The sequence below is a fragment of the Devosia sp. Root105 genome, assembly GCF_001424865.1.
GTDB lineage: Bacteria > Pseudomonadota > Alphaproteobacteria > Rhizobiales > Devosiaceae > Devosia_A.
The window spans coordinates 165,008-275,576 of sequence record NZ_LMCR01000012.1 but is presented as its reverse complement, the minus strand read 5'-3'; the positions used below and the strand labels follow the sequence as shown (position 1 = coordinate 275,576).

117 protein-coding genes and 1 tRNA gene (2 of these 118 cut by a window edge) are annotated in these 110,569 nt (G+C 64.4%); 60 read left to right on the top strand and 58 right to left on the bottom strand.

The features are described 5' to 3' along the window. The 11 genes from ASC68_RS10020 to ASC68_RS09970 form a co-directional block, all read left to right on the top strand. Positions 1-214, top strand: the 3' portion of a protein-coding gene (locus ASC68_RS10020; protein WP_055878328.1) for an Hpt domain-containing protein. 104 nt of this gene lie to the left of the window's left edge; only the last 214 of its 318 coding nucleotides appear in the window; its start codon lies off the left edge, out of view; the stop codon is at positions 212-214. A gap of 88 nt (positions 215-302) precedes the next feature. Further along, positions 303-623 (top strand): 2Fe-2S iron-sulfur cluster-binding protein, encoded by a 321-nt coding sequence (locus tag ASC68_RS10015; protein WP_055878326.1) that lies wholly within the window; start codon positions 303-305, stop codon positions 621-623. Positions 624-688: 65 nt separating this feature from the next. Beyond that, positions 689-946 carry a type II toxin-antitoxin system prevent-host-death family antitoxin gene (locus tag ASC68_RS10010; protein WP_055878324.1) on the top strand — a complete coding sequence of 86 codons (258 nt, stop codon included), beginning with the start codon at positions 689-691 and terminating at the stop codon, positions 944-946. Further along, on the top strand, positions 943-1,326 hold the full coding sequence (locus ASC68_RS10005) for a type II toxin-antitoxin system VapC family toxin (RefSeq protein ID WP_055878322.1): 384 nt from the start codon (positions 943-945) through the stop codon (positions 1,324-1,326). The genes ASC68_RS10010 and ASC68_RS10005 overlap by 4 nt, the downstream gene beginning before the upstream one ends. Positions 1,327-1,510: 184 nt before the next feature. After that, complete coding sequence (gene cysG, locus ASC68_RS10000) at positions 1,511-2,902, top strand: siroheme synthase CysG (protein ID WP_055878320.1); 1,392 nt, start codon at positions 1,511-1,513, stop codon at positions 2,900-2,902. Positions 2,903-2,908: 6 nt separating this feature from the next. After that, the gene (locus tag ASC68_RS09995) at positions 2,909-3,214 is read left to right on the top strand and encodes a DUF2849 domain-containing protein (RefSeq protein WP_055878318.1); all 306 of its coding nucleotides are present in this window, start codon (positions 2,909-2,911) and stop codon (positions 3,212-3,214) included. Next, positions 3,201-4,859, top strand: a complete 1,659-nt coding sequence (locus tag ASC68_RS09990; protein WP_055878317.1) for a nitrite/sulfite reductase — start codon at positions 3,201-3,203, stop codon at positions 4,857-4,859. The genes ASC68_RS09995 and ASC68_RS09990 overlap by 14 nt, the downstream gene beginning before the upstream one ends. Positions 4,860-4,897: 38 nt before the next feature. Further along, positions 4,898-6,184 carry a phosphoadenylyl-sulfate reductase gene (locus tag ASC68_RS28285; protein WP_082528048.1) on the top strand — a complete coding sequence of 429 codons (1,287 nt, stop codon included), beginning with the start codon at positions 4,898-4,900 and terminating at the stop codon, positions 6,182-6,184. Between the two features lie 124 nt (positions 6,185-6,308). Further along, positions 6,309-7,334 (top strand): NAD(P)/FAD-dependent oxidoreductase, encoded by a 1,026-nt coding sequence (locus ASC68_RS09980; RefSeq protein ID WP_055878314.1) that lies wholly within the window; start codon positions 6,309-6,311, stop codon positions 7,332-7,334. Positions 7,335-7,391: 57 nt separating this feature from the next. Continuing rightward, on the top strand, positions 7,392-7,775 hold the full coding sequence (locus tag ASC68_RS09975) for a hypothetical protein (protein WP_248310520.1): 384 nt from the start codon (positions 7,392-7,394) through the stop codon (positions 7,773-7,775). Positions 7,776-7,832: 57 nt separating this feature from the next. Beyond that, positions 7,833-8,165, top strand: coding sequence for a 2Fe-2S iron-sulfur cluster-binding protein (locus tag ASC68_RS09970; RefSeq protein ID WP_055878313.1), 333 nt, complete (start codon positions 7,833-7,835; stop codon positions 8,163-8,165). 111 nt (positions 8,166-8,276) lie between these two features. Here the strand turns inward: ASC68_RS09970 and ASC68_RS09965 are convergent, their stop codons facing one another. Together ASC68_RS09965 and ASC68_RS09960 are read right to left on the bottom strand one after the other, a co-directional pair. Then, positions 8,277-8,750: an SH3 domain-containing protein gene (locus ASC68_RS09965; protein WP_162247910.1), complete on the bottom strand. Its 474-nt coding sequence runs from the start codon at positions 8,748-8,750 to the stop codon at positions 8,277-8,279. A 155-nt stretch (positions 8,751-8,905) separates the two neighbouring features. Then, entirely contained in the window at positions 8,906-9,505 is a 600-nt protein-coding gene (locus tag ASC68_RS09960; RefSeq protein WP_055878309.1) for an NAD(P)H-dependent oxidoreductase, read from the bottom strand. Between the two features lie 131 nt (positions 9,506-9,636). Here ASC68_RS09960 and ASC68_RS09955 point away from each other — a divergent pair, with 131 nt between their 5' ends. Then, positions 9,637-10,110, top strand: coding sequence for a helix-turn-helix domain-containing protein (locus tag ASC68_RS09955; protein WP_082528046.1), 474 nt, complete (start codon positions 9,637-9,639; stop codon positions 10,108-10,110). Here ASC68_RS09955 and ASC68_RS09950 read toward each other — a convergent pair whose 3' ends face one another. Further along, a complete protein-coding gene (locus tag ASC68_RS09950) occupies positions 10,111-10,983 on the bottom strand; it encodes an EamA family transporter (protein ID WP_055879802.1) in 873 nt (290 codons plus the stop codon). 282 nt (positions 10,984-11,265) lie between these two features. Between ASC68_RS09950 and ASC68_RS09945 the strand changes: the two genes are divergently transcribed. Continuing rightward, a complete protein-coding gene (locus ASC68_RS09945; protein ID WP_055878307.1) occupies positions 11,266-11,817 on the top strand; it encodes a DUF2269 family protein in 552 nt (183 codons plus the stop codon). A 152-nt stretch (positions 11,818-11,969) separates the two neighbouring features. On the opposite strand, the gene ASC68_RS09940 is transcribed toward ASC68_RS09945, so the two are convergent. The 5 genes from ASC68_RS09940 to ASC68_RS09920 all read right to left on the bottom strand — a co-directional run bounded on the left by ASC68_RS09940 (position 11,970) and on the right by ASC68_RS09920 (position 16,676). Further along, positions 11,970-12,332 (bottom strand): YciI family protein, encoded by a 363-nt coding sequence (locus tag ASC68_RS09940; RefSeq protein WP_055878305.1) that lies wholly within the window; start codon positions 12,330-12,332, stop codon positions 11,970-11,972. A 175-nt stretch (positions 12,333-12,507) separates the two neighbouring features. Then, positions 12,508-13,095, bottom strand: coding sequence for an NAD(P)H-dependent oxidoreductase (locus ASC68_RS09935; RefSeq protein ID WP_055878303.1), 588 nt, complete (start codon positions 13,093-13,095; stop codon positions 12,508-12,510). Between the two features lie 157 nt (positions 13,096-13,252). Beyond that, positions 13,253-14,089 (bottom strand): alpha/beta hydrolase, encoded by an 837-nt coding sequence (locus ASC68_RS09930; RefSeq protein WP_082528045.1) that lies wholly within the window; start codon positions 14,087-14,089, stop codon positions 13,253-13,255. Positions 14,090-14,202: 113 nt separating this feature from the next. After that, positions 14,203-15,225, bottom strand: coding sequence for a TIGR01620 family protein (locus tag ASC68_RS09925; RefSeq protein ID WP_055878301.1), 1,023 nt, complete (start codon positions 15,223-15,225; stop codon positions 14,203-14,205). Beyond that, a complete protein-coding gene (locus ASC68_RS09920) occupies positions 15,222-16,676 on the bottom strand; it encodes a YcjX family protein (protein WP_055878299.1) in 1,455 nt (484 codons plus the stop codon). Before ASC68_RS09920 ends, ASC68_RS09925 begins: the two co-directional genes overlap by 4 nt. Before the next feature lie 183 nt (positions 16,677-16,859). Between ASC68_RS09920 and ASC68_RS09915 the strand changes: the two genes are divergently transcribed. The 3 genes from ASC68_RS09915 to ASC68_RS09905 are packed head-to-tail and all read left to right on the top strand — an operon-like array spanning position 16,860 to position 20,429. After that, on the top strand, positions 16,860-18,809 hold the full coding sequence (locus ASC68_RS09915) for a glycosyltransferase family 2 protein (RefSeq protein ID WP_055878298.1): 1,950 nt from the start codon (positions 16,860-16,862) through the stop codon (positions 18,807-18,809). Beyond that, on the top strand, positions 18,806-19,972 hold the full coding sequence (locus ASC68_RS09910) for a hypothetical protein (RefSeq protein WP_055878296.1): 1,167 nt from the start codon (positions 18,806-18,808) through the stop codon (positions 19,970-19,972). The genes ASC68_RS09915 and ASC68_RS09910 overlap by 4 nt, the downstream gene beginning before the upstream one ends. 22 nt (positions 19,973-19,994) lie before the next feature. Further along, positions 19,995-20,429 carry an SRPBCC family protein gene (locus ASC68_RS09905; RefSeq protein WP_055878294.1) on the top strand — a complete coding sequence of 145 codons (435 nt, stop codon included), beginning with the start codon at positions 19,995-19,997 and terminating at the stop codon, positions 20,427-20,429. Between the two features lie 154 nt (positions 20,430-20,583). Here the strand turns inward: ASC68_RS09905 and metA are convergent, their stop codons facing one another. Further along, positions 20,584-21,501, bottom strand: a complete 918-nt coding sequence (gene metA, locus ASC68_RS09900) for a homoserine O-succinyltransferase (RefSeq protein WP_055878292.1) — start codon at positions 21,499-21,501, stop codon at positions 20,584-20,586. A 57-nt stretch (positions 21,502-21,558) separates the two neighbouring features. Continuing rightward, a complete protein-coding gene (locus ASC68_RS09895) occupies positions 21,559-22,425 on the bottom strand; it encodes a hypothetical protein (RefSeq protein WP_055878291.1) in 867 nt (288 codons plus the stop codon). Positions 22,426-22,681: 256 nt separating this feature from the next. Here ASC68_RS09895 and ASC68_RS09890 point away from each other — a divergent pair, with 256 nt between their 5' ends. The 7 genes from ASC68_RS09890 to ASC68_RS29330 all read left to right on the top strand — a co-directional run bounded on the left by ASC68_RS09890 (position 22,682) and on the right by ASC68_RS29330 (position 29,601). After that, positions 22,682-24,451, top strand: coding sequence for a flagellar hook-basal body complex protein (locus ASC68_RS09890; RefSeq protein ID WP_055878289.1), 1,770 nt, complete (start codon positions 22,682-22,684; stop codon positions 24,449-24,451). 68 nt (positions 24,452-24,519) lie between these two features. Next, positions 24,520-26,367, top strand: coding sequence for a flagellar hook-associated protein FlgK (flgK, locus tag ASC68_RS09885; protein WP_055878287.1), 1,848 nt, complete (start codon positions 24,520-24,522; stop codon positions 26,365-26,367). Positions 26,368-26,380: 13 nt separating this feature from the next. Then, complete coding sequence (locus ASC68_RS09880) at positions 26,381-27,883, top strand: hypothetical protein (protein ID WP_055878286.1); 1,503 nt, start codon at positions 26,381-26,383, stop codon at positions 27,881-27,883. Positions 27,884-27,886: 3 nt separating this feature from the next. Beyond that, a complete protein-coding gene (locus ASC68_RS09875) occupies positions 27,887-28,858 on the top strand; it encodes a quinone oxidoreductase (RefSeq protein ID WP_055878284.1) in 972 nt (323 codons plus the stop codon). Between the two features lie 30 nt (positions 28,859-28,888). Further along, positions 28,889-28,978 (top strand) — tRNA-Ser (locus ASC68_RS09870). A gap of 141 nt (positions 28,979-29,119) precedes the next feature. Then, positions 29,120-29,479 (top strand): hypothetical protein, encoded by a 360-nt coding sequence (locus ASC68_RS09865; RefSeq protein ID WP_156384525.1) that lies wholly within the window; start codon positions 29,120-29,122, stop codon positions 29,477-29,479. Then, a complete protein-coding gene (locus tag ASC68_RS29330; protein WP_282569958.1) occupies positions 29,476-29,601 on the top strand; it encodes a hypothetical protein in 126 nt (41 codons plus the stop codon). The genes ASC68_RS09865 and ASC68_RS29330 overlap by 4 nt, the downstream gene beginning before the upstream one ends. Before the next feature lie 26 nt (positions 29,602-29,627). Here ASC68_RS29330 and wecC read toward each other — a convergent pair whose 3' ends face one another. The 13 genes from wecC to ASC68_RS09800 all read right to left on the bottom strand — a co-directional run bounded on the left by wecC (position 29,628) and on the right by ASC68_RS09800 (position 45,798). After that, positions 29,628-30,953, bottom strand: coding sequence for a UDP-N-acetyl-D-mannosamine dehydrogenase (wecC, locus tag ASC68_RS09860; protein WP_055878280.1), 1,326 nt, complete (start codon positions 30,951-30,953; stop codon positions 29,628-29,630). Next, positions 30,950-32,092 carry a UDP-N-acetylglucosamine 2-epimerase (non-hydrolyzing) gene (wecB, locus tag ASC68_RS09855; protein ID WP_082528043.1) on the bottom strand — a complete coding sequence of 381 codons (1,143 nt, stop codon included), beginning with the start codon at positions 32,090-32,092 and terminating at the stop codon, positions 30,950-30,952. The genes wecC and wecB overlap by 4 nt, the downstream gene beginning before the upstream one ends. A gap of 96 nt (positions 32,093-32,188) precedes the next feature. Further along, on the bottom strand, positions 32,189-33,160 hold the full coding sequence (locus tag ASC68_RS09850) for an NAD-dependent epimerase/dehydratase family protein (RefSeq protein ID WP_055878279.1): 972 nt from the start codon (positions 33,158-33,160) through the stop codon (positions 32,189-32,191). A gap of 113 nt (positions 33,161-33,273) precedes the next feature. Next, complete coding sequence (locus tag ASC68_RS09845) at positions 33,274-34,074, bottom strand: glycosyltransferase family 2 protein (RefSeq protein ID WP_197421151.1); 801 nt, start codon at positions 34,072-34,074, stop codon at positions 33,274-33,276. A 20-nt stretch (positions 34,075-34,094) separates the two neighbouring features. After that, complete coding sequence (locus tag ASC68_RS09840) at positions 34,095-35,261, bottom strand: glycosyltransferase (RefSeq protein ID WP_055878275.1); 1,167 nt, start codon at positions 35,259-35,261, stop codon at positions 34,095-34,097. A 13-nt stretch (positions 35,262-35,274) separates the two neighbouring features. Beyond that, positions 35,275-36,585 carry a hypothetical protein gene (locus tag ASC68_RS09835; RefSeq protein WP_055878274.1) on the bottom strand — a complete coding sequence of 437 codons (1,311 nt, stop codon included), beginning with the start codon at positions 36,583-36,585 and terminating at the stop codon, positions 35,275-35,277. Continuing rightward, positions 36,578-37,708, bottom strand: coding sequence for a glycosyltransferase (locus ASC68_RS09830; RefSeq protein ID WP_156387303.1), 1,131 nt, complete (start codon positions 37,706-37,708; stop codon positions 36,578-36,580). The genes ASC68_RS09835 and ASC68_RS09830 overlap by 8 nt, the downstream gene beginning before the upstream one ends. 10 nt (positions 37,709-37,718) lie before the next feature. Continuing rightward, positions 37,719-39,041: an oligosaccharide flippase family protein gene (locus ASC68_RS09825; RefSeq protein ID WP_055878270.1), complete on the bottom strand. Its 1,323-nt coding sequence runs from the start codon at positions 39,039-39,041 to the stop codon at positions 37,719-37,721. Positions 39,042-39,120: 79 nt separating this feature from the next. Next, positions 39,121-40,344 carry a sugar transferase gene (locus ASC68_RS09820; RefSeq protein WP_248310519.1) on the bottom strand — a complete coding sequence of 408 codons (1,224 nt, stop codon included), beginning with the start codon at positions 40,342-40,344 and terminating at the stop codon, positions 39,121-39,123. Positions 40,345-40,655: 311 nt separating this feature from the next. Beyond that, a complete protein-coding gene (locus tag ASC68_RS09815) occupies positions 40,656-42,791 on the bottom strand; it encodes a Wzz/FepE/Etk N-terminal domain-containing protein (protein ID WP_055878269.1) in 2,136 nt (711 codons plus the stop codon). A gap of 89 nt (positions 42,792-42,880) precedes the next feature. Continuing rightward, entirely contained in the window at positions 42,881-43,693 is an 813-nt protein-coding gene (locus tag ASC68_RS09810) for a metallophosphoesterase family protein (protein ID WP_055878267.1), read from the bottom strand. Beyond that, the gene (locus ASC68_RS09805) at positions 43,686-45,074 is read right to left on the bottom strand and encodes an O-antigen ligase family protein (protein WP_156387302.1); all 1,389 of its coding nucleotides are present in this window, start codon (positions 45,072-45,074) and stop codon (positions 43,686-43,688) included. The genes ASC68_RS09810 and ASC68_RS09805 overlap by 8 nt, the downstream gene beginning before the upstream one ends. 16 nt (positions 45,075-45,090) lie before the next feature. Next, positions 45,091-45,798 carry a hypothetical protein gene (locus tag ASC68_RS09800; protein ID WP_156384529.1) on the bottom strand — a complete coding sequence of 236 codons (708 nt, stop codon included), beginning with the start codon at positions 45,796-45,798 and terminating at the stop codon, positions 45,091-45,093. 184 nt (positions 45,799-45,982) lie between these two features. Between ASC68_RS09800 and ASC68_RS09795 the strand changes: the two genes are divergently transcribed. Continuing rightward, positions 45,983-46,402: a hypothetical protein gene (locus ASC68_RS09795; protein ID WP_156387301.1), complete on the top strand. Its 420-nt coding sequence runs from the start codon at positions 45,983-45,985 to the stop codon at positions 46,400-46,402. A 117-nt stretch (positions 46,403-46,519) separates the two neighbouring features. Here the strand turns inward: ASC68_RS09795 and ASC68_RS09790 are convergent, their stop codons facing one another. From ASC68_RS09790 to ASC68_RS09780, 3 genes are all read right to left on the bottom strand, one after another. Further along, positions 46,520-46,951, bottom strand: a complete 432-nt coding sequence (locus ASC68_RS09790; protein ID WP_055878259.1) for a DMT family transporter — start codon at positions 46,949-46,951, stop codon at positions 46,520-46,522. Then, positions 46,948-47,415, bottom strand: coding sequence for a DMT family transporter (locus ASC68_RS09785; protein WP_055878258.1), 468 nt, complete (start codon positions 47,413-47,415; stop codon positions 46,948-46,950). Before ASC68_RS09785 ends, ASC68_RS09790 begins: the two co-directional genes overlap by 4 nt. Positions 47,416-47,494: 79 nt before the next feature. Next, positions 47,495-48,343 (bottom strand): alpha/beta hydrolase, encoded by an 849-nt coding sequence (locus tag ASC68_RS09780; RefSeq protein WP_055878256.1) that lies wholly within the window; start codon positions 48,341-48,343, stop codon positions 47,495-47,497. A 212-nt stretch (positions 48,344-48,555) separates the two neighbouring features. Here ASC68_RS09780 and ASC68_RS09775 point away from each other — a divergent pair, with 212 nt between their 5' ends. After that, positions 48,556-48,771, top strand: a complete 216-nt coding sequence (locus ASC68_RS09775) for a dodecin (protein WP_055878254.1) — start codon at positions 48,556-48,558, stop codon at positions 48,769-48,771. Here ASC68_RS09775 and ASC68_RS09770 read toward each other — a convergent pair whose 3' ends face one another. Further along, on the bottom strand, positions 48,772-49,320 hold the full coding sequence (locus ASC68_RS09770) for a hypothetical protein (RefSeq protein WP_055878252.1): 549 nt from the start codon (positions 49,318-49,320) through the stop codon (positions 48,772-48,774). Positions 49,321-49,467: 147 nt separating this feature from the next. On the opposite strand from ASC68_RS09770, the gene ASC68_RS09765 reads away from it, so the two are divergent. From ASC68_RS09765 to ASC68_RS09745, 5 genes are read left to right on the top strand one after another with little or no spacing between them, the layout of a single operon-like run. Further along, complete coding sequence (locus ASC68_RS09765; protein WP_055878250.1) at positions 49,468-49,869, top strand: hypothetical protein; 402 nt, start codon at positions 49,468-49,470, stop codon at positions 49,867-49,869. Between the two features lie 9 nt (positions 49,870-49,878). Continuing rightward, the gene (locus ASC68_RS09760) at positions 49,879-50,526 is read left to right on the top strand and encodes a carboxyltransferase domain-containing protein (protein ID WP_055878248.1); all 648 of its coding nucleotides are present in this window, start codon (positions 49,879-49,881) and stop codon (positions 50,524-50,526) included. Then, positions 50,523-51,413 (top strand): biotin-dependent carboxyltransferase family protein, encoded by an 891-nt coding sequence (locus ASC68_RS09755; protein WP_055878246.1) that lies wholly within the window; start codon positions 50,523-50,525, stop codon positions 51,411-51,413. Before ASC68_RS09760 ends, ASC68_RS09755 begins: the two co-directional genes overlap by 4 nt. Continuing rightward, on the top strand, positions 51,410-52,153 hold the full coding sequence (locus ASC68_RS09750; RefSeq protein ID WP_248310518.1) for a 5-oxoprolinase subunit PxpA: 744 nt from the start codon (positions 51,410-51,412) through the stop codon (positions 52,151-52,153). Before ASC68_RS09755 ends, ASC68_RS09750 begins: the two co-directional genes overlap by 4 nt. 55 nt (positions 52,154-52,208) lie before the next feature. Further along, positions 52,209-53,111 (top strand): bifunctional methylenetetrahydrofolate dehydrogenase/methenyltetrahydrofolate cyclohydrolase, encoded by a 903-nt coding sequence (locus tag ASC68_RS09745; protein WP_055878245.1) that lies wholly within the window; start codon positions 52,209-52,211, stop codon positions 53,109-53,111. Between the two features lie 176 nt (positions 53,112-53,287). Here the strand turns inward: ASC68_RS09745 and ASC68_RS09740 are convergent, their stop codons facing one another. After that, on the bottom strand, positions 53,288-53,650 hold the full coding sequence (locus ASC68_RS09740; RefSeq protein WP_055879788.1) for an MmcQ/YjbR family DNA-binding protein: 363 nt from the start codon (positions 53,648-53,650) through the stop codon (positions 53,288-53,290). Positions 53,651-53,770: 120 nt separating this feature from the next. Here ASC68_RS09740 and mgtE point away from each other — a divergent pair, with 120 nt between their 5' ends. The 5 genes from mgtE to ASC68_RS09715 all read left to right on the top strand — a co-directional run bounded on the left by mgtE (position 53,771) and on the right by ASC68_RS09715 (position 58,044). Then, positions 53,771-55,186, top strand: a complete 1,416-nt coding sequence (gene mgtE / locus ASC68_RS09735) for a magnesium transporter (RefSeq protein WP_055878243.1) — start codon at positions 53,771-53,773, stop codon at positions 55,184-55,186. Between the two features lie 358 nt (positions 55,187-55,544). Further along, a complete protein-coding gene (locus ASC68_RS09730) occupies positions 55,545-56,222 on the top strand; it encodes a glutathione S-transferase family protein (RefSeq protein ID WP_055878241.1) in 678 nt (225 codons plus the stop codon). Further along, positions 56,219-56,650: a DUF1489 domain-containing protein gene (locus ASC68_RS09725; protein WP_248310517.1), complete on the top strand. Its 432-nt coding sequence runs from the start codon at positions 56,219-56,221 to the stop codon at positions 56,648-56,650. The genes ASC68_RS09730 and ASC68_RS09725 overlap by 4 nt, the downstream gene beginning before the upstream one ends. Next, complete coding sequence (locus tag ASC68_RS09720) at positions 56,650-56,997, top strand: DUF4180 domain-containing protein (RefSeq protein ID WP_055878240.1); 348 nt, start codon at positions 56,650-56,652, stop codon at positions 56,995-56,997. Before ASC68_RS09725 ends, ASC68_RS09720 begins: the two co-directional genes overlap by 1 nt. Positions 56,998-57,141: 144 nt before the next feature. Continuing rightward, positions 57,142-58,044 carry a division plane positioning ATPase MipZ gene (locus tag ASC68_RS09715; protein ID WP_055878238.1) on the top strand — a complete coding sequence of 301 codons (903 nt, stop codon included), beginning with the start codon at positions 57,142-57,144 and terminating at the stop codon, positions 58,042-58,044. 2 nt (positions 58,045-58,046) lie between these two features. On the opposite strand, the gene ASC68_RS09710 is transcribed toward ASC68_RS09715, so the two are convergent. Together ASC68_RS09710 and ASC68_RS09705 are read right to left on the bottom strand one after the other, a co-directional pair. Beyond that, entirely contained in the window at positions 58,047-58,325 is a 279-nt protein-coding gene (locus ASC68_RS09710; RefSeq protein ID WP_055878237.1) for a hypothetical protein, read from the bottom strand. 59 nt (positions 58,326-58,384) lie between these two features. After that, positions 58,385-60,046, bottom strand: coding sequence for an SPOR domain-containing protein (locus ASC68_RS09705; protein ID WP_055878235.1), 1,662 nt, complete (start codon positions 60,044-60,046; stop codon positions 58,385-58,387). Between the two features lie 291 nt (positions 60,047-60,337). On the opposite strand from ASC68_RS09705, the gene clpS reads away from it, so the two are divergent. The 3 genes from clpS (at position 60,338) to ASC68_RS09690 (ending at position 63,939) form a co-directional block, all read left to right on the top strand. Next, the gene (gene clpS / locus ASC68_RS09700; RefSeq protein WP_082528039.1) at positions 60,338-60,739 is read left to right on the top strand and encodes an ATP-dependent Clp protease adapter ClpS; all 402 of its coding nucleotides are present in this window, start codon (positions 60,338-60,340) and stop codon (positions 60,737-60,739) included. A 10-nt stretch (positions 60,740-60,749) separates the two neighbouring features. Continuing rightward, complete coding sequence (gene clpA, locus ASC68_RS09695) at positions 60,750-63,122, top strand: ATP-dependent Clp protease ATP-binding subunit ClpA (protein WP_055878233.1); 2,373 nt, start codon at positions 60,750-60,752, stop codon at positions 63,120-63,122. A 76-nt stretch (positions 63,123-63,198) separates the two neighbouring features. After that, positions 63,199-63,939, top strand: coding sequence for an SDR family NAD(P)-dependent oxidoreductase (locus ASC68_RS09690; protein ID WP_055878232.1), 741 nt, complete (start codon positions 63,199-63,201; stop codon positions 63,937-63,939). A gap of 8 nt (positions 63,940-63,947) precedes the next feature. On the opposite strand, the gene ASC68_RS09685 is transcribed toward ASC68_RS09690, so the two are convergent. From ASC68_RS09685 to ASC68_RS09640, 10 genes are all read right to left on the bottom strand, one after another. After that, entirely contained in the window at positions 63,948-65,693 is a 1,746-nt protein-coding gene (locus ASC68_RS09685) for a SulP family inorganic anion transporter (RefSeq protein WP_055878230.1), read from the bottom strand. 78 nt (positions 65,694-65,771) lie between these two features. Then, a complete protein-coding gene (locus ASC68_RS09680) occupies positions 65,772-66,035 on the bottom strand; it encodes a helix-turn-helix domain-containing protein (protein WP_055878228.1) in 264 nt (87 codons plus the stop codon). Positions 66,036-66,147: 112 nt separating this feature from the next. Continuing rightward, positions 66,148-66,783 carry a DUF1275 family protein gene (locus ASC68_RS09675; protein ID WP_055878226.1) on the bottom strand — a complete coding sequence of 212 codons (636 nt, stop codon included), beginning with the start codon at positions 66,781-66,783 and terminating at the stop codon, positions 66,148-66,150. Position 66,784: 1 nt separating this feature from the next. Continuing rightward, the gene (locus ASC68_RS28625; protein WP_055878225.1) at positions 66,785-67,207 is read right to left on the bottom strand and encodes an HIT family protein; all 423 of its coding nucleotides are present in this window, start codon (positions 67,205-67,207) and stop codon (positions 66,785-66,787) included. Then, positions 67,204-68,532, bottom strand: coding sequence for a glycosyltransferase (locus ASC68_RS09665; protein ID WP_055878223.1), 1,329 nt, complete (start codon positions 68,530-68,532; stop codon positions 67,204-67,206). The genes ASC68_RS28625 and ASC68_RS09665 overlap by 4 nt, the downstream gene beginning before the upstream one ends. A 144-nt stretch (positions 68,533-68,676) precedes the next feature. Continuing rightward, entirely contained in the window at positions 68,677-69,795 is a 1,119-nt protein-coding gene (locus ASC68_RS09660) for a GNAT family N-acetyltransferase (RefSeq protein WP_248310538.1), read from the bottom strand. A gap of 40 nt (positions 69,796-69,835) precedes the next feature. Next, positions 69,836-70,597, bottom strand: coding sequence for a glycerophosphodiester phosphodiesterase family protein (locus ASC68_RS09655; protein ID WP_055878222.1), 762 nt, complete (start codon positions 70,595-70,597; stop codon positions 69,836-69,838). Positions 70,598-70,672: 75 nt separating this feature from the next. Next, entirely contained in the window at positions 70,673-71,137 is a 465-nt protein-coding gene (locus tag ASC68_RS09650) for a RidA family protein (protein WP_055878220.1), read from the bottom strand. Then, positions 71,118-72,446 (bottom strand): DNA polymerase IV, encoded by a 1,329-nt coding sequence (locus ASC68_RS09645; RefSeq protein WP_055878218.1) that lies wholly within the window; start codon positions 72,444-72,446, stop codon positions 71,118-71,120. The genes ASC68_RS09650 and ASC68_RS09645 overlap by 20 nt, the downstream gene beginning before the upstream one ends. A 4-nt stretch (positions 72,447-72,450) precedes the next feature. Next, a complete protein-coding gene (locus ASC68_RS09640; RefSeq protein WP_055878217.1) occupies positions 72,451-72,723 on the bottom strand; it encodes a DUF3572 family protein in 273 nt (90 codons plus the stop codon). Positions 72,724-72,832: 109 nt separating this feature from the next. Here ASC68_RS09640 and ASC68_RS09635 point away from each other — a divergent pair, with 109 nt between their 5' ends. Then, positions 72,833-73,207: a response regulator gene (locus tag ASC68_RS09635; protein WP_055878215.1), complete on the top strand. Its 375-nt coding sequence runs from the start codon at positions 72,833-72,835 to the stop codon at positions 73,205-73,207. Between the two features lie 56 nt (positions 73,208-73,263). After that, positions 73,264-74,634, top strand: coding sequence for a PleD family two-component system response regulator (locus tag ASC68_RS09630; protein WP_055878213.1), 1,371 nt, complete (start codon positions 73,264-73,266; stop codon positions 74,632-74,634). 396 nt (positions 74,635-75,030) lie between these two features. Here the strand turns inward: ASC68_RS09630 and rpmG are convergent, their stop codons facing one another. The 9 genes from rpmG to ruvX form a co-directional block, all read right to left on the bottom strand. Continuing rightward, positions 75,031-75,198, bottom strand: a complete 168-nt coding sequence (gene rpmG / locus ASC68_RS09625; protein ID WP_055048921.1) for a 50S ribosomal protein L33 — start codon at positions 75,196-75,198, stop codon at positions 75,031-75,033. 125 nt (positions 75,199-75,323) lie between these two features. Next, positions 75,324-75,740 (bottom strand): DUF983 domain-containing protein, encoded by a 417-nt coding sequence (locus ASC68_RS09620; protein ID WP_055878211.1) that lies wholly within the window; start codon positions 75,738-75,740, stop codon positions 75,324-75,326. Positions 75,741-75,742: 2 nt separating this feature from the next. After that, positions 75,743-78,034 carry a ribonuclease R gene (gene rnr / locus ASC68_RS09615; RefSeq protein WP_055878209.1) on the bottom strand — a complete coding sequence of 764 codons (2,292 nt, stop codon included), beginning with the start codon at positions 78,032-78,034 and terminating at the stop codon, positions 75,743-75,745. Between the two features lie 11 nt (positions 78,035-78,045). Beyond that, the gene (gene topA, locus ASC68_RS09610) at positions 78,046-80,709 is read right to left on the bottom strand and encodes a type I DNA topoisomerase (RefSeq protein WP_055878207.1); all 2,664 of its coding nucleotides are present in this window, start codon (positions 80,707-80,709) and stop codon (positions 78,046-78,048) included. A gap of 193 nt (positions 80,710-80,902) precedes the next feature. After that, positions 80,903-82,021: a DNA-processing protein DprA gene (gene dprA, locus ASC68_RS09605; protein WP_055878205.1), complete on the bottom strand. Its 1,119-nt coding sequence runs from the start codon at positions 82,019-82,021 to the stop codon at positions 80,903-80,905. Positions 82,022-82,024: 3 nt separating this feature from the next. Further along, a complete protein-coding gene (plsY, locus tag ASC68_RS09600; RefSeq protein WP_055878204.1) occupies positions 82,025-82,654 on the bottom strand; it encodes a glycerol-3-phosphate 1-O-acyltransferase PlsY in 630 nt (209 codons plus the stop codon). Beyond that, positions 82,651-83,964: a dihydroorotase gene (pyrC, locus tag ASC68_RS09595; RefSeq protein ID WP_055878202.1), complete on the bottom strand. Its 1,314-nt coding sequence runs from the start codon at positions 83,962-83,964 to the stop codon at positions 82,651-82,653. The genes plsY and pyrC overlap by 4 nt, the downstream gene beginning before the upstream one ends. Beyond that, a complete protein-coding gene (locus ASC68_RS09590) occupies positions 83,961-84,944 on the bottom strand; it encodes an aspartate carbamoyltransferase catalytic subunit (protein WP_055878200.1) in 984 nt (327 codons plus the stop codon). Before ASC68_RS09590 ends, pyrC begins: the two co-directional genes overlap by 4 nt. An 88-nt stretch (positions 84,945-85,032) precedes the next feature. Next, the gene (gene ruvX / locus ASC68_RS09585; RefSeq protein ID WP_055878198.1) at positions 85,033-85,494 is read right to left on the bottom strand and encodes a Holliday junction resolvase RuvX; all 462 of its coding nucleotides are present in this window, start codon (positions 85,492-85,494) and stop codon (positions 85,033-85,035) included. A 46-nt stretch (positions 85,495-85,540) separates the two neighbouring features. Between ruvX and ASC68_RS09580 the strand changes: the two genes are divergently transcribed. The 6 genes from ASC68_RS09580 to ASC68_RS09550 all read left to right on the top strand — a co-directional run bounded on the left by ASC68_RS09580 (position 85,541) and on the right by ASC68_RS09550 (position 89,459). Continuing rightward, positions 85,541-85,810 carry a ribbon-helix-helix domain-containing protein gene (locus ASC68_RS09580; protein WP_055878197.1) on the top strand — a complete coding sequence of 90 codons (270 nt, stop codon included), beginning with the start codon at positions 85,541-85,543 and terminating at the stop codon, positions 85,808-85,810. Positions 85,811-86,078: 268 nt separating this feature from the next. Then, on the top strand, positions 86,079-86,594 hold the full coding sequence (locus tag ASC68_RS09570) for a hypothetical protein (protein ID WP_055878193.1): 516 nt from the start codon (positions 86,079-86,081) through the stop codon (positions 86,592-86,594). Positions 86,595-86,676: 82 nt separating this feature from the next. Next, positions 86,677-86,964, top strand: coding sequence for an Asp-tRNA(Asn)/Glu-tRNA(Gln) amidotransferase subunit GatC (gene gatC, locus ASC68_RS09565; protein ID WP_055878191.1), 288 nt, complete (start codon positions 86,677-86,679; stop codon positions 86,962-86,964). Between the two features lie 5 nt (positions 86,965-86,969). Further along, positions 86,970-87,452: a GNAT family N-acetyltransferase gene (locus ASC68_RS09560; RefSeq protein WP_055878189.1), complete on the top strand. Its 483-nt coding sequence runs from the start codon at positions 86,970-86,972 to the stop codon at positions 87,450-87,452. A 95-nt stretch (positions 87,453-87,547) separates the two neighbouring features. Further along, the gene (gatA, locus tag ASC68_RS09555; protein ID WP_055878187.1) at positions 87,548-89,032 is read left to right on the top strand and encodes an Asp-tRNA(Asn)/Glu-tRNA(Gln) amidotransferase subunit GatA; all 1,485 of its coding nucleotides are present in this window, start codon (positions 87,548-87,550) and stop codon (positions 89,030-89,032) included. Between the two features lie 112 nt (positions 89,033-89,144). After that, a complete protein-coding gene (locus ASC68_RS09550) occupies positions 89,145-89,459 on the top strand; it encodes a hypothetical protein (protein WP_055878186.1) in 315 nt (104 codons plus the stop codon). Positions 89,460-89,522: 63 nt separating this feature from the next. On the opposite strand, the gene ASC68_RS09545 is transcribed toward ASC68_RS09550, so the two are convergent. Next, complete coding sequence (locus tag ASC68_RS09545; RefSeq protein ID WP_055878184.1) at positions 89,523-89,780, bottom strand: YjhX family toxin; 258 nt, start codon at positions 89,778-89,780, stop codon at positions 89,523-89,525. 308 nt (positions 89,781-90,088) lie between these two features. Here ASC68_RS09545 and ASC68_RS09540 point away from each other — a divergent pair, with 308 nt between their 5' ends. The 6 genes from ASC68_RS09540 to ASC68_RS09515 all read left to right on the top strand — a co-directional run bounded on the left by ASC68_RS09540 (position 90,089) and on the right by ASC68_RS09515 (position 93,966). Beyond that, on the top strand, positions 90,089-90,397 hold the full coding sequence (locus tag ASC68_RS09540) for a chorismate mutase (RefSeq protein WP_055878182.1): 309 nt from the start codon (positions 90,089-90,091) through the stop codon (positions 90,395-90,397). 27 nt (positions 90,398-90,424) lie between these two features. Beyond that, positions 90,425-90,943, top strand: coding sequence for a GNAT family N-acetyltransferase (locus ASC68_RS09535; protein ID WP_055878180.1), 519 nt, complete (start codon positions 90,425-90,427; stop codon positions 90,941-90,943). Beyond that, positions 90,940-91,446 (top strand): AAA family ATPase, encoded by a 507-nt coding sequence (locus ASC68_RS09530; RefSeq protein WP_082528036.1) that lies wholly within the window; start codon positions 90,940-90,942, stop codon positions 91,444-91,446. The genes ASC68_RS09535 and ASC68_RS09530 overlap by 4 nt, the downstream gene beginning before the upstream one ends. 146 nt (positions 91,447-91,592) lie before the next feature. Then, positions 91,593-93,092 carry an Asp-tRNA(Asn)/Glu-tRNA(Gln) amidotransferase subunit GatB gene (gene gatB / locus ASC68_RS09525; protein ID WP_055878178.1) on the top strand — a complete coding sequence of 500 codons (1,500 nt, stop codon included), beginning with the start codon at positions 91,593-91,595 and terminating at the stop codon, positions 93,090-93,092. Between the two features lie 8 nt (positions 93,093-93,100). Continuing rightward, positions 93,101-93,394, top strand: coding sequence for a DUF1330 domain-containing protein (locus ASC68_RS09520; RefSeq protein ID WP_055878176.1), 294 nt, complete (start codon positions 93,101-93,103; stop codon positions 93,392-93,394). A gap of 86 nt (positions 93,395-93,480) precedes the next feature. Continuing rightward, the gene (locus tag ASC68_RS09515; protein WP_055878173.1) at positions 93,481-93,966 is read left to right on the top strand and encodes a VOC family protein; all 486 of its coding nucleotides are present in this window, start codon (positions 93,481-93,483) and stop codon (positions 93,964-93,966) included. A gap of 1 nt (position 93,967) precedes the next feature. Here the strand turns inward: ASC68_RS09515 and ASC68_RS09510 are convergent, their stop codons facing one another. The 4 genes from ASC68_RS09510 to ASC68_RS09495 all read right to left on the bottom strand — a co-directional run bounded on the left by ASC68_RS09510 (position 93,968) and on the right by ASC68_RS09495 (position 96,258). Further along, positions 93,968-94,552 carry a hypothetical protein gene (locus ASC68_RS09510; RefSeq protein ID WP_055878171.1) on the bottom strand — a complete coding sequence of 195 codons (585 nt, stop codon included), beginning with the start codon at positions 94,550-94,552 and terminating at the stop codon, positions 93,968-93,970. A 65-nt stretch (positions 94,553-94,617) separates the two neighbouring features. Next, positions 94,618-94,971: a VOC family protein gene (locus ASC68_RS09505; RefSeq protein WP_055878169.1), complete on the bottom strand. Its 354-nt coding sequence runs from the start codon at positions 94,969-94,971 to the stop codon at positions 94,618-94,620. Further along, positions 94,968-95,858: a DMT family transporter gene (locus tag ASC68_RS09500; RefSeq protein ID WP_055878167.1), complete on the bottom strand. Its 891-nt coding sequence runs from the start codon at positions 95,856-95,858 to the stop codon at positions 94,968-94,970. Before ASC68_RS09500 ends, ASC68_RS09505 begins: the two co-directional genes overlap by 4 nt. 13 nt (positions 95,859-95,871) lie before the next feature. Next, positions 95,872-96,258, bottom strand: coding sequence for a tautomerase family protein (locus ASC68_RS09495; RefSeq protein WP_055878165.1), 387 nt, complete (start codon positions 96,256-96,258; stop codon positions 95,872-95,874). Positions 96,259-96,419: 161 nt separating this feature from the next. Here ASC68_RS09495 and ASC68_RS09490 point away from each other — a divergent pair, with 161 nt between their 5' ends. Together ASC68_RS09490 and ASC68_RS09485 are read left to right on the top strand one after the other, a co-directional pair. Continuing rightward, on the top strand, positions 96,420-96,968 hold the full coding sequence (locus ASC68_RS09490) for a hypothetical protein (RefSeq protein ID WP_156387300.1): 549 nt from the start codon (positions 96,420-96,422) through the stop codon (positions 96,966-96,968). 67 nt (positions 96,969-97,035) lie between these two features. Beyond that, a complete protein-coding gene (locus tag ASC68_RS09485; RefSeq protein WP_055878162.1) occupies positions 97,036-97,998 on the top strand; it encodes a GNAT family N-acetyltransferase in 963 nt (320 codons plus the stop codon). Here ASC68_RS09485 and purN read toward each other — a convergent pair whose 3' ends face one another. From purN to purM, 3 genes are read right to left on the bottom strand one after another with little or no spacing between them, the layout of a single operon-like run. Then, entirely contained in the window at positions 97,999-98,595 is a 597-nt protein-coding gene (gene purN, locus ASC68_RS09480; RefSeq protein WP_055878160.1) for a phosphoribosylglycinamide formyltransferase, read from the bottom strand. It lies immediately after the preceding gene. Further along, positions 98,588-99,070 (bottom strand): ATP-binding protein, encoded by a 483-nt coding sequence (locus tag ASC68_RS09475; protein ID WP_055878158.1) that lies wholly within the window; start codon positions 99,068-99,070, stop codon positions 98,588-98,590. Before ASC68_RS09475 ends, purN begins: the two co-directional genes overlap by 8 nt. Beyond that, on the bottom strand, positions 99,070-100,146 hold the full coding sequence (gene purM / locus ASC68_RS09470) for a phosphoribosylformylglycinamidine cyclo-ligase (RefSeq protein WP_055878156.1): 1,077 nt from the start codon (positions 100,144-100,146) through the stop codon (positions 99,070-99,072). Before purM ends, ASC68_RS09475 begins: the two co-directional genes overlap by 1 nt. Positions 100,147-100,254: 108 nt before the next feature. Here purM and ASC68_RS09465 point away from each other — a divergent pair, with 108 nt between their 5' ends. Genes ASC68_RS09465 through ASC68_RS09450 form a run of 4 tightly spaced genes read left to right on the top strand, consistent with a single transcriptional unit; the run spans position 100,255 to position 105,806 of the window. Next, entirely contained in the window at positions 100,255-101,376 is a 1,122-nt protein-coding gene (locus tag ASC68_RS09465) for an AI-2E family transporter (protein ID WP_055878154.1), read from the top strand. After that, complete coding sequence (locus ASC68_RS09460) at positions 101,373-102,104, top strand: hypothetical protein (RefSeq protein ID WP_055878153.1); 732 nt, start codon at positions 101,373-101,375, stop codon at positions 102,102-102,104. Before ASC68_RS09465 ends, ASC68_RS09460 begins: the two co-directional genes overlap by 4 nt. A gap of 1 nt (position 102,105) precedes the next feature. Continuing rightward, on the top strand, positions 102,106-104,271 hold the full coding sequence (locus tag ASC68_RS09455) for an RNA degradosome polyphosphate kinase (protein WP_248310537.1): 2,166 nt from the start codon (positions 102,106-102,108) through the stop codon (positions 104,269-104,271). Next, positions 104,268-105,806, top strand: coding sequence for a Ppx/GppA phosphatase family protein (locus tag ASC68_RS09450; protein ID WP_055878151.1), 1,539 nt, complete (start codon positions 104,268-104,270; stop codon positions 105,804-105,806). Before ASC68_RS09455 ends, ASC68_RS09450 begins: the two co-directional genes overlap by 4 nt. Positions 105,807-106,026: 220 nt before the next feature. Here ASC68_RS09450 and rnd read toward each other — a convergent pair whose 3' ends face one another. After that, positions 106,027-107,193, bottom strand: coding sequence for a ribonuclease D (gene rnd / locus ASC68_RS09445; RefSeq protein ID WP_055878149.1), 1,167 nt, complete (start codon positions 107,191-107,193; stop codon positions 106,027-106,029). Between the two features lie 222 nt (positions 107,194-107,415). On the opposite strand from rnd, the gene aspS reads away from it, so the two are divergent. Then, entirely contained in the window at positions 107,416-109,188 is a 1,773-nt protein-coding gene (aspS, locus tag ASC68_RS09440) for an aspartate--tRNA ligase (protein WP_055878147.1), read from the top strand. Positions 109,189-109,319: 131 nt separating this feature from the next. Beyond that, positions 109,320-110,569 carry the 5' portion of an EAL domain-containing protein gene (locus ASC68_RS09435; protein WP_055878146.1) on the top strand. It continues 340 nt past the right edge of the window, so the window shows 1,250 of its 1,590 coding nt (coding positions 1-1,250); the start codon lies at positions 109,320-109,322; its stop codon lies beyond the right edge, outside the window.

Here is a 110,569-nt window from a genome sequence, read left to right as displayed (position 1 = left end):
AAGCACCTCGATCCCGCTGCTGCTTGAGCACCTGCATACGCTGAAAAGCGCTGCCGCCGGCATTGGCGCCTGGGGTGTCCGCGATCTCGCCAGGCGCGCCGAAGATGCGCTGCGGGCCGGCGAGCCGGTCAATCCCGAGCATATCCAGGACATTGCCGCGGCCGTCGCCGACTGCCAGGCCTTCATCACCGAACTGCTCAGCGCCGAAGAGTGAGCGCGTCGCATGAGCGTGCGCCGTTTGGCGCGCTTGCGAGGCGGGGGCTGCACCGCTATATGCGGCTGACCCTGTCGAGCGAAGTTACATGCCCCACATCACCTATATCGAATCCGACGGCACGCGGCACGAGACCGAGGGCGAAGTCGGTTCGACCGTGATGGAAACCGCCATCATGAACGGCGTCCCCGGCATCGTTGCCGAATGCGGCGGCGCCTGCACCTGCGCCACCTGCCACGTTTATGTCGATGACGCCTGGACCGAGACGGTTGGCGGCCCCTCGATGATGGAAGAGGACATGCTGGATTTCGCCTATGCGGTTAAGCCGACCAGCCGCCTCAGCTGCCAGATCAAGGTCAAGGACGCCCTCGACGGGCTGGTCGTCCACGTGCCGGAGCGGCAGGGCTGATCTTGAGTTGGACCATGTGATGGTCTAAATAGATGGTCCATCTAGTTGGTCCAGGATAGCTCATCATGGATGTTTCTGTAAGCGCTGCGAAGGGGCAACTGACAGACCTCGTCAAACGTGCCGAGGCGGGTGAGACCGTGCTCCTGACCCGTCGCGGCGAAGTTGTGGCGCGCATCGTGCCAGCCAGTTCACGCAGAACGACACCGCGGTTCCGGATGGAGACGATCGACGAGATCGTGAGATCGGCGAAAGAGAAGCTGAAGGCCCAGGCGGCCGTCTCTTCCGCCGACGATATCTACGACGAGTTCGGCGCCCCTAAGTGATTGTCGTCGACACGTCGGCACTGATGGCGATCCTGCGGGATGAGCCGATGAAGATGCCCTGCCTCAAGGTGCTGCAATACGAGCCTGACGTCTACGTTTCCGCAGGCACGCTGATCGAAGCCACGATCGTATCGCATGGCAAGCAGCTTGGAGCCGAGATGACCGCTTTGCTCGAGGAAGTGCGCCCGATCGTGATGGATGTCACGGAGGAAACCGTGCTCATCGCTCGCGAGGGTTACCTGCAGTGGGGCAAGGGAGTTCATCCGGTGGGTCTGAACTTCGGCGACTGCTTCTCGTATGCACTGGCAAAGCAGTTGGATTGCCCCTTGCTCTACATCGGCGATGACTTCGGTCAGACCGATATCCGGAGCGCCGTTTGACGCCTGGCCAGTGTCACCATTCCACCATCAGGGCGGTGCATGGATTCATTTCGCGGCTGCTCTCGTCCCGCCTCAACGCAATTCTAATCCATACCTGCTACGGGAAACATTAAAGCTATTGAATTTCAATAGCTTGTTCCAAAGTCTCGAAGTCAGTATGTATCCGGCTTCGGAAAGGCCGTGAATGGGTGAACTGAACACATTCCCCGTCAGCTACAAAGTCCAGGGTCAGCGCATCGTCATCATCGGCGGTGGAGAAGAAGCCCTCAACAAAGCCCGATTGGTTACTAAGACGACTGCTTTGGTCGTCATTATCTCCCGCAACATCGAAGCCGATTTCTCCCAACTGCCGGTCACCGTGCTGGCGCGTCCGTTCGAGGATGCCGATCTCGTTGATGCGGCACTGGTTTTCGTTGCCGACCACGGCCCGGACGGCGATGCCGCCAAGCGTGCGGCGCGGGCCCGGCGTATTCCGCTGAACGTCGTCGATGTCCCCGAAGAGTGCGATTTCTACACCCCGTCGATCATCGACCGGGCGCCGGTGACCATTGCGGTCGCCACCGAAGGCGATGCACCCGTGCTGGCCCGGCTGATCCGGGCGCGGATCGAAGCGGCGCTGTCGCCGAACCTTGGCGCCCTGGCCAAGCTGGCCGGTTCGATGCGCGACAAGGTTGCGGCGCTGCTGCCGGGCACGCGCGCCCGCCGTTACTACGAAGAGCTGGTCACCTCTCCCGAGGTAGAAGTGGCGCTGCTGCGCGGGCAAGGTGACGCGAAGGCCGAAAGCCTCCTGGTCCAGCATGGCGCCGAGGGCGACAGCCCGGGCGTCGTCTGGCTGATCGGCGCCGGTCCCGGCGCCGAGGATCTGCTGACCCTGCGCGCCCAGCGCCTGCTGCAGGAAGCCGACGTGATCGTTCACGATCACCTGGTCCCCGCGGCTGCCGTCGAGATGGGGCGGCGCGATGCCGAACGCATCCTCGTGGGCAAGCAGAAGGGCCATCACTCCTTCACCCAGGCCGAGATCAACGCGCTGATCGTGCGGCTGGGCAAAGCCGGCAAGCGCGTGGCCCGCCTCAAGGGCGGCGACCCGATGGTGTTCGGCCGCGCCGGCGAAGAGATCGATGCGCTGAAGGCCGCGGGCATCGCCTACCACATCGTGCCCGGCGTCACTTCGGCGCTGGCGGCAGCCGCCGATACGGCGACCCCGGTGACGCTGCGCAAGATTTCGACCGGCTTCGTACTCGCCACGGCGCATGGCGCCGAGTCCGAGGAACTGAAGCACTGGGCGGCGCTGGCCTCGACCGGGCTGACCTTGGCGCTCTACATGGGAAAGTCCGTCGCCGGGCCGACAGCCCAGCGGCTGATCGCCGAAGGCGCCGCGGCGACCATCCCGGTCGGCGTGGTGGTCAGGGCAGGGCGCAAGGACCGCGTGCTCTATCGCGGCACGCTTGGCACACTCGCCTCGGGCACGATCGAGCTCGAGGACGGGCCGGCAATCATTTTCGTGGGCGAAGCGATCGCTCATGGCGACTGGAGCGAGGCAATCGAACTCGCCAGCTCCGAATTCAAGGTGGCGTAAGTGAGCATGGAAATCCTCACCGGCAATGAGCTGATGAGCGGGGCGACGGTCTATCTCGATCGCGCCGGCAAATGGGTTGAAGAGCTGCAGGAGGCTCGCGTCTTCCTCAAGGAAGAGGCGGAGGCCAAGGAAGCCGCGCTGGCCGCAACCAAGAAGACGCTGCGCGTCGTCAGTCTCGAGGTCGAGACCGTGACGCTGCGCGACGGGGTGATCCACCCCGACCGTATCCGCGAACGCATCCGCGCGGAGGGCCCGACCGCCCCGCGCTTCGAGCGCCAGCATCTCGACGAGGATGGCCATGTATCGATATGACGAGTTCGACGCCGCGTTCGTGAAGGAACGCACGGCGCAGTTTTCCGACCAGGTGGCCCGCCGTCTTACCGGTGAGCTCAACGAGGACCAGTTCCGGCCGCTCAGGTTGATGAACGGGCTCTACCTGCAATTGCACGCTTACATGCTCCGCATCGCCGTGCCCTACGGCACGATGAGCTCGAAGCAGCTGCGCATGCTGGCGCGGATCGCCCGCGACTACGACCGCGGCTACGGCCATTTCACCACGCGACAGAATATCCAGTTCAACTGGCCGAAGCTGCGCGACATCCCGAAGATCCTCGCCGACCTGGCCTCGGTCGAGATGCACGCCATCCAGACCTCGGGCAACTGCATCCGCAACATCACCACCGACCAGTTTGCCGGCGCCACTGCCGACGAAATCATCGATCCGCGTCCGGTCGCCGAGATCCTGCGCCAATGGTCGAGCCTCCATCCGGAGTTCTCGTATCTGCCGCGCAAGTTCAAGATCGCCATGACCGGCTCGACCAACGATCGCGCTGCCATCCGCTTCCACGATATCGGGCTGCAGGCGGCGACCAACGCGCTGGGCGAAATCGGTTGGGAAGTGTGGGTCGGCGGCGGTCTTGGCCGCACCCCGATGATCGGCAAGCAGATCAGCCCCTTCGTGCCGCACGAACACCTGCTCGCCTATCTCGAGAGCATCCTGCGCGTCTACAACCGCTACGGTCGCCGCGACAACAAGTACAAGGCGCGCATCAAGATCCTGGTGCACGAGACCGGCATCGACACCATTCGCGAGCAGGTCGAGGAGGAGTTCGCCCATGTGAAGGGCGGCGTGCTGACCCTGCCGCAGCAGGAGCTCGACCGGATCACCAAATACTTCGCCCAGCCCGATTACGAGCTGGTCAACGAGACCACAGTGGATGTGGCGAAGGAAAAGATCCTCAACCCGCCCTATGGTCGCTGGCTCGAGCGTAACCTCAACGCGCACCGGCAGCCGGGCTATGTGTCGGTCACCATCTCGCTGAAGCCGACCGGCGGCGCGCCGGGCGACGCCACCGACAAGCAGATGGAGGTCGTCGCTGACCTTGCCGAGCGTTACTCGTTCGACGAACTGCGCGTCAGCCATGAGCAGAACCTGGTGCTGCCGCATGTCCGAGTCACCGACCTGCCGGCCGTTTACGCTAAGCTGGTCGAGCACGAGCTGGCCGAAGGCAATGCCGGGCAGATCACCGACATCATCTGCTGCCCGGGTCTCGACTTCTGCGCGCTGGCTAATGCCCGCTCGATCCCGCTGGCGCAGGAGCTCAGCCGCAAGTTCGCCTCGCCCGAGCGCCAGGCCGAGATCGGCGACCTGAAGATCAAGATCTCGGGCTGCATCAATGCGTGCGGCCACCACCATGTCGGCCATATCGGCATTCTGGGGGTCGAGAAGAAGGGCACCGAGCTCTACCAGATTACCGTCGGCGGCGACGCCACGGAGAATGCCGCGATCGGCAACATCCTCGGCCACGGCTTCGTGGTCGAAGACGTGCCTGCTGCCATCGAGCGGCTGGTCGACCTGTATATTTCGAAGCGCGAGAGCGCCGACGAGTCGTTCATCGCTGCCTACCGGCGGCTGGGCGACGCGCCGTTCAAGGAGGCGCTGTACGGCAATGCCTGAGTTGAGACCCCTTTGGCCCGACGCCGAGGAGCGCGGCAATGCTTGATCTTGCCACAGCCCCGGGCGTTCGCGCCCACAAGCCGGACAAGCTGCGCGAACTCGGCATCATGTCGCTCAACGGCATGTTCGATGAGATGGATGGCGTGGCCGTGCTGCGCCAGGCGGTCGAGGAGCTGCTAGTCGACGATGTCGCCATCGTTTCATCGTTCGGCGCCGATTCCTCGGTGCTGCTGCACATGGTCTCCGAGGTGAACAAGGACCTGCCGGTCTATTTCCTCGAGACCGGCAAACACTTCCCCGAGACGCTCGACTATGTCGAAACGCTGAAGCGGCAGCTCGGCCTCACCAACGTCATCGCGCTCCATCCGGATGCAAAGGATATCGAGCGCTTCGATCCCAAGGGCGACCTGTGGGAGACCGATCCGGATTCGTGCTGCCATATCAGGAAGACCGAGCCGCTCGATGCCACGGTTTCCGGTTTTGGCGGCTGGGTTACCGGCCGCAAGCGCTTCCAGACGGCCGAGCGTGGCGTGCTGCCGCATTTCGAGCTGACCAGCGACGACCGCATCAAGGTCAACCCGCTGGCCTATTTCTCCGATGCCGATATCACGACCTACAAGCTCAAGTATGGGTTGCCCGAGCACCCGCTCTACAATAAGGGCTACAAGTCGATCGGTTGTGCGCCGTGCACGAGCGTGGTGGCCGAAGGCGAAGATCCGCGTGCCGGCCGCTGGCGCGGACTGAACAAGAAAGAGTGCGGCATCCATTTCGATTTCAACGGAGCCATCGCCAAACCCATGGCCGCTCAGGAATTGGACCTTTTCAAAGACGGCGCTTTCATCGCCGACCCGTTCCGCGCCTGGGCGGAAGGCGATGACGCGGCCAGCGTGCGCTACACGCACATCCCGCTGCCGGTGTTCCTCGAGCACCGCGAAGCCGTGCTGGCCAACCCGCATCCGGTCGGGCTGCTGGTTTCGCCGGGCGACAATGTCGAACTGGTGCAGGGCGATCTCGATCGCTTCAGCTCCATCGCCATCAACTTCCCCGCCTTCGGCGATGGTCGCGGTTACTCTTCCGCGAGGCTGATCGCCGAGCGTTACGGCTACAAGGGCGAACTGCGCGCCGTGGGCGATGTGCTGCACGACCAGATCTCGCACATGCGCCGCTGCGGCATGAACGCCTTTGTGGTCAAGCACGAGCCGACCAGGAAGGCGCTCGAAGAGGGTAAGCTCGCAACGGTCGATCTGTTCTACCAGCCGGTCGGCTTGACCGAGGTGCCGGTGGGCACCCGTCCGTTCCTGCGCCGCGCGCTCGAGAACGCCTGATCGAAGTTTCACGGCCGCCCCCGCTATCGGCGGGGGCAGTCGTTTCGCCGCGCCTAGCGTGACAGGCTGCGCACCATCCTGAGAACTGGAAGGCCGGAGCGGCCTTCAGCCAAACGAGAAGCGAATGTCGAACGAAATCGTCACGGATGTGGTCATCATCGGCGCCGGTCCTGTGGGCCTTTTTGCCGTATTCGAGCTGGGTCTGCTCGATGTCAAATGCCACCTCATCGATATTCTCGACCGCCCGGGCGGGCAGTGCGCCGAGCTCTATCCGGAAAAGCCGATCTACGACATTCCGGGATTCCCGATGGTCACGGGGCAGGGCCTCACCGACAACCTGATGCAGCAGATCGCGCCCTTCGGGCCCGAGTTCCATTTCAGCCGCATGGTCACCAAGCTGGAAAAGCTCGAGGACGGCACGTTCCGCCTCGAGACCGATGCCGACGAAGTGTTCCTGTGCAAGGTGGTGGTGGTTGCCGCCGGTGGTGGCTCGTTCCAGCCCAAGCGCCCGCCGGTCGAAGGCATCGAGCAGTACGAGAACAAGTCGGTGTTCTACGCTGTCCGCAAGATGGACGATTTCCGCGACCAGGACGTGGTGATCGTCGGGGGCGGTGACTCGGCGCTCGACTGGACGCTGAACCTGCAGCCGATCGTGCGCTCGCTGACGCTGGTGCACCGTCGCGACGCCTTCAAGGCGGCGCCGGCTTCGGTCAACAAGATGAAAGAGCTGGTCATGGAGGGGAAGATCAACTTCCTCATGGGCCAGATCGGTAAGCTCGATGGCAAGGACGGCCAGATCGACCACGTCCACATCGCCATGGATTCGGGTGATACGCCGCTGCCGGCGACGCGCCTCCTGCCGTTCTTCGGCCTCACCATGAAGCTCGGCCCGGTTGCCGACTGGGGCCTCGAGCTCAACGACAACCTGATCACCGTCGATACCGCGAAGTTCGAGAGCTCGGTCCCCGGCATCTTCGCCATCGGCGACATCAACCACTACCCCGGCAAGCTCAAGCTCATCCTCTCGGGCTTCCACGAAGCCGCCCTGATGGCGCAGGCCGCCAAGGCCGTGGTGTCGCCGGGCGAACGCGTGGTGTTCCAGTACACCACCAGTTCGACCAAGCTGCAGAAGAAGCTCGGCGTCGTCTGACCACCGCCTTGTGTGCGCCATGCCCTGTCACCAGCTAATGTTGGCGCGTTGGGGGGCATGGCGTTGGGCACTTGGGTAACAGCAAAGCAGCTGTCGCCAGCGGTTTGGTTGGCGGTGGTCAGCCTCAACATCGTGGCTGGTGGCCTGTTCGCCGGACTGTATGCGTGGCGCGTCAGCACGTTCGACCGTACCACTGCGACCATACTGTCGGTCCGTATCGAGGAGCGTTCCGCCAGGGGTGGACCGATCTACGTGGCGTTGGGAGAGCTGAGCTTCACCCGCATCGACAAACAGGGACGATCTTTCGATTGCCGGCACGAGTTCGAGATTGGGCGTGAAGCAGATGGCTTCGTGGCCGGAGACAAGCTGGAGATCATTCCGGCGACCGGAACTTGCCAGCGTATCGATGTCCTTGGCCGGGCCACGGCCGACAAAACTTGACGCTGTTCGCCACATGCCTCAAACACCGGCGCCACGAAACTTGGGACGCACCAGCCGATGAAAATCCTCGTCACTGACCAATCCGGCGTCGAACACGAGCTCGAAGGGCTCGATGGCTGGCGCACGATGGAAGTGATCCGCGACTGGGGCCTCAACATCAAGGCCGAGTGCGGTGGGGCTTGTTCCTGCGCCACCTGCCACGTCTATGTCGAGGACGGCTGGTTCGAAAAGCTCCCCGACCCGAGCGACGACGAAGAGGATCTCCTCTATTCGACGCTCGACAAGAAGCCGAACTCGCGGCTGAGCTGTCAGATCCTGCTCAGCGAGGAACTGGATGGCATGCGTGTGACCCTGGCGCCGAGCGCTGCCAAGGACTCCGAGGCGGCCTGACCCGCCGTTCCTGATGCAAACAGCGGGCGTCCGGAGGTCAAGCTGGACGCCCGCTGCGCATGCTCCCGTGCGGCGCGTCAGGGAGCATCGTCCGGGCTCTGATACGGCCCGTTACTCCTGCTGCGTCTGTTGACGCAGCTCAGGCTGCGTCGCGGGACGCAGCAAACTTCCATAGACCCAGCCGCTGTGGCCGGCCTGGTCGGTGATCCGCACCCAACCCTCGACAGTGTCGCTGATGTTGACCCAGCTGCCGCCCTTGAGCGTGAACACCTGCGGCTCGATCTGCTTCGGTCCGGCCCGGACCTTGAGCGCTTCGACGGCAACGCTGTGGGTGAAGCCCGGCGGCGGTGTCCTCACCGGCGTGCTGACCTCAGGAGTAACCACCGGCACCGATCGCGCGACGTTCAGGTCGTTGGCCCGGGCAACGGTCGGACGAGCGACGTAGCCGGGCCTCAGGTTGGTTGTCTTGACCGGCGTGGCAGCCGCCATCTGCCCGATCATATCGGTGCTGTATTTCAGCCCGGAGGCAGTGAGGACAAGAGCGGCAAGCGCAACTGTTCCGAACAGCGCGAGTGAGGTCAGCATACGGGCCAGCTTCAGCTCCCATTCCGCCGAGAACCAGTGGCGTCCGCAGCGCATGGTTCTCGCGGAGGGGTGAAAGCTCCAAACCGCCCGCAGGTTCCCCGAGCGCTGCAGAATCATTGGCCGGCGGCAGCGCGCACCGCCGGCCGAGGGACGGTTCAGGCGGCTTGTTCGAGCGCCTCGGCCTCGCGGCCCGCCTTCAACGTTTTGGTGTACCAGGCCAGTTCATCCAGCATCGCGGTCACCGTCGGCGCCAGGTAGTCGTAGTCGGCAAAATCCTTGCCGCCGCGCAGCATGCCGAGCAAAGGCTCCATGTTGATATGAACGCCCGCCTTCATCGGCACCATGCTCAGTTCCACCGCCATCAGCCGCAACTGCTCGACGGCGCGCGCCGCGCCCACTGCGCCGTAGCCGACAAACGCGGCCGGCTTGCGGGCCGGCTCGTCGTAGATGTGATCGAGGGCGTTCTTTAAGACGCCCGAGATCGAGCGGTTGTATTCGGCAGTGACGAAGATGTAGCCGTCGAGTTCTGACACCTTCCTCGCCCAGCGCAGGGCCACCTCGTTGGTCTGCGGCACGAAGCGCGGCGAGCCGACGGCATCGAAGAACGGAATCGGAAAATCCCTGAGGTCGACGATCTCATAGTCGGTGTCGCCGCGGGCCTTGGCGATGTCGAGCACCCATTGCGCCGGGCGGTCGGCAAAGCGGGTTTCGCGGGTGGTGGAGAGGATGATGCCGATGCGTGGCTTGCTGCTCATTTGGGTGTCTGCCTTGTCAGGAGTGCATGGGTGGCCACCAACAGAGACCTAGTCACCGTCAGTAACTGGCGCTATGTTGGTGACTACCTCAGAGGTGCACAAGACGGCACCGTTTCGAGACGGAGTTACCCATGGACGACCTGGTCACCAACACGGAACCACAGCCGGCTCCCGCTTCCGGCACCCCGAGCTGGGCTCCCCGGCACGATGTGAACGAGCCCGAGACCTTTGCCGAATGCTCCCGGGCCATGCTGCCGGTGCACGAGGTGCTGGCGCAGATCAGCGGCAAGTGGACCATCCTCGTGGTGCAGGTGCTGAGCGCCGGGCCGCGGCGGTTCTCCGAGATAAAGCGGCACATCGACGGCGTCTCGCAGAAGATGCTGACCGCAACGCTGCGTGATCTCGAAAAGGATGGCTTCGTCTCCCGCAAGGTGACGCCCAGCATTCCGCCGCGTGTCGACTATGCGCTGACCGAGATGGGCCAGGAGCTGCAGGAGCCGCTGCGGGTCATCGGCAATTGGGCACACGCCAACCGGCACCGCGTCGAGGAAGCCCGCGAGCGCTTTGCCGAGCGCGAGGAAGAGGCCAAGCGCCTCGCCTGGTGATCAGGCAGGTTTGCTGGCAGCAGATTTGGCGGACCGCGCGCCGGCCCACTGGTTGACGATCAACCCGGTCATCACCAGCACCACGCCGACCAGTTGCAAAGGGCCCGGCACGACGTTGCGGATCACCGCATCGAGGATAAAAGCGACCACCGGCGTCACCAGCACAAACGGGATCACCGAGGCGGCGCCCAGCGCCACGATGGCGCGGAACCACAGCATGAAGGGCAGGGCGGTCAACACCACCGCAAGAATCGCCAGCCCCAGCGCATTGGTCCAGCTGATCGCAGCGGGCACATCCCCGATGATCAGCGCCAGCACCGCCAGCTCTGCGCCGCCGATCAGCAGCTGCCAGGCCGTGAAGCTCACCAGCGACATTTCCGCCGGCCGGCCCCAGCGGTTGATCAGGATGCCGCCGAGCGAGCCGGCGACGACACTGCAGAGCGCCGCTGCGACGCCGATCATGTCGATCCCGGCATCGGCACGGAGGATCACCAGCGTCACGCCCACTGCACCAATCAGGATCGAGACGATCTTCATCAGCGTCGGCGGCTGGCTCAGCAGCGCCCAGGCGAGCAGAATGGTGATCAGCGGCCCCAGCGTCTGGAAGGTGCCGGCAACGCCGCCCGGCAGCCGGATCGCTGAAACGAACAGCAGGGCGAAGAACGCCCCGAAATTCAGCGTCCCGAGCACGATCAGCTTCGGCCAATAACCCCGCGGCACCATCTGCCTCGCGAATGTCAGCAACAGCAGCCCGCCACCCAGCGCCCGCACCGAGCCGATGAAGATCGGGTTATGCGGCAGCATGGTGGTGGTGATGATGTAGGTGAACCCCCACAGGATCGCCGCGCCCAGAGCTGCAAGTTTGAGGTTCATCGCGGGGCCGAGGGAATCGGTTGAGGTCGGGCTGGATAGTGCCACAGCTCATCTCCCCCCTTGCGGGGGAGAAAGCGAAAACTTGGGCTTAGCGGAGCTAAGTCCTTAGTTTTCGCCAGAGAGGGATGCGGAGCCACGGTGTCCTCCAGCATCCCCGCTTTCTCCCTGCCGCCAAGCGGGAGATGGCATCGTGCATGTGACAGGCCCCCAACGCCCATTCATCCCCGGTTCACCGACGCCGACCTACCCAGCGCGCCTTCGCGGGGGGCACGCGAGGGATCGATGGACGTCTATACAATCTTCAAGTTTCTGCATGTGCTCGCGGCCATGGCCTGGTTCGGCGGCGGCGCGGTCATGCTGCTGCAGGCCATCCTGGCCATGCGCCAGGGTGACGACGAGAGCCTGATGCGGGTCACCGGGAGCCTGGGCAGCCTTGCCATGCTGTGGTTCCTGCCGGCCTCGGGCCTGACGCTGCTGTTCGGCCTCGTCACCGTGCTGCTCGGTAACCTTTGGGGTGAGGCCTGGGTCATCCTCGGCCTCGTCGGTGCGCTCGCCAGCTTCGTTGTCGGCCACTTCTTCCTGCGTCCGATGGGCGAAGAGGCGGCCCGGCTCATTGCCGACGGCAAGATCGCCGAGGCCGCCGTGTTCGGCAGCCGGATGATCCGCATCGCCATGGTCGACTATGCCAGCATCATTGCCATCGTCGCGCTGATGGTGCTGAAGCCCAACTGGACCGACATCCCGGCGCTTGTCGTGGTTTACGGCGCGCTCGGTGTCACGGCCTTCCTGATCCTCGGCGGCAAGGCGCGGCTGCACCCGCTTCGCGCCGAGTGAGACTCCTCCAGCGCTTTCAGGAAAAGTTGCAGACTTTTCCGGTTCGAAAGCGCTGGAAGCCAAAGACTTCGAACATGTAACCGTTTCAACGAAACGGTGGCATGTGGTGGTCGCGGCGCCGCTTGGGGGCGCGCCGCGATCACCAGCGGGTTTCAGTCGTCTTCGTCTTCATCCTCGTCGTCATCATCGTCCTCGTCGTCGAACTCCATGTCGACGAGCTCGGAGACTTCCACGCTGCCGCCATCGGCGAGCACCGGGCAGCCCTTGGCGATCTCGAGCGCGGCGTCCATGTCGTCGGCCTCGATGATCGAGTAGCCGCTGACCGGATCGGCCGGGGCAGGGCCCACCGCGCCATCCGAGCCGACAGTCATTGTCGCGCCGACCGGGCTGCCCAGATCCAGCATTGCTTCGCCGGTCGCTTCGAGCCACTCATTCCAGGCCAGCATTACTGCCGCCTGCGCCTCTTCGCTCTCGGGTTCGCCACCGCCATGGTAGGCCAAGAGATAGTTGGGCATCGCGCATCTCCATATCGCCGGCGACGTGCCGGATACGGGAACGGGTAGCCCGCTGATGCGACTCTTGTGTGAAGGTGATCAGGAGCACTTTCAGGAAAAGTTGCAGACTGTTCCTCCTCGGATTTGATCCGGGGTTCGAAAGCGCGACGCCGCTTCATTGAAACGGTGAAGCGCTCTAGGCGGTTTTGCGCTCGATCTCTTCCACCGCCTGCTGCGGCCTCGCGAACATGCCGATCCAGTCGGTGAAGCGCTCGACCCAGATGTTGAGGTTGGTCCTGAGCCGCTCGTCGGTGATGTTGTTGTCGTCGTCGATCGCGCCCGGCCGCGACTGGAAATAGATCTCCGGCCGGCCCATCAGGGCCACGCCCACCACCGGCAGGATGGAGCGCAGGTGCGCCTGTGCCGCAGCGGTGCCGCTGACCCCGCCAGTGGCGCCGGCAATGGCGCCCGGCTTGTCCGTCCAGACGCTCTCGCCGAACGGCCGCGACGGCCAGTCGATGGCGTTCTTGAGGATACCCGGGATCGAGCGGTTGTATTCGGGCGTCACGAACAGCACCGCATCCGCCGCGGCGATCTCGCGCTTCAGCCGCATCACGTCGGCCGGCGGATCGTTCCACAGCGCGTCGTCGTAGAACGGCAGGTTGTCGATCTTGATGTACTGGAACTCGAGCTTGCCGGCGGCCAGCTTTTCCAGCGCCTTGGCGAGCTTGAGGTTGGAAGAGGTCGGGCGCGTGCTCCCGACGAATACGGCGACCCGGTACATTGGTGCCCCCTGGTTACTAGATGTGACTGGGGGTGGATATGTGCCTATGGTCAGAAGCGCGCAAGACGGCACATGCATGTGACTGGCGAACGCATTGTTCACCACGCGGAAAGGGGCCGGGTGTGAACCCGGCCCCTGGCTTCGATCGGAAGGGTTGTTACAGCGTGTCCTTCAGCCAGGCGGTGGTCTTGTCGATCACCTCTTTACCGATCTCGGGCTGCTCGCTGAACACACCCAGCATGTGGTCGGCGCCCGGGATGTTGAGCGACTCGGTCTTGCCCTTGGCGAGACCCAGGTACTGCTCGAAGTAGCCGATGGCCGGGTCGGCTTCGCCGGCAATGGTCAGGAACGGGCCGGCATAGCCCGAGAACCGGGCGGCGAGATCGTTCTGGGCCAGGCTGTCAAAGAAGCTCTGCTTCAGTGTCACCACCCGCCAGCCGAGATCGACACTGGCCGAGCCCTCGGCCTTGGCCTTGTCGTAGAAATCCTGGCCGAGGAACTCGTGGAACTCCTTCTGCAGGTCGCCCATCTGGCCCCACACCACGACCGACTTGAAGTCGTCGGGTTCGAGCATGGCCACCGCAGCGCCGAAGCTGTAGCCGATGACGCCGACCCGCGCCGCATCGACGCCCTTTACGCTGCCGAGATAGCTGCGGGCTTCGGCGGCATCTGCCACCAGCCCTTCGAGAGTGGTGTCCGCCATGTCGCCGGTGCTCTCGCCATAGCCGCGGAAGTCGATGCGCAGCGAAGCGATGCCTTCGGCGGCCAGCGCCGCCGCCTGCTGGGCGAACAGCCCGCCCACTTCATCGCGCGAGCTGCCGAAGCCGTGCAGCATCACCACGGCCTGACCGGTTGCGCCGCTATCGGGGGTGGAGAGTGTGCCCTTCACGCCGCTCGGCAGGTCGACGACCGTCTCGGCCGCGAGGGAAACGCTGGCCAGCAGCGCGAAGGCGAGGGTGGCGACGGTCTTGGTGCTGGTGCTGAGGATCGACATTGCTTCTCTCCGTTGTTGGCACGAGGCCCTGGTTGATGTCCACAGTTCTAGCGACGGGACCCGGAACGAGATTGAAGAAATCCGACAATGTGGGACGAGCGAAGAACCCAGTCCTACTTCCTCTCCGCGTTCAGCACGTTGGCCAGCTCCGGGATGAAATCCTTGACCATCGGCTGCTTTACCACCTCGAACGGCAGCGGGCGGACGACGCGCATCGCGGCGATGCCGACCCGTACCGTCATCAGCCCGTTGACCACGCCTTCGCCGAGCCGCGCCGAGAGTTTTGCCGCCAGCCCCTGGCCGACCAGCTGCTCGACCACCCCGTCGGTCAGCACCAGCCCGCCGGTGACCGCGAGGTGTGCGAGGATGGCGCCGATCAGCCGCCAGGTGCCGATGAAGCCGGGCCGCGCGCCATAGAGCCGGGCGATGTCGCCACCCAGCCGCACGCTCTCGAAGATGACGAAGGCGATGTCGATCAGTGCCCGCGGCGAGACCGCCGTCACCAGCGCCACACGCCGCGCCGAAGCCGCCGTCAGCGCCCGGGCTCGCGTATCGAGCGGCGCCATCAGCAGCCGTTCGCCCAGCCGCACATGCTCGGCGCCATCGAAGACGTGGCGTGCATTGCTCTCCAGTTCGTCGCGTGGCCGCGCCAGGTCCGGTCGGCGCGCGTAAATCTCGAGCAGCTCGCGGGTGATCGCCGCACCATCCTTGTTGCGGTCGCTGCTGAGCGCCGCGATCGCGGCGTGCCGCAGCCGGTCGAGGGCGCGGAGCCGCAGCAGCGAAGCCACCTCGCGCACGATGATCACCAGCAGTGCGATCACCAGCACGGCAAGCACTCCGAGCCCGACCCAGCCGAGCCAGGGCTGCGACGCGAACAGGTCGGCGATCAGGCGTTCGGCGGCAAGCCCCAGCGCCAGAGAGACGAGGATACCGCCGGCGATCCAGGCGACGCGCCCGACCCAGCCGAGCAGCCGCGGCGGTCGCGCCGCATCATCCAGTGGCGCCTCGATATCGGTGATCGGCTCGATGCTCTCGGGCAGGGCGACGGCCTGCGCCGGTTCGAACACGCGCGGGCGGCGCGGTTCCTCGGCGGGGTCGCCGCTGGACGAGACGGGGCGGGCGAAGGGTGGTTTCATCGCAGCCAGTCTCCGATCAGGTAGTCGAGCGCCCGGTCGAAACGGATATGCGGCAGCACCACATTGCCTTCGGCGTTCTTTTCCAGCCGCTGCGGCGGCTGAAAGCGCAGGAAATTCAGTGCAACTGGACGACCATCCTCGAACAGCGCATCAGGATGCTCGGGCAAGTCACCGGGGAATAGCGCGATTTCCGTCTTGCCGTCATAGGTCTTGCCGTCCAGCACCTCGCCCGCCTGCGGCGTACCGACGATCACCTCGTGCTTCTCGCCGCCGTCTTCGATGACGCTCTCGCGCGTTGCCCGGATCGCCGCGATGGCCATCGAGCGGGTCTCGGCCCCGGCGAACCGGGCCTTGCGCGCCGCATCGGCGACCAGCCGGTTCATCACCGCCTCCAGCCGGTCATGGCTCGAGGAGTGGATATGGTCGGCCTTGGTGGCCGCGAACAGGATGCGGTCGATGCGCCGCGCCACCAGGCGAGTGATCGGGTTGTTATCGCCCTGCCGGAAGCAGGACAGGATGTCGGTCAGCGCTGTCTCGAGATCGGCCACTGCTGCCGGGCCGGCGTTCAGCGCCCTGAGCGTATCGACCAGCACCACCTGCCGATCGAGCCGCGCGAAGTGATCGCGGAAGAACGGCCGCACCACGATCGCCTTATAGGCCTCGTAACGCCGCTCCAGCATGGCGTAGAGGCTAGACGACCGCACCGGGCCGACCGGTGGCGGCAGCGGTGCGAAGGTCAGCGCCGGGCTGCCCTCGAGGTCGCCGGGCAGCAGGAACCGGCCCGGGGGCAGGGTGCTGAGGGCCCGCCCATCCTCGCGGCTGCGCCGCAAATAGTCGGTGAACGCCGCCGCCAGCCGTTCGGCATCCACGTCCGTCGCTTCCTTCGAGCTGTCCGTCTGCTGGATCTCGCTCATGAACGCCGCGGCTTCGGTTTTCGAGTGCGGCAGCGCAGCACGCTTCAGGGCCTGTGCGCTCCACTCGGCGAAGCTCAGTGACAACAGCGGCAGGTCGAGCAGCCACTCGCCGGGATAGTCGACGATATCGAGGTTAAGCACTGTCGGCCCGAACATCCCCGACACCCAGCGCTTCGACTGGAACTTCAGCGTCAACCGCAACTGGCTGATCTTCCGCGTCGATTCCGGCCAGTGCGGCTCCTTGCCGGTCAGCGCGGCGAGGTGCTGCTCATAGGCAAAGCGCGGGATGCCGGCATCGGGATGTTCGGCCAGCCGAGTTCCAATGAAGCGGCCCTCGGTCAGCGCCGCAAAGCCGGGCAGGCGCCCGCCGGTGAGGAGGTTGTGGATCAGCGCGGTGATGAAGATGGTCTTGCCGGCGCGGCTGAGCCCGGTCACCCCCAGTCGCAAGGTGGGCGTGAACGGCGCCACCGCCGCATCGGCGAGGTTGCCTAGCGCGATGCCGATCTCGTCGGTGATGGTCGTCGGCGCTTGCGGCATCGGGTTCCCTAAGCGCTTTCAGGAAAAGTTGCAGACTTTTCCGGTTCGAAAGCGCGACAAACCAAGATTGTCGGGAAGGTAGGCGGTCCCATGGCGATTGCAAGGCTAGCGCGTTGGCCCGTTGGGAGGAATCGTGATTGCCAGATTTGGGGATTCTTCACGGTTCCCCGCCTTAGCTGAACCATGGCTTACGCGGTTGCTCGTAATTTTGAGGCTGATGCAGACGAACTCGTCGGGGTTCCGCGCGAACGTACGGCCGGCGAACGGCTGCATCTCGATGTCGCCAAGCTGTTGCTTGCCAAAAAGACGCTGCGGCTCACCGATCTGGCGATCGCCATGCGGCAAACGGCGGAGTGGGGCTCGAGCCTTGCGGCAACCATCATCGCGCTCGGGTTCGTACGGCCGATCGACTATTACAAGGCGGTCGCCGAAGTGTACGGCCTGCCCTTCGTCGATCTGCAGCGCGAACCGATCGACCAGACCCTGACCAGCGTCGAGGACCGCGCCGATTACGCCGAGCGCAACATCGTGCCCTGGCGCCGGATCGATGGCCGGCTGATCCTCGCCGCCACCGAGATTACCACCGAACATTTCCTGTGGGGCGACGAGCGGTTCGGCCCCGACAGCTACGATTTCGTCATCACCTCGCCATTCGATATCCTGTGGCAGACCCAGCAGCTGTTCCGCGATTGGGACAGCTTCTTCGCCCGCGAGGCGCTCTATTCGTGGAAGCCCGAGCACTCGGCCAAATACACGGTGACCAAGCCGCAGAAGCTGGTGTTGTGGGCGGTGCTGGCGGTGTTGCTGGCAGGTCTCGTGCTGGCGCCAATGGCGACGGCGGTGACGCTGATGGCGTTCTTCACCACCATCTACACCCTGACCTTCGTCTTCAAATTCGTGCTGACCTTCATCGGCTCGTCGCGCAAGGCCGACATGGAGATCTCGCCCGAGGCGATCGCCGCGCTCAAGGACAGCGAGCTGCCCGTCTACACCGTGCTGGTGCCGATGTACAAAGAGGCCAAGGTCTTGCCGCTGCTGACCAAGGCGCTGAAAGGGCTGGATTATCCAGCCTCCAAGCTCGAGGTGAAGCTGGTCCTCGAGGAGGACGATACCGAAACCATCGAGGCAGCGAAGGCCCTGCGGCTGCCCGGCACCTTCGAGATCGTCCGGGTGCCGCCAAGCCAGCCCAAGACCAAGCCCAAGGCCTGCAACTACGCGCTGCAGTTCAGCCGCGGCGAGTTCGTCACCATCTACGATGCCGAGGATCAGCCTGAGCCGGACCAATTGAAGAAGGCCGTGCTGGCCTTCCGCAATGGCGACCCGCAGCTCGCCTGCGTCCAGGGGCGCCTCAACTACTTCAACCGCTCCGAAAACTGGCTGACGCGGATGTTCACGCTCGAGTACAGCCAGTGGTTCGATTTCCTGCTGCCGGGGCTCGATTGGCTGAAGGTGCCGATCCCGCTCGGCGGCACCTCCAACCACTTCAAGCTTTCGGCGCTGCGCAAGGTCGGCGCGTGGGACCCCTACAACGTCACCGAGGATGCCGATCTCGGCGTGCGGCTGGCGCAGGAGGGCTACACCGTCGGCGTCATCAACTCGACCACCTACGAGGAAGCCAACGGCGTGCTGCCCAGCTGGATCAAGCAGCGCTCGCGCTGGATCAAGGGTTACATGCAGACCTGGCTGGTGCACATGCGGCACCCGATCCAGCTCTGGAAGTCCATCGGCGCCAAGGGCTTCTTTTCCTTCCACTTCTTCATCGGCGCGCCGCCCTTCACCATGCTGCTGGCGCCGATCCTGTGGGTGATCACCTTCCTGGTGTGGTTCACCAATAGCTGGGATTTCGGCTGGTTGTTCCCCGAGCCGTTCGGCACCATGGCGCTGTTCAACCTGGTGATCGGCAACCTGTTCCTCGTCTATTTCGGGGTGATCGCGGCGCTGAAGCGCAAGTACTATGACCTGGTGCCGGTCGGCATCCTGCTCCCGGTCTACTGGGTGCTGCACTCGATCGCCGCCTACAAGGCGTTCTGGCAGCTGATCTTCAACCCGCACTACTGGGAAAAGACCGAGCACGGCACCTCGAGCGTCACCCAGAAGACGCTCGCACAGGTCAAGAGCGAGGCGCCGAAATGAGCATCCTCGATCTCGCCACCGCCCCGGTTGCGGCCCATCAGCGGCGGCCATTCTGGCGCCCGGCGACGATCCTTTGGTCACTGGCGGCCGTGATTGTGCTGCTGGTGCTGGCGCTGCACGTCATCGATGGCGGCTATGTCCGCCGCGACATCGAACAGCTGCAGGCAGGCGAGGCGTGGCGAACCGGCGGCTGGCTGTCGCAGGTGGTGCTGCGCGTCGTCGGCCTGCTGCCGGGCACCCAGCTGCAGCAATGGGCGCTGTCGCTGACCGTCGTCGCCGTCTCGGGCTTCGCCTTCGGCGCGCTGTACGACCGGTTGCGCGCCAATGGCTGGTTCCGCATCGGCGCGTTCATCGCGCTCGTCGCGCTGATGCTGCATGCCGGCGGCCTCTACACGGTGACGGCATCCTCGCGCGCCATCCCGCTCTACATCGCCTTCGCCGCGCTGATCCCGGCGATCCGTTCGCTCGAGGATGTCGGCGACGTGCAATCGGCCATCGGGCTCGGGCTGCTGTTACCCTTGCTGCTGCTGGCGAGCCCGATCGCGGCGCTGCTGATCGTCCCGCTGGCCATCGCCACGGCCTTGGCGGATCGCGATGCGCGCACCGACCCGCGTGCCTTCGTGGCCATGCTGCTGGTGGCGATCCTGCCGACGCTGATCGTCGCCATCGGCATTGTCGGCTTCATCGTGCAGGCGCGAATGGATGTCGCGGCCGCCCTGCTGCCCTATGTCAGCACTTACACCAACCTGCACTTCGACGTTGAGGCGCTGGCGGGCGGGCTCGAGGCGCTGGCGGTGTTTGCGCCGGTGCTGATCGTGCCGCTGCTCTACTGCTTCTGGCCCGAACTCCCGGAGCGGCGCCACGTCTTCAGCGCGCTGGCGGTGATCGCCCTGCCGCTCTACCTGGTGTTCGCCCGCACCATCCTCAACACCACCATGACTGCCATCGTGCCGCCGATCGCGCTGATCGTTGCCTTCCTGTCGTGGCTTGCCGTGGTTCGGCTGCCGTTCCAGCTCCGGCTGCTGTCGTTGCTGCTGCTGGTGCTCGCGGCCGCGGCGAGCTGGACCTACAGCGATCTCTGGAACGATGCAGCGTGGAAGGCGGCGCTGTTCAACCAGGTTCCGGCCGGCATTGCGCAACTGTCCCTCAGGTCGGGCGTTTGACCTCCAATCAGAGGAGGTGCAAATGCACAAACCTGTCGTTGAAATCGACACTTTCATTGCTGCCCCCAGCGCCACCGTATGGAAGGCGATGAAGGGCGGCGCCATGTTCCCCGGCACCAGGATCGAGACCGATTGGAAGATCGGCCATCCCATCACCTTCAAGGGCGAATGGCAGGGCAGGAGCTTCACCGATCGCGGTGAGATCCAGACCCTCGCGGAAGCCAAGGAGTTGAGCTTCACCCACTGGAGCGACAAGGACGGCTCCGGCAAACGTCCGCCCAGCTACCACGTGGTCAGGTATGAGCTCGCCCCATCAGGCGCGCGCACCAAGGTGACGCTCAGCCAGTTCAACGAGGGCCAGGACACCGAGGTCGACGCCAAGACCCGGGTCGAGTTCGAAAAGAACTGGACCATGATGCTGGAAGGTCTGAAGCAGTCGGCGGAGGGGATGCACTGACTGAAGCAGACGGCCCCCTCCCGGCCTCCCCCATGAATGGGGAGGTGAAGAGTCGAGCGTTTGACACCCATCGCTGCCGCAATCTCAATGCGGCACCTCCCCCTTCATGGGGGAGGATGGGAGGGGGCCGTCTCTCTCAGTCCCTCACAACGAGTTACTCGCTCAAACCGATCTTCTCGAGCTCGTACGGCGTGGTCTGGTAGATCTCGTTGATCCAGTTCTGGAACAACAGGTGGGCATGGCTGCGCCACCGGTTCTCCGGCTCCACCGTGGTGTCGCCATTGGGGAACAGGTTCACCGGCGGCGCCGTGTCCAGCCCGGCTTTGACGTCGCGCTCATACTCGTCCGCCAGCGAGCGGTTGTCGTACTCGAGGTGGTTCAGCATGTAGAGGGCAGGGCGCACCTTGTCCTCGAGCATGCAGACGCCGATGTCGTCGTTGTCGATCAGCACTTCGAGGTTCGCCCCGAGGCTTGTTCGGTCGATGTCGTTATAGCGGCTCACCGGGATCATCGGGCTATCCGAAAAGCCATGCAGCCATGGCGTCTGCGGGCCGACCAGCTTGTGGCGGAACACCCCGAAGGCCTTTGACGGCATGCGGTAGCGCTTCGCTCCATGGAAGTGATGCAGCGCCGCCTGCGCCCCCCAGCAGATGAACATCGTGTGGTGCACGTTAGTCTCTGTCCAGTCCATGATCTCGAGCATCTCGGACCAGTACTTGACCTCCTCGAACGGCATGTTCGCCACCGGCGCACCGGTCACGATGAAGCCGTCGAACTTCTTCTCCCGCACCTCTTCCCAGGTGGAATAGAAGCTCTTGAGGTACTCTTCGGAAGTGTTCTTGGATTTGTGGTCGCTGACCCGCACCAGCGTCAGGTCGACCTGCAGCGGCGTGGCGCCGATCAGCCGGGCGAACTGCGTCTCGGTCCGCTCCTTGTTGGGCATCAGGTTGAGCAGGCCGATCTGCAGCGGGCGGATGTCCTGGCGGGCAGCGCGGGAGGAGTCCATGACCATGACACCCTCCGATTGAAGGGTTTTGGCCGCCGGCAGGTGGTCAGGAATGCGAATTGGCATGATGTGCCTCTAGATAGGATAGCGATCAGGTGAGCGGAAGCGGCGCCGGTGAGGGCGCTATCGCATTCGCTGACGGACCGCCCCTGCCACGAGGTCGAGGAATTCGTCGCCGTCGCGCACAGTGGCGAGGTCGCTGGCTTCGATGGTGTAACCGAAATTATCGGCGAGTTGCTGGTAGCGCGGCAGCCGATCCTTGAGCAGCGCCTCAAAACCCCAGGCGCCAAAGGCGTCCGGGTCGACGCCGGCGTCGTCCTTGACCTTGTTCAGGGTTTTGAACTCGTTCCACTTCTCGATGAGGAAGTGCGGCTGATAATACATCGGCTTGGGGCTGTGCTTGAAGCGTTCGATCAGCTTGTGGGCGTCGTCTTCGGTGCCGCGGATGTAGAGCAGCAGCGTGCTCGAGGTCAGCGCCTTGATCACCGGGTCCTCGGCATTGGCAGGGTCCACCACCTCGATCAGCGAACCGCCAGTATCGGCGATGAAGTTCGAGTAGCCATAGAGCTGGTCGGCGCGCTCGATGAAATACGGCACGTCCGCCAGCGCCGCGATCTCGGCCACCCGGTGCTGCTCCTGCCGGCGCTGATACTCGGCAAGCGGCAGGCCGCCGCGGCGCGCATCCCCGGGGCGCCCGAGATAGGTCGAGAGCGGGTCGAGGTTGGCGAAGGTGATGTTGCTGTCGATCTTGATCGAGTCCGTCCGCAACAGCTCGCGCAGGAACGGCACCTTCATGGCCTCGGCCTTGAAGTTGTCGACGATGAACTCGCCCATGTAGCGCGTGCCGATGCGGTAGTCGGCCGAATAGTGGAACCACTGGTGCTTGCGCAGCAGCGCCGCCAGCCAGGTCTTGCCGACCCCGGCCATGCCGAACACCGTCACGGCGTGACGCGGCGCGCTCAGGAAATCCTCGGCGGAATTGAACAGCATAGGGGCGGGTCCGGTTCGGCGTGATCGATTTAGACGATGCGCGGGGACGCGACAAGGGCAGGGGGCTCCGCCCGGCCATGCCACCCCGGCAATTCCTGCCGCCCGACCCGGACTCTTTTGCCCCTTTGTCGCCACACCCGTTACCAGCGCAGCGAAAAACCCAGCAATTTCAATGCGCAGCTGAACTGGCATCGCCCTTGCATTGCATTGTCCGAACCCGCGTGTCCGCACGCCAAATGGGGGTATGGAGCAAACTATGGGCATCTACGGCGCTCTTTCGACCGCAGTCACCGGGCTACGCGCCCAATCCTTCGCGCTCGAGAACATCTCGGGCAACATCGCCAACAGCCAGACCACCGGCTTCAAGCGCATCGACACCGATTTCGTCGACATGATCCCCGATGCCGCCCAGAAGCGGCAGACGGCCGGCTCGGTGCTCGCCTACTCGCGCTCGACCAACAACATCCAGGGCGACATCAAGGGCACCTCGACCGAAACCAACATGGCCATTAACGGCAATGGCTTCTTCGTCGTCGAGCCGCCGATCGGCATGTCGGACGGCGATACGCTGTTCGCCGGCGCCAACTACTACACCCGCCGCGGCGACTTCGAACTCGACAAGAACGGCTACCTTGTCAACGGCTCGGGCTACTACCTCAAGGGCCTGCCGATCGACCCGGCGACGCAGAACATCTCGAGTTCGGTGCCGCAGGTGCTGCAGGTGTCGAGCGCGTTCCTGCCGGCGCAGCAGACCACCTCGGTCAACTACGAGCTGAACCTGCCGCAACTGCCCAAGACCGCGGCTTACCAGGCCTCGAAGACTCCGGGCAGCGAGTTGCTGCGGGCGCAGGACTTCCTCAACATCACGCCCGATACGGCGGCGACCACCTCGGGTGCGACTACCACATCCGGCGCTGCCGCCAACACCATTGCCAGCGCCGGCAACACTCTGACCCTCACCGTCAATGGCACACCGGTCACCATTACCTTCAACGAAGGCGGCGGCACCAGCGGCACCAACGTCGACGTGACCGCCTCGGGCACCGTCGGTAGCCTGCTGACGGCCATCCAGACGGCCATCAACGGCGCGCTGCCGGCCGGCGATCGGCCCACCGTGGCTCTCAGCTCGAGTGGCGCCATCACCGTGACCGGCGCCGACGCCACCGACGTGGTGCAGGTTGCCGACAACACCACCGGCACCTCGTCGCTGGGCTTCGGCCTTGCCGACGGCACCTACAACCCGACCGTTTCGTCGGCTCTGGCCCTTCAGCAGCGGGTCAACAGCGTCAGCGCCGACAAGGCCGATGCCTTCGTTTCGCAGTCGATCTCCGGCGGTGCGGTGACGGTCTATGCCGGCAACGGTGCGCCGGCCAACGTGCAGATGCGCTGGGCCAAGGTGAACTCGACGGCTAACGGCGGTTCCGAGAAATGGAACCTGTTCATTCTCACCAACTCGCAAGCTACCGGCACCGGCACCGCCTGGTCTCGGTTCGGTGGCGACTACACTTTCGGGCCGGACGGCTCGCCCAACCCGCCCGTCGAGTCCACTGAGTTGCAGGGTCTCCAGGTCAACGGCGTCGCCATCGGCGACATCACCCTGCAGCACGGTGCCTCGGGCCTTACCCAGTTCGCCGATCCGAACGGCAATGCCGAAGTGACGACGCTCAACCAGAACGGCTATGCCGCCGGCGAGTTCGTCTCGGTCGCGGTCAACGACAATGGCCGCGTAGTGGTCTCCTACACCAACGGCCAGCAGCTTGAGGTGGCCCAGGTGGTCACCGCCAACTTCAGCGCCGTCAATGCGCTGAAGAGAATGGACGGCGGCGTGTTCGCCGCGACCTCGGAATCGGGCGAGCCGCTGCTCGACACCGACGGGGTGATCGGCTCGGCCGTCGAGGCCTCCAACACCGACATCTCCGAAGAGTTCACCAAGCTGATCGTCACGCAGCAGGCCTACGCCGCCGGTACCCGCATCGTCTCCGCGGCCGACCAGATGCTGCAGGAATCGCTGAACATGATCCGCTGAGGCGGAACTGAACCCCTCCGGCGCGGGTCCGCCCTGCGCCGGAGCTTTCTCAACTGGAGCAGGGTGGTATGGGGCTCTCGGTTACCCTCAGCAATGCGCTTTCGGGCATGCGTGTCGGGCAGAACGCGCTCGATACGCTGTCCAACAACGTCGCCAATGCCGGCACCCCCGGCTATCACCGGCGTTCGGTCAGCGTCATCGACTCGTTGGGCGTCAACTCGACCTATGCCCGCGAGGGCCAGCTCAGCCGCACCTTCAACCAATCCCTGCAGGCGCACTACACACGCAGCACTGCCGAATCCGGCTTCACCAGCGTGCAGGCGAGCTTCCTCGACCGGGTGCAGACCCTGTTCGGCAAGCCCGGCACTGTCGGCTCGATCGACAGCGCCTACAATGCCTTCGAGAGTTCTCTCGCCGCCGTGGCGACCAGCCCCGACAGCTATGCGAACCGAGCCGATCTGGTGCAGAAGGCCCAGACCGTGGCTTCGACGCTCAACCGGCTGAGCTCCGACATTCAGTCGCTGCGCCAGGAGATCGAGGCCAAGCTCTCCAACAGCGTCGACTCGATCAACAACCAGCTGCAATCGCTGGAAAAGGTGAACCTCAGGCTCGCCGACCAGGGCATCGATGCCACCTCGCGCGCCACCCTGATGGACCAGCGCGACCGGCTGGTCGAGGACCTGTCGCAGCAGATGGATCTGCGCGTCAATTATCGCGGCGACGGCACCGTTTCGCTGATGACCCGCTCCGGCGTCGGCATCCTCGACGTCAAGGCATCCGTATTCAGCTACGAAAGCGCCGGTGCGCTGTCGGCCGCCTCGCGCTTCAGCCCGAACGATGCGGTGAGCGGCGTCGGCAAGCTCTCGATCATGACTCCGGCCGGGCTGGAGATCGACCTGGTCAAGCAGAACGTCCTGCAATCGGGCGAACTCGCCGGCCTCATCCAGCTGCGCGACCAGCAACTGGTGCAGGCGCAGGATCAGCTCGACGAGATCGCCGCCTCGGTGGCGCAGGCCATGTCGACCAACGTCAAGCAAGGCACGCAGGTCACCTCGGGCCCGTCCAACGGCTACGAGGTCGACCTCGCCAACGTCCGCAACGGCAACGAGTTCACCTTCAAGTACACGCAGGGCGGCGCCGAAAAGACCGTCCGCGTGCTGCGCGTCGACGACACCACCAAGCTCCCGCTCGACTATGTCGATGCCAACGGCGCCAGGGTGATCGGGCTCGATTTCTCCGGCGGAGCCGCTGGGGTCGCCTCGCAGCTGCAGAACAAGCTGGGTGGGGGGCTGTCTGTCTCCAACCCGTCGGGCAGCACACTCAGGATCATGGACGACGGCGTCGCCGGCACCACCGACATGCTGTCGCTCTCGACCCGCACCACCTCCTCGGGGTTGCAGAACGGTACGCTCGGCTTCTCGCTGTTTGTCGATACCAACAATGCCGACTTCACCAACAGCCTCGACGGCGTCGGCCAGAAGCTCGGCTTCGCCAGCCGCATCAGCGTCAACGCCTCGATCGTCGCCGATAACAAGCTCTTGGTGCAATACACCGGCACGACGCCGTTAGGTGATCAGGACCGGCTCAACCAGGTGATCGCCAACCTCGACGACATGCGCTTTTCCGGCGGGCAGGGGGGTGGGCTGAGCGACGCCAGCTCACGCCTCGGCGGTACCGTCGCCGACCTGATTTCGCAGACCCTCAACTACCAGGGCAACGTTGCCGAAGCGGCGATCTCGAACAACGAGACGCAGCAGCAGACGCTGGCTGCCCTGACGCAGCGGCTCGACAGCGAATACGGCGTCGACGTCGACGAAGAAATGGCGCGCCTGATGGAACTGCAGAACGCTTTCGCCGCCAATGCGCGGGTGATGAGCGTGGTGCAGGAACTGATGGACTCCCTGATGCAGCTCTAGAAGGAACAAGCCCATGACCTCAGTCGGCAAGACGATGTTCCCGCTCGCCAACGGCATCAAGAACATCACCGCCATGAAGGCCCGCTACGACCAGTTGCAGACGCAGCTGGCCAGTGGCGAGAAGGCCTCGACCCTGGCCGAGATGGGCTCGGACCGCTATTTCGACCTGGCGCTGCGCCAGCGCATGGCGCGGATGGAGGGTTACCAGCAGTCGATCTCGACGGTGAACCTCAGGCTCGAAGTGCTCGATACGGTGATGAGCCGGCTCGATACCATCGAGTCCGACGCCCGCGCCGCGGCGATCTCGGGCGGCGGCGGCACCTCCGGCATCAATTTCCAGACCACGCCGACGCTGGCCGGCTCGCGCTTCGACGAAGTGCTGACGCTGCTCAATACCGATGTCGCCGGCCGCTACATGTTCGGCGGCAACCGCACCGACAGCCAGCCGGTGGCGACCTCATCCGATGTGATGAACGGCGTCGGCGCCCGTGCCGGCTTCAAGCAGGTGGCCGGGGAGCGCAAGCTCGCCGATCTCGGGGCCGACCATCTTGGCCGCCTCGATATCAGTCGGGTCACCGACACGGTGACGCTGGCCGAAGAGACCACCGTCTTCGGCATGAAGCTCTCCGGCATCACCACCACCTCGGCCAATATCGCGGTCACGGCCCCGGGCGGCGGTCCGCCACCGGCGCTGACGGTAAAGTTCGGCACGCCGTTGCCCAATGCCGGCGACAAGGTGCAGGTCAGCTTCACCATGCCTGACGGCACCGAGGAGCAGATCGTCCTCGTCGCTACGTCAGGCACGCCGGGCGACGGCGAGTTCCAGATCGGCGCCGATGCCGATGCGACTGCCGCCAGCTTCGAGACCGCGCTCACCGGCTCGGTCAAACAGCTCGCCGAGACCACCCTGGTCTCGGCCTCCGCCTATGCCGCCGCCGAGAACTTCTTCAACGGCCAGGGCGAGCAGGTGATGCGCGTCGACGGCCCGCCCTTCGACAGCGCCACCGGCCTCATCGCCGGCACCTCGGCCAACACCATGCTCTGGTACACCGGCGAGGACAGCGCTGATCCGCGCAGCACCGTCACGGCGCGAGTGGGCGAAGGCACCACCGTCGGCTACGGCGTCCAGGCCAACGAGAGCGGCTTCATCAACCTGATCCAGACCCTCGCTGCCGTCGCCGTGCAGGATTTCCCCGACAGCGATCCGACCTCGGAAAAGCGCTACTCCTCGATGATGTCGCGCAATGCCGCCCGCCTCGCCGATACCAAGGACAACCAGCCCGGCTCACTCGCCGCGATCACCGTCGAGCTTGGCCTCGCCCAGAGCACCACTGGCGCCATTGCCGAGCGGCATACCGCGCACTCCGCCCAGCTTGGAAACATGCTAGAGCAGATTGAGGCGGCGCCCACCGAGACGATCGCCATGGAAATCCTGGCGCTGAAGACGCGCCTCGAAGCGAGCTATCAGACCACCGCGCTGCTCAGCCAGCTGTCGCTGGTGAACTACATGAGGTAACCGATGAGCCGTGCAATCGTCGTCCGCGAACTTGGCGGCCCGGAAAAGCTGACACTGGAGCAGGTCGAGGTTCCGGCACCGGGCGCGGGTCAGATCAAGATCAGAAGCCACGCCATCGGGCTCAACTTCATCGATACCTACCAGCGCACCGGGCTCTACAAGGTGGCGCTGCCGTTCATCGCGGGCAACGAAGGCGCCGGCGAGGTGATCGCGGTCGGGCCTGATGTCACCCAGTGGCGGGTTGGCGATCGTATCGCTTACCAGGGCTCTGTCGGCGCCTATGCCGACGAGCGCCTGCTGCCGGCGGACCGGGTGGTGCGCATCCCCGATGCCATCAGCTACGAGGTGGCTGCAGCGGCGATTCTCAAGGGCCTGACCGCCTTCTACCTGCTGCACTGGACCCATCCGCTCAAGGCAGGCGAGACCATCCTTATCCACGCCGCCGCCGGCGGCACCGGCCAGATCCTGACGCAATGGGCCAAGGCGATCGGCGCGACGGTGATCGCCACGGCCGGATCGGACGACAAGTGCGCCATTGCCCAGGCGAATGGCGCCGACCTCACAATCAACTACCGAACCGACAACTTTGTCGAGCGGGTGAGGCAATTCACGGGCGGCAAAGGGGTGGACGTCGTCTACGACGGCGTCGGCGCCGCGACCTTCGAGCCGTCGCTCGATTGCATCAAGCCGCGCGGCCTGATGGTGAGCTTTGGCAATGCCTCGGGTCCGGTGTCCATTCCCAAGCTGACCATCCTCGCGGAGAAGGGCTCGCTGTTCCTCACCCGCCCCACCACCGGGGGATATCTCAGGACCGCCGACGATCTGCGGCTTGGGGCCGAGGCGCTGTTCAATGTGATCTCGCTGGGCAAGGTGAAGATCGCCATCGACCAGACCTTTCCTCTTGCCGAAGCGGCCAAAGCCCACATCGCTCTCGAGACGCGCGCCACCACCGGCTCGACGCTGCTCTTGCCGTAAGGCGCGGCTGCCGCTAAAGGCGTGGCCGTCGGGTAGGTGGCAGAGCGGTTGATTGCTCCGGTCTTGAAAACCGGCGAACGTGAAAGCGTTCCGGGGGTTCGAATCCCTCCCTACCCGCCAAAGCATTTGTGATAATTGCCCGTCTTGGTAGGCGGTTAAGTATCTGTTAATCTATCACCTGCGGCGGACCATAACCAAGATTGGGGCTTGGAAATGGTTAGCTTTCGGACGCAGTTTTCTGCCGTACTTCTCGCATCTTTATTGGCCGCACCCGCACTTGCTGCGGGCGTCGCCGTTCGCCAGCTGCCGGATACGCCGGCTGCCGAACGGATGTCACGCGCCGACCTGTTGGCCCATAAGGGCTATTACCCGCAATCGTGTGCCGAGCGCCGCGTCTGCACCTTTACTGGCCCTGGCGGCGAAGTCTGGGTGTGGGAGGGCTATGCCCGGGCCATGCTGATGGAAGGCAAGACGCTGCTGTTCAAGGGCAAGTGCCAGAGCGCCTGCTACCTCGCCTATCTCGAGGCGGTAAAGTTCGACGCCAAAGGCTCGCCCGGCCGCGTCGAAGTCGCTCCCGGCACCGTCTTCTACAACCACAAGCCCTACCTGCTGCGCCAATGAAGCGCCTCTGGGAGAGGCTCGCCGACCAACTCGACCGTATCCCCTCCCGCTGGGGGGTGCCGCTGCTGGTGCTGATGGGGCTGGTGTTCTGGATCGTGGCGTTGCAGGTCGTGCGGTTGTAGGTAGTCCGGTCGTAAAGCCGGAAGAGTCACCCGGCGACAGCGCGTGCCTGCGTCACGATGTCGGCTGGCCTGCGCTGGTTGGCCTTCGCCCAAAGCCCGCGGGTGTCGATGACCACCTTGTCGGCGACAACCGACCGCGGGATGGCGCGGAACTCACGGTGATCCACCAACATGAGGATCATGTCGCTCGCTAGCCCTGCGTCCGCGTCGACCAAGGCTACCACGCCGGAGTGCGAGAGTTCGTCCGGCAGATCCGTGATGTGCGGCTCGACCACCCGCAATTCGACGTCGGAGCCGATGAGTTGCAACTCCTTGGCGAGCAGGCTGACGATCTCCACCGCAGGGCTTTCGCGGAAATCGTCGACATCCGCCTTGTAGCTCAGCCCGAAGCAGCCGATCGAGCGGATGCCGCCGGCGGCCACGCTCTCCAGCACTTTCCTGACGATCTGGCGCGGTCGTTCGCTGTTGATCCAGCGCGCCTCGCGGATCAACCGCGCTTTCTCTCCCACCTCGGAAACGATGAACCATGGATCGACTGCGATACAGTGGCCACCTACACCCGGACCCGGCTTCAGGATGTTGACGCGCGGATGCAGGTTCGCCAGCGAGATCAACTCCCACACATCGATCTGCAACTGGGCGCAGATTTCGGCCAGTTCGTTGGCGAAGGCGATGTTCACATCGCGGAACGAGTTCTCGGTGAGCTTGCAGAGCTCGGCGGTGCGGGCGTCGGAGACGACGCAGTTGCCGGTGACGAACGAGCTGTAGAACGCGCGGCAGGCTTCGCCGGCACGCTCGCTTAGCCCTCCGATCACCCGGTCATTCTCGGTCAGCTCGCGGAGGATCTGTCCGGGCAACACGCGCTCAGGGCAGTGCGCCACGAGGATATCGCCGCTGTCGCTACCCTGGCGCGAGCAGGTGAGGTCGGGCCGTAACGTTTCGATCCAGCGCGCCACCAGCTCGGTGGTGCCCACAGGCACTGTAGATTCAAGGATTACCAATTGACCCTGTTTGAGCACCGGAGCGATGGCGTGCACTGCGGCGTTCACATAGGTGAGGTCGGGCTTGTAGCCGCCGGCGAACGGCGTCGGCACGGCGATGATGTAGACATCGCCGCTCTGCGGGGTAGTCGTGGCGACAATGCTGCCATTGGCGACGAGGGCCGCGAGGGCTTGGGGCAGGCCGGGTTCGACGATCGGGCAAAGACCGGCATTGATGCTAGCCACCAGCGTTGCGTTGACGTCGACGCCGACGACCCGCATCCCGCTTTGGGCAATCACTACAGCAGTTGGCAGGCCGATATAGCCCAGGCCAACGACGACACAAGTACGAGCGGTCGATGTGGCGGTCATGGCTCAAATTCCTTCATCTTGCGTCCAACCAGTATGTCGGCGATGCGGCGCGAAGCTCGGCCATCGCCATAGGGGGTGATGCGTCGCGCCATGCGCTCGTGCTCGCCGGCTGGGCCGAACACCCGGCCCACGCGCTCTACGATCGTTCCCTGATCCGTCCCGACCAGTTCAACCGTACCAGCCGCAACCGCTTCGGGGCGTTCCGTTACATTGCGTGTCACGAACACCGGCTTGCCTAATGCAGGAGCTTCCTCCTGGATGCCGCCGCTGTCGGTGAGGATCGCGTGACTGCGCTTCATCAGGTAGACGAATGGCAGGTAGTCGAGCGGCTCGACCAGGTGGACATGCGGCACCCCCGCGAGGACCTGGCGCACCGGACCCAGCACATTCGGGTTGGGGTGGATCGGGTAGACCACCTGCAACCGATGGGTGCGGGCCAGCTCGGCAATCGCCGCGCAGATGTCGAGCAGCGGCTGCCCGAAATTCTCGCGTCGGTGACCGGTCACCAACAGCAGTGGCAGGTCGGGATCGAGATAGGAGAAACGGTCCGCCAGGCTCTCGGTGAGGCCGGGCTCGCCCTCCACCCGATCTGCCATCATCAGCAGTGCATCGATGCCAGTGTTGCCAGTGAGGTAGACCGCGTCGCGCCGAGCTCCTTCCCGCAGCAGGTTGTCGCGCGTCTCGGCCGTGGGGGTATAGAATTGGTCGGCAATGACGTCGATCAGCCGCCGGTTGACTTCCTCGGGCCATGGCTGCAGCGGGTCGCCCGACCGCAACCCGGCCTCGACGTGTCCGACCGGGATTTTTTTGTAGAACGCAGCCAGGGAAGCGGCCATGGCCGTTGCAGTGTCGCCATGCACAAGAACGCGGTCCGGCCGCCAGGCGTCGAGGATGGTGGAAAGCCCGGTGAGCACTGCCGTGGTGATCTGCTCGAGCCCCTGCGCCGCCGTCATGAGGTCGAGATCGTAGTCGGGCCGCACCCCGAATAGCTCCAGCGCCTGGTCCAGCATCTGTCGGTGCTGCGCCGTGACGCAGACCCGAACTTCGAGCGCCGGCTCAGCCGCAAGCACCTTGATCAGCGGAAGCATCTTGATGGCTTCCGGGCGCGTGCCGAAGACGAGAAGAATTCGCGTAACCATCAGGCGAGTTCCAATGCTGGGCGGGTGCTGCTCATCATGGGGCCCTCGACCCGCATCTCAAGTACCGCTGGTCTCGGATCAGGCGCTAGTGGTGGCCTAGGCGGCGTTGCGGCGCACCTGTGTTTCAATCCACGCGTAAGTCGCCTCCAGACCCTTGCGCAGGCTCTGCGTTGGACGCCATCCCAACTTCTCTTCGATCAGTTGATTATGGGAATTGCGGCCGCGAACTCCCAACGGGCCCGGGACGTGGTTCTTGTGGAGCGTCTTGCCAGCGATGTCGGAAACGATCTCAACGAGCTGATTGATGGTGACCATCTCATCGGAACCGACGTTGACCGGTCCCTCGAACTCGGACCTTGTCAGCCGGATCGTGCCCTCGATGCACTCGTCGATGTAGAGAAATGAACGGGTCTGGTTGCCATCGCCCCAGATTTCAATCTCACCGTTGTTTGCGGCCATGGCGACCTTGCGGCAAACCGCCGCCGGTGCTTTCTCCTTGCCACCCGTCCACGTGCCCTCCGGACCGAAGATATTGTGGTAACGCGCCACCCGGTTGGACATGCCGTGGTTTCGGTTATAGGCGAGAAACAGTCGTTCGGAGAACAATTTCTCCCACCCATACTCGCTGTCGGGAGCGGCTGGATAGGCCGACGACTCCTTGCAGTTCGGATTGTCCGGATCTTCCTGATTGTATGCCGGGTACATGCAGGCCGACGACGAATAGAAGATGCGCCGTATGTTGCGCTTGTGAGCGCGGTCGACAACGCCAAGGTTGATGGTGGCCGAGTTGTGCATGATGTCCGCATCATGCTCGCCGGTAAAAATGTATCCGGCGCCACCCATGTCGGCCGCAAGCTGGTAGACCTCGTCGTAACGCCGATCGATGACTGCATCCACCACGCGTTGTTCTCGAAGGTCTCCGACTACGAAATCGTCCGCTTCTGTCTCGCCGAATTCCGGGAACTTCAGATCAACGCCGCGGACCCAGAACCCCTCGGTCTTTAGTCTCCGCACCAGGTGGTTACCGATAAATCCGCCTGCACCGCAGACCAGCGCAAATTTCGTCATAAATCGTATCCTTCTTCCGCACCTGACAAGATCAATCCTGCGCCGCATTAACGATCGACCGACAATCGCAGGATCTCGTGCTCGCTCATTGGGGGACACAAGTCGTTGTTACTTCAGTTGACTACAGGGTGTTCCTTGCGTCGATGCCAGAACTGGCCGACCTTTGAGGTGTTCTTCAGCACAAGGGAGCCCCAGCCGCCAATCTCATTGCTGCGCAGTGCACGCAAATCTTCCGCAGACTTTGCAATTATGTTCTGGATGGACCGGTTGCTCGTCCCCCCTACCTTCATCCTCACGAAAAGCTTGTCGAGATATCTCACCTCGTCCGCGATGCGCGGCAGAATGCGAAGGACAAAATCGTAGTCAGCGGCGATCCGATAACTACAGTCGAAGCCTCCGAAACGTTCATAGACCGACCGCCGGAGGTACAAAGTCGGATGGGGAGGCATCCATCCCCGCCGTAACTTTGGGAGTGTAAACTCGCCACTGTGCCAGTACCGAATGATCTTATGCGGCGCCTCGCGCGTCTCATAAATGAGGTTGCCGTAAACTGCCAAAACCGTCGGATCACGGAACTCTCGCGCGATGCTCTCCAGCACATCAGCAGAAGCCAGCACGTCATCAGAGTGGAGTATTCCGATGACATCGCCACTAGCCTTGGCAACTCCCTTGTTCAGTGCGTCGTAGAGTCCATCGTCGGGTTCGGTCAGCACGACCCGGTTGGCAAAGTGGTCGGATCGCGCGAGCTCCATCGTGTTGTCGCTGCTGCCACCGTCGATCACCAAGTGCTCCACGTTCTTGTAGGTCTGGGCCGCAAGCGACTGCAGTGTTGCAGGCAGAGTTGCACCCGAGTTGAAGGTCGCTGTTACCAAAGTGATTCTCAAAGGGATGTGATCCGATGGAGATTCATTCATGCTGGAAACTCCTGGGCGCCTCAGAACGACAACAACATTCGGGCTGCTTCCACCCGGTTACGGTACCCTGCGGTGTCAATGGCGTAGGCTTGCACAAGCTTGCGCCATTGGCTCCCTCCTGTTCTGGACAGAGCGTCCGCCTCTAAGATCTTCTCCTGGAACGCGAAAGCGCCCGCTTCAAGCGGCAGGTCCCAGCCAACTCCGGCGGGCGCCAGGTTACGCCATGGAGTGCGATCGGAGATCAGGACTGGTGTGCCCGCCGCAAGGGATTCTGCGATGACGTGACCGTAGTTCTCCCCGCGCGTCGGGAAAAGAAAAAGGTCGCTGGCAGCAAACACACGTGGCACGTCTTTATGGGATACGCCTCCCATGAAGGTAACGTCCACCCGGTCCGGGAGCTCGGCTACCAACCGCAGGCATTGCTGATAAAGCTGAAGGTCTTGTACCGGACCGTAGATCTGAAATCGGACGGGGATTGGTATCGATCTAAGTGTCTTGATCGCAAAATCTACGTTCTTCTCTGCGCTAATTCTCGATACAAAGCAGATGCGCAGGGGGTCTCCGGGTTGACGTGGCAGGTGGCCGGCATCGTTCACAGGTGCGACGACAGGAAGATTGGGTATGTCCATCGCGATGCGAATTTCGCCTGAACGCATTCCCATGGTGGAGCGGATTTCCTTAGCGTCGTACTCGCTTGAAGCCTCCCATGTAACGCCCCTGTAGAGTCCCATCGCTCTCGCAGTGGCAATGTACGGACGCTTTTTCCAACGCTTAAGGGCGAGTCTTGCTGGTGAGAGCTCCCCCCGGGGGGCAACCACGCAGGGCTTGTCACCATCGCCCAGCAACTTCCGAGCCAGCAGTGGCTTGATGGTAAAATCGGGGCTGAAGAAGCTGTTCAGGTACAACACGTCGTGAGGCGTGGTCCGGAGGACATTCCGGATGTCATGGAGTCCCCGTCCCGATGGGGGCAAATACAGGACTTCGGCTTTGCCGACTTGCCTCCATCCCTGAGGCCCTCTGGCGGTTTCGTACGGTTCGTCATCGCCTTCGTCCCGATCGGCAGTGACGACGAGAAACCGAAACTCATCTCCCAGCGCCTCAACCAAATTTGAGATGGAGCGGATCGGTCCGCCACCTTTGAAGCCGGGCAGATAAGTGGAAACGAAGGTGAGCACGGTTGCGGGCAATTCACGGCTCCTTTCAGGGGTACTGGGACGGCAGCACACGCCAAAGGGAGGCCTTGGTGCGATAAATCGAAATGCCGAGGAAGAGGTAGAAGAGGAGGAACTCGTTCACCACCGAGGGAAGGAGAGAAGAGATGCCCCCGCGGTTCAAGCTATAGAAGAACAGCATTACAACGTATATGAACATGGTGTTCATATTTGAACTTCGCTCGCACAGTCGGCAAAAGAATGCTGCCGCGGTGCCCACGAAGATTGCATGCGCAAAGAAGAACGTGTTTCCGAATAGATAAATAGATTCAGCTAACAATCCAGGCAACAAAACGTAGAACCCCGGATCAGATACGCCTCTCCCCAGAACGATTGCGGACATTTCATAATTGACGCGAGCAACGTCGGCGCCGCCCTTTAGTAAACTGGGTATCGGCAGCGTTAGTATCCATGCGAAATACCGGCCTAAGTCCGCATGTTGCGCGCTATCTATTAGCGGTATGCCGGCGCGAATCAGAAATGTGAACTCGGAATCGAGGACCCTTGCCACAGCATCAGTTAGGTCGATGCTCGCCAGGTCCACTCCGAGCCTAAGCAGCGAGTACGCATAAAACCCTGTGACGATGACGGGCGCTGAGCATACGGCCGCCACGACCAAAAGCCACCTAATGGTTCGGTGTTCTGTCCAAAGGACGAGGAAGATAAAGACTGCGTTGAAGAATAATTCGCTCCTCCCAATGTATGCTTGGTCAACGTACTTAATATAGGTTATGGCACCAACGATAAGAATAAGTTTGACGGCATTTCGTCTGAAATAGAACAGCGACAGGTAGAAGAACGGAACTGACAGTGTCGTAATGTAGTGTAGGAGTGAATTGCCGCCGCTTTGGGAGCCCTCCAGCCTGCCGCTAAACCAGAGACGAAGGTTTGGAACTGGCGGATCGACCAGCAGGTGGAGGCGGAACTCGGGGGCAACGAGATTCAGCAGATGAAGAGCGATAAAGAACAGTATGAAATATGACGGAAAGCGACCGCTTGTAAGTGATTCAACCCGCGGTGCAGCAAACTCACTTATGGCGCTTCCGATCGACGAGAATAACCCTAGACCCACCCAGAATCCAAAGACGATGCTGAATGAAAAAATGCCATAATACACGATATATTGGGCGCCGACCCAAACGTCGGTGGTTGCGAGGCCGCTATATAGAAAGAATCCGGCCAGCACCAGTAACAGCATGACGCGCTGCGCTTGGTTTGATGTCACGGTGAGCGCCAGCCAGGTAGTAATGGCCGAGGTCAGCAGCAGGACGACGAACTTCTCGGGGTCAATATTAAGCATTGATCGGTCCGATGCGCTCCCCGATGGCGTCAATTACCCGAAGGTGTTCAAGCTCGGGCGCGTACGCCGCGAGAAAGGGGGCGTGTAGCGCCTTCAGAGCAGCGGTGCCCTGAGCAACGGTCTCGATTTCCTGCGCGACGCGTTGAACTGTAGCTCCTTCCTCCAACAGGCGACCAAAGGGAAAGTCTCTGATGATCGCTCGGATGGGCGGTTGATCTGTAGAAACAATGGGTATGCCTGCTTGGGCATACTCGAATACCTTGTTGGGTGCGCAATAGATATTGTTCAAGCCATCATAGGAGTAGGTCACGATCCCTACATCTGCGAGGGCCGCAACCGCGATAAGATCGTCGTTGGGGATGCGACCAAGGGCGGCAAAGCGCCCTGAAGTTGCATGCTTGCTTGCCAGTTGCGTTAGCTGGCGAGCGTCAGGCCCTCCTCCAACGACGACAAGTCGATAGCAATCCGGCAGGTAATCTAGTGCAGCGACAAACCGCGCCAGACCACGCTCAAGGGACATGTCTCCCTGATAAATGACAATCCTGTCGCATTTGGAACGACGGGCCAAAGCCGGGTACAAGCTCAAAACGCGATCGCGCGCTTCATCGGTCATGACCCGACGGGTAGGAATGTTGCGCATGTAAGTGGGAGGGTGGCGCAGCCGGTAGTGTTCCGCCATCAATGCAGCCCGCTCTGGATTGGCGGCGACCACTAGACTTGCGCGCTGTACGACAAAGCGTTCGAAAGCGTACCAAACTCTGTCGCGTAACGACATCCCTTGCCCAGGATAAGGGATGATAATTTCGTGGGCGTCATAGACCAGATGAGCCTTCGCGGCTTTTGCGGCAAGCCAGCCCGGCATGGTGGTGAAGTAGTCCTCGGCAAAAACGACGTTCGGTTTCCACCGATGCGCTTGCCGGATCACAGTGTGCCAAAACGCCAGATGGCGGTGCGCTGTGCTCCACTTCGGCTGCAGTGCGACCACGACATGATCCATGCCTTGGTAGTCGTCTTTGCCGCCAAGGCTGGTGCTAACAAGGCACACTTCTCCCAGTTGGCGTGCGACCTCGATCATGCGCTTGACACGACCGTCAAACCTGATGTCGCCGAACAGTACGACCATGATCCTGCGGCTAGCCACGCTCTGCCCTCCCGGCCTGCGGGAGCCGTGCAAACGCAGAGAAGTCGCGTCCGAACGCAGAGCGAATCCGGACTAGACTCGCGATGTTGACGACCAGTTGTCCAGCGACCGCAGCGATCGCTGCGCCCTCTACGCCGTATGTCGGGATAAGAGCCAGGGCGAGTGTGCCGCTGAGGCCGACTGTGCCGAGGGTGATAGCCGCTGCGGTTCCTGCACGTCCGACCATACTGAGAGCGAGGCCGGCAAAGCCAACCGTCGCATAGGCAGCCTTGCCAAGTACCAAAATGGACATTGCGCCGGCCGCGGGTCGATAGTCCTCACCAAAAACGAGCGCCAACAAATCCGCCCCAAAGACAGCCAGGGCGATTGCACTAGGCAAAACAATCAACGTCGCCACGCGATGGCTTAGCACAACGACGCGCTGCAAGCGGGGCAGGTCCTGACGTGCGTGGAGGCCAGCGATCTGCGGGGCAATAACGATCGAAATTGCGATGAGCGCAACGCTCAAACCATCCGATATCTGCGAAGCAACCCTGAAGTAGCCAACCTGGGATTGAGGCGCGAGCACACCAAGCACGAGAATGCCGATCTGATTGTTCAGCACCTGTGAGCCCGCAAGGAGGAGAAACGGCAGGCTTTGGCGGAGCCATCGCGCGCGGTGCATCACTGCCGCGGCAGCTCGGATGGCCGGGCCGACCCTCACCACCAAGGCGAAGACGCCGCCAAAGAGGGCAAGCAGCGATGCTCCGAGTTGGATCAAGAGCGCGGTTTCGGCCGACAGACCGGGCTGAGACAGCAGCACGGCTACCAGCCCCAAGAGCAGCAGGACCGGACGGATGAACTGCTCCGGCACTTGAGAAAGGACCGGATGACCCAACCCCTGCAGGGCAGCCGCACTCACCGATGCCAATGCAAACATCGGCACGAGGGAAAGACCAATGACAAGTATCCAACGATGCCCTTCGCTGAGACCGGCAAGCAGCAGAACGGCTCCCACCGCTGTGAGTGGGACGATTATCGAGAGCGCCAGCGTCAACTGCATTGAACTGATGAGCAGCCCCTTGATCTCCGGCGTGGCGGCCTCCGCTTGGTAGACTGCGATCTGCCGAACGAGAAATGCGGGGAGTCCGAACTGTGCTGCGATAGCGAGGAGCTGTGCAACGGCAATCGTGTACGCGTAGAGTCCAAGAGCGTCGGGGCCTAAGAGGCGCGCCAGCATCACGCCGACCGCAAACTGCAGTGCGATGTAAGAAACACGGATCGCTGCCGATCCGATGCCTCCCCGCAAGAGCCGCGCGCGGAGACTGGTATTCATGCCAGCCGGCATTGTCGCCGCGTCACTCAAGGCAAGACCGATGGGACATCTGGGCGGCGAGTAGCGTCCCTATTCACTCTCACCTCGATCCAAACCCCGATATCACGATCCCCACCGTCCTCAGCGCGATCAGCACGTCGAGCCACGGCGAGAAGTTCTTGATGTAGTAGAAATCGTAGTGGAGCTTGTCGCGGATCTGGTCGACTGCGGTCACGTGGCCCTGGTTGATCTGGGCCCAGCCGCTGATGCCGGGGCGGACGATGTGGCGGTAGCGGTAGAAGGAGAGCTCCTTTTCGTACCATTGCGCCAGCGGCAGGGCCTCGGGGCGGGGGCCGATCCAGCTCATCTCGCCGCGCAGGATGTTGATGAGCTGCGGCAGTTCATCGATGCGGGTGCGACGCAAGAAGCGACCGAGGCGGGTGATGCGCTCGTCATCGAGCAGGGTGATCGCCTGCTGGCGGCGATCGCCGGAAACCTCGCTGTCAGTGCGCATGGTGCGGAACTTGTAGACGTGGAAGGGCAACCCGCGGAAGCCAACTCTGGTCTGCCGGAAAATCGCCGGGCCTGGCGACTCCAGCCAGATGGCGAGGCCGACCAGCAGCAGGGCGGGGAACAGCAGCACCAGCGCCAGGAGCGCGAAAATCCAGTCCAGCCCCTGCTTGATCTTGAGATAGAGCGCGTCGGGGTTGAGCGAGCCGAGTGTATTCTCGGAGAGCTGGGTGATCTCCAGCCGGCCGGTCAGCGACTCGCGGATCTGCTTGACGTGGAAGATGCGGATGCCGGCGAGGGCGCAATCGGCGATGAAGCGTTCCCAACGTGGATCGAGATCCTGCCGCAAATCGACGATCAGGCCGTTGAGGCGGCCCGGTGGTAGGGTGGGGGTGTCGAGCGGCAGCCACTCCACCTCGCGGATCGAAGCGAGCGTTTCGACCTCGCCACCCGGCACGATAGCGAGGCGCACCGTGCGGTAGCGGCGGTTGAGGGCGTGGGCGACAAACACCCAGACGACGGTCAGCGCGAAGCTGGTGGGAAACAGGTACCGATTGTACTCGAGGCGCAGCATCAAGAGGGCCGCCAGCGCCAAAAGGAAACTCACCAGCAGGGCCGGCACGCAATAGATGCTCTCCTCGACGCCGGGCAGCCGTGCCAGTTGGCGCAGCCCGATCAGGCCCAGGGTGATGGCGAAGGTGGTGGCGACGATAGTGGAGATCTGCTCTGGCAGCAGCCAGCCGTCAATGTCGGTGCCCCAGCGGAAGGCCACCGGCACGAGGACGCCGAACAACAGGGCGCCGAAGATCTGCACGCGTGTGCGACCCAGCCGGCTCAGTAGCCAATGCGGAGGCCATAGGCCTCCCAGGCCCTCTCCCTGAATTTCCGCAGATTTTGCCGCATCCTGCGTCATTCATCAGTATCCCCTCAGTTGGGCAGTTCAGTGCTTCTCAATGAAAATTAACGCTGCTCTTGTTCAAAGAAGGTCTCAAAATACGATCATCATGCGCAAGTTGTTGCCGTTTCTGCTCGAGGCTGAGCTGGTCATGCAGGATGAGCTTGTCTTTGCTGCCGGTGGTGACGATTAAGAAAGAAATCGACCGCATGAGAGCGTGGCCGCTGAATTCATGAGGCGGTGTAGTATCCGGCGTACTTGCCCGAATAGGCGGACTTGGAAATCTCCTGCTGGTTGAGCACGGCTAGAATTTCTGTCTCCGGCTTCTTGGCGCCCTGGAGCAGCGTCACCGCATGACGAACATCGTGCTGCGAAGTGCTGGCCCAGCGAACTACAAACACAATAGAATCAGCGTGCTTCACAAGATACAACCCATCAACCACTGGTCCGACGGGCGGTGTATCAAGAACAACAATATCGAACGTGGAACGCGCCGCACTAATGAGTCGAGCGAACGTGGTACTAGAAAGCAGCGAATCTGTGGCAATGTCACTTCGCCGGGCGCCGAGCACAACTTGGGCGCCGCTTTCATCATCGACAGTCATGATTGACGGCAGCGCATCTTCCTTCACCGCGTGATTGAGATATTCGAGCAGGCCAGTGGACGGCTCGAGGCCGAGTTGACGATGAATACTGGGTTTTCTGAGGTCGCAGTCGATCAACAGGGTCTTGTGGCCGGCCAGCGCATAAGCTCGGGTAATTGAGAGAGCCAGCGTGGATTTGCCTTCGCTCGGCGACGCCGACGATACCATTATGACGATGCCACCGGCCGGCCGGTTCGCCTCACTGCGTTGCAGCGACTGATCTATGCCGACGCGGATGCGGCGCACAGATTCCGCGAAAATCGAGAGCGGGCTCGACACCATGTATTCGCCGATCCCGCCGTCGCCGGCGCCGGCCCGCGCCTCCTTCTGGCGCGGCACCGCCGAAATCACCGGGCCGCGGAGGAACGAGTGCAACTGCGCTTCGCTGGTGAAGCCGCCGACAAAGTTCTCCCTCAGGAAGGCGAGGCCGATGCCGAGGCCGAGGGCGGCGAGGCCGGCCAGCGTCAGGATCTGCCGCGGGTTGGGAAACGAGGGCTCGGAGGGTGGCAGGGTCTGCGACACCACGCGACTGTCGGCTACCTGCAGATAAGCCTGGGCCTCGAGCTCGCGCAGGCGCGACAGCAGCGTCTGGTACTGGGTGCGGGCAATCTCGGCGTTCTGCTGCAGCTCGTAGATATTGGTCAGCACGTCGGGCGGCAGGTCGGTGGAGAGGATGCTCGTGCGCAGCTGGTTGCGGATATCGGAGGCCTGCGACTGATAGGTGGCGACGCGCTGGCGCATGGTGGTGAGCTCGGCCGTCGTCGAGTTCTCGAGCTCGGCGTCGAGCTTGGCGACCTCGGCCCGCAGGTCGATCGATTGCTGCGAGTCGTCGACGGTGTCGGCGAGGCTGTTGACCAGCTGCTGGCGCTGCTCGGCGAGGGCCGTGATCGCCTGTGAGCCGAGATTGGCCGATACCGCAGCCCAGTCGCGCTGTTCGAGGCTACGCTGCACCAGTTCCGCCACCGCCGCGTCGCGGGCCCGGTTGCCGCCGACTTCCTTCAGTTGCGCGCGCAACGCAGCCAGATCGGTGCGACCCGTCTCCGCCGTGATGGTGTCGATATTATCCTCGATGAATTTGTCGAAGGCGCCTTCCGATTGCGAGACGGCGGCGCTGGCGCCGGCGATACGGCCCTGGATGATGTCGCGCGAGGCGAGGGTGGAGCCGATCTTGGCGGCGAGCTGCACCTTGATGTAGGCGGCAGCGACCGCGTTGGCGATACGCGCCGCCGTTGCCGGATTGGGGGAACGGGCCTGGATGGCCAGCATGAAGGTGAGGCCGCGGCGCTGCACGGTGACGCTTTCGCGCAGCTTCGCCATGACGCTCTGCAGCGCCTCGTCGCCGGTGGGCAATGTCGCCTCGGCGATGCGGAAGAAGCTCAGCACCGTATCGCGGAACCCCAGCCGTACGCCAAATTCGGGGTCGTCGATGAGGTTTTCGTCTTCGATGGTCTGCAGCAGCGTCGCTTCGGACTTCGCCAGCTCCACCTCGCTGTCGACCCGGGCGCTTTCACCCGAGCCGCCGCCCATCTGGGCATTGGGATCGAGCAGGTCTTTCCGCGAGGGGTCGACCAGTACCAGCGTGCTCGCAGTATAGATCGGCTTCATGGTGAACACGGCAGCCGTAGCAACTACCAGCACGGCGAGGACGGTAATCGCAATCAACCGAGCCTGCCGGCGCAGCAACCCCAGGATGCTGCGGAGATCGAAACCTTGGTCGTTCATAAATATTCAAGCACCAATTGCTGCCACCCCTGTGGGTCCGGCCGGTGGACTATGGCGGATAGTGAACTATTGAGGCCGCCGGTATGCGCTTAACGTGCACCTGGAATGCGCGCCTGCACCGAAAAGGACTGTGGCTGATTCTCTCGGCTCAGGCGAACTGCTGACAATCTGCCGGTAAGATAAGCCCCAGTATCGACCGAAATGCGGTGATCGCCGAAGACTACGTCGGGGGTCGGCGTATGGCCATGCAGCACCAGCTTTTGAAACTCAGCGTAACTCGTTGCAGGCTCGTTACGAATCCACAGCAAGTCATCGGGATGCTGTTGCTCTAAAGGGGTGCCCAGACGCAGGCCCGCGTGCACGAAAAGATAGTTGGGCGTCGAAAAAAGCAGCGGCAGCTGCCTCAAAAAGTCGCCGTGTTCGGCAGGAATGTGGCTGTGGATCAGGTCGCGCAGGGCCGAGCGGGAGGCGCCGGCCACCGCCGTTTCGGAAATCCCGTAAGATTGCAGCGTCTCGATGCCGCCGAAGCCCAGCCAGGACGAGTTGCGCGAGGGCTGCTCGAGGAATTTCAGCATGGCAACCTCGTGGTTGCCGGCAATCGAGATCCGCTGGAAGCCGTCCGGCAGTGGCGCCAGGAGGTGATCGAGCACGCCGGCCGATTGCGGGCCGCGGTCGACATAGTCGCCCAGCATGACCAGCCATTTGGGACCCGGTCGCCGGGCCGCGTCCTCGAACAGCAGCGCCTCCAGCTGGCGCAACAGATCGAGGCAGCCATGGATGTCGCCGATGGCGTAAATGGTGCCCGGCTCCTCCGCCGCGCTGCGAGCCTCGAACTCCGCTGTCGCCTGCCGGGGGCGCGACAGCGGCAGCCGGGCGAGCAGGTGCTGCAGGTACTTACGCATGGTGCCTCCGCTGTTCCGCCGCGCCGATGCCGGCGCCGATGGCGAGAAAGACGATGGCCACGAAGACGAACGCCACGGCCTCGATCTCGAGGCTGAAATCGACGCTCGAGTGAACAGCTGCCACCACAATCACCCCGATCGCCGCGAGGCGTGGGCCGCTGGGGCGTGCGGCGAGAAGCCGGATGGCCACCGCCAGCACGATGATCAGCGGCAGGCTGCCGAAGATGAATCCGAACTCTGCCCAGAGCGCGAAGTAGGTGGAATGCGCCTTGTTCCACACCACGTCGGGGCTGACCGGAAGCTGGTGGAACAGCGGGAAGGCGCCCTCGAAAGTGCCGCCGCCATAGCCGACGAGCGGGCTCGACAGGATCATCTGCCAGACCTGCCGATACAGATCGGCCCGGACGTCGCCGGCGGTTTCGAGCGAGCCGAGGCGTTCGAGCAGGCCACTGCCATTCAGGGCCAGCATGCCGACAGTCCCAAGCAGCAGCGCGGCGAGGATGCCCAACCAGATGCCGGTGCCGAGGCGGCGGCCGGCCAGCGCCAGCAGCGTCACCGAAAGGGCGCCGACCAGTCCGGCGACAAAGCCCATGCGCGATTGGGTGGCGACGAGCGCCGCGCCGATGACGAACAGCCCCACGCCGATCAGCGCCAGGGTCGCGACGCGGCGATGGCGCTTACGCCGGCTCTCGCCCCGCTCGAGCTGGCCGATGGCCAGCGCCACGCCGATGGCGAGGCCGAAGGCGAGATAGGTGGCGTAGCTGTTGCGATTGACGAAGGGGCCGGTGGCGATGCCCCCCGAGCCCGGGATGCCGAGCAGGGCGCCCAACTGCCCCTGCAGCACGATGCCGAGCAGGCCATAGGCGACGATGATCGCGAAGATGGCGTTGAGCACCCGGTCGGCGCGGGAGTTGCGGTAGCCCACCTGCAGGAACAACAGGGCCAGCAGCCCGTAGGAGGCGAACTGCAGCAGCGTCAGGCTGGTGGTTGCTGGATCGAGGCTGATGCTGGATGCGCTGAGCTGAAGCCCGCGGGGAAAAGTCTGGATCGGGCTGTAGCCGAGGCCGCCCAACGGCAATACCTGCACCGCGACGAACAGCAGCAGCACGATGAACAGGATCGTCAGTTCCGGCAGGTGCCGGGGGCCGATGCTCAGCGCGCTGTCCCGGGCGCGCTGCGAGAGGAAATACACCAGCCCGATCACGCCGAGCGCGACACCCCAGGCGGCCCAGAATGCCGGCCGGTTGCTCCCGAGCGGCAGCGGCGACAGGCCAACCAGCAGCAGCAGCATCCCGCCCAGCCGGCCGTTGGCATTGCCGCGGTTGGTCGGCACCGCGTGCCGGCGCGTGCGCTCCATGGCTTGGTCGGGCAGGGCAGTCACGTCCGGGCTCCAGTTCTCAGGGGGTGGCAGGGGTGCTCGCTCTGCGGGCGGCGATCTCGTTGCGCAGGGCCGCGACGAAGCGCCTCTGCTGCTCGGGCGGCAGCGTTTCGACGATCGCCGTGATGCGCTCACGGAATCCTGCCAGCGCGGCGTAGCGGCGGGCAATCACCCGGATGCCGCGCTGGCTGACGACCAGCAGCGCCAGATCGGCCTCGTGGCCGGCAATGGCGGCGGGCTGCAGCTGCGCCAGGTGATCCTCGGCCAACTTGACGCGGAGCTCGGCCAGCCATTGCTCGGTCGGCGCCAGCGCTCGCGAGGTGCTGAGGGCGGCGTTGAGGGCGCCGGAGTCGGTATGTTCGGCGGCCAGCAGTGCCTCGACATAATAGGCATAGGCGTAGGTTGGCGATGACTCGGCAAAGCCGGTGGCAGCGCTGCTGCAGGTTCTGAGCGCCGCGTTGCGTCGCTCGGTGGGCATGGCGAGGCCATAGAGCGAGCTCGCGACTGCCACGCAGTCGTCGAGCACGAGATCATGCGCCGGGCGCGACAGCCCGGGATGGAACTGACCGTCGGCGAGCACCTCGATCCGCTGCGCAAGCCCGTTGCCGGCGAACAGATAGGGGCTCGATTCGGCGAACAGCGCGTAGGCCGACCCGGCGGCAAGTAGCAGTGAGGTGAGCGAAAGCAGCACTAGCCCAGGGGAGTGACGAGCTCGCCGACCGGTCATCGCCATGCCCTCGAGACATCGGCGTTACAAGGCGAAACCTCAGGTGATTCAAGCAACGAGACGTGGTTAAGCTTGCTAATTCTGCCTGCTCCGGCTTCTCGCCACGAGAGTCGCTCAGTGTCAGCAAGATTGACCTCGACGGGTACCATGCAGTACCTTGTGCCATCCTGCGGAGATATTTGTCATGCGCAACATACTTGGAACGCTTGCCGTCGCTAGCATGGTGACCTTCGGCGCGATAGCCCCCGTGGGGGCCCAGAGCGTCGTGACCAGCGTATCGATCGCCGACATCAAGGCCAGCTGCCATACCGGCGGCAGCGAGCAGGCGTGCATCGCTGCGGTCGAGGCTTACATCGCCGACATCAGGGCGGCAGGGCTGCCGGCCGATCAGAAGGACGCACTTCTGGCGCAACTTGTGGTTGAGCTGGGCTCGGTTGCCTCCAGCCTGCCGGCCGACGTCCGGGCCCGCGTCGCGGACGCCATCAACATCATTGCCAACGAGATCACCGATCCCGCCCTGGCCTCTCGGGTACAGGTCGCCGCGGCGAATGTCGAAGCCGGCATCGACCTCGGCGCGGGCGACGTCTCGGCCAGCCCGGCTTGACGATCCCCCGCCGACAAGCGGGTTATCGCGAGCATCGCACGTAAATGGGTTGGCGGCCTTCCGGTCGCCGACCTCAGTCGTTCGGGATTCTGGTTGCAGGCCAGACGTTGCGACACATCAGTCGGCGGAACGCTGGCGCTGCGCGACGATCACGCCGGCGACGATCAGGATGATGCCGCAGAGCGCCGCGATCGAGACCGGCTTGCCGGTCAGCACCCAATCCAGCGCCACACCGCCGAGCACCTGGCCGGCGATGATCAGCATGGTCGAGCGGGTGGCGCCGATCTGGCCGATGATCCAGCTGCTCAGCGCCACGAACACCACACCGACCGGCCCGCCGAAATAGATGTGCCACGGCCCCGAGAACGCGCCGTCGCTGAGCAGGCCACCGATCGCGAGGCCAATGACGGTCAGCAGGCCAAAGCCGACCAGGTGGTTGCAGAACGAGGCGAACAGCGCCGAGGTCGACACCGCCAACCGGCCGTTCAGCTGGCGGCTGACGCCGACCAGTCCGCCGGCGACAAAGGCAAGAACTACGGCTTCGATCATAGGCTGCCCCAGATCACGAGGGCGCTGCCGGCGACAATCAGCGCCAGGGCAACGGCGTCCCCCAACCGCAGGCGCCGCTTGGCGATACCGAACAGGCCCCAGCGGTCGGCGGCGAGGCTGAAGACGATCTGGCCGGCTAGGCCCAGCGCCAGCGTGCCGCTCAGCGCCAGCGACGAGTTCACCGCCGTCGAGGTCATGATCACCGTTACTGCGCCGGCAAAACCGCCGAGATAGGCCCAGAGCGGAATGGCCTGGCGCGGCGCATCGCTAGACTGGATCGCCTTCCACCACAGCGGGATCACCAGCAGGGCCGCCACCGTTCCGGTGCCATGCGCCATCCATGACGAGAACAGCGCACCGCCCTGGCGGGCCAGTTCGCCGTTGAGGTGGACCATGAGCGAGAGCAGGGCTCCTGCCGCCAGCGCGGCAAGGTTGGCGGCGAGATCAATCCGGCGGGGTGACATGTGGAACTACGTTGGGAGGTGGGCCCGAGCAAGTGACGGATGGCGGGCCGCATCGTCAAGATGTTCGAGCGATCTGGAGCTATGCGCCCTCCGGCGGTGCGACCCGATCGAGGAAGTCACGCATGATCTTCGAGACCTCGTCGAGATGGGTTTCCAGCAGCCAGTGGCCGCCGTCGAGCAGGTGCAGCTCGGCATCGGGCAGATCGCGCAGATAGGCCCGCGCCGATACCTCGGGCATATATTCGTCATATGGCCCCCAGACGATCAGCGCCGGCGGGCGATGCGTCCTGAGGTAATCCCGATGTTGCGGGAACCAGGCGCGGTTCTGTTTGAGGCCGGCGATGAGATCGATGGCGATCTGCTGGCGCCCTGGGGTCAGCAATGACCAATGCAATTCCCACAGGTCGGGAGGCAAGCGGTTGGCAATCTCGGTCGGCGTGCCGTTCTGGAACTCCTCCCTGAACGTCTCTTTGCTGATTGCCTTGGCCAGCTCGGCTCGCATTTCCGCGGGCGGCAATTCCCAGGTGCGCTCGATCTCGGCGTACTTCGGGCCCAGCGCGTCGTCGTAGGGCACGTCGGCATTCTGCAGGATCATCGCCACGATGCGTTCGGGCGCTTTGATGGCGAGGCGCGCCCCGATCGGCGAGCCGAAATCATGCAGGTAGAGGACGAAGCGGTCGATGCCGAGCGCGGTGACGAAGTCGTCGAGGAAGTCGGCATAGCCGTCAAAACTGTAGTCGAAGCCATCCGGGTCGCTGCTGTAGCCGGCGCCGGGAAAGTCCGGTGCAATCAGCCGCCAGCGATCGGCCAGCCGGGGCATCAGGTTGCGGAATTCATAGGATGAGCAAGGGTAGCCATGGGGCAGCAGGAGAACCGGCGCGTCGGGCGGTCCCGCCTCGCGAAAGAACGTGTCGACCTTGCCGACCATTGTCCTCAGATGCCGAACCTGCCCATCCACGAAAATCACCTTTCCGGCTGCCTTGGTCTGGGGTGAACGCAGCCGAGCGGTCGTGCGTTTCATCGCAGCGCAGGCAGTTGCCATCTCTTGACAGTTTGGTCGGAGAGGCGCGCCGTGGCTGGTCTGCCGGCGTGCCGGCGGCCCAGGCTCATCCGCCCGTTCGACACATGAAGGGGACTGACATGCCAAACCACACCTACAAGAAGATCGATCTGGTCGGCTCGTCGACGACCTCGATTACCGATGCGATCGAAAGCGCCATTGCCCGGGCGCATCGCACCACGCGCAACCTCGAATGGTTCGAGGTCGCAGAGGTGCGCGGCTCGATCTTCGAAGGCAAGGTCGCGCAGTATCAGGTGGTGATGAAGGTCGGCTTCCGGATCGAGGATCCGAGCTGATCAGGGCCGGACCCACTGGGTCTGGACCACGCCGCGATCGATCAGTTCCATATCGCGGGCCTCGAGACCGGCGCCCGGCAGCACCAGCCTTGGGTGGCCCTTGCTGAAGCAGGGTATGCCGTCGGGCAGCGTCAGCTCGCGAACTTCCGAGAGCACGAAGCGATCGAACAGCGGCAGGAACAGGTCGAACGTGCCGGTGCCGCCGGTGATGGCGATGGTGCCCGAGCCGATGCCGAGTTGCCTGAGGACATCGCCGATCTCCATGCCGTCCGGGTTCCAGAAGTGCGTCAGGAGATCGGCCGGGTCCTGTTCGAGCGTTGCGACCGAGCGCGTCAGCACCAGGCGCTTGCGGCCCGGGTTCGGATGCCGCTCGTGGCCGAGCCGACCGAGGACGACCAGCGCCGCTGCGTCGAGCGCCGCCTGGAAGATGCGCCAGTCTGCTTCGTTGCGGAGGGCCGGCGGCATGCTGCCGTCGGCAGCGGCGATCATGCCATCGACCGAGACGATGGCATGGCCTTCGACGATAACACCGGCGTCGGGAATAGACATGGGGAGCTGGACCTTTCGTCTTGCGCGATTGCTGTGAGACGCCCGCGAAAGCTGGAGACTCTGTTTCTCATACCGATAGCCATGCGCGGCGCGCCTTGCTAGCTATTGGCAGGGCGCGGCAGGTGCCCAGTGGGCGGGAGAGCGCCGATGAAACTGGACCAGTACTGGCGTCTGGGCGCAGCTTGCGCCGTGGCGTTGCTGATATCTGCAGGCTCGGCCCGGGCCGTCTCCGTGCCGTCGGCAGCAGAGGACGGGCTCGGGCACTTCCTCGGCTGTTTCTCGCTGCTGCTCGATTCCGTGGCGCATGCCGAGAACTGCGGCCCCAGCCGGGTGCCGCTGGATTTCATCTCGCTGGGAGCCGGGGGGAGCGGGGATGTCGCCCCGCCGGCCCCGCCCTGTCTCCCCTGTTCCGAGCCACGCGGCCTTGTCGACTTGCCGCCTCTCAGTCCGTACCAGATGGCCATGTTGTCGTATGGGCCGCTCGCAGGACCGCCGAAGCCACGGTGGTGGGAGCTGCTGATGGCCTGCTGTCCCGGCGGCGGCGCCTGACGCCGCCCCATGACCGACACCCTCTCGCCAACCCTGCTGCCCCTGGGCGACCGTGGGCTGCTGATCCGCTTCGCCGAGACGCTTTCCGACGACGCCAATCGGGCTGCCATCGGCTTTGCTGCCCGGGCTGAGGCAGCGGGCGTGCGCGGCGTGGCGGAGGTCGTGCCGAACCTCGTTTCGGTGCTGCTCCGCTATGAACCATCGGCGATCAGCTTCGACGCGCTGGCCGGTGAGGTGCGCCTGCTGGTCTCGGCACCCGGGCAGCCGGCTGCCGCGGACGCCGAGCACCGCGTTGCCGTGCATTTCGACGGCGAGGATCTCTCCGAGGTAGCGGGGTTGGTGCGGCTCTCGGTGGCGGACTTCATCGCCGCTCACAACGCCGCGCCACTGCGCGTACTGGCGACTGGCTTTGCGCCCGGCTTCATCTATTGCGGCATGCATCCCGAGGCGCTGGTGGTGCCGCGACGGGGCGTGGTGCGGCGGCAGGTACAGGCCGGTACGGTGTTGTTCGCCGCCGGGCAGACCGCGATCACCTCGACCGCCATTCCGACCGGCTGGCACGTGATCGGCCACACGGAGTTTCGCAACTTCGACCCGGCCGCCGAGCCCCCGACCACGGTGCGCGCCGGCGACAGCGTAAAGTTCGTGGCATCATGAGCGCCATCCGCATTACGCGCGCCGGGCCCCTGGCGACGCTGCAGGATGCCGGGCGGCCAGGGCTGTTGCGGCACGGCATCAGCGCTTCCGGTCCGATGGATGGCGCGGCGTTCGCGCGGGCGGGCGGCTGGCTTGGCGCGGCGGGGACCACCGCGATCGAGTTCACCACGGCGGGGCTGAGCTTCGTCGCCGAGGGTTCGGTTTCCGTTGCGGTCGATGGCGGGGCGTTCGAACTCAGCATCGATGGCGAAGCGAAGTCATGGCCGGCGAGGGCGCTGCTGGGCGCTGGGTCAGTCGTGGATATCCGGCCCGGTCCGGCCGGGAACTACGGCTATCTGCGGCTCGACCGCGAAATCGAAGTGCCCCTGGTGATGGGTAGCCGGGCGACCAGTTCGATCGCCGGGATCGGTGGCTTTGGTGGGCGGGCTCTGCGGGCTGGCGACCTCCTGCCGCTCGGCGCCACGCTGCCCCGCGGACGGGGCCAGCATCCAACTCCAGCCGAAGTCGCCGACGGCCCGATCCGCATCGTCTGGGGCATCCATGCCGACCGCTTCGACAACGCCATCCGTCAGCGTTTCGTTACTGATGGGTTCGCGGTGTCGTCACAGCTCGATCGCATGGGCGTGCGGCTTGGCGATCCCAGCCAGGTGTTCGCCGACGCCAAAATCCTGTCACTGGTGTCGGATGCGGTGGTGCCGGGCGATATCCAGATCCTCGGTGATGGCACCCCGATCGTGCTGATGCGCGATCACCAGCCGACCGGCGGCTATCCGCGGATCGCGACGGTGGTGACGGCCGATCTCGACCGGTTTGCCCAGCTGCGGCCGGGCAACCAGGTGCGGTTCGTACCGGTGACCGTGCAGCATGCAGAAGGACTGAAGCCGTGAACGAGCTCGATCTCAATGCCGATCTCGGCGAGGGCATGCCGGGGGACGCCGCCTTGTTCGACATCATCTCGTCGGCCTCGATCGCCTGCGGCGGGCATGCGGGGGACGAGACGACAATGCGGCTGGCGCTGCGCGCGGCCAACGCGCGGGGTGTCGCGGTCGGCGCGCATCCGGGCTTTGCCGATCGCGAGCACTTTGGTCGTCGCCGCTTGTTCCTGCCGCCCGAAGAGCTCGACGAGCAGGTGCGGGGGCAGGTGCGCGCCTTGGTCGAGTACGCCGAGGAGGAGGGCGTGCCGGTGCGTTACCTGAAGCTGCACGGCGCCCTGGCCAACATGGCGGCCGAGGAGCCGGCGGTAGCGGCTTTGTGCTTTGCCTCGGTGACCGGCCTGGTGCCGAGCCTGTCGGTGCTGGCGATCGACGACAGCGCCCAGGTCGAGGTGGCAGAGGCACTGGGCTATCCGGTGGTGCGCGAGGCCTATGCCGATCGCGCCTACCAGCCCAACGGGCTGCTCGTGCCGCGGTCGGAGCCCGGCGCGGTGCTGCACGATGCGGGGGCGATTGCCGAACGCGCCGTCCGGCTGGCGCGGGCGGGGGAACTGGTGGCGATCGATGGCTCGGTGATCCGCACCGCGGCGACCTCGCTCTGCATCCACGGCGATACCAACGAGGCGGTGGCGATTGCCCGTGCCGTGCGTGCGGCGCTAGAGGCCGAGGGGATCGCCATCCGCGCGCCTTACTGAGGTTGCGCGGCGGGGCGAGTTGTTCCATATCGGCGGCTCCACCCAAGGAGCTCCCATGACCGCCAAGATCATCGACGGAAAATCCTATGCCGAGGGGCTGCGCACCCGGATTGCCGGCCATGTCGAGCGCCTGAAGCGCGAGCACGGCGTGACACCCGGCCTTGCCGTGGTGATCGTCGGACATGATCCGGGCAGCGAAATTTATGTGAGCCAGAAGGCCAAGCAGACCGTCGAGGTCGGCATGCACTCGGAAAAGTACGAACTGCCTGAGGATGCCTCGGAAGCCGAAGTGCTGGCACTGGTGCAGAACCTCAACGCCGATCCGGCCATTCACGGCATCCTGGTGCAGCTACCGCTGCCCAGGCAGATCGATCCCAACAAGGTGATTGCCACCATCTCGCCCGACAAGGACGTCGACTGCTTCACGCCGGCCAGCGTCGGCAAGCTGCAGATCGGACTGCCGGGGCCGGTGAGCTGTACGCCACTCGGCTGCCTGATGCTGCTGCGCGATACGCTCGGTTCGCTCGAGGGGCTGAACGCGGTGATCGTCGGCCGCTCAAATCTCGTGGGCAAGCCGATGGCCCAGCTGCTGTTGCGTGAGAACTGCACGGTGACGGTGGCGCATTCCAAAACCAAGGACCTCGCCGATGTGGTTCGGCAGGCAGACATCGTGGTTGCCGCGGTCGGCCGCCCGCAGATGATCAAGGGAGACTGGATCAAGCCGGGCGCGACGGTGATCGATGTGGGCATCAATCGGATCCCGGCGCCTGAGCGTGGCGAAGGCAGGACGCGTCTGCTCGGGGACGTCGATTACCCGGCGGCGGCCGAGGTTGCGGGCGCCATTACGCCGGTGCCGGGCGGGGTAGGGCCGATGACCATCGTCTGCCTGCTCGCCAACACGGTGACGACCGCCTCGCTGATCAACGGCATCACGCCGCCGAAGGATTTGACGCCCTAGGACCTCGGGAGCCGGGCTGCTCCCCTCCCCCTTTGAGGGAGGGGCTGGGGGTGGGGGTGGTGAGGTGGCCACGGTGCTGACTTCACCACCCCCTCCCTCAATCCCTCCCCTCCTAGGGACGCGGTAGCGCCCCGGGGGAGGGAGGCGACGACTGAGAGACGCGAGGCTATGTCGGCCTAACGCTTCGCCGCCGCGTAGGCGTCGGCCAGCCGCTTAGGTGCCCGGAACCTCCAGGCATCCTCGAGCCGCAGCGACAGTTCCTCGTCGCCGATCACGTCGAGCCGCACCAACAGGCCCGGCCAGCCCTTGAAGTGGTCGGTCTGCCAGTAGACGTCGGGCGCCATTTCCATCAGCAGTTCCTTCTGCTCGAGCGGGCAGTGCAGCACCATTTCCTGCGGGCCGCGCACCGAGGCGAAGTTCTTGCCTTTGACCTTGATTGAAGGAGCGCCGTAGCTGGTGGACTCCGCCACATCGGGCAGGCCGAGCGCAGAGCACAGGCGCAGCATCCGATCCATCTCGCTCTCCCTCGTTCCGGCCACGGCCATCTCCCTCTGGGCGAAGCAAAAAACAGCGCTCGACTAGCCTTGCAAGTCTGGCGCATCTGCAACCGATTGGCTACACCAGCCTTGAACCCGAAGCGCCTGTCTCCCGGGGTCTCCATGACCAATGAATCCGACATCGCGGAAATCGGGGAAGCCCGGCCCGATCCGAACGCGCTTCGCGGTCCGGACGATCACCTGAATCAGGATTGGATCGAGCGGCTGCGCGCCCACCTCTCGGCGGGCGAAGAGCACGACGTCGCCGAGATGATGGAGCCGCTGCACGCGTCGGACGCGGGCGACGTGCTGGAGGCGCTGGAGCAGGATGAGCGCGTCGCGCTGGTCCAGATGCTGGGCGACAAGTTCGACTATCTGGCGCTCACCGAGGTCGACGACAACGTCCGTACCGACCTGATCGAAGAGCTGCCGGCCGAGGACGTGGCGCGCGGCGTCGCGACGCTCGACAACGACGACGCCGTCTACATCCTCGAGGATATGGACGCCGGCGACCGCGAGGAAATCCTCGCGCAACTGCCGGCCTTCGAACGGCTGAGCCTCAAGCGCAGCCTCGATTTCCCTGAGGATTCCGCCGGCCGGCGGATGCAGACCGATTTTATCGCCATCCCGCCATTCTGGACCGTCGGCCAGACCATCGACTACCTCAGGGTGGAAAAGGAGCTGCCGGACGAGTTCTACCAGCTCTACGTCGTCGACCCCGGTTACCGGGTGCTGGGCACCATCCCACTCGACAAGTTCCTGCGTTCGAAGCGGCAGGTGCGCATCGAGAACCTGATGAACCACGATGTTCTCACCGTGGAAGCGACCGAGGACCAGGAAGAGGCGGCGCGCGACTTCGAGCGCTATGACCTCGTGGAAGTCGGCGTGGTCGATGAGAACAAGCGGCTGGTTGGGGTGCTGACCGTCGACGACATCGTCGACGTCATCCATGAAGAGGCAACCGAAGACATCAAGCTGCTCGGCGGCGTCGGCGACGAAGAGCTGTCGGACAACGTGCTGTCGACGGTGCGGAGCCGCGCGCCCTGGCTGGTGGTGAACCTCTTCACCGCCATGCTGGCCTCGTTCGTGATCAGCCTGTTCAACGCCACCATCGAGCAGATGGTGGCGCTGGCGGCGCTGATGCCCATCGTCGCCTCGATGGGCGGCAATGCCGGCACGCAGACCATGACCGTGACGGTGCGGGCGCTCGCCACCCGTGACCTCGACCGGGGCAGGGTGCGCCGCCTCATCGTCCGTGAGGTGACCGGCGGCTTCCTCAATGGCTGCATCTTCGCGGTGCTGATCGGCGCCATCACCTGGCTCCGCTACGCCAATCTGAGTCTCGGGATGGTCATCGGCTTAGCCATGATCATCAACATGATCGCCGCCGGCAGCGCTGGAATTTTGATCCCGCTGACCCTCAACAGGCTGAAGGTCGACCCGGCAATCGCCTCCTCGGTGTTCGTCACCACCGTCACCGATGTGATTGGATTCTTCGCGTTTTTGGGTTTGGCCGGGCTGTGGTTCGGGCTGTTCTGAAGCGCTTTCCACAGGGATACTCGACCTATCCACTGTGGCTTTCCCGCCACTTCCCAACCACGCCCTTGCCGAGTTAACGAATCATTACTGTCGCAATTTCGTCACCAAGTGTGGTTGCGGCAGCCCGTGAACGGCAAAAAGGAGCTTTGATGCGAGGCCAATCAAAGACCGAATGGTGGCGTTCAGCCTTACCGACAGTGTCCTGGACACTCGTCTGTTTGCTGGCCATGTCACTCGTGTTCACTATCGTTGCCGGCGCCTAGGACGGGGTGCAACTGGACCTGAAGGTCCTTCGATAGTACAGAATTTTGGAAGGGCGCCGGGCCACTCGGCGCCCTTCCGCTTTTGAGGCCGACCGATGAAACTGATCTTTGCCAACCGCAATTACTCGAGCTGGTCGCTGCGCGCCTGGCTGGTGCTCCGCCACTTCGGCATCTCGTTCGATGAGGAACTGGTGCTGCTCAACGGCGAGGGCTGGCAGCAGAACCTGCGCAAGAAATCGCCCAGCGGCAAAGTGCCGGTGCTGGTCGATGGCGACGTGGTGCTGCCCGAGACCACGGCGATCATCGAGTACCTCAACGACAAGTATCCGGCCAAGGGTATCTGGCCGTCCAACCGCGTCGAGCGGGCCTACGCGCGCTCAGCCGCGGCCGAGATGCATGGCGGCTTCAACGCCCTGCGCGACGCGGCGCCGATGAACCTCCGGGCCTCGCATCCGGGCAAGGTCGATTTCGACGTCGTGGCCGATGACCTGAAGCGCATCGAGCGGATCTGGGGTGACCTGCTGTCGCGTTCCGGCGGCCCCTACCTGTTCGGCTCGTTCAACGCCGCCGACGCCATGTTTGCGCCGGTGGCGACGCGCATCCGCACCTACGAGCTGCCGGTGAGCGACCTGGCGCAGGAATATGTCGAGGCGATCTACGCCCTGCCGGCCTTCCAGGAATGGTTCGCCGAGGCGGTGAAAGAGCCGTGGGTGGTCGAGCACGACGAAATCGACATCATCCTCGCCAGGCGGGATGCGGCCGGCACCGCATGATGCACATGATCAAGCTCTGCGTCGGTGTTGCGACGCTGGAGGAGCTCGAGTCCTATCGCAGCGAGCGGGCCCACTGGTGGGGCGCCGATTACGGCGAGGACGTGCACGTCCACCGCACCCGCACCATGCCCAAGCGCAAGGACGAGATGGAGGGGCAGGGCTCGATCTACTGGGTGATCTCGGGCGTCGTGCGCTGCCGCCAGCCGATCCTGCGACTCGCTGAAGCGGTCGATGAGCAGGGGCTCAAGTGCTGCGACATCATCATGGCGCCGGACATGGTTCGCACCATCCCGCGGCCGAAGTCGCCGTTCCAGGGCTGGCGCTACCTTGACCCCAGGGATGCACCCGCCGATATCGGCAAAGGCGGTTTCGAGGAGGAAGGCTCGCTCGAACTCGCTGAAGAGCTGGCGAAACTAGGACTGATCTGATGCAGAGCACAGCGATCAAGGGCGTCAATGTTGGCTTCTACGAAGGGCCGGTGATTGCCGCAGAGGTGGACAGCAACGATGTGATCGGCTCGACCTATGGGCTGGGCATCGACCTGATTGCCATCCCGGTGGAACACCTGGTGGACGATTTCTTCTGGCTGAGCAGCGGGCTCGCCGGCGCGGTGCTGCAGAAGTTCCAACAATACGGTTTTCGCGTTGCCATCCTCGGCGACATCTCGCGCTTCACCGCCGAAAGCCCGTCGCTGCGCGACTTCATCTATGAGAGCAACCGGCGCGGACAGGTGATGTTCCTCGCCGACCGGGCAGCGCTGGAAGCGCGGCTTTAGGGTGACGTTGCGTGCCTGTCATCGCCCGGTGCTGAAACACCCCCTTGAACGGGGTGGGTGTCTCATCAATAGTCCGCTCGGGCGAACACATACCGAATCCCGAAATCGCGTCGCTTCGGGCTACTGGAGCGGCAGGGGAGACTGATGGGCAGGACAGGCACGCACGTCATTGTCGTCGGCAATGAGAAGGGCGGCTCCGGCAAGTCGACCACGGCGTTCCATCTTGCCGTTTTCCTGATGTATCAGGGCTTCCGCGTCGCCTCGATCGACGTCGACAGCCGCCAGCAGACACTGACCCACTATGTACGCAACCGCCGCAACTGGGCCCAGGCGCACGATCTGAAGCTGCCGCACGCCACGCATTTCCATCTGCCGCTGTCGAAGTCGGATTCGGTCAAGGAGAACCAGCGCGTCGAGTTCGACCTGTTCCGGCAGGCGATCATCGAGGTCGAAGGTGAGGCGGATTTCCTGATCGTCGATACGCCCGGCTTCGATACCCATCTGACCCGGCTGGCGCACTCGCTGGCCGATACGCTGATCACCCCGCTCAACGACTCGATCATCGACCTCGACGTGATGGCGCATGTGGACCCGGTGACCGGCGACCCGCGCGAGATGAGCCATTATGCGCGGCTGGTGCAGCGGGCGCGCACCGAGCGGCTGTCGATCGACGGGCGCACCATCGACTGGGTGATCGTGCGCAACCGCATCTCGATGCTGCCGTCGCGCTCGACCAAGATCGTCCAGGGGGCGATCGAGAAGATCGCGGTGCGGCTCGGCTGCCGCGTGGCCGAGGGCATCGCCGAACGGGTGATCTTCCGCTCGCTGTTCCCGACCGGCATGACGGTGTTCGATCCGCTGGATGCGGAAATGCTGGGCGGGCTGCCGTCGATGTCGCATCTCAGTGCCCGGCAGGAATACCGGGCACTGGTTGAGGCGCTGAGACTGCCGGTAAGCGAGCGTGCGAAAGCCCGCATCGAAGGCGAGAAGGCGCTGGCGGCGACGGCCGGCGCGCCGGCCAATTTCGAGCACATGGCCGGCGAGTAAACTCAGGATCGGCGGGGCAGGGTCACCGTCACGGCGCGGCCGCCGGCCGGCGCGAACACATCGAGTTCGATCTCGACATGCGGCATCAGCATGCGGCGGGTGCGGGCGCTCAGCGCCATCACCACGCCGAGCAGATCGCCGACGCCGCGGCGCTTCAGGCCGGGGTTGAACCGCGTCACCATGGCATTGACCGCCTGCCTGCGGACAACGGCATCTTCGGACGCAAGGGCCGACTGCCCTACAAATCGGGCGAGTTCGGTGAGGCTAGACGTATCGCTCATTTGGGCTACTCCAACACAGGCCACAAATTCGCTTCCCTGGGGCGGCTGCTTTTCGCGTCTTAGGACTGCATCGCGAGGCAGCTCATCTTGGCTTTCTTCAGCTCATTGCACACACCGGCCGCGGCATCGCGGTCGTTGAAACCGCCGAAGCGGGCGCGGAAGAACACTTGTCCGTTCTTCTCGAACCGTTCGACATAGGAGCGGGCTGCGCCAAGGTTACCGAGCTTGGACGAAGCGTCGCTGATCAGGGAATTGGCACCGCCCTCGGTCGGCGCAGCGCCGATCTGGACGATCCAGCCACCGCTGACTTCCTGCGGAACCTCGGCCACCTCAGCAACCGCGAGCGGTGCCGGAGCGGGCTGGTCTTCGATGATATCGGGCGCGGTGTCGCCAATGCCGCCTGAGGTCATCAGGTCGATCGGCTGGCCTTCTTCGCCGATGCCGACCGGTGGCAGCAGCGGAGCGGACGGCGCGGTCTGGCCGAGCGGGGCGGGAGCCGCGCCGAGCGAGAAGGTGTCGCTGAGCCACGCGCCGATCACATCGAGCGGACGCTCCTGCTGCGGCGCGATGCTGGCAATGGTCGGCCGGCTGGCGAGCGTATTGGCGGCCTGCACGGCTTCATCGAAGCCGAGGTCTGCCGGCCGCGCCTCCGGCAGCGGGGCGGCTTCGCCGATCGAGGCGACCACGATGTCGTCGGATTGCTGCGCCGCTTCGATCGGCTGCAGCTTGGCGGTGACGCTGACCGTGCCACCGCCGATGCGGAAGGACGGGTAGGGGGCCGGCATCACCGGCACCGGATCGGTGGAGGCAACCATCACGGTCGCACCCTTGCGGCCCGGCTGCGGGATCATGGCGACGTCGAGATAGCCACCGCTGCGGCTCTTGGGCAGGTACTTCTTGACCAGCTCGCGCACCTTGGCGTCGCGAGCGCCGCTCGAGTCGAAACCGAAGCCGGCAACCACGATGTGGTGGCCGTCGGCGCGGGCCGCGGTCAGAAGGTTGAAGCCGGACGCATTGGTGTAGCCGGTTTTGATGCCGTCAACGCCGTTCGAACCGAGCAGGCGGTTGTGGTTGCCGTAGGTGCGCTTGCCGTACGAGAAGCTCCGGGTCTGGAAATACTCGTAGTAGTTGGGGAAGTGCTGGTAGACGGCGATGCCAAGGATGGCCTGGTCGGCAACGGTGGTGACCTGGCCCTTGTCAGGCAGGCCCGAAGCGTTGCGGTAAGTGGTGTTCGACATGCCCAGCGCCTTGGCGGTCGAGGTCATGCGCTTGGCGAACGCGCTCTCGGAGCCGGAGATGTTCTCGGCGATGACGCGGGCGATGTCGTTGGCGGAGATGGTGACGATCGCCTTGATGGCGTTCTCGACGGTGATGGTCGAACCGGCCTTGAGCCCAAGCTTGGTCGGCACCGCCTGCGCGGCGTATTTGGACACCGTGAACTTGGTCTTCAACGTAATGTTACCGGCCTCCAGTTCCTGGAACAGGACGTAGAGGGTCATCACCTTGGTGACGGAGGCGGGATAGCGCGCGGCGTTGGCCGAGCTTTCGTAGAGGATCTTGCCGGACTTGGCGTCGACCACGATGCCCGCGAACTTGCGTGGCACAGTCGCCGCTTCAGCTGCCGAGATCATCGGCACCAGCAGTGCCAAGGTCAGCGCGAATGCCGCGACGATACGCCCGAACAGCGCGCGCGAATGGGAAAAATGCTTCTGCGAAAGCACCCGGTACTCCAACTACTCTCGGGCGCAAACGCCGCCCGTACTCAACGCCTCGAGAACCTGTGGCCGACCCTCCCCAAATGAGACCAGCCACGTTCCCTGTTACCCACCACCTTAGGGAGCCGGTCTTACCATTCCGTAAAATGCGATGGATTTCGGGCACTTGGTTAAGAGCCACCGAACACGGCGACCTGCTCCAAAGTTTAGGTAGTTCGGCACTTAACAGGCAGGGAGTTTTGCCTACATAATGGCCTCACCATGCTGCTTCGAACCGATCTCCCCCAGACCCGAGCCATGCGTGCAGCCATCGAACTGACGCTCCCGACCACTGGTGCATCCAAGGTGCCACCGCGCGGGGCAGACGATGACCGCAAGAGCGGCAAGGGCGATGGGGGAAGCAAGAACGATACGGCGACCATCACGAAGCCGAAGACCAAGAGCAAACGGCCCAGCCTCTATCGGGTGCTGCTGCTCAACGACGATTACACTCCGATGGAGTTCGTCGTCCTGGTGCTGCAGGATGTGTTCAACAAGACCCGCGAAGAGGCCATGCGCATCATGCTTCACGTCCACAACCAGGGCGTCGGCGAATGCGGTGTGTACCCCTTCGAGGTGGCCGAAACCAAGGTCACCAGGGTGATGGACGCGGCCCGCAAGAACCAGCACCCACTTCAGTGCGTGATGGAAAAGCAATAGGAACCGACATATGCCCTCTTTCTCCCGCGGACTTGAGAAGGCCCTCCATCAGGCGATGAACCTGGCGCGCGAGCGGGCGCATGAGTTCGCCACGCTCGAGCACCTGCTGCTGGCGCTGACCGACGACCGCGACACCATCGCGGTGCTGACCGGCTGCGATGTCGATATCGAAGCGCTGAAGTCGGACCTCGAGGATTTCATCAACGAGGAGCTCGACAGCCTCGTGGTGCCCAATGGGCAGGATGCGCGGCCGACCGCGGCGTTCCAGCGCGTCATCCAGCGCGCCGTGATCCATGTGCAGTCGTCCGGCAAGGAAGAGGTTACGGGCGCCAACGTGCTCGTCGCCATCTTCGCCGAGCGCGAGAGCCATGCCGCCTACTTCCTCGAGCAGCAGGACATGACGCGGCTCGACGCAGTCAACTTCATCTCGCACGGCATCACCAAGTCGGGGCCGAGCGAGGAGCGTCGGGTGCGTGGCGCCGAGACTCCGGCCGGGAACGGGCAGGGCGAGGAAGGCGAACGTGCCGGCAACGGCCAGAGCTCGGCGCTTGCCGATTTCTGCGTCAACCTCAACGAGAAGGCCCGGGCCGGCAAGATCGATCCGCTGATCGGCCGCGACAGCGAGCTGCGCCGGACCATCCAGATCCTCTGCCGCCGCTCCAAGAACAACCCGCTCTATGTCGGTGACGCCGGCGTGGGCAAGACCGCCATTGCCGAGGGCCTGGCTCGCAAGATCATCGAGGGCGACGTGCCCGAAGTGCTGCGCGAAGCGGTAATCTATGCGCTCGACATGGGGTCGCTGTTGGCCGGCACCCGCTATCGCGGCGACTTCGAAGAGCGGCTGAAGGCCGTGATGAAGGAGCTCGAGAAGCACCCGGACGCGATCCTGTTCATCGACGAGATCCACACCGTGATCGGCGCCGGCGCAACTTCGGGCGGCGCGCTCGATGCCTCGAACCTGCTGAAGCCGGCTCTGGCTTCGGGCAATATCCGCTGCATCGGCTCGACCACCTACAAGGAATACCGGCAGTTCTTCGAGAAGGACCGGGCGCTGGTCCGCCGCTTCCAGAAGATCGACGTCGCCGAGCCGACCATCCCGGATGCGATCGAGATCGTGAAGGGCCTGCGGCCGTATTTCGAGGACTACCACAAGCTGAAGTACACCGACGAGGCGCTGAAGGCCGCCGTCGAACTGAGCGCACGCTACATCAATGATAGGAAGCTCCCCGACAAGGCGATCGATGTGATCGACGAGACCGGCGCCAGCCAGATGCTGCTGACCCCGGAGAACCGCAAGCAGACCATCGACGTCGCCGATATCGAGCAGACCATCGCCACGATGGCCCGCATTCCGCCCAAGTCGGTGTCGAAGTCGGATTCGGAGCTCCTCGCCAACCTCGAGAGCAATCTCAAGACCGTGGTGTTCGGCCAGGATCAGGCGCTCACCGCGCTCTCTTCGGCGATTAAGCTGGCCCGTGCGGGCCTGCGCGAACCGGAAAAGCCGATCGGCTCCTACCTGTTCACCGGCCCAACCGGTGTCGGCAAGACCGAGGTGGCCAAGCAACTGGCGGATACGCTGGGCGTGGAGCTGCTGCGCTTCGACATGTCCGAGTACATGGAGCGGCACACCGTGTCGCGGCTGATCGGCGCCCCTCCGGGCTATGTCGGTTTCGACCAGGGGGGCCTCCTCACCGATGGCGTGGACCAGCATCCGCATAGCGTGGTGCTGCTCGACGAGATCGAGAAGGCCCATCCGGACCTGTTCAACATCCTGTTGCAGGTGATGGACCATGGCAAGCTGACGGACCACAACGGCAAGTCGGTCGACTTCCGCAACGTGATCCTGATCATGACGTCGAACGTCGGCGCCATGGAGCTGCAGAAGTCGCCGATCGGCTTTGGTCGCAAGCGCGAGCAGGGTGACGACGAGGAAGCGGTGAACCGGATGTTCACGCCGGAATTCCGCAACCGCCTCGATGCCATCATCTCGTTCGGCCCGCTGCCGCCGGCAGTCGTCCGTCGGGTGGTCGAGAAGTTCGTGCTGCAGCTCGAAGGCCAGCTGGCCGAGCGTGGCGTGACTATCGAGCTGACCCCGGAAGCGGCCGAGTGGCTGGCGATCCGCGGCTATGACGAGCGCATGGGCGCCCGCCCGCTGGGCCGCGTGATCCAGGAGCATGTCAAGAAGCCGCTGGCCGACCAGGTACTGTTCGGCGAGCTGCAGAACGGCGGTTCGGTCACCGTGGCCGTTGTTGGCGTCGGCACCGAGGCCAAGCTCGAGCTGATCGCGGTTCCGCCGCGGCCGGCCCGGCCCAAGGCCATCGCTGCGCCCAAGGCCAAGAAGGCCAAGGCCGCTGCCGACAAGCCGGCAGAAGAGAAAAGCTGAGATCCCATGCAGGGTCTATGCAAGGCCGGGAGCGATCCCGGCCTTTTTCTTTAGGTGACGATCGAGGGAGGAATGAGTGGCACTTGAGGGCAAGACCATTGCAATAACTGGCGCGGCGCGTGGCCTCGGGGCCGCGCTGGCCATCGTCGCCGCAGACCGGGGGATGATCCCGTTGCTGCTGGGGCGTAACGCTGCCGGCATCGGCGCCGTCGCCGATGCGATCGAGCAGCGGACGGGCAAGCGGCCGGATGCCTTCGTCTGCGACCTGGCGGACCCGTTGTCGCTGACCGGCGCGGCGAGCAAGATCGCCACGGTGCATCCCGAACTCGACATCCTCGTCAATTCCGGCTCGCAATGGGTGGGCGGCGCCTACCAGGCGATGACCGATGCGCAGATCGCCGCCGTCGTCGACTCGACGGTGACGGGCACGATGGCGCTGACGCGGCGCCTGCTGCCGCTGCTGCTGAAGCGGCCCGAGGCCGACATCCATACCGTCGTGTCGATGAGCGGGCTGCCCTATGCGCGGATGCGCGGCTCATCGGTGCCGTTCGTCGCCGCCAAGCACGCCCAGAACGGCTTCGTCCAGGCGCTGACCGAGGAGATGGCAGGCACCAGCGTGCGCGTCACCTCGGTCTATCCCGGCCATATCGAGGACACCTCGCCGCTCGAGGAGAACTGGGATCAGCTGCGCGGTGTCGAGGACGCCTTGAGCGACAAGGATGTGGTCGAGTCGATCCTGTTCGTCCTCGGCCAGCCGCGCAACGTCGCGATCCGTTCGCTGGTGATCGAGCGGGCTCGGACCGAGTTCCTGAGCTAGAGCGTGCGCTACGCCGGTGCGATGACCTCGGGAGCGCTGCGGCGCGCGATTTCCGCATGCGCGGCGCCGATCGCGGCCTCCACGGTGCGCTCGTAGAGCACCGTGGGCCCGCTGACACCATGCGTAGTGAGGGATTTCCGTACCGCGGGGGTCGCGCCGGAGATCAGCAGCACGACGTGATGACGCGCCGCCTTGCGCGCGATGCCCCCCATGGTGTTGGCGGCGGTCGAGTCGATGAACGGCACGGCTGAGAAATCGACGACGAAGGCACGGTGCTGGTCGGCGATGCGTTCGAGCACCGAGCCCACGGTCGCCGCCGCGCCGAAGAAGAAGGCACCGGTAATGCGGTAGACGGCGACATCGGGGTCCGTGGCGATGGCGGGGTCGTAGGGTAGGCGCGTGGCGCCGGCGGCGTCGGCCTGATCCTCGGGAACCGGCGGGGCGTGCACTTCGACTCCGGCATGCTGAGCCATCCGGTGAATGAACAGCAGTGCTCCCAGCGCGAAGCCGATGACGATGCCCTCGGTGAGGCCACGGAATACCGTGAGCCCGAACGTCGCCAGCAGCACTACCGCGTCGCCCGGCGAGGTGCGGAGCAGGGTCGCGAAGGCGGTTTTTTCGGCCATGTTCCAGGCAACGACCACCAGCACCCCGGCGAGGGCCGCGAGCGGGATGAAGCTCGCAAGCGGGGCGGCCACCAGCATGAACAGCACGATGAACACCGAGTGGAACATGCCGGCCAGCGGGCTGCGAGCGCCGGAGCGCACATTGGTCGCGGTGCGAGCTACCGTGCCGGTGGCGCAGATGCCGCCGAACAGGGCCGAGCCGACATTGGCGATACCCTGCGCCACCAGTTCCATATTGGAACGATGCCGCCGGCCGGTCATGCCATCGGCGACCATGGCGGAGAGCAGCGACTCGATGGCGCCAAGCAGGGCGAAGGCGACGGCATCGGGAAGAACCGCCTGGACCTTGTCGAGCGAGAACGGCGGCAGCGCGGGGCTAGGCAGAGTGCTCGGAATACCACCGAAACGCGTGCCGATGGTTTCAACCGGCAGCTGCAGCAGCGCGCCGGCAAGCGAGGCCGCAATCACGGCGATGAGGATGCCCGGCCAGTGCGGGCGCCAGCGCCGCAGCCCTATGATGACGCCGACGGCGAGCGCGGCGATGCCGAGGGCGGTCGGGTTGGTGGTCCCGATGGCCGCCGCCAGTGTTGCAAGTTTGGGAAGGATATCCGCCGGATCGGCGCCCGGCAGCGTCAGGCCGAGCAGATCGTGGATCTGGCCCACGAACAGGATCACCGCGATTCCGGAGATGAAGCCGACTGTCACCGGGTAGGGGATGAACTTGATGTAGCTGCCGAGGCGGAACACTCCCATCAACAGCAGGAACATTCCGGACATGATCGTCGCGAGCAGCAGTCCGTCGAGCCCGTGGCGACTGATGGTGGAGGCGACCAGCACCGTGAAGGCCGCCGCCGGTCCGCCGATCTGAAAGCGGCTGCCGCCCAGCGCCGAGATCAGGAAGCCTCCGACGGCAGCGGTGAACAGTCCGCGCTCGGGCGTCGTCCCCGAGGCGATGGCGATGGCCATGGACAGGGGCAGTGCGACGATGGCGACGGTGAGCCCGGCGAGGATATCAGCCCTGAGGTCGGCGAGCCCATAGCCCTCGCGCAGCACGGTGATCAGCTTGGGGGTGAAAAGCTCGGTGAGGGCGGGCGACGCGGCACGTGAGGCGGGGGCAGAACTGGCCATCGGATCATTCGCCTTTCGCGAACAAGCGCGGCAATCATCGGTGGCAAGGGCCGTGATCGCCCAAATGATGTCTGGAGTTCAGTCGGTCTTCGGCGTCGGTCGTCGGAGGCGCACGCCGCGGCCACCCGTATCGCTGCGGGCGTTGTCGCCGATCAAATCGACGCCGGCCTCGTTCAGGGCCTCGATCACTCTGGTGAGGGTTTCGACGATGCCGCGCACGGTGCCGTCGCTTGCTTCCATGCGCTGGATAGTGGGCAGCGATACTCCGGCCATATCGGCCAGGGTCTTCTGGTCGATGCCGAGCAGGGCGCGGGCGGCCCGCAATTGAGCGGCGGTCATCATCGGTGCTAACGCCTGGACGAGGAAGTCTAGCGCAGAATGTCGACGAACTGATGTGCTGCACATCACTATTGGGATTTCTAGCAGCTTCGCCGGGAGTCGAAAAGCCGGGCGACTAGCGCGGCGCCCGCACCACATAGGCGCATAGGAAGGCGAGGTAGATCGCCCCGGGCACGATCAGCGCCCCAACCTGCCACTGTCCATAGGCAAAGGCCCCGATGGACGCGCCGAGCAGCAGCGCCAGCCAGACCAGCAGGTGCTGCAGCCAGCGCAGCGGCGGGGCTTCGCGGCGGACGGCGCGCGCCAGGTCCTGCCCCACCGCGAATAGAGTGCCGGTGACGAAGGTGGCACCCAGCCTGGCCGCCCCGGTTTGCGGAAGTGCAGCGTTCTGCGCGCCGGCGGCAGTGGCGAGCGCCAGCATGGCCTGGGCGGCGGAGAACCCGTTGGCGTGCAGCACCAGGGTCGCCAGCAGGCCGGCAATGACGAGCGCCAACACGCCGATGCGGCCCCGCCGCTGGCCGATCCCCGAGATCAGGCTGCCAAAGAAGCTGCCGACCACGAACATCACGATGAGCCCGGCAGGCAGTGCCAGCGCAGGGCCGAACTCGGCGAGGCCGGCGCCGAGCTGCGTGGTGTTGCCGCTCATGAACGAGGTGTAAAAGCCGCCCAGCTCAATGAAGCCGACGACGTCAATCATGCCGGCAGCGGCGGTGAGCAGCAGACCGAGGCTGAGCTGCGGAGCCGGCGTCACGTCAGGCGAGGGCGGCTGCGATGGCCTTGGCCTGCGCGGCGAGCTCGGCGTCATCCGCCTTGCCCTGGCCGTGGCGGCCGATCTCGACCCCCTCGTAGACCGGGATGACATGGAAGTGCAGGTGGAACACCGACTGCCCGGCCGGCGCTTCGTTGAACTGCATGATGCGGATGCCGTCGGGGTTCAGTGCCTTCTGCGCCGCTCTCGCAACGCGCTGCACTTGCGGCATAGTGCGGGCGAGGACAGCCGGATCGGCATCGAGCAGGTTACGCGACGCCGCCTTGGGGATGATCAGCACATGGCCCTTGGACTGCGGGAAGACGTCCATCATGACCAGCACGTCCGCATCTTCGTAGACCTTGTGGGACGGGATCTCGCCCTTGATGATCTTATTGAAGATGTTGCTCGGGTCGTAGGCGGTCACGAGGCGGTCTCCATCACATCGTCGCTGTCGTAGAGGTTCCCGGGATAGGTCTCGATCGTTTCTTCGACGATGTCCGCGGCGAGCCCGGTGCCGTCCTCGAGCACGAGGCGATCGCGCAGTTCGGTCGCTGCAATCTCGAACGTGGCGTCGGTGGCCAGTTCCTCGAGCGCCGAAGCGAGGATCCCCGGGGTGAGTTTCCTGAGGCGAACCGGGGCAGGGCCGCAGCCCAGCTCGTAGACCCGGCGGCCCCAGTAGGGCTGGTCGAAGAAATGCGGCACCACGAAGGTCGGCCGGCCGGCATAAAGGCCGGCATAGGTGGTGCCGGCGCCGCCATGGTGCACCAGCGCTTTCATCAGCGGGAACAGCTTGGTGTGGGGCGCCTTGTCGATGGTGTAGACCGTATCGGGCAGGTCCTCGGCCTTGATGCCGCCCCAGCCCTTGCCGACCACGGCCCGGCCGCCCCATTCCCTCAGAGCCTTGGTGATGATCTCGGTGTTGCGCGCCGCGCCCCACGGCATCGAGCCGAAGCCCAGATAGATCGGCGCTTCGCCGGCATCGAGGAATTTGCGGAACGAGGCATCCGGCTCCCAGCCGGTGATGTCGTCGAGCCGCCAGAAGCCAGTGACGGTGGTGGTCTCCGGCCAGTCGCCGGGGCGCGGGGAGATCACCGGAGAATAGGCGTGCAGCGCCGGGATCGGCTCGCCACGGGCGTTCTTGGAGAAGCCCGAGCGCTTGCGGCTGCGGAGGCCGAGCAGCTTGGCGCGCATCCGGTCGCGCGGGAAATCGTAGTAGCTCTGGTGCGCCGCCTGCACCACGTAGCTCAGCCGGTTGAACAGCGGATCGAGGCTGATGCGGTTGAACAATGGCTCGGGCGGTGGGCCGTCATAGCCGAAATACGGGAACTCGCCGGTCGGGTTGATCGGCTGGAACGCGGTCATGATCGCCGGAATATCCAGCGCTTCGGCGACGTCGACGGCGAAATTGGTGGTCTGGTGGAAGATGATGGCGTCGACATCCTGGGCGGTGGCCCAGAGGTGCCGGCAGGCTTCCTTCATGATCTTCTGGCCGTCGCGCAGCAGTTTTGGCGCGTAGAGCAGCGAGTTCTTCGACATGACGTTGTCGAACTGGCTCTGCCGCATGAAGGCCTGGATGTCGCTGCCCAGCGTCGCGAACTCGACGCCATGACCGGTCACGAACCCCTCGAAGTCGCTGGTGGCGCACAGCACCACCGAGTGACCGCGCTTTTTCAGCGCCAGTGCAAGCGCGACGAAGGGTTGTACGTCCCCCATCGTCCCAATCGCGGCTATGGCGATGCGCTTGCTCATTCGGTCTCCAGGGCCTCGGGAGGAGGCGGCCGTCATATCTATCGAGAGTATGGTCTGGCTGAGGCAGGAAAATACCGCGTCAGACCCGAGCCCGTCCAGTGTGGTGCCTTCGAACCACAGTGCCGGGCCGGGCGCAACTCACACCTAATGCGGGTCCCCATGTCTGAATGGCGTATAGCGTTCGAGCTGTTCCTGTTCGCGCGCCACCGAGGCGCGTTCCTGCGCCACGAACCGGGCGACGGCATCACGAAGGCCGGGGTGGCCGATCCAGTGCACCGAGCGGGTAGTTGCAGGCGCATAGCCGCGCGCCAGCTTGTGTTCGCCCTGCGCGCCGGCCTCGACCACCGGCAGCTTGTGCGCGATGGCGTAGTCGATGGCCTGGTAGTAGCAGAGCTCGAAATGCAGGAACGGCACATTGCGCGTGGCGCCCCAGTAGCGGCCGTAGAGCCGGTCGTGCCCGATCATCGAGAAGGTGCCGGCGATCGGCTCATCGCCGTCATAGGCGAACATCAGCAGGACGCGGTCGGCCATCGCCTCTGAGAGCAGGGAAAAGAAGCGGCGGTTGAGGTAAGGGCGGCCCCATTTGCGGCTGCCAGTATCCTGGTAGAACTCAAAGAACTGATCCCAGACTGTCTCGGTGAGGTCGGAGCCGGTGAGCCACTTGACCGTCAGCCCATCGGCCTCCAGCGCATCGCGGCGCTCTCGACGGGTAACCTTGCGGTGACGCGATGACAGCGTGCCGAGGAAATCCTCAAAGCTCGAGAAACCGTCATTGTGCCAGTGGTACTGGGTGTCGTGGCGCACCAGCCAGCCGGAGGCACGGGCGAGGTCGGCCTCGGCCTCGCTGACGAAAGTGGCGTGCACCGAGGAGATGTTGTTGCGGGTGGCGAGCGTCTCTGCGGTGCGGATCACTGCGGTCCGGCTGGCGTCGTCCCTGGCGAGGAAACGCGGGCCGGTGACCGGGGTAAACGGCACCGCGCATTGCAGCTTCGGGTAATACTCGCCGCCGGCGCGCTGGAACGCATCGGCCCAGCCATGGTCGAAGACGTATTCGCCCTGCGAGTGCGACTTGAGATAGAGCGGCATGGCGCCGACCGGCGTGCCGGCGCTGTCGCTCAGCAACAGGTGCTGCGGCTGCCAGCCGGTGCGATTGGAAGCCGAGCCGGATTGCTCGAGGGCCAGGAGGAACCGGTGATCGAGGAACGGGTTGTCGACCACCCCGTCATGCGCAGGCGCCAAGGCGTTCCACACCGCCGCGGGGATCTCTGCGATGGAGCTGAGCACGTCGGCGCTGAGCGTTTCGTCAGGCACTTGGTGGATCGAACCCCTCGAATACAATCTGGTCGGCCTTGCCGAGCACGGCGAGCGCCGCGGCTGGCGATTTGACGGTCCAGGCGGTGACCGGCATGCCGAACGAACGGAACAGCTTCACTGCTGGCAGTTCGAGCGACTTGTCGCGGCAGGAGATGAAATCGAAGCGGCTGACCGGCCAGTGCAGCAGATGGCGCAGCATGAACTTGGTTGCGTCGCTGAGGTGCTGGTCCCATTCCGGTTCGTCATAGGCATAGGTGACGATGCCGACCGGCATGGTGGCGCCGCGCTTTTTCACCTCGATGATGAGCTTGGGATCGAACGACTCCAGTGTCACCGGCCCACGATAGCCCTTAAGTGCATCCATCACCGTCTGCGCCAGCACTTCGGTAGCGGCCTGGTTGGGCTGCTGCTTCAGTTCGATCTGCAGCAGCACCCGGCCATTGATCTGGGCAAGGAACGCGTCGAACCGCTGCGGGGTATCGCCGGCGGCGCTGTCGAGCAGGGTGTAGGTCGAGAGCTCGGCCATGGTCCGCGCGCCGACCGGACCGGCAACGCCGGTCAGGCGGTCAAGATCGTCGTCATGAAAGATCATTGGGATGCCGTCGCGGCTCAGCTGGACATCGCACTCGATCGCGTAGCCGCCCTCGATCGCCGCCGCGAAGGCGCTCGCGGTGTTCTCGATAATGCCGCGACCGCGGTCGTGCAGACCGCGGTGGGCAATGGGACGATCGAAGTTAGGTTTGGCGCACATGCTCTAGCCGTCATATGGGGTGGAAGCAGCGCCGCCGCTAGCAGCCCCGCATGACACTTTCGCGTCGCCCGTACCTCATCCCTCGACTTCGATGATGCCTTCGACTTCCACTGCGGCGCCAAGCGGCAGGGCGGCCATGCCGACGGCGGAGCGGGCATGCTTGCCCTTGTCGCCCAGTACGCCGACGATGAGGTTGGAGGCGCCATTGGCGACGAGGTGGTGTTCGGCGAATTCGGGGGTGGAAGCGACGAACACGGTGAGCTTCAGCACACGCTTGACCTTGCTGAGGTCGACGCCTGCCGAGTGAACGATCTGGCTGAGGAAATTGACCGCCGCAAGTTCGGCGGCGTTGCCGCCCTGGACGACGTTCATAGTGTCGCCGAGCAGGCCCGTCACCACGCCATCAGCGCCCGAGGAGATCTGACCCGACACGTAGATGATATTGCCCGTCCGGGTGATCGGCACATAGGTGGCGACCGGCGCTTTCGGCTGCGGCAGCTCGTAGCCATATTCGCGGAGCTTATCGAGGGGGCTGGTCATCCTGGTTCTCTTCGTCTTTGTCTGCGTTGCGGGCGGCGCGAGCCTTCACCCGGTCGTATAGCTTGCCGCGGATCACCGCGTCCCGGCCGAAGCGATCGCGTACACGATCAATGGCCCGCTCGGCCGCGGCGCGTCGGGCGATTCCCGGCTCGATCAGGTCGACTGGATCGATGCCGTCAGCCTCCGAGATGCCGCTGACGCCAATCCCGATCAGCCGGAATGCCGTCCCGTCGATCTCGCGAGCGAGAAGCTGCATGCCGGTCTCGTAGAGCACGTTGGCAAGCTGTGTCGGGATCATCAATTGCCGGGCCCGGGTGCGCAAGCGAAAACCTGCCGACTTGAGCTTGAGCGTAACCGTGTCGCCGAGGATCGACTTGGCTTTGAGCCGCTCCGAGAGCCGCTCGCAAAGCGCCAGCAGCTCGGTGGAGAGGTCCTCGAATGTCCTGAGGTCGGTGTTGAAGGTGGTCTCGGCGGAGACAGTCTTCATCTGGTCGTCGGTAGAGATGGTCCGCGCGTCCTCGCCGCGCGCCAGCCGGGAGAGCCGGGCGCCGGAATCGCCGTAGCGGCGCATCAACTGTTCGGGCGGCGTCGCCTGCAACTGCCCGATGGTCTCAAAACCATCCTTGCGCAGCGTCTCGGCAAACACCTTGCCGACGCCATAGATCAGCGTCACCGGCTGCGGCGCGAGGAACGCCACGGTCTCGGCTTTGCCGATCACCGCAAAGCCGCGCGGCTTGTCGAGGTCGGAGGCAACCTTGGCGAGGAACTTGTTGTGGCTGAGCCCCACCGAGATGGTGACGCCGATCTCCGCTTCGACGCGTTTGGCGAAGCGGGCGAGCACCACGGCGGGCTTGGCCTTGTGCAGCGCCTCGGTGCCGGAGAGATCGAGGAAAGCCTCGTCGATCGACAGTGGTTCGACCAGCGGCGTCAGCTGGTCCATCAGGGTGCGGATCTCGCGGCTGACCGCCACGTACTTCGCCATGTTGGGCGGGATGATCACCGCGTGTGGGCAGAGCTCCTTGGCCCTGAACATCGGCATGGCGGAACGCACACCGTATTGCCGGGCGATGTAGCAGCAGGTGGAGACGACGCCGCGCACGCCGCCGCCGATGATCAGCGGCTTGTCGACCAGGCTCGGGTCATCGCGCTTCTCGATCGAGGCATAGAAGGCGTCGCAGTCGACATGCGCGATGCTGAGCGCGCCCAGTTCGTCATGCGCCCTGATTCTGGGCGATCCGCACGTGCGGCAGCGGGTAGGGGCCTCAAAGGCCTCCACCGTCGCCGAACAGTCGCGGCAGATCGCCAGCATCGCCTCATCCCGCCGGGTTGAGCCGGGCCCAGACGCGCATGAAGTCGTCCGGCTTGAAGCTGTTATTGGCGCACAGCGTGAGCAGCAGCGCCTCATTGGCGGCGAAATAGTCGATCAGCCCACGATCGAGCCCGTCGCCGCCGGCGGCCCTGCGCAACGCGTCGGGGGAGTAGCCCGTCATGGTCATGAACTCGGCCAATTGCGCCGGGTTCTCGGCGAGCTGGTGGAGGCAGAGATCGCCCAGGCTGCGGGAGGTGAGTTCGAGGGTTTTGGGCAAGGGCAGGGTCTCGGCAAGGGCTCGGGAGGTAATCGGATTGATGTTACCCCGAACTTCGGGCAGAACACGAGGGCCCGCCGGCCCCGTTCAGGGTGGATTTGAGTCCCGTATGCCCAAGACCGTCATGATCGTCGAAGACAATGAGCTCAACATGAAGCTCTTTAACGATCTGCTTGAATCGCGTGGATATTCCATCATCCAGACCCGCAATGGCCTGGAGGCGCTGGATCTTGCCCGGGCGCATCGCCCCGACCTGATTCTGATGGATATCCAGCTGCCGGAGGTCTCCGGGCTGGTGGTCACCAAGTGGCTCAAGGAAGACGACGAGCTGATGTCGATCCCCGTCATCGCCGTAACCGCCTTCGCCATGAAGGGCGATGAGGAACGAATCCTCCAGGGCGGATGCGAAGGCTACATCTCTAAACCCATCTCCGTACCTCACTTTTTGGAAACCATTGCCCGCTACATTGGACCTGCCAACTAGGCTTTGCCCTATATGGCGTTCGGGCAGATTTCCTCAAATCGCGGGGCCTGAGGTCTTTGACGGCGCGGGTGCTGATCGTCGACGATATTCCAACCAATGTCCGCCTGCTCGAGGCGCGGCTTTCGGCTGAGTATTTCGACGTGGTTACGGCAGCTTCCGGCAAGGAAGCGTTGGCGATCTGCGCCGAGGGCGAGATCGACATCATCCTGCTCGACGTGATGATGCCTGAGATGGATGGCTTCGAGGTCTGCGCGCGGCTGAAGGCCGATCGCCGCACCAGCCACATCCCGGTGCTGATGGTGACGGCGCTCGACCAGCCCTCCGACCGGGTGCGTGGGCTCGAGGCCGGCGCCGACGATTTTCTGACCAAGCCGGTCGATGACGTACAGCTGATGGCGCGGGTGAAGAGCCTGGTGCGCCTCAAGGCCTTGACCGACGAGCTGCGCGCCCGCGCGCGCACCGGCCAGGAGATCGCCATCGAGGACGCCATGCGCGCCATGGATTCGATCGATCACAATGACGGCCGCATCCTGTTGGTCGATCCCGACCTGCGCCATGCCGAGCGCATCCGTGGCTACCTCGAGGCGCATAACCGCGTCGATATCCTCGCCAACCCTGCTGATGCTGTGCTGGCCGTGAGCGGCGGCGACTACGAGCTGGCGCTAGTGTCGATGGCGCTGGGGGATTTCGACCCGCTGCGGGTCTGCTCGCAGATGCGGACCGCCGAGCAGACGCGCACCCTGCCGATCATCCTGATCGCCGAAGAGGACGACCGACCGCGGGTGGTCCGCGGCCTCGACCTCGGCGTCAACGACTTCATCATGCGCCCGGTCGAGCGCAACGAGTTGATGGCGCGGGTACGCACCCAGATCCGTCGCCAGCGTTATGCCGTCGAACTGCGCCAGAGCGTCAACAATACTCTGGCGCTGGCGGTGACCGATGAACTTACCGGGCTCTACAACCGGCGCTACTTCGAGCGGCATTTGTCGATCCTGTTGCAGAAGGCGCAACAGCAGGGCCGCGACATGGCGGTGATGCTGATCGACATGGACTACTTCAAGGACGTCAACGACACGCACGGCCATGATACCGGCGATGCAGTGCTGCGCGAGTTCGCGGACCGCCTGCGCCGCAACATTCGCGGTGTCGACCTCGCCTGCCGATTCGGCGGCGAGGAGTTCGTGGTGCTGATGCCCGACACCGACACACGGCAGGCCCAGAGCGTGGCCGAACGGGTGCGCGGCGCCGTGGCAGAGCGGGGCTTCGAGGCCGGCAACGGCCGGCCGCTGCCGGTCACGGTGTCGGTCGGCATGGCGCTCAACGAGCACGAAACTGATACCCCGGAGCTGCTGCTGAAGCGCGCTGACGTGGCCCTCTATCGCGCCAAGCGCGAGGGGCGAAATCGGGTCGTCGTCGACGCCGCCTAGTTGCGATCAGCGCAATGGCGGAATATTAAGGTTAAGGATTAGTAACGTTGTGGAGCGGCTACTTGCTCTGACGCCGGAAAGGGTTAAGTTGGACCCATAGAAATAACGCCGACACTTTCGGTGTCAGCAGTCACCCCTACGGTTCTCCTCAGGTCCGCCGCAACTCCTGGGTCCGTAGGGAGGCTGGTTCGCAGCGGGCAAGAGTGGCCTCTTCGACATGCCGCCGCGGACCAGCCGCTTCTTCAGACGCCCGTCCCGTATACCGGGGCGGGCGTTTTGCGTTCGTGATGTCCATCACGAACTTCTTCGTACGGTCGCGCACGAACTTCGTGAGGGCCCTAACGAAAAGCCCGCGCTCAACGAGCGCGGGCTTTGAAAGCGGCAGGAAGGGCCAGATTATTTGATCTTGGCTTCCTTGAACTCGACGTGCTTGCGCACGACCGGGTCGTACTTCTTGAACGAGAGCTTCTCGGTCTGGGTACGCGAGTTCTTCTTGGTGACGTAGTAGAAGCCGGTGTCGGCAGTCGACACGAGCTTGATCTTGAGGGATACGGCTTTGGCCATGGTCACATTCCTTGAAACGGCTTGCCGCGCGCTATCCGCGGGGCTGTGAATTCAACCGGCCAACCGGCCTGTGGAAATTTGGCCGGAACCTACGGATTTTCGGGCCGATGTCAAGCGGCGCGGGTTCAGACGTCGCTCTTCGAAGTATCGCCGCGCGTCGGATCGAACCCGTACATATAGTTGGCCCACTGCAGGCCGACGACCGCGCCCTTGATCGAGGGGAGCATGATCAGTGGCAGCACGATGGCCGCCGGGATCATCGTCCAGACGTAGAACATCGGATCGACCGGCCCGCTCATCTCGGCATGCAGCATCCAGCCCACCAGGATGTGGCCGACGATGAAGATGGCGATATAGGGCGGGAAGTCATCGGCACGCGCCGAGCTCAGCTTCTCGCCGCACTCGCTGCAGGTGTCGTTGATCTTAAGATAGGAACGGAACAGCTTGCCCTTGCCGCAGTTCGGGCATCGGCACATCACGCCATTGCCGATTGCCTTCCACAGCGAGCGCTGCTCGCGCGCAAAACCGATCTCGACCGCCATCGCTATCTCTTTCGTTTGGCGAGCTTGCGATAGGCGCCCGCCTTGCCTCGTTTGCTAGATGGTCCTTTGCGTTGACGCCCGCCAGATGACGGAACGCCGCGGCTGCCTTCGCTCAGCAGCTCGAAGCGCAGGGCTCCCGCAACCGGGGCGACTTCGAGCAGGCGTACGCTGACATCGTCGCCGATGCGGAAGGTCTCGCCGGTGCGATCGCCCACCATCGCCTGCATCTCCTCGACGAAGCGATAATAGTCCTGGCCAAGCGTCGAGGCCGGAATGAAGCCATCGGCGCCGGTGTCCCTGAGCCGCACGAACAGGCCCGAGCGGGTGACGCCCGAGATGCGGCCCTCGAACTTGGCGTTGACATGCGCGGCGAGGAATTGCGCCAGCAGCCGGTCGATGGTTTCACGCTCGGCCAGCATGGCGCGGCGCTCGGTCGACGAAATGTGCTGGGCAATGCCCGGGAGCTTGGCGATCTCGCCGTCGGTGAGCCCGTCCTTGCCCAATTCGAGCGCGCTGATCAGCGCCCGGTGCACGATCAGGTCGGCATAGCGACGAATCGGCGAGGTGAAGTGCGCATAGCGGTCGAGGTTGAGACCGAAATGACCATAGTTCTCAGCGGCATACTCGGCCTGTGCCTGGGTGCGGAGGATGATCTCCGATACCTGCTGGATCTTGCCGTCGGTGCGCGCCTTATCGAGGATGCGGTTGAAATCCGCTGGACGTACTGCGTCCGACTTCGGCGCCGGCAGCTGCAGCGAACTGAGGAAGTCGCGCAGCGCCACGAGCTTCTCCTGGCTCGGCGTGTCGTGCACCCGATAGAGCAGGGCGCTCTTGTGCTTTTCCAGGGTCTCGGCGGCCGCAACGTTGGCGGCGATCATCATCTCCTCGATCAGCCGGTGCGCATCGAGCCGCTCGGGCACCTTCACGTCGACGACCATCCCCGTCTTGTCGAGGATGATCTTGCGCTCGGGCAGGTCGAGATCGAGCGGGCCGCGATTGTCGCGTGCCTTCGCCATGGCGCCGTAGGCGGCCCAGAGCGGGCGGAGGATCGTGTCGAGGATCGGCCCGGTCTTGTCGTCCGGCTTGCCGTCGATGGCCGCCTGCGCCTGCTGGTAGTTGAGCTTGGCGGCCGAGCGGAACAGCACGCGATGGAAACTGTGGCTGCGCTTCTTGCCGTTCTGGTCGAACACCATGCGGACGGCCAGCGACGGCCGGTTCTCGCCCTCGCGCAGCGAGCAGAGATCGTTCGAGATGCGTTCGGGCAGCATCGGCACCACCCGATCGGGGAAATAGACCGAGTTGCCGCGGATATAGGCTTCGCGATCGAGCGCCGTGCCGGGGCGGACATAGGCCGCGACGTCGGCGATGGCGACGTAGACGATGTGGCCACCGGCATTCTTCGGATCGCTGTCCGGCTCGGCATAGACCGCGTCGTCGTGGTCCTTGGCGTCGACAGGGTCGATGGTGACGAGTGGAATGTGCCGCCAGTCTTCGCGACCCTTGATCGTGGTTTCCTTGGCCTCTTCGGCTTCCTTGGTCACCGAGGCGGGGAAACGGTAGGGAATCTCGAGGTTATGGATGGCGATCATCGAGACCGCCCCCTCGGATTTGGGGTTGCCGATGACGTTGGTCACCTTGGCCTTGGGGATCATCAACCGGCCGGTCAGCTTGATCTCGACTTCGACCAGGTCGCCGTCGCGGGCGCTGCCCAGATCGCCGCCGTCGATGCGCATTTCCTTCTGCTTGCGGTCCACCGGGATCAACCGTGCGCCGTCTTCGTCCATGCGGACGATGCCGATCTGGCCGCGGCGCGGCTTGTCGAGGATCTTCATCGCCCGCGCGGTGTAGTCCGGCAGTTCGCCATCGCCGGCGCTGATGCGCGCCAGGATGCGATCGCCAGGGGCCGGAGCAACGCGGGCGTCCCTCGGCTGCTTGACCATGACGCGCGGACGCGCGCCTTCCTCGTCGTTCCACTGCGCCGGGAAGGCGTGGAGATTGTCGGGGTCGGCGTCGGCGGGGATGTCGAGGACGGTGACCGCGGGCAGGGCGGCGGTCGGCCGGATCTGCTTGCGGGTCCGGGCAATGAAGCCCTCGCCCTCCATCTGCTTGAGCAGCACCTTGAACGGGGTGCGCATGTCGCCGTGGATGCCGAAATGGCGCGCCAGGTCGCGCTTGCCATCGAGGGTCGGCTGCTGCGCCATCGCTTCGAGGATGGCTTCGCGTGAGGGGAGAGTGCCGACGGCAAACTGCCGTGGGCTCTTGGGTGTGGTCTTGGTTTTTGGCGCTTTCGCCATTGTCGCTTTCTTTAGGCGGGGGTCTCCGCCTTTGTCTTCGCTGCGGCCTTGGGCCTGGTCGCCGTCTTTGCAGTCGACTTGGCCTTGGCCGCGGGTTTGGTTGTCGTCTTCTTGGGTGCCGCTTTCTTCGCTGGCGCCTTCTTGGCGCCGGCGGACCGCGACGAGGATTTCCTGGCGCCGGAAGCGCCGCCCTTGGCGGCGATCAGTTCGAGCGCCAGCTCGACCGTCACGTCCTCGGGCTTCAACTCCTTGGGCAGCGTTGCGTTCACCTTGCCCTGATTCACATAGGGGCCATAGCGACCGGCGCGAACCGAGATGGTGCCGGCATCGTGCTCGAAGGTCTTGATCGCCGCCGGGGTACCGCCGCCGCCGCGACCGAACCGTCCGCCGCCTGCCGCCTTCTGGGCGAGCAGATCAACAGCGCGGTTGAGCCCGACCGTGAACACCTCTTCGACCTCGGGAAGGTTGGCATAGGTGCCATCGTGGAGGATGAACGGCCCATAGCGGCCGATGCCGGCGCTGATCGGCTTGCCGGTCTCCGGATGGTCGCCGACCGGACGGGGCAGCGACAGCAGCTGCAGCGCTTTCTCAAGCGTCAGGCTGTCGGGCGTCCAACCCTTGGGCAGGGACGAGCGTTTCGGCTCGGCGCCCTCACCCAGCTGCACATATGGACCGAAACGGCCCGACTTCAAGGCCACCTCGAGGCCGCTCTCGGGATCGGTGCCGAGGATGCCGTCGCCGGTGCCGGCCTCGCTGGCGCCGCCGGTCGCGGCGTCGGAAAGCTGCATGGTGTAGCGGCACTCGGGGTAATTCGAGCAACCGATGAAGGCGCCGAACTTGCCCAGCTTCAGCGATAGCTGGCCTTCGCCGCAGTTCGGGCAGCGGCGCGGATCGGAACCGTCGGCCTTGGCCGGGAAGATATGATCGGCCAACACCTCGTTGAGGGCATCGAGCACTTCGGAGACCCGGAGGTCCTTGATCTCTTCGACATGACCCTGGAAGTCCTTCCAGAAGTCGCGCAGCACGTCCTTCCAGGCGAGCTTGCCGTCTGAAATCAGATCGAGCTGTTCCTCGAGGCTGGCGGTGAAGCCATACTCGACATAGCGATTGAAGAAGCTCTCGAGAAAGGCCGTGACGATGCGACCCCGATCCTCGGGGATCAGCATGCGCTTTTCGAGCCGCACGTAGCTGCGGTCCTGCAGCACCGAGATCGTCGCGGCGTAGGTGGACGGGCGGCCGATGCCGATCTCTTCCATCTTCTTGATCAGGCTGGCTTCTGAATAGCGCGGCGGCGGCTGCGTGAAGTGTTGCTCGATCAGCGCCTGTTCCAGCTTCGGCCGGTCGCCCACATTGAGCGGCGGCAACTCGCGGCTATCCTCGTCTTCTTCGGCGTTGGGATCGCGATCTTCCTTGGCTTCGACGCCGTAGAGCGCGAGGAAGCCGGGGAAGGTAACAACGGAGCCGACGGCGCGCAGCGCGATGTCGCGGCTGGTGGCGAACACCGAGATATCGGCCGTCGTGCGCTCGATTTCGGCCGAACGCATCTGGCTGGCGAGCGTGCGCTTCCAGATGAGCTCATAGAGGCGGTGCTTGTCCGGGTCGCCGCGCAGTGTGTCGGGGTGACGGAACATGTCGGTGGGGCGGATGGCCTCGTGCGCTTCCTGCGCGTTCTTGGCCTTGGTCGAATAGATGCGGGCCTTCTCGGGCAGGTAGTCGGCGCCAAAGTTCTTCACGATGGCGCGGCGGGCCTGGTCGATGCCTTCCGGCGCCATCTGCACGGCGTCGGTTCGCATATAGGTGATGATGCCGTCCTCATAGAGGCGCTGCGCGATCTGCATGGTGCGCGCCGGAGCAAAGCCGAGACGCGAGGACGCATCCTGCTGCAGGCTCGAGGTGCTGAATGGTGCATAGGGATTGCGCTTGGTGGGCTTCTTGTCGACGGCCGTAACAGAGAACGTGCCGGCTTCGATTGCGGCCTTCAGCGCCTCGGCCTCGGGGCCGGTGCCTACGTCGAGCTTGTCGGTCCTCTTGCCGTCTACCGAATAGAGCCGCGCCTCGAAGCTGCGGCCCTTCTCGTTGAGGCGCGCGCCGACGGACCAGTATTCCTGCGGGCGGAACTTCTCGATCTCGGACTCGCGGTCGCAGACGACACGCAGAGCCACCGACTGCACGCGGCCGGCCGAGCGCGAGCCCGGCAGCTTGCGCCACAGCACCGGGGAAAGGGTGAAGCCGACGAGATAATCAAGGGCGCGACGGGCGAGATAGGCATTGACCAGCGGCTCGTCGATGTCGCGCGGATTGCGCATCGCCTCGGTAATCGCGTCCTTGGTGATGGCGTTGAAGACGACGCGCCTGACCGGTTTGTCCTTGACCAGCTTCTTCTGCTTGAGCACGTCGAGCACGTGCCACGAGATCGCTTCGCCTTCGCGGTCCGGGTCGGTAGCAAGGATCAGCTCGTCGGCATTCTTCAGCGCATTGCCGATATCGGTGAGGCGTTTCTTCGACGCAGCATCGACTTCCCAGCTCATCGCGAAGTCTTCGTCGGGCAGCACCGAACCGTCTTTGGCGGGCAGATCGCGAACGTGACCGAAGCTTGCGAGGACCTCATAGTCCTTGCCAAGATAGCCGCTGATCGTCTTGATCTTATTGGGACTTTCAACGATGACGAGCTTCATGAACAAGCTTTCAGGAGTGGCGTTCGAACGCGGCGCAACATGGTGAAGCGTCTAAGGGCTGTCAACCAGCCCGGAGGCGCCGTGCGGCATTCCCCCTATGGGGGAAGAAAGTTGGGTGACAACGCGGTGCGCGACAGAATGGGCGGGGGCCGCGCCCATCACCCCGCGGCAATCATCTCGGTGGTCGGATCGGTCAGGGACGAAGCGCCACCAACTGGCCGCTTGACCACTCGACCCGCCCCTCGAGGTCGAGCTCCAGCAGCAGGGTCTGCACGCGGCTGATGGTGATGCCGGTGGACTTGATCACGTCGTCGACCGGGATCGGCGTGAGGCTCAGTGCTTCGATCAGACGGGCGCGCTCATCGCTCGACGGTGCCGCCGCCTCAGCCACCTCGCGCTCGGGCAGCCAGTCGGGTTCGAACAGGCTGCTGCGCGACGGGTCGGCTTCGCGCAGCGTCTCGATGACATCGGCGGCGCCGGTGATCAGCTTGGCGCCCTGCTGGATCAGCGCATTGCCACCTTCGGCGCGCGGATCGAGCGGTGAGCCGGGGACGGCGAAGACTTCGCGATTCTGTTCCAGCGCCAGCCGGGCGGTGATCAGCGAGCCGGAGCGCTTCGCCGCCTCGACGACCACCGTGCCGAGCGAGAGGCCGGAGACGAGGCGGTTGCGGCGCGGGAAGTCGCGCGCCCGCGGCTCCCAGCCGAGCGGCATCTCGGTGAGCAGCGCACCGCCGTTCTCGACGATCTGGTGCGCCAGCGAGATGTTCTCGCTGGGATAGATATGGTTGAGGCCGCCAGCCAGCACCGCCACGGTGCCGGTGCGGAGCGCCGCCCGGTGGGCCGCCGTGTCGATGCCACGGGCGAGGCCGGAGACCACGGTGTAGCGCGCCCCGCCCAGATCGACCGCCAGCATCTGCGCGAACTTCTGTCCCGCGGTAGAGGCGTTGCGGGCACCGACAATGGCGACGCTGTGCCCCCAGTCGAGATTGTGGCCGCCGGCGATGGTGACCAGCGGTGGCGCGCCGGAGATATAGCGGAGCAGCGGCGGGTAGTCGGGTTCGCTCGAGCCGACGAAACGGCCACCGAGCCGCTCGGTCGCGGCGATCTCATCCTCGGCCTCTGCAATCGAGGGAATGCGGGCCGGGGTGCCAAGGCGCTTAAGCAGGTCAGGCAGGCCGGCCAATGCGGCTTCGGCCGAGCCTTCGCGGTTGATCAACTGGCGGAAGGTCTGCGGCCCGATATTGTCGGTGCGGATGAGCCGCAGCCACGCAGTGCGTTGCGACGGCGTCAGTACGATGCCGTCACGCGCCATAGCTCAGGCCTTGGGCTTTTCCGAGCCGATCTTTGGCTCCGTGCCGTTCCACAGCCGACGGATGTTCTGCCAGTGCTTGAAATACAGCACGAAGCTGAGCAGCGCACAGGCAGCGGCGAAGGAGAACCCTTGCATGTCGGTGCCGGCAAGGGTGTAGGCGAAGATCGGGGCCGTCGCGGCGGCGGTGAGCGCTGCGAGCGAGGAGAAACGGCGGGCGACGGCGATCAGCAGCCATACCGCGCAGAAGATCAGCCCGACCACCCAGTTCCAGGCGAGCAAGACGCCGATATAGGTGGCGACACCCTTGCCGCCCTTGAACCCGAGCCAGACCGGAAAGACGTGGCCGAAGAACGCACCGATCCCGGCGCCGTAGACGATGAACTCGGCCTGTAACGGCTCGGCGCCAGGCACGAGGAAGTAGCGCGCCAGCAGCACCGCAGCAGCGCCCTTGCCGGCATCGAGCAGCAGTGTGGCGGCAGCGAGCCAGCGGTTGCCGGTGCGCAGTACATTGGTGGCGCCGATATTGCCCGAGCCGACGGCGCGGATGTCGATACCGACGGCGCGCGTCAGCAACAGGCCAAACGGGATCGAGCCGAGGAGATACCCCAGTACAGTCGCGATCAGGAAGTTCATGCGTTGGCCCCCTCAGCGGTAGCAGCATGGCTGAAGACCAGGCGGCCTGCAACGAACGTATGCATCACGGCGCCCTGCATGCGGGCGCCCTCGAAGGCCGAGTTGCGTGAGCGTGAACGCAGCGCCGTTTCCTTGACCACCCAGGGAAACTCCGGATCGAAGATGATCAGGTCGGCCGGCGCCCCGACCGCGATGCGGCCGGACGCCAGGCCCAGCAGTTCGGCCGGCCGGTTGGTCATGGCGCGCAGCAGGGTGATGAGCGGCACGTCGCCGGAGTGCACGAGGCGGAGCGCTGCGGCCAATAGGGTCTCGAGCCCGATGGCGCCGTCCGAGGCCTCGGCGAAGGGCTGGCGCTTCACCTCGGTGTCCTGCGGGTCGTGACCCGAATGGATGGTGTCGATGGCGCCCGAGTTCAGCCCGTCGATGACGGCGCGGCGATCGTCCTCGGAGCGAAGCGGCGGCGACAGCTTGAAGAACGAGCGGTAAGGCGCGACGTCGTTCTCGTTGAGCGAGAGGTTGTTGATCGAGACACCGGCGGAGACAGTGGAGAGCCGCCGCTTGGCCAGCGCCAGCTGCTCCACGGCCGCCTCGGTCGACACCTGCGCCGCGTGATAGCGGACGCCGGTAAGGGCAGCGAGTTGCAGGTCGCGGGCGAGCGGGATGGTCTCGGCTTCGACCGGGATCCCCTTGAGGCCGGAGATGGTCGCCAGCGCGCTCTCGTTCATCACACCGTCGCCAACCAGCGAGCGCTCGGCGAGGTGGTGGATGACCGGCAGGTCGAAGTTGCGCGCATAGGTGAAGGCAGCCCGCAGCAGCCCGGCCGACTGGATGGATTCTCGCCCGTCGGTGAGCGCCACCGCCCCGGCTTCCTTCAAGAGGCCGAATTCGGTGATCTCCTCCCCTTTGAGGCCACGGGTGATCGCGGCGGCCGGCAGGATATTGACCGAGGCCTTCGCTCCGGCGCGCCGGAGGATGAAATCGACCAGCGCGCTGTCGTCGATCACCGGCGTGGTGTCGGGCATCAGGACGAAGCTGGTAACACCGCCGGCTGCCGCGGCCTCAGCCGCGCTGGCGAGAGTCTCGCGGTACTCGTGGCCGGGCTCACCGGTGAACACGCGCATGTCGATGAGGCCAGGCGCGACGACGAGGCCGCGGGCATCATAGGTCTCGGCGCCGTCGGGAATGCCCTGCGGTGCGCCGTTGGTGATGCCGGTGATCCTGCCGTTCTCCACCAGCACGGCGCCAGGGGCGTCGTGGTTGGTGGCGGGGTCGACGATGCGGGCATTGGCAATGACGACGGGCTTGCTCATTGCGCAGCCTCCCGGTCGGCGAGGAGGGCATCGAGCACGGCCATCCGCACCGCGACACCCATTTCGACCTGCTCGGTGATCACCGAACGCGGACCGTCGGCGATGGCCGGATCGATCTCGACGCCGCGGTTCATCGGGCCGGGGTGCATGACGATCGCATCAGGTTTGGCGTAGCCGAGCTTTTCCTCATCGAGGCCGTAGAAGTGGTAGTACTCGCGCACCGAGGGGATCATCCGCCCATTGGCGCGCTCGTGCTGCAGGCGCAGCATCATCACCACGTCGGCGCCTTCGAGTCCCTGGCGCATGTCGGTGAACACTTCGGTCGCCAGCGTCTCGATGCCCCTCGGAAGCAGCGTGCGCGGCGCGACCACCCTGGTGCGGGCCTGCATGGCGCCGAGCAGCAACAGGTTGGAGCGGGCAACGCGCGAGTTGGCGATGTCGCCGCAGATAGCGACGGTGAGGCCGGCGAGGCGGCCCTTGTGCTGTCGAATGGTGAGCGCATCGAGCAGTGCCTGCGTCGGGTGCTCATGCGCACCGTCACCGGCATTGATCACCGAGCAGCCGACCTTCCGGCTGAGCAGTTCGACCGCGCCGGAGGCGCCGTGGCGCACGATGATCACGTCCGGCCGCATGGCGTTGAGCGTCGCGGCGGTATCGATCAGCGTCTCGCCTTTGGCGACCGATGAGGTTTTGACCGACATGTTGGTGACCTGCGCGCCGAGCCGCTTGCCGGCGATCTCGAAGCTCGACTGGGTGCGCGTCGAGTTCTCGAAGAACAGGTTGATCTGCGTCTTGCCCGAGAGCGTCGGCAGAATCTTCCGCTCCTGTCGCGAGATCGGGATCATGGCCTCGGCCCGATCCAGGAGATCAACGATCTCGTACTGGTTGAGCTGGCTGATGCCGAGAAGATGACGATGACGGAAAGCGGGTCTCGCGACCCCCTGGCCGCCGGTGACCGATGCTGGCGAGGAAGTAGCCATGCCGCTCCGTTCCGAATGTTCGCGGGGGTCTAACGCGAGGGGCGGAGCATGTACAGTCCAGCTGTACATTTTCCACGAGACCGATCGGTTACAGCGCGCCTCGGCGGAGCCGCTCTAGTGCCCCCTGCAGGATGTAGCTCGCCGCCAGCTTGTCCACGACTTCAGCACGCTTGTCGCGGCGCACATCGGCTTCGATCAGCGTGCGGGTGACGGCGGAGGTGGAAAGCCGCTCATCCCAGAACGCGATGGGGATGGCGATCTTGGGGGCGAGGTTGCGGGCAAAGGCGCGGGTCGACTGGACGCGCGGTCCTTCAGAGCCATCCATGTTGAGCGGCAGCCCCAGCACGATGCCGACTGCGTCGTTCTCCGCGATCAGTTCCTGCAGCCGGATCGCGTCCTGGGTGAACTTCAGCCGCCTGATGGTTTCGAGCGGCGTCGCCGAGTAGCGCATGCCGTCGGAAATCGCCACGCCGATGGTCTTGGTGCCGAGGTCGAGGCCCAGCAGCTTGCCGGTGGCGGGGAGGGCGGTGAGGTCGTTCTCGGTTGGCATAATCGTGGTCAATCACTATGATTAGGTTTGATTGGAGACGATTGCCATGAGCACCCGAGTCCTGACGGCACATATTCCTGAAGAGCTGGCGGAGAAAGTGGATCGCTACGCGAGAAGTATGGAGCGCTCGCGTGCCTGGATCGTCAAGCGCGCTCTCTCCGACTGGGTGGACTGGGAGGAGGAGAAAAATCGACTGACGTTGGAGGCAGCAGAGGCCGCTGATCGCGGCGACGTCGTTGACGACGATGCAGTTGCCGCCTGGATCGAGAGTCTCGACACCGAAAACCCACTGCCATTGCCCGCCGTGAAGAAATGAGGCTGCAGTGGGCTGGAGCGGCCCTTGGCGACCTCAGGAGATTCGAGACGTTCCTCGCGCAGGTGAATCGCAACGCAGCGAAGCGCGCTATCTCGGCAATTCGAGCCAACGCGCGCCGAACGTTAGAACATCCTCAGATAGGGGAACGCGTAGAGGAAATCACCTCGCGTGAGATACGGAAGTTACTGATCGACCAGTATGAACTACGCTACGAAGTGCTTCCCAACCTGATCCGCGTCCTCCGCGTTTTCCATATGCGCGAGGATCGATGAAACTCACCTGGTTCGGCGGCACCACGATCCGAATTCATATCGGCGGCAAGATCCTGGTGGCTGATCCCACGGGGGTCAGCGGCGTCGATCCGGAGGAGCTGGTGTCGGGCGCCGACGCGACGTTTGCGCTCGATGGCAGCCTGCCCGAGATCGATCCTGTGCTGTGGCAGCCCGGGCGGCCGGGTTCGATGCTTGATGAGGACGTGCTGGGCGAGGTGACGACGCATGGCCTCGCAGGCGGCGCGCTGATTGCAGCCATTGGCGAGGCCCCGCTGCTGTTGCTGTCCCAGGCTGTGCCGAAGGCCGGGCGCTGGGCTCGAGACGCTGTGATTGTGGTATTCGGCACCGAGGGTGACCAGCTGGCGGCCGAAGCGCTCGAGGCATTCGGGCCACGGCTGATTGCCGTTGCGGCGACCGACGCCGTGGTGGAGCGGGCCTTTGGAGCGTTGCGCGACCGGCTCGACGGCACGGGGGTGGTGGCGCTCGAGGCCGGCATGGCGTTGGAAGTTTGATGGCGCCCATCAACGCTTTTCGTTTTTCTTCCCTGGCGTCCGTTGCTAGAACGCCGGAAATCGTGACCTTCGGAGTGACCCCATGTCGGTAGATGCCGCCACCGTGAAGCGTATTGGCCGCCTGGCCCGCATTCGCATCGAGGAGGGCGAAGTCGAGACCTATCGCAACGAGCTCAACACCATTCTGGGCTTCGTCGAGCAACTGGGCGAGGTCGATGTGAGTGGCGTCGAGCCGATGACCTCGGTGATGCCGATGACGCTGCGCCGCCGCGAGGACAAGGTCACCGATGGCGGCTACCCCGAAAAGATCGTCGCCAACGCACCGCTGACGGAAGACAACTTCTTCATGGTGCCCAAGGTCGTCGAGTAACTGATATGACCGTCACCATCGCCATCGAGACGCCGCTGCAGGATGATGTCCGCGGGCTGGTCGAAGAACTCAACGCGCACCTGATTCCGCTGTCGCCGCTGGAGTTCCAGTTCAAGATGACGGTCGAGCAGATGGCCGGCGCCGACACCACCGTATTCGTGGCGCGCAATGCGGTCGGCGAGGCCGTCGGCTGCGGTGCGTTGAAGGCGATCTCGGCGACCGAGGGCGAGGTGAAGCGCATGTACACCCGTCCGTCGGTGCGCGGTCAGCGGGTGGGCTCGGCGCTCTTGGCGGCGATCACCGAACTGGCGGGTTCGAAGGGCATCTCGCACCTGCTGCTGGAGACCGGCACCGGCCCGGGCATGTCGGAAGCGCACCGGCTCTACACCAATGCGGGTTTCAGCGTGCGCGGGCCGTTCCTCGATTATCCCGACAGTGAATGGTCGGCCTTCTTCGAGAAGCACATCGGGCAACCCGCCGTCGCCTGATCCGATGCGCGTTCCGAATGTTGCGGTAATCGCTACGCCGCTATAGGAACGGCGGTCGACATTTCCCCCGCGTCCTTTCCCCGCGAGCCAAGCCTTTGACCGACCTTACCCGCCTGACCCTCGCTGCCGCCCGTGCTGGCCTTAAGGCCAGGGAGTTCACCTCGAGCGAACTCACCGGCGCCTACCTGAACGCCATCGAGGGCGGCAACGCCAAGCTCAACGCCTATGTAGCGGTGACTGCCGAGCAGGCCCAGGCGCAGGCCAAGGCGAGTGATGCCAAGCTCGCGGCCGGGCAGGGCGGTCCGCTCGAGGGCATTCCGCTCGGCATCAAGGACCTGTTCGCCACCAAGGGTGTGCACACGCAGGCGGCGAGCCACATCCTCGACAGCTTCAAGCCGGAATACGAATCGAGCGTCACCAGCAACCTGTGGCGCGATGGCGCCGTGATGCTGGGCAAGCTCAACATGGATGAGTTCGCCATGGGCTCGTCCAACGAGACGAGCTATTACGGCCCGGTGATCAACCCGTGGCGGGCGAACAACTCCAACGCGCAACTGGTGCCCGGTGGTTCGTCCGGCGGCTCGGCGACGGCGGTTTCGGGGTGGCTCTGCGCCGCCGCGACGGCGACCGATACCGGCGGCTCGATCCGCCAGCCAGCGGCGCTGACCGGCACCGTCGGCATCAAGCCGACCTATGGCCGCTGCTCGCGCTGGGGTGTGGTGGCGTTCGCCTCCTCGCTCGACCAGGCCGGACCGATCGCTCGCACCGTTGAGGACGCGGCGATCATGATGACCTCGATGTCGGGGTTCGATTCGAAGGATTCGACCAGCGTCGACCTCGCCGTGCCGGATTTCGCGGCGGCGGTGGAGCGCGGCGTCAAGGGTCTCGTCATTGGCATTCCGCGCGAGTATCGCATGGACGGCATGCCTGCCGAGATCGAGGCGCTGTGGCAGCAGGGCATCGCCTGGCTGAAGGCCGAGGGCGCGACGGTGCGCGACATCTCGCTGCCGCACACCAAATATGCGCTGCCCGCCTACTACATCGTGGCGCCGGCCGAGGCCTCCTCGAACCTTGCCCGCTATGATGGGGTGAAATACGGCCTGCGTGACACCGGCAAGGACATTACCGACCTCTACGAGCTGACCCGCGCCGACGGCTTCGGCCGCGAGGTGAAGCGCCGCATCATGATCGGCACCTATGTGCTGTCGGCTGGCTATTATGACGCCTACTACGTCCAGGCGCAGAAGGTCCGCACACTGATCAAGCGCGATTTCGAGATCGTCTTCAACGACGGCGTCGACGCCATCCTGACCCCGGCGACACCGTCGGCGGCATTCGGTATCGGCGACGAGGACATGAAGGCCGATCCGGTCAAGATGTACCTCAACGACGTGTTCACGGTGACCGTGAACATGGCCGGCCTGCCGGGAATCGCGGTGCCGGCCGGCAAGGACGGCGCGGGCCTGCCGCTCGGATTGCAGCTGATCGGCAAGCCGTTCGACGAGGAAACGCTGTTCGCCGCGGGCCGCGTCATCGAGCGTTCGGCCGGCATCGACTTCAGCCCTGACAAGTGGTGGTGATCGGAAACCGCTTGAACCATAGCGGTTTCGGCACTATTTGCCGCCCATGCGCAAATTGAGACTTGTCGAACTCCCGGCCAAACCGGTGGTTTCGTTTCAGAGGATTGGCTCCATGGCCGATGTGTTCACGACCCTAGACTGGTCGGCCCCGCCCAAGGATATGTCCAAGCCCCTGCAGGCTTTGTGGTGGATGAAGAAGGGCGAGCTGCGCGTCGGCCCCGAGTGGGAAGAAGCGCATCGTATCGTCCAGGCGATGGAAGGCACCTTCGAGTTCGACTGGGTGCATGCGCTGCTGCACTGGATCGAAGCCGACATGGGCAATGCCGACTACTGGTATCGCCGCGCCGGCCGCAAGCGCGCCACTGCCAGCGTTTCCGCCGAGTGGGAACACATCGCCCGCGAACTGAGCGGCGTCACGCAGCACTAAGCGCGACAGACGACGGCCCCGTTGCAGGAGAGCCCCGGAGCTGATCCGGGGCTCTCTGCGTATTCAGCGGTTGTCGAACTCGCTGCGGGCGAGCTCGAGGCCGCGTCTGGTGATGCGGTAGGGATGCCCATTGCTGGAGGCGATCGCCTTCTTGGCCCTTAGCTTCTTGAACAGCGGCAGGCTGCATTGCTGCATCAGCCAGCCATCGCGGTTGAAACACTCGACGCCGATGAGTTTGCCATTGTCGGATTTGAGCGCGACGATCTTGCCGCCCTGTGCGAGGACGTGCAGCACCCGCTGCTCGTGGCGGGAAATATCCATGAGAAATCTAGCCTGAGGATGCGTGGAAAAGGGCCGCAGCCAGCATCTCGCCTGGCAGCTGCCTGGTTCCAGAAACCCCGTCGCAGACACATCGCCGGCCCAAAGGGCTCAGCGGGCGGACGGGGTATTACGCAATCTCAACTTTGCTAGACATAGGGCAGTCCACTTTTTGACGGCGCCGCGATATCACCGAGCCGCTGAACGGCGGATGAATAGCCGCACAACGGCGCCTAGACCAGTGGTCGGTTGCAAACAGTGGCGCGGCGGTGCAAACCAGCAACTCTTTCCTTATCCGCCGAGTGCCTCCCGTGACCAAAGCCCCCGCCGAATGCCAGACCAAGGAAGATGTGCGCGCCGAGATCGACCGGATCGATCAGGCCCTCTTAAGCCTGCTCGCCGAGCGGCACGGCTATGTGACGCGCATGGCGGAGATCAAGACCGACCCGCACGAGGCCTATGACCCGACCCGCATCGAGGCGATTATCGCCAAGCAGCGCCAGCGCGCCGAGGAGCTCGACCTCGACGAGGATCAGGCGGAGTTGATCTGGCGCACGCTGATCAACTGGAATGTGAACTACGAAAAGGGCATTATCGCTGCACGCAAGCGCCACGGCTGAGATAGCGTGGGCGGAGTGGAGGCTTCGATGACGTCGCCGGAGATCACGATCCGCAAGGCTGTGGCGAGCGAGGCAGAACGTCTTGCCGACATCGCGCTGCTCGCGTGGGAACGCGACCTGCAGCCCTTCCTCAGCGGTGAGGCGGCAAGCCGGGCGAACGAGAAGCGCCGGCTCGGTATCGCCGTGCACGAGCTGCTCGATCGCACGATCGTTGCTGAAATCGACGGCTCGCCGGTCGGCTGGTGCGCCCGGGCGCGCAGCCGTCCCTATATTCCCTACCTGTTCGTCACGCCGTCGCTGCAGAACCAGGGCATCGGCACGCTGCTGCTCCGCCGCATGGAATCGATCATCGAGCTCGAGGGCGCCGACAAGGTGCAGCTCGATACGCTGAGCGACAATGTGCGGGCGGTGAACTTCTACCAGCATCAGGGCTACCGCATCCTGGTGCTGAAGCGCGAAGGCGCTACTGGCAGCGACCCGCAAACCAGCGTCCGGCTGGAAAAACGCCTCTCCCCCTATCGTGGTCCGCTGAACGACGACGAATGAGGCGGATCCTGCTGACCGGGATGTCAGCCACCGGCAAATCGACCATCACGGCGGCAATTGCCGCCCGCGGCTACAAGGCTGTCGATCTCGATTCCGATGCCTGGTCGCACTGGGTCGACGTCGTCGAGGATAACGCGCCGGGAACGCCGGTCGGGGCAGGGCGCGACTGGGTCTGGCGGGATGATCGCGTCGGAAAGCTGCTGGCGGAAGAGGGCGCCAGCATCCTGGTGATCAGCGGCTGTTCGCCCAACCAGGGGCAGTTCTACCCGCAGCTCGATGCAGTAGTGCTGCTGAGCGCGCCCGAGCCCGTCGTTGCGATGCGCCTCGCGGCCCGAACGGGCAACAATTACGGCAAAGGTGCGGGTGAGACGGAGCGTGTTCTCGAACTGATCCGCGAGGTGGAGCCGATCCTGCGGGATGGTGCGACTCACGAGATCGATACCAGCGGCACCTTCGACGACGTGCTGGACGCCGTGCTCCGGATCGTCGATCCGCGCTCGTGACGGTTCGGAGAGCCGGTTCCGGGCAATCGCAGGGCCATCGCGCTCTGTCAGCGGCATGGATTTGCCGAAGTTTGGCGCGCAGAGAAGTTTTCTGCAGCGCTCGGCTATGCCATAGACAAAGTCGGAATGAACAAGAGCCTTAGCCCATGACCCTTATCGATACTCGCACGCCCAACCCTAAGAGCTTCATCCAGGGAGCGACCGGGGATTGGGAGATCGTCATCGGCATGGAAGTGCATGCGCAGGTGACCTCGGAGAGCAAGCTGTTCTCGGGCTCGTCGACCGAATTTGGCTCGCCGCCGAACTCCAATGTCAGCTTCGTCGACGCGGCGATGCCGGGCATGCTGCCGGTGATCAACGACGAGTGCGTGCGTCAGGCGGTGCGGACGGGGCTCGGGCTGAAGGCCAAGATCAACAAGCGCTCGATCTTCGACCGAAAAAACTACTTCTATCCGGACCTGCCGCAGGGCTACCAGATTTCCCAGTTCAAGGACCCGATCGTCGGCGAGGGCTCGGTGTTCCTCGACATGGGCGGGGAGCGGATCGAGATCGGCATCGAACGGCTGCACCTCGAGCAGGATGCCGGCAAGTCGATCCACGACCAGCACCCTTCCATGAGCTTCGTCGACCTGAACCGGTCGGGCGTGGCGCTGATGGAGATCGTTTCGAAGCCCGACCTGCGCAACTCGGAAGAGGCCAAGACCTACCTCGGCAAGCTGCGCAGCATCCTGCGCTACCTCGGCACCTGCGATGGCAACATGGAGCAGGGCTCGATGCGCGCCGACATCAACGTCTCGGTGCGCAAGCCCGGCGGCGAGTTCGGCACGCGCTGCGAGATCAAGAACGTCAACTCGATCCGCTTCGCCGGCCAGGCCATCGAGTTCGAGGCGCGCCGCCAGATCGATATCCTCGAGGCCGGCGGCTCGATCGACCAGGAGACTCGGCTCTACGACCCCAAGACCGGCGAGACGCGCTCGATGCGTTCGAAGGAAGAAGCGCACGACTACCGCTACTTCCCCGATCCGGACCTGCTGCCGCTGGAGTTCGACCAGGCCTTCATCGACGATCTGGCGCAGCATTTGCCGGAACTGCCCGATGAGAAGGAAGCGCGCTTCGTTTCCGAGTACGGCGTGACGCCCTACGACGCGATGGTGCTGACACTGGAGCGCGAGACGGCCGACTATTACGAGGCCGCGGTGAAGTTCGGCAGCACGAAGCGCGACGGTAAGGCGGTGGCCAACCTCGTCACCGGCGACATCGCCGCCTATGCCAACAGCCAGGGTCTCTCGGCCTTCGAAACGCATATCAAGCCACACCAGATCGCCGGCATCGTCGATCTCGTGGCAGCCGGGACCATTTCGTCCAAGGGCGCCAAGGACCTGCTGCAGGTGATCATCGCCGAGGAGCCCGAGGGCGAGCCGGCCGATATCGTCGAGCGGCGCGGCATGAAGCAGGTGACCGACCTCGGCGCGATCGAGAAGGTGGTCGACGAGATCATCGCCGCCAACCCGGACCAGGTGGCCAAGGTACAGGCGAAGCCCACTTTGATCGGCTGGTTCGTCGGCCAGGCGATGAAGGCCTCGGGTGGCAAGGCCAACCCGCAGGCGCTGAACGAGATTCTGAAAAGGAAACTCGGGCTCGAATAGGAGGGGCGATGGCTAGCGGATACTGGGTCGTCAATCTCGAGGTCACCGACCCCGAGGTCTATAAGCAGTATCAGGCGTTCGTTCGGCCCTTCCTCGCCGCCAATGACGGCCGGTTCATCGTCCGTGGCGGTCAGCAAAGCGTCGTCGAGGGCACGGTCGGGCCTCGCGTCGTGGTTGTCGAGTTCCCCAGCTACGAGCACGCGCTGCGTGCCTACCACTCCCAGGAATACCAGCAGGGCATGCAGGCCCGCCTCGGCGCGAGTTCCGCCAATTTCGCCATCGTCGAAGGGTTTGACGGCTGATCCGCTGTGGGATCGCTACGAAGCCGTTTCGGAACCCTCGCCGTCGCAGACCGTTGACGAAAACCACCCCGTCAACGGAGGCAGCCATGTCCGTGCTCAATCGTGTTCTGTTCAATGTCCTCTGCAAGGACCTCGCTGACAGCACCAGGTTCTACAAGGAGCTGTTCGGGCTGGAGACGATCTATGACAGCGACTGGTTCGTCGTGCTCACCCCCAAGGGCCAGGCGAACGTCCAGATTGGGCTGATCGACCAGATGAGCCAGTTCACGCCGCGCCATGCCTGGGGCATGCACGAGGGAACCTACCTCACCTTCGAGGTCGATGACGTGTTCGAGGTGCTCGACCGCGCCCGGGCCATGGGCGCCGACGTGGTGTCGGAGGCTATTGCGCTCGACTATGGCCAGACCCGCGGGCTGATCCGCGACCTCAACGGCATGGTGATCGATGTGTCGACGCCAACCGCGCAACTCGCGATGCGCGAGGACGTGGTCATCGAGGACGTCGGTCGCGATACCGCCATCGACCAGCAGCAACCTGGAGACCGCGACGCCATCTCCAGGCCGGTCTGGTAGCTCAGACGGGCTTACCCACCGTCATCGCGGCGCGAAACTCCGGATCGGGGTCGAGCCAGGTGGATTCCGGCATCGCGCCGACGGCATCGAAATAGCGGCTCATGAAGCTGCGATAGGCGGCGCAGAACGCTATGTCTGCGATCTCGCGATCAGTGAAGCCGTGCTTACGCAGCGCCTCGATGTCGCCCTCGGTGATGAGGCTGGCGTCACGCGCGACCTGCTCGGCATAGGCCAGCATGGCCACGGTCTTCGCCGCGAGGCCGGCGCTGCGGAAATCGTGCTGGATGGCGAGCACCTTCTCCTTCGAGCCCAGGTCGCTGACCAGCAGCTTGGCGTAGACATGCGAGCAATAGCTCGAGGGAATCTGCTTGGCGGCGACCAGCGTGATCAGCCGCCAGCTGACCAGCCCGAGCGAGAAGTTGTTCCGCGCCGCATGCAGCAGGTGCTCGACCATCGGGGCGATGTGCGGCAGGGCGGTCCAGCATTTGGTGCCTTCCATCACGAAGCCCAGCGCCGCAGCTTCGGTCTGGTAGATATCGGCAATGGCGCCGGTCGCGTCTTTCTCGTCGATGGTTCCGATGAACACCGGTGGCCTCCTCAGGTCATATGATGACTAGGGGTGGAGCAGGTCACCTGAACCGTGGCTGAACGCTAGTCGGTATGGCTGAGGATGTTCACCAGGCGCCCAAACGGATCGCGGACATAGAAGCGACGGACGCCCCATGGTTCGTCGACAGGGCCGTACTCAACGGCAAATCCGGCGGCGCGAATCTTGGCGAAGGTAGCCTCGAGATCATCTACCTCGATCGAGAGATCCGGCACCGGCGTGCCGGATCCACCCTCACCGGCGACGCTTACCTGCACGCTCATCTGCGCCGACGAGCCATAGGTGACGATCCAGCCGTGATCCATCAGCTGGTCCAGCCCGAGCACATCGCCGTAGAACCGCTTGGCGGCAGACAGGTCGTCGGCCGCGATGTTTGCGACGATGCGCTTGACTGTCACGCCGGCGCCTTGCGCCAGCCCTTGACCAGCCGGCCGTCGATGAAAACGAGACCGAGGAAGATCACGATGATGCCGAGGATGTGGATCAGCTCGAAGCGTTCGTGGAGGATCAGCACGCCGAGCAGGATCGCCGAAATCGGCGTGATGAAGGTGTTGAGCGACAGGTTGGTGGCGCCGACCCGCGGCAACAGCCAGTAGACCAGGAGGAAGCTGAAGCTGGTCGAGAACACCGAGATGCCGAACAGTGCGCCCCAGGTCTCGGGGCGGGTGATGATCGGGATGCCGGAGAAGAACAGCGCGATGGGAACCGAGACCAGCGCGGCGCCGGTGAGCGAGGCCGAGGCCACGGCATAGGGCTCCACCTTGGCGAAGCGGCGGGCATAGTTGAGGGTCAGCGCGTAGCAGAGTGTCGCGATGAACGCGGCGAGGAGGCCAATGATCTGTGCCGAGGCGCCGACGCCGAGCGAGGGCAGGGCGAGGATCACCGCGCCGGCAAAGCCGATGGCGACGCCGGCCACCTTATTCCAGCTGGCTTTCTCACCACCCGGCCAGAGCTGGGAGACGATCACCGTGGTCATCGGGGTCATGCCGTTGATGACGCCGACGATCGAGCTCGCGACGGTCTGCTCTGCGAACGGGAACAGGGCGAAAGGGATGGCGTAATTGAGGATGCCGAGGATGAGGAACTGCCAGTAGAGGTTGGGATCGGTCGGCAGTTTCTTGCGGGTAGCGAAGAACACCAGCCAGCAGATGGCGGCGCCGATGCTGACCCGTCCGGCGGCTACCCAGAGCGGGCTGATCTCGCGGATCAGGATCGCGTTGAACAGGAACGAACAGCCCCAGACGGCGCCGAGCAGGATGATGAGCAGCCAGTATTGCAGTTTCATCGGTACGGCTCCTTCAGACTTCGACCTTGAAGCCGAGTTCGATATCGACGGCGGCCTTGCCACCCAGCCCCCAGTTCTCGCGCGGCACGTCGTGCAGCACAACCTTTAGATCGGACGGGGCAATGCCGAAGACGCCGAGCTCGCTGACCAGCGCGGCATAGAGCCGGCGCTTGGCGTCGACCGAGCGGCCGCTGAACATCGTGATCTCAAGAACGGTGTAGTTGACACTCTTGCCGTCAGGCGGCGCGAAGGCATGCGCGGGATATTCGATGATCCGGATGTCACGATCCTGCTCCGGGATGCGGATGCCCTCGACCAGCGCGCGCTGCAACGCGGCGATCAGCGCCGCATGGCGATCGCCGATCCAGCCGGCGCGGGTTTCAAGTCGGGTCGATGGCATCGGGTATCCTCGAGAAGGCCGGAAGATGAACCAGAAAGCAGAGTCGCGTCGAACCGATTTTGACGATGGGTCCGATCGATTCCTGTGATGGCAGCGTTTCGTCCACCTCTGGTCTCGGCGGCGCCCGTACCTACATAGCCGGCGGATGGAGGGCCGCCAGCATGACATTGAGACTGATGGGCGCCAACCCGTGCGTGACGCTCTACGACGGAGGCAGGGCCACTGCTTACGCCTCGGTGTGGCGGGTGGATTGGTCGCTGCGCGGCAAGGGACACGCCCTCGTGCTCGGGACGCCGCAGTGCACCCGCATCATCGGACCTGATGGCGAACTCGGGGCGTGGCTCGGTGCGGAGTTCAATCGACACATCAGGAGCGTCAGTGCCGGCATTGCCTGGCGCGAGCCGGAATTCACGTTGGCGCCGGTTCGCTTCGAGCTCGACCTCGATACTGGTTTGCAGGCATCGGCCGGCGACGTGACGGTGGAGATATCCGGGCCGATCGAACGCTATCTCACCCGCAAGGACGACTACGACCTCGGGGGCACGCCCAACATCCTCTCCACCGTGTGGATCCCTTGCCGCGACGGCTCGATCAGCGTCGGTGGCAGCCCACTGGCTGGTGCCATCAAGCTCGACGAGGCGCAGCCGCTGTCGAGTGCCTTCATTGCCGAGGCCGAAGTGTGGTGCACGGCGGACCACCCGAGGAAGTAAGAGGCTTGCGATGGTCCCTCGAACGGAGATATGTTAGTGCTTACATATCTCGTTGCAGGAGCCAGGAGTGACCTATCTCGGCGATATGGGGCTGCTCTCGCTGGGCAGCCAGCTCAAGGCGATCAGCGACCAGCTCTACGCCATGGCCGATGAGGTCTACGGACGGCACGGCATTGAGCTGCAGGCACGCTGGTTCCCGATTCTCCGACTGCTGCACGATCGCGGGCCGATGACGGTGGGCGAGATCGGGAGCGCGGTCGGCCAGACCCATTCCGCCATCAGCCAGCTGACCACGCGCCTGGTCCGCGACGGCTGGGTGAACACGGCGAGCGACGCCGGTGACCGCCGGACCCGACGGCTGACTCTGACGGCGAAGGCCGAGACCGCGCTGCAGACGGCCAAACCGCTGTGGCGCGCGATCCGCGACGCGCTGGAGGAGCGAGTCGCCGGCGCCGGGCTAGATCCGGCGACGCTGCTGGCCGGGCTGGAGCAGGTGGCGGCGCCGGGGCTGGCCGACCTCATCACGGCGAAGGCACGCGCCTACAGCCAGGAGACGGTGCGAATCGTGCCGCTCAGCCCGCAACTGCGCCCGCATTTCTACCGGCTCAACGCCATCTGGCTGGAGCGCTACTTCGTGCTCGAGCCCTATGACATCGAGGTGATGTCGCACCCAGAGGCGATCGTCGAGCACGGTGGCGCGGTGCTGTTCGCACTGCTCGGCGATGCCGTAGTCGGGACCTGCGCCCTGAAGCAACATGCGCCCGGCGAGTACGAGCTGACCAAGATGGGGGTCGATCCCGCGGTACAGGGCGTCGGTATTGGCAGGAAGCTGATCGAGGCGGCGATTACTGAGTTCGAGCGGCTCGGTGGCGCCGAGCTGTTCCTCGAGACCAATACGCGGCTCGAGTCGGCGATCCACCTCTACGAGCGGACCGGCTTCGAGCATCAGCCGGCGATCCGCGAAGGCTCGCCTTACGATCGGGCCAATGTCTACATGATCTGGCGCGGTCGCTCAGCGATTGCCGCTTGATCAGCCTTCGAAGCTGACTTCGCCGCGCGCCAACATGGCCAGTGCCTCGGGGTAAGCGATGTGTTCCTCGACGAGGATGCGGGCGCCCAGCGTCTCCGCAGTGTCGCCGGGGAGGATCGGGACGCGGCGCTGCAGGATGGTTGGCCCTTCGTCCGTGCCCGCGGTGACGAAATGTACGGTGCAGCCGCTCTCGCTGTCGCCCGCATCGAGCGCCTGCTGCTGCGGATGGAGGCCCTTGTGCAGTGGCAGCAGCGCGGGGTGGACGTTGAGCATCCGGCCCTGCCATTTCTCGGTGAACTCAGGCGTGAACAGGCGCATGAAGCCGGCGAGCGCGATGAAATCGGGCCGCCAGAGCTTCAGCACGTCCGACAAGGCCAGCTCGAACCCGGTACGGCTCGGATAGTCCTTATGCCAGCGCCAGGCCGTGGCGATGCCCTGGCCGGCGGCGACTTGCAGCCCGCCGGCATCCGGCTTGTTGGCGAACACGCCGACGATCTCAGCCGGATAGTCGGGCGCCTTGGCGGCCTCGATCAGCGCGGTCATGTTCGACCCGCGACCGGAGATCAGGATGGCAACACGCTTTTTCGGCTCAGTCACGGGGCGGGGCCTTTGCTGGAGGGTCGTAGAGGGCGAGTTCTTCGGCGGTCGGCCGTTCGAAGGCGTGTGAGGCATCTTCTAGCATGGCGCGATCGATCGGCGGTGATTCCCGGCCGCGCCTGGTAACGCGGTCGAGGAGCACGTCGATTGGGGCATCCATGTGGACAAGCTCGACGGCAGCGCCCAGCGCACGGGCGGCTTCGCGCAACGCGTCGCGCTCGGAACGGGCCCAGGTGCCCCACTCGATGATGGCCGTGCCGCCGAGTGCCAAAAGGCTCTGCGCCTGTTGCCATTGCAGCTGCTCGATGCCGGCACGCTTCGCCTCATCCCAAAGATTGATGCCGAGTGCATCCATCCAGTCGTCGGGCGAATAGCGGACGCCAGCGTGGCGCTCGGCCAGTTCGGTCGCGGCGGTGGTCTTGCCCGCGCCGGGCAGGCCGCAGACGATGATCAGGCGACCGCGGGTTGCAGCCATCAGAGCGCGAGCGCGCCTTCGAACGTCACCGGTTCACCGGCGCGCGGCCGCAGCTCGCCAACGATCGCGGCCGTTTCACCAGCTGCAGCAAGATGTTCGACCAGTTTGCTCGCATCCTGCTTCGAGACGGCGCAAAGCATGCCGACGCCGCAGTTGAAGGTACGGAGCATCTCGCGCTCGTTCATGCCGCCGACCCGGGCCAGCCAGCCGAACACTTTCGGCACGGTGACCTTGTCGAGTTCGATATGGGCCGAAAGGCTGTCGGGCAGAACGCGCGGGATGTTGTCGATGAAGCCGCCGCCGGTGATGTGGGCCAGCGCCTTGATGGCGATGCCAGCCTTCAGCGCCGAGAGCAACGGTTTGACGTAGATGCGGGTGGGCACCAGCAGGGCGTCGCTGAGCGATTTGCCTGGCTCGAACGGGGCCGGCAGGTACCAGTCGATGCCCGAGACCTCGACGATCTTGCGGACCAGCGAATAGCCGTTGGAATGGACGCCCGACGAGGCGATGGCGACGAGCACGTCGCCGGCCTCGACATCCTCTCGCGGCAGCAGCGTACCGCGCTCGGCGGCGCCGACCGCAAAGCCTGCGAGGTCATAGTCCTTGCCCGAATACATCCCCGGCATCTCGGCCGTCTCGCCGCCGATCAGCGCACAGCCGGCGATGCGGCAGCCCTCGGCGATACCTTCGACAATGGCGGCGCCGGTCGCGACATCCAGCTTGCCGGTGGCAAAGTAGTCGAGAAAGAACAGCGGCTCGGCGCCCTGCACGATGATGTCGTTGACGCACATGGCGACGAGGTCGATGCCGATGCTGCCATTATTGCCGGTTTCGATGGCGATCTTGAGCTTGGTGCCCACCCCGTCATTGGCCGCGACGAGGATCGGATCGGTGAAGCCGGCTGCCTTGAGGTCGAACAACCCACCAAAGCCACCGATTTCTGCATCGGCGCCGGGGCGGCGAGTGGAGCGGACTGCGGGCTTGATGGCCTCGACAAGCGCGTTGCCTGCGTCTATGTCGACGCCGGCCTGCTTGTACGAGAGCCCGTTTGATGGCACGTTTTGCGCGTCGGACATGGGCTGTTCGCCAGATTTTCAGGGGTAGCGGAATTGCCGAGCGCTGATAACCGCTCCACCTCAGTCACGCAAGAGACGCCCGGGACCTTGAGCCTAAGATATCAGGTAATGATCTGGGCTGGGCTGTTTGTTGCGGCCATCCTGCTGCTCTGGGTGTTCCGCTCGATCCTCTTGCCGTTCGTGGTCGGCCTGACGCTCGCCTATCTGCTCAATCCAGTGGTCAACTGGTTGCAAAAGCTTGGGATTGGCCGGTCGTGGGGCTCGATGCTGGTGCTGCTGCTGGTGCTGGTCCTGCTGCTCGGCCTGCTGCTGGCCCTGGTGCCGCTGATCGCTGTGCAGATCGGCGGGCTTATCGCGGGTCTGCCCGGATATGTTGCCGATCTGCAGGACCTGCTGCGCCAATGGATGCCGCAGTTCACTGAATGGCTGGGGCCGGAGCGCACGGCGCAGCTCGAAGGCAGCCTCACCGACCTGATCGGTCGAGGCGTCGAATTCGCCGGGATCGTCACCGGCACGCTGGCGCAGAGCGGGCTCACGGTAATCAACACCATCGCCGTGCTGTTCATCACCCCGGTGGTGGCGTTCTACCTGCTGGTCGACTGGCAAGGCATGGTCGAGAAGGTCGATGACCTGCTGCCGCGCCGCTACCGCAGCGAGATTCGAGGCGTCCTGGCCGACATCGACGGCGCCATGGCGGGCGTGATCCGCGGGCAGGGCTCGGTGATCCTGGTGCTGTGCGTCTACTACTGCACCGCGCTGACCCTGGCCGGGCTCAATTACGGCCTCGCCATCGGCCTGATCGGCGGGCTCCTGAGTTTCGTGCCTTATGTCGGTTTTCTCGTCGGCTTCGCGTTGTCGATGACGGTGGCGCTGGTGCAGTTCTGGCCCGATCAATGGGTGTTCGTGCTGATCGTGCTGATGATCTACATCGTCGGCCAGTTCCTTGAGGGCAACATCCTCTATCCCAAGCTCGTCGGGCAGAGCATCAACATCAACCCGGTCTGGCTGATGTTCGCGCTGTTCGCCTTCGCGCTGCTGTTCGGCTTCGTCGGGCTGCTGCTGGCGGTGCCGCTGGCCGCCATTTCCGGTGTGCTGACACGCTTTGCGCTGACCAAGTACCAGCAATCGAGCCTCTATCTCGGCCCGGACGAACTGCCGCCACCGGCGTCGGTTCCTGAGGCTGCCGTCACGAGACCCGCGCGAAAGCCGCGCGCCACGGCGGGGAAATGACCGGCCTGCAACTCGGGGGCGGACAGCTGGCGCTGGACCTCGGACACGAGGCCTCGCATGCCGAGGACGATTTCATCGTCGGCGAAGGCAACCGGCTGGCGCATGCGCATGTGCTGGCCTTTCCGCACTGGCCTGGTCCGCTGACCTTGATCGAGGGGCCGGCGAGTTCCGGCAAGTCGCATTTGTCGCGCATCTGGGCCGAACGGGCAGGGGCCGGGCACGCCACACCCGATACAGCCGAGGCGCTGTCGCGCGATGGCGGCACCCAGCCGCTGGTGGTCGAGGATGCCGACCGGGCGGGCTACGCCGAGGCGGCGCTGTTCCACCTGCTCAACCAGTCGATGCGCGACCGCCGTCCGCTGCTGCTGACGGCACGTCAGCCCGTTGCAAACTGGCCGTTCGCAACCGATGATCTGAAATCGCGGGCTCGACTCGCGGCGCATTTCACCGTGTCACTGAGCGACGATATCCAATTGTCACAGATGTTCGTGAAGCTGTTCGACGATCGTCAGGTGGCTGTTGAACCCAGGATCATCGCCTATCTGGTGGCGCGCATGGAACGATCGTCGGAAGAGGCGGTTGCCCTTGCGTCAATGATGGATCGCATGGCGCTCGAGCGTGGTACTGCCATCACTCGTGCCATTGCCGGCGAAGCGCTCAGGCAGCGGAGCGCAGCGCGTGATGACCGACAGCTGGCCCTCGATCTCGGAGCCGACGACGATGAATGAGATGAGCGAAATCGCCGAACAGCCGCAGCAGGAGGCGCCTGACGTCGCCGAACTGCGCCAGAGCCCGGCGCGCTTCGTCAACCGCGAGGTCAGCTGGCTGCAGTTCAACATGCGCGTGCTGGAGGAGGCCGGGAACATCAATCACCCGCTGCTCGAGCGCCTGCGGTTCGTCTCGATCTCGGCCAACAATCTCGACGAGTTCTTCATGGTGCGCGTCGCCGGGCTGAAGGGCCAGCTGCGCGCCGGCCTCACCAAACAGAGTGCCGACGGGCTGTCGCCGGCCGAACAACTCGAAGAGATCGCGACGCTGGCCCAGCACCTGCATCTCGAGCAGCAGGATCACTGGCAGCAGCTGCGCGAGGAACTGTTCGCTAAGGACGTGGTGATCCATGAGGCCGACGACCTGACGCCGGAGCAGGTAAAGTACCTGCAGAAACTGTTCCGCGAAGAGATCTTCCCGGTGCTGACGCCGATCGCGGTCGATCCGGCGCACCCGTTCCCGTTCATCCCCAATCTCGGCTTTACCCTGGCCTTCGAGATGGTGCGCGAGGGGACGACCCAGACGCTGACCGCCCTGGTGCGCGTGCCCTCGAACCTCGATCGCTTCGTCACGCTGCCCAATGAACTGGCGGCGCCGAACCGGGTCGAAGTGGTGACCATCGACACGCTGATCAACCGCTTCATCGACAAGATGTTCCCGGGCTATCAGGTGTCGGGCTCGGGCGCTTTCCGCATCATCCGCGACAGCGAAATCGAAATCGACGACGAAGCCGCCGACCTGGTCGTGGAATTCGAATCCGCCCTGCGTCAGCGCCGCCGCGGCATGGTGATCCGCCTCGAGATCGAAAAGAAGATGCCGCGCGCCCTGCGCCGCCACATCTCGGAGCGGCTGGGGGTCGGCGCCACTGATACGTTCGAGGTCGAAGGCTTCCTCGGCCTCGCCGACGCATCGAAGATCTGCGACGTCGACCGGCCGGACCTCAAGTTCACGCCCTACCTGCCGCGCTTCCCCGAGCGCATCCGCGACTACAATGGCGATATCTTTGCCGCCATCCGTGCCAAGGACCTCCTGGTCCACCACCCGTTCGAGAGCTTCGATGTGGTGGCGCAGTTTCTGATGCAGGCGGCGCGCGACCCTGATGTGGTGGCGATCAAGCAGACGCTCTACCGCACCTCGCGCGACAGCCCGATCGTCAAGGCGCTGGTACAGGCGGCGGAAGCGGGCAAGACCGTGACCGCGCTGGTGGAACTCAAGGCGCGGTTCGACGAAGAAGCCAACATCCGCTGGGCCCGAGACCTGGAACGAGCTGGCGCGCAGGTGGTGTTCGGCTTTATCGAGTTGAAGACACACGCCAAGATGAGCCAGGTGGTACGCCGCGAGGGTGGCAAGCTGGTGAGCTATTGCCACCTCGGGACCGGCAACTACCACCCGATTACTGCCAAAATCTACACCGACCTCAGCTACTTCACGACCGAGCCATCGATTACCCGTGACGTCGCCCGCGTCTTCAACTTCATCACCGGTTATGCCCGACCCGCCGAGATGGAGGCGATCGCCTTCTCACCGGTGACGCTCAGGCAGACGCTGCTCGACCACATCGCCCGCGAGGTCGAGTTCGCCGAGCGGAACGAGCCGGCCAATATCTGGCTGAAGATGAACGCGCTGGTCGACCCCGAGATCATCGACGCGCTCTACGACGCCAGCCGCAGGGGCGTGAAGATCGAGCTGATCGTCCGCGGCATCTGCTGCCTGCGGCCCGGTATCCCGGGCTTCTCGGACAATATCCGGGTGAAGTCGCTGGTTGGCCGCTTCCTCGAACACAGCCGCATCTTCTGTTTCGGGCAGGGGGCGCCGCTGCCCTCGCGCAAGGCGAAGGTCTATATGAGTTCGGCTGACATTATGCTGCGCAACCTCGATTGGCGCGTCGAGGTGATGGTGCCGATTCTCAACACCACGGTGCACGAGCAGATCCTCGACCGCACCATGGTCGCATATTTGAAGGATAACCAGCAAAGCTGGGAGGTGCTTCCGGACGGCAGTTCCGATAGGATCAAGCCCAAGGAGGGCGAAGAGCCCTACAATGCGCACGACTACTTCATGACGCATGCGAGCCTGTCGGGCCGCGGTACGGCGCTGAAGCGCGACAACGAAGAGAGAAGCCAGTGAACCAATACTGGGGCGTCGACGCCGACCCCACCGCGCAGGGCCGCCTCAAGGGCGCGCGACCTGTTGCCGTGCTCGATATCGGGTCCAACTCGGTCCGCCTGGTGGTCTATGAGCGGCACGCCCGTTCACTGACCCCGCTCTACAACGAGAAGACCGCCTGCGCCCTCGGCCGAGGCCTCGCCCAGACCGGCAAGATCGCTTACGAGAACATCGATCGCGCGCTGACCGCGATCCAGCGCTTTGCCCTGGTGTCTAAACTGATGCGGGCGGGGACCACCCACATCCTTGCCACCTCGGCCGTGCGCGAGGCTTCCAATTCCAAGGCCTTCGTCGACGCCGTCGAAGAGATCATGGGCGCCAAGGTGACCGTGCTCTCGGGCGCCGAGGAAGCGCACTTCGCCGCGCTCGGCGCCATCTCCGGCATGCCTGGCTTCGTCGGTGTGGTCGGCGACCTCGGCGGTGGCAGCCTCGAGCTGTCGTCCATTGCGGGCGGCACCGATTCGACCGGCGAGACGCATGAACTGGGCGTCATCCGGCTGCAGGACGATTCCGATGTGTCGCCCTCCAAGGCGCAGGCCATCGCCAAGCAGCGGCTGAAGAAATCCAAACTGATGGACGGGCAGGGCGGTAGCTTCTGCGCCATTGGCGGGACCTGGCGGTCGCTCGCCAAGGTGCACCAGGTGCTGCGCGACTACCCGCTGCACATGGTGCAGCACTATGCAGTCAAGGCCAGCGACATGCTGAAGCTGTGCGAAGACATCGTCACGGCGACGGCGGCGAACAAACCCTATACCGGTTCGGAGCATGTCAGCTCCGGCCGGCGCGACCTGGTGCCCTATGGCGCCGCGGTGCTGATCGAAGTGCTGAAGGCCGGCAAGTTCGAGACCGTGGTGTTCTCGGCGCTCGGTGTACGCGAGGGCTACCTTTACGGACTGCTCGATGAGGACGAGCGCGCCGTCGATCCGTTGATGCAGACCGCCGAGCAGATGAGCGTGCTGCGCTCCCGTTCGCCGGCGCATGCCGAGGACCTGATCGATTTCACCGCCGAACTGTTGACCACCCTCGGCATCACCGAGACGGCAGAGGAAGCCAGGCTGCGCAAGGTCGCCTGTTACCTCGCCGATATCGGCTGGCGCGGCCACCCGGACTATCGCGGCGAGCAGGCCGTCGACATGGTCGCCTACGGCTCGGCCACCGGCGTCGACCATCCCGGTCGCGCTTTCCTCGCCGAGGTGCTGGCGGTCCGCTATATGGGGCTGAAGCAGAAATCGATGAGCCAGAGCCTCTTGGCGCTTTCCGGCCCGACGATGAGCGCCCGGGCGCGCCTGCTGGGCGCGGCGTTCCGCGTCGCCTATCCGATGTCGGCGGCCATGCCCGGCGTGCTGCCGCGCGTCGGCTTCTTCATCGACAAGGGCATCCTGAAGCTCGACCTGCCGGCTGACCTCGCCTTCCTCGACGGCGAACACCTGCGCGGCCGGCTGGATCAGCTGGCCGGTGTCGTCGGGATCAAGCTCACGGATGTGGTGGCAGGGTAGGGCGCATCGCCCGCCGGCCGGGAAACTGGCTAGGCTTACTGTTGATCCACCCACCGGCTGTCATCCCAGCGAAAGCTGGGACCCAACTCACCATCTGCACCAGCGGACAAATGGGTCCCAGCTTTCGCTGGGATGACATCGTGGGCTGGGTGATAGCAGTGGGTTACTCAACCACGGCTTCCATTCGGCCGCGGCGCGTCGGCAACAGGCCTGAGCGCGCTTACTCTTCGTCGTCGTCGATGATCTCGATCTCGATGACGCCCTTCTTGCTCGCCGCGAGGCCGAGCTTGCCGTGCTTGATGGCAAGCGCCTTGTCGCCGAACAGCTTGCGGCGCCAGCCCTTCAGTGCCGGCACATCCGCATCGTCATCGAGCACCAGCGCATCGATATCGTCGGAGGTGGCGATGATGCGCGAGGCGACGCCATTGTCCTCAGCCACCGATTTCAGCAGTACGCGGAGCAGGTCGCCGACGGCGCCCTTGGGCGATGGACCACGGTGGCGGTCGGGCAGCTTGGGCAGGTCGGATTTCCCCAGCGCTTCGACATCCCTAAGGATCGAGACAATCTCGCCGGCAGCTGAGGAGCGGCCATAGCCGCGCTGCACGGCGCGCAGCTTGTCGAAGCTCTCGGGATTGAGCGGGCGCTGCATCGCCAATTCGATCAGCGCGTCGTCCTTGAGGATGCGGCTGCGCGGCTGGTCGGTATCCTGTGCGCGCTGCTCGCGCCAGGCCGCCAGCGCCTTCAGCGCGGCGACATCGCGCGGCTTGGCGAGGCGGGCCTTGAGCCGCTCCCAGGCATGCTCGGGCTGCACCACATAGGTATGGATCGACTCGAGCACCGCCAGTTCGTCCTCCACCCAGTCCCAGCGGCCGGTATCATCGACCTGCTTGACCAGCGCTGCATAGACGTCACGCAGATGGGTGACGTCGGCGAGGGCGTAGACCTTCTGCTTTTCGGTCAGCGGCCGGGCCGACCAGTCGGTGAAGCGGGAAGATTTGTCGAGTTCGACCTTGGTGATCGAACGGACCAGGTTGTCGTAGCTGACGCTGTCACCGAAGCCGCAAACGGAAGCGGCGACCTGGGTGTCGAAAATGTTGGCGGGCACTTTGCCGGTCAGCTTGACGAAGATTTCGATGTCCTGCCGGGCCGCGTGGAAGACCTTGCGGACCTTGTCGTTGGCGAGGAGCTTGAAGAACGGCGACAAATCGAGGCCGGGGGCGAGCGGATCGATCAGAACCGCTTCGTCGAGGGTTGCCGCCTGTAAGAGGCAGAGCTTCGGCCAGTAGGTTGTTTCGCGCAGGAACTCGGTATCGACCGTCACGAAATCATAACCGGCGGCGCGCTTCGAAAAGGCGGCGAGCACGTCGGTCGAAGTAATGAGCTCCATCAAGACTCTTTCGTCACAAGGCTTACCAATCCTGAATAACAGTGGGACACGCGAATGGCGAGCACAGAGTGGCGAATAAGTCACGGTCTCGCGGCGTGGTCGTCCGGGTTCCCGTGCATTCTCTGCGCTCTCGGTCAGGGCCGCTCAACTTGACAATTGCGCCCTCGCATGCGCTTGTCCGGCCCCGAAATCCGCCTGCCTCAGAGACAAGAGATGAGTGAAATGCACCGCTACCGCACCCACACCTGCGCCGCCCTTCGCCAGGGTGACGTGGGCAATAATGTGCGGCTTTCGGGTTGGGTGCATCGCGTCCGCGATCACGGCGGACTGCTGTTCATCGACCTGCGCGATCACTATGGGCTGACCCAACTGGTGATTGATCCCGATTCCAAGGCGTTCAAGCTGGCCGAGACGGTGCGCTCCGAGTGGGTGATCCGCGTCGATGGCGAGGTAAAGCAGCGTACGCCCGAAACGGTCAACGGCAAGCAGCCGACCGGCCAGGTCGAGGTGTTCATCCGCGAGCTCGAAGTGCTGAGCGAGGCCACCGAGCTGCCGCTGCCGGTGTTCGCCGAGCCGGATTATCCGGAAGACATCCGCCTCAAATACCGCTTCCTCGACCTGCGTCGCGAGACGCTGCATGCCAACATCGTCAAGCGCACCAAGGTGATCTCGTCGATGCGCCGCCGCATGGGCGATATCGGCTTTGCCGAATACTCGACGCCGATCCTCACCGCGTCGTCGCCGGAAGGCGCGCGCGACTTCCTGGTGCCGAGCCGCATTCACCCGGGCAAGTTCTTCGCCCTGCCGCAGGCGCCGCAGCAGTATAAGCAGCTGCTGATGGTGGCCGGCTTCGACCGCTACTTCCAGATCGCGCCGTGCTTCCGCGACGAGGACCCGCGCGCCGACCGCCTGCCGGGCGAGTTCTACCAGCTCGACCTCGAGATGAGCTTCGTCACCCAGGAAGAAATCTGGGACACCATGCAGCCGGTCATTACCGGGCTGTTCGAGGAGTTCGCCGACGGCAAGCCCGTGACGACGGAATGGCCGCGCATCCCCTATGACACGGCAGTCCGCAAGTATGGTTCGGACAAGCCGGACCTGCGCAACCCGATCGAAATGCAGGACGTCACCGAACACTTCCGCGGCTCGGGCTTCGGCGTGTTCGCCAACCAGATCGCCAGCGACGCCAAGGTCGAGGTCTGGGCCATCCCGGCCAGGACCGGCGGCAGCCGCGCTTTCTGCGATCGTATGAACGCCTGGGCCCAGGGTCAGGGCCAGCCCGGCCTCGGCTACATCTTCTTCAAGGACGGGGCCGGGTCGGGCCCGGTGGCCAAGAACATCGGCGAAGAGCGCACTGCGGCGATCCGCACGCAGCTCGGGCTTGCCGATGGCGACGCCGTGTTCTTCGTGCTCGGCCGCCCGGACAAGATGTACAAGTTCGCCGGCGAAGCGCGGGTGAAGATCGGTCTCGATCTCAACCTCACCCAGCTCGACCAGTTCAAGCTGTGCTGGATCGTCGACTTCCCGTTCTACGAGTGGAGCGAGGAGGAAAAGCGCCTCGACTTCGCGCACAACCCGTTCTCGATGCCGCAGGGCGGCATCGAAGCGCTGAACACTCAGGATCCGCTGACCATCAAGGCGTTCCAGTACGACGCGGTGTGCAACGGCTTTGAGATCGCCTCGGGTTCGATCCGTAACCAGCTGCCCGAGACCATGGTCAAGGCGTTCGAGCTGACCGGCAAGTCGCGCACTGAGGTCGAGGAGCAGTTCGGCGGGCTCTACCGCGCCTTCCAGTACGGCGCTCCACCGCATGGCGGCGCCGCCTTCGGCATCGACCGCATCGTCATGCTGATCTGCGGCGCACAGAACCTGCGCGAGATCACGCTGTTCCCGATGAACCAGCAGGCCGAAGATCTGCTGATGGGCGCTCCGAGCCCGGCCGAGCCCAAGCAACTGCGCGAACTGCATGTGCGGGTGATCGCCGACACGAAGTGAGTTTCAGGGGCGCCTCCGGGCGCCCCTTTCATTTCGTCCCATTCCGGCACGGTCGGTTAATCACCGTTAACACTCTCTTAAAGTCCGCCCGCTAGGCATTTGTTGCCTATCTCCGTCGGGGGCGGATTCGCTTGAAGTCCAAGTATGCCAATGTGCTGATGCTGCTCGCGGCCATTGCCGCGTTCCTGCCGGTCATTGCCGTGGATTTCGTGCTCGATTCCTACGTGCGGGTGCGTGAGCGGGTGCTGCTGCAGCAATCGGTCGATGCGGTCGCAAGCCGGGTGCAGGCGACGGCCTATGACGCGATCTCGTCGTTGCGCCGCATCCTCGCCGAGAGTCCCTCGCTCTGCACCCCCAGCTTCATCGCCAACGTGCATCGGCAGATGGAGCTGAGCCTCTATCTGAAGCAGGTGCTGGTCGAGAATGCCGACGGGGTGCAGTACTGCGACGCGCTCGGCAAGGACGTGAAGTACTCGCCGCTGTCGCGCCCGCTGTCGGTGCCCAACCAGACCGAGACCATCGAGGTAGCGAAGTACGCCGACCTCCGAATACCCGCGCTGAAGGTGACGCAGGCGTTCGGCACGACGCGAAAGGTGTCGGCCTTCGTGCCGATTCTGGCGGCCGAGCCGGATAGCCTGCTGAACGGGTTGAGGCCGACCTCGATGATGCGGGTGTCGCTGACTGACGGCGCCGAGATCGTCACCGTCGGCGACCCCAAGGCCTATGATAACCGCGGCGATATCGAATTCGTCACTGCCGAGAGCTTTGCCGGCGAACTGCCGATCCGGGTGGCGGCAGCCGTGCCCTTCGCCATGGTGCGGGCCGACTACGGCGATCTCGACGCGAGCTTCACCGTAGTCGCAGCGCTGATGTGCGGCGCCTTCCTCATCCTCGCCCTGCAATATGTGCGCCGATCCGACCTGCCGGCCTTCGACCTCGAGCGGGCGATCGCTGCAGGGGAGTTGAAGCCCTACTACCAGCCGGTGATCAACTTGAGGACCGGTGCTCTCGCCGGCTGTGAGGTGCTGTGCCGGTGGGAGAAGAAGAGCGGCGAAGTGGTGCCGCCCGGCGCCTTCATCGACTATGCGGAGGTCACGGGGTTGGCGCTGCCGATGACCGTCAGTCTGATGCAGCAGGTGAAAGCCGACCTGAGCGCGCTTTGCGGGGATATGCCGGACCTGAAGATCTCGATCAACCTGTTCGAGGGGCATTTCCGCGACGGCACGGTCGTCGACGACGTGCACACCATCTTCGCCAACTCGGCGATCAGCTTCCGGCAACTGGTGTTCGAGATCACCGAACGGAAGCCGCTCGAGAAGATGGCACAGGCGCAGAGCGTCATCGCCGGGCTGCACGCGCTGGGCTGCAAGCTCGCCATGGA

What these genes read in the sequence shown, in the direction of transcription:
- ASC68_RS10015 (WP_055878326.1), top strand. Translation starts at nt 303, where the DNA reads ATGCCCCACATCACCTATATCGAATCCGACGGCACGCGGCACGAGACC.
- ASC68_RS10010 (WP_055878324.1), top strand. Translation starts at nt 689, where the DNA reads ATGGATGTTTCTGTAAGCGCTGCGAAGGGGCAACTGACAGACCTCGTC.
- cysG (WP_055878320.1), top strand. Translation starts at nt 1,511, where the DNA reads ATGGGTGAACTGAACACATTCCCCGTCAGCTACAAAGTCCAGGGTCAG.
- ASC68_RS09995 (WP_055878318.1), top strand. Translation starts at nt 2,909, where the DNA reads ATGGAAATCCTCACCGGCAATGAGCTGATGAGCGGGGCGACGGTCTAT.
- ASC68_RS09990 (WP_055878317.1), top strand. Translation starts at nt 3,201, where the DNA reads ATGTATCGATATGACGAGTTCGACGCCGCGTTCGTGAAGGAACGCACG.
- ASC68_RS28285 (WP_082528048.1), top strand. Translation starts at nt 4,898, where the DNA reads ATGCTTGATCTTGCCACAGCCCCGGGCGTTCGCGCCCACAAGCCGGAC.
- ASC68_RS09980 (WP_055878314.1), top strand. Translation starts at nt 6,309, where the DNA reads ATGTCGAACGAAATCGTCACGGATGTGGTCATCATCGGCGCCGGTCCT.
- ASC68_RS09975 (WP_248310520.1), top strand. Translation starts at nt 7,392, where the DNA reads ATGGCGTTGGGCACTTGGGTAACAGCAAAGCAGCTGTCGCCAGCGGTT.
- ASC68_RS09970 (WP_055878313.1), top strand. Translation starts at nt 7,833, where the DNA reads ATGAAAATCCTCGTCACTGACCAATCCGGCGTCGAACACGAGCTCGAA.
- ASC68_RS09965 (WP_162247910.1), bottom strand. Translation starts at nt 8,750, where the DNA reads ATGCTGACCTCACTCGCGCTGTTCGGAACAGTTGCGCTTGCCGCTCTT.
- ASC68_RS09960 (WP_055878309.1), bottom strand. Translation starts at nt 9,505, where the DNA reads ATGAGCAGCAAGCCACGCATCGGCATCATCCTCTCCACCACCCGCGAA.
- ASC68_RS09955 (WP_082528046.1), top strand. Translation starts at nt 9,637, where the DNA reads ATGGACGACCTGGTCACCAACACGGAACCACAGCCGGCTCCCGCTTCC.
- ASC68_RS09950 (WP_055879802.1), bottom strand. Translation starts at nt 10,983, where the DNA reads ATGAACCTCAAACTTGCAGCTCTGGGCGCGGCGATCCTGTGGGGGTTC.
- ASC68_RS09945 (WP_055878307.1), top strand. Translation starts at nt 11,266, where the DNA reads ATGGACGTCTATACAATCTTCAAGTTTCTGCATGTGCTCGCGGCCATG.
- ASC68_RS09940 (WP_055878305.1), bottom strand. Translation starts at nt 12,332, where the DNA reads ATGCCCAACTATCTCTTGGCCTACCATGGCGGTGGCGAACCCGAGAGC.
- ASC68_RS09935 (WP_055878303.1), bottom strand. Translation starts at nt 13,095, where the DNA reads ATGTACCGGGTCGCCGTATTCGTCGGGAGCACGCGCCCGACCTCTTCC.
- ASC68_RS09930 (WP_082528045.1), bottom strand. Translation starts at nt 14,089, where the DNA reads ATGTCGATCCTCAGCACCAGCACCAAGACCGTCGCCACCCTCGCCTTC.
- ASC68_RS09925 (WP_055878301.1), bottom strand. Translation starts at nt 15,225, where the DNA reads ATGAAACCACCCTTCGCCCGCCCCGTCTCGTCCAGCGGCGACCCCGCC.
- ASC68_RS09920 (WP_055878299.1), bottom strand. Translation starts at nt 16,676, where the DNA reads ATGCCGCAAGCGCCGACGACCATCACCGACGAGATCGGCATCGCGCTA.
- ASC68_RS09915 (WP_055878298.1), top strand. Translation starts at nt 16,860, where the DNA reads ATGGCTTACGCGGTTGCTCGTAATTTTGAGGCTGATGCAGACGAACTC.
- ASC68_RS09910 (WP_055878296.1), top strand. Translation starts at nt 18,806, where the DNA reads ATGAGCATCCTCGATCTCGCCACCGCCCCGGTTGCGGCCCATCAGCGG.
- ASC68_RS09905 (WP_055878294.1), top strand. Translation starts at nt 19,995, where the DNA reads ATGCACAAACCTGTCGTTGAAATCGACACTTTCATTGCTGCCCCCAGC.
- metA (WP_055878292.1), bottom strand. Translation starts at nt 21,501, where the DNA reads ATGCCAATTCGCATTCCTGACCACCTGCCGGCGGCCAAAACCCTTCAA.
- ASC68_RS09895 (WP_055878291.1), bottom strand. Translation starts at nt 22,425, where the DNA reads ATGCTGTTCAATTCCGCCGAGGATTTCCTGAGCGCGCCGCGTCACGCC.
- ASC68_RS09890 (WP_055878289.1), top strand. Translation starts at nt 22,682, where the DNA reads ATGGGCATCTACGGCGCTCTTTCGACCGCAGTCACCGGGCTACGCGCC.
- flgK (WP_055878287.1), top strand. Translation starts at nt 24,520, where the DNA reads ATGGGGCTCTCGGTTACCCTCAGCAATGCGCTTTCGGGCATGCGTGTC.
- ASC68_RS09880 (WP_055878286.1), top strand. Translation starts at nt 26,381, where the DNA reads ATGACCTCAGTCGGCAAGACGATGTTCCCGCTCGCCAACGGCATCAAG.
- ASC68_RS09875 (WP_055878284.1), top strand. Translation starts at nt 27,887, where the DNA reads ATGAGCCGTGCAATCGTCGTCCGCGAACTTGGCGGCCCGGAAAAGCTG.
- ASC68_RS29330 (WP_282569958.1), top strand. Translation starts at nt 29,476, where the DNA reads ATGAAGCGCCTCTGGGAGAGGCTCGCCGACCAACTCGACCGTATCCCC.
- wecC (WP_055878280.1), bottom strand. Translation starts at nt 30,953, where the DNA reads ATGACCGCCACATCGACCGCTCGTACTTGTGTCGTCGTTGGCCTGGGC.
- wecB (WP_082528043.1), bottom strand. Translation starts at nt 32,092, where the DNA reads ATGGTTACGCGAATTCTTCTCGTCTTCGGCACGCGCCCGGAAGCCATC.
- ASC68_RS09850 (WP_055878279.1), bottom strand. Translation starts at nt 33,160, where the DNA reads ATGACGAAATTTGCGCTGGTCTGCGGTGCAGGCGGATTTATCGGTAAC.
- ASC68_RS09845 (WP_197421151.1), bottom strand. Translation starts at nt 34,074, where the DNA reads ATGAATGAATCTCCATCGGATCACATCCCTTTGAGAATCACTTTGGTA.
- ASC68_RS09835 (WP_055878274.1), bottom strand. Translation starts at nt 36,585, where the DNA reads ATGCTTAATATTGACCCCGAGAAGTTCGTCGTCCTGCTGCTGACCTCG.
- ASC68_RS09830 (WP_156387303.1), bottom strand. Translation starts at nt 37,708, where the DNA reads ATGGTCGTACTGTTCGGCGACATCAGGTTTGACGGTCGTGTCAAGCGC.
- ASC68_RS09825 (WP_055878270.1), bottom strand. Translation starts at nt 39,041, where the DNA reads ATGAATACCAGTCTCCGCGCGCGGCTCTTGCGGGGAGGCATCGGATCG.
- ASC68_RS09815 (WP_055878269.1), bottom strand. Translation starts at nt 42,791, where the DNA reads ATGAACGACCAAGGTTTCGATCTCCGCAGCATCCTGGGGTTGCTGCGC.
- ASC68_RS09810 (WP_055878267.1), bottom strand. Translation starts at nt 43,693, where the DNA reads ATGCGTAAGTACCTGCAGCACCTGCTCGCCCGGCTGCCGCTGTCGCGC.
- ASC68_RS09800 (WP_156384529.1), bottom strand. Translation starts at nt 45,798, where the DNA reads ATGACCGGTCGGCGAGCTCGTCACTCCCCTGGGCTAGTGCTGCTTTCG.
- ASC68_RS09795 (WP_156387301.1), top strand. Translation starts at nt 45,983, where the DNA reads ATGCGCAACATACTTGGAACGCTTGCCGTCGCTAGCATGGTGACCTTC.
- ASC68_RS09790 (WP_055878259.1), bottom strand. Translation starts at nt 46,951, where the DNA reads ATGATCGAAGCCGTAGTTCTTGCCTTTGTCGCCGGCGGACTGGTCGGC.
- ASC68_RS09785 (WP_055878258.1), bottom strand. Translation starts at nt 47,415, where the DNA reads ATGTCACCCCGCCGGATTGATCTCGCCGCCAACCTTGCCGCGCTGGCG.
- ASC68_RS09780 (WP_055878256.1), bottom strand. Translation starts at nt 48,343, where the DNA reads ATGGTCGGCAAGGTCGACACGTTCTTTCGCGAGGCGGGACCGCCCGAC.
- ASC68_RS09775 (WP_055878254.1), top strand. Translation starts at nt 48,556, where the DNA reads ATGCCAAACCACACCTACAAGAAGATCGATCTGGTCGGCTCGTCGACG.
- ASC68_RS09770 (WP_055878252.1), bottom strand. Translation starts at nt 49,320, where the DNA reads ATGTCTATTCCCGACGCCGGTGTTATCGTCGAAGGCCATGCCATCGTC.
- ASC68_RS09765 (WP_055878250.1), top strand. Translation starts at nt 49,468, where the DNA reads ATGAAACTGGACCAGTACTGGCGTCTGGGCGCAGCTTGCGCCGTGGCG.
- ASC68_RS09760 (WP_055878248.1), top strand. Translation starts at nt 49,879, where the DNA reads ATGACCGACACCCTCTCGCCAACCCTGCTGCCCCTGGGCGACCGTGGG.
- ASC68_RS09755 (WP_055878246.1), top strand. Translation starts at nt 50,523, where the DNA reads ATGAGCGCCATCCGCATTACGCGCGCCGGGCCCCTGGCGACGCTGCAG.
- ASC68_RS09745 (WP_055878245.1), top strand. Translation starts at nt 52,209, where the DNA reads ATGACCGCCAAGATCATCGACGGAAAATCCTATGCCGAGGGGCTGCGC.
- mgtE (WP_055878243.1), top strand. Translation starts at nt 53,771, where the DNA reads ATGACCAATGAATCCGACATCGCGGAAATCGGGGAAGCCCGGCCCGAT.
- ASC68_RS09730 (WP_055878241.1), top strand. Translation starts at nt 55,545, where the DNA reads ATGAAACTGATCTTTGCCAACCGCAATTACTCGAGCTGGTCGCTGCGC.
- ASC68_RS09725 (WP_248310517.1), top strand. Translation starts at nt 56,219, where the DNA reads ATGATGCACATGATCAAGCTCTGCGTCGGTGTTGCGACGCTGGAGGAG.
- ASC68_RS09720 (WP_055878240.1), top strand. Translation starts at nt 56,650, where the DNA reads ATGCAGAGCACAGCGATCAAGGGCGTCAATGTTGGCTTCTACGAAGGG.
- ASC68_RS09715 (WP_055878238.1), top strand. Translation starts at nt 57,142, where the DNA reads ATGGGCAGGACAGGCACGCACGTCATTGTCGTCGGCAATGAGAAGGGC.
- ASC68_RS09710 (WP_055878237.1), bottom strand. Translation starts at nt 58,325, where the DNA reads ATGAGCGATACGTCTAGCCTCACCGAACTCGCCCGATTTGTAGGGCAG.
- clpS (WP_082528039.1), top strand. Translation starts at nt 60,338, where the DNA reads ATGCGTGCAGCCATCGAACTGACGCTCCCGACCACTGGTGCATCCAAG.
- clpA (WP_055878233.1), top strand. Translation starts at nt 60,750, where the DNA reads ATGCCCTCTTTCTCCCGCGGACTTGAGAAGGCCCTCCATCAGGCGATG.
- ASC68_RS09685 (WP_055878230.1), bottom strand. Translation starts at nt 65,693, where the DNA reads ATGGCCAGTTCTGCCCCCGCCTCACGTGCCGCGTCGCCCGCCCTCACC.
- ASC68_RS09680 (WP_055878228.1), bottom strand. Translation starts at nt 66,035, where the DNA reads ATGATGACCGCCGCTCAATTGCGGGCCGCCCGCGCCCTGCTCGGCATC.
- ASC68_RS09665 (WP_055878223.1), bottom strand. Translation starts at nt 68,532, where the DNA reads ATGAGCAAGCGCATCGCCATAGCCGCGATTGGGACGATGGGGGACGTA.
- ASC68_RS09655 (WP_055878222.1), bottom strand. Translation starts at nt 70,597, where the DNA reads ATGTGCGCCAAACCTAACTTCGATCGTCCCATTGCCCACCGCGGTCTG.
- ASC68_RS09650 (WP_055878220.1), bottom strand. Translation starts at nt 71,137, where the DNA reads ATGACCAGCCCCCTCGATAAGCTCCGCGAATATGGCTACGAGCTGCCG.
- ASC68_RS09645 (WP_055878218.1), bottom strand. Translation starts at nt 72,446, where the DNA reads ATGCTGGCGATCTGCCGCGACTGTTCGGCGACGGTGGAGGCCTTTGAG.
- ASC68_RS09635 (WP_055878215.1), top strand. Translation starts at nt 72,833, where the DNA reads ATGCCCAAGACCGTCATGATCGTCGAAGACAATGAGCTCAACATGAAG.
- rpmG (WP_055048921.1), bottom strand. Translation starts at nt 75,198, where the DNA reads ATGGCCAAAGCCGTATCCCTCAAGATCAAGCTCGTGTCGACTGCCGAC.
- ASC68_RS09620 (WP_055878211.1), bottom strand. Translation starts at nt 75,740, where the DNA reads ATGGCGGTCGAGATCGGTTTTGCGCGCGAGCAGCGCTCGCTGTGGAAG.
- rnr (WP_055878209.1), bottom strand. Translation starts at nt 78,034, where the DNA reads ATGGCGAAAGCGCCAAAAACCAAGACCACACCCAAGAGCCCACGGCAG.
- topA (WP_055878207.1), bottom strand. Translation starts at nt 80,709, where the DNA reads ATGAAGCTCGTCATCGTTGAAAGTCCCAATAAGATCAAGACGATCAGC.
- dprA (WP_055878205.1), bottom strand. Translation starts at nt 82,021, where the DNA reads ATGGCGCGTGACGGCATCGTACTGACGCCGTCGCAACGCACTGCGTGG.
- plsY (WP_055878204.1), bottom strand. Translation starts at nt 82,654, where the DNA reads ATGAACTTCCTGATCGCGACTGTACTGGGGTATCTCCTCGGCTCGATC.
- pyrC (WP_055878202.1), bottom strand. Translation starts at nt 83,964, where the DNA reads ATGAGCAAGCCCGTCGTCATTGCCAATGCCCGCATCGTCGACCCCGCC.
- ASC68_RS09590 (WP_055878200.1), bottom strand. Translation starts at nt 84,944, where the DNA reads ATGGCTACTTCCTCGCCAGCATCGGTCACCGGCGGCCAGGGGGTCGCG.
- ruvX (WP_055878198.1), bottom strand. Translation starts at nt 85,494, where the DNA reads ATGCCAACCGAGAACGACCTCACCGCCCTCCCCGCCACCGGCAAGCTG.
- ASC68_RS09580 (WP_055878197.1), top strand. Translation starts at nt 85,541, where the DNA reads ATGAGCACCCGAGTCCTGACGGCACATATTCCTGAAGAGCTGGCGGAG.
- ASC68_RS09570 (WP_055878193.1), top strand. Translation starts at nt 86,079, where the DNA reads ATGAAACTCACCTGGTTCGGCGGCACCACGATCCGAATTCATATCGGC.
- gatC (WP_055878191.1), top strand. Translation starts at nt 86,677, where the DNA reads ATGTCGGTAGATGCCGCCACCGTGAAGCGTATTGGCCGCCTGGCCCGC.
- ASC68_RS09560 (WP_055878189.1), top strand. Translation starts at nt 86,970, where the DNA reads ATGACCGTCACCATCGCCATCGAGACGCCGCTGCAGGATGATGTCCGC.
- ASC68_RS09550 (WP_055878186.1), top strand. Translation starts at nt 89,145, where the DNA reads ATGGCCGATGTGTTCACGACCCTAGACTGGTCGGCCCCGCCCAAGGAT.
- ASC68_RS09545 (WP_055878184.1), bottom strand. Translation starts at nt 89,780, where the DNA reads ATGGATATTTCCCGCCACGAGCAGCGGGTGCTGCACGTCCTCGCACAG.
- ASC68_RS09535 (WP_055878180.1), top strand. Translation starts at nt 90,425, where the DNA reads ATGACGTCGCCGGAGATCACGATCCGCAAGGCTGTGGCGAGCGAGGCA.
- ASC68_RS09530 (WP_082528036.1), top strand. Translation starts at nt 90,940, where the DNA reads ATGAGGCGGATCCTGCTGACCGGGATGTCAGCCACCGGCAAATCGACC.
- gatB (WP_055878178.1), top strand. Translation starts at nt 91,593, where the DNA reads ATGACCCTTATCGATACTCGCACGCCCAACCCTAAGAGCTTCATCCAG.
- ASC68_RS09520 (WP_055878176.1), top strand. Translation starts at nt 93,101, where the DNA reads ATGGCTAGCGGATACTGGGTCGTCAATCTCGAGGTCACCGACCCCGAG.
- ASC68_RS09515 (WP_055878173.1), top strand. Translation starts at nt 93,481, where the DNA reads ATGTCCGTGCTCAATCGTGTTCTGTTCAATGTCCTCTGCAAGGACCTC.
- ASC68_RS09500 (WP_055878167.1), bottom strand. Translation starts at nt 95,858, where the DNA reads ATGAAACTGCAATACTGGCTGCTCATCATCCTGCTCGGCGCCGTCTGG.
- ASC68_RS09495 (WP_055878165.1), bottom strand. Translation starts at nt 96,258, where the DNA reads ATGCCATCGACCCGACTTGAAACCCGCGCCGGCTGGATCGGCGATCGC.
- ASC68_RS09490 (WP_156387300.1), top strand. Translation starts at nt 96,420, where the DNA reads ATGACATTGAGACTGATGGGCGCCAACCCGTGCGTGACGCTCTACGAC.
- ASC68_RS09475 (WP_055878158.1), bottom strand. Translation starts at nt 99,070, where the DNA reads ATGGCTGCAACCCGCGGTCGCCTGATCATCGTCTGCGGCCTGCCCGGC.
- purM (WP_055878156.1), bottom strand. Translation starts at nt 100,146, where the DNA reads ATGTCCGACGCGCAAAACGTGCCATCAAACGGGCTCTCGTACAAGCAG.
- ASC68_RS09465 (WP_055878154.1), top strand. Translation starts at nt 100,255, where the DNA reads ATGATCTGGGCTGGGCTGTTTGTTGCGGCCATCCTGCTGCTCTGGGTG.
- ASC68_RS09460 (WP_055878153.1), top strand. Translation starts at nt 101,373, where the DNA reads ATGACCGGCCTGCAACTCGGGGGCGGACAGCTGGCGCTGGACCTCGGA.
- ASC68_RS09455 (WP_248310537.1), top strand. Translation starts at nt 102,106, where the DNA reads ATGAGCGAAATCGCCGAACAGCCGCAGCAGGAGGCGCCTGACGTCGCC.
- rnd (WP_055878149.1), bottom strand. Translation starts at nt 107,193, where the DNA reads ATGGAGCTCATTACTTCGACCGACGTGCTCGCCGCCTTTTCGAAGCGC.
- aspS (WP_055878147.1), top strand. Translation starts at nt 107,416, where the DNA reads ATGCACCGCTACCGCACCCACACCTGCGCCGCCCTTCGCCAGGGTGAC.